Here is an 82,201-nt window from a genome sequence, read left to right on the forward strand (position 1 = left end):
TTGCGTACGGGCGTACATACCCCTGCGCGGGGCCGGAACGCCGAAACGGCCGTGCCCGCCAGTGGTGACTGGCGGGCACGGCCGTAGCGCTTGAGGAGATCTCGTCAGACGTTGAAGCCCAGCGCGCGCAGCTGCTCGCGGCCGTCGTCGGTGATCTTGTCGGGGCCCCACGGGGGCATCCAGACCCAGTTGATCTTCAGTTCGTTGACGATGCCGTCCGTGGCGGACTTCGCCTGGTCCTCGATGACATCGGTCAGCGGGCAGGCCGCGGAGGTCAGCGTCATGTCGATGGTGGCGATATTGGCCTCGTCGACATGGATGCCGTAGATCAGCCCCAGGTTGACGACATCGATGCCCAGCTCGGGGTCCACGACGTCGTACAGCGCCTCGCGGACCTCCTCCTCGGAAGCGGGCTTCGTGGTGGTCGGGGTGTCGGTCATGCGGTCTTCGCCTCCTCGGAGAGGGCCTTGGCCGTGGCGTCCTTCCAGGCCATCCAACTGAGCAGCGCGCACTTCACACGCGCCGGGTACTTCGAGACACCGGCGAACGCGACCGCGTCCTCCAGCACCTCCTCCATGGCGTCATCCGGCTCGACCTGTCCCTTGGACTGCATCAGCTCCAGGAACGTCTCCTGGATCTTCTGCGCCTCGCCGAGCTCCTTGCCGACCAGGAGGTCGTTGAGCACCGACGCGCTGGCCTGGCTGATGGAGCAGCCCTGGCCCTCGTAGGAGACATCCTCGATCGTGGCGCCGTCGAGCCGCACACGGAGCGTGATCTCGTCACCGCACGTGGGGTTGACATGGTGCACCTCGGCGTCGCCGTCCCGAAGACCGCGCCCATGGGGGTGCTTGTAGTGGTCCAGGATGACGTCCTGGTACATGGAATCCAGCTTCACGGCTCAGTCAGTCCTCGTCCTCATCCGCTGTGCTTGTTAACCGGCTGTGTCTGTTTAACCGAAGAAGTTGCGGACGTGCTCCAGGCCCTCGACCAAGGCGTCGACCTCGGCGGGCGTGGAGTACAGATAGAACGACGCTCGCGTGGTCGCGGGAATTCCGTAGCGCAGGCAGACCGGCCGTGCGCAGTGGTGACCCACCCGGACCGCGATGCCCTGCTCGTCCAGCACCTGGCCGACGTCGTGGGGATGGATGTCACCGAGCGTGAAGGAGATCGTCGCCCCGCGGTCCTCGGCCGTGCTCGGGCCGATGATGCGCAGGTCGGGGACCTCCAGCAGCCGCTTGACGGCGTACTCGGTGATCGCGTGCTCATGCACGGCGATGTTGTCCATGCCGATCGAGGTGAGGTAGTCCACGGCCGCGCCGAGGCCGACGGCCTGGGCGATCGGGGGCGTACCGGCCTCGAACTTGTGCGGGGCGGGCGCATAGGTCGAGGAGTGCATCGAGACGGTCTCGATCATCTCGCCGCCGCCGAGGAACGGCGGGAGGTCCTCCAGCAGCTCCTGGCGGCCCCAGAGGACACCGATGCCGGTCGGGCCGCACATCTTGTGGCCGGTGAAGGCCACGAAGTCGGCCTGCAGCGCCTGCACGTCCAGCACCATGTGCGGGGCGGCCTGCGAGGCGTCGATGCAGACCAGCGCGCCGACCTCCTGGGCGCGCCGGATGATCGTCTCGACCGGGTTGACGGTGCCCATGATGTTGGAGACCAGCGTGAAGGAGACGATCTTCGTCTGCTCCGTGATGACCTCTTCGATGTTGGACAGGTCGAGGCGGCCGTCGTCGGTGATGCCGAACCACTTCAGCTTCGCGCCGGTGCGCTGCGAGAGCAGCTGCCACGGGACGATGTTGGAGTGGTGCTCCATCTCCGTGATGACGATCTCGGTCTCGCGGTCCACGCGGTAGGGCTCATCGGCCCAGCCGAGCATGTTGGCCACGAGGTTGAGCGACTCGGAGGCGTTCTTGGTGAAGATCACCTCGTCGCGGCTCGGCGCGTTGATGAAGGCGGCGACCTTGTCACGGGCGCCTTCGTACAGCGCCGTGGCCTCCTCGGCGAGCACATGCACGCCGCGGTGGACGTTGGCGTTGTGACGTTCGTAGTAGGCGTTCAGGGCGTCGAGGACCTGGCGCGGCTTCTGGGAGGTCGCCGCGTTGTCCAGGTACACGACCTTCTTCCCGTCGTGGACCTGGCGGTCCAGAAGGGGGAAGTCCTTACGGATCGCCTCTGTGTCGAGGAGGCCCGGCAGCTGTGTCACGCGGTTGCGCCACCCTTCGTGTAGGCCTCGTAGCCCTCGGCCTCGAGCTTGTCCGCGAGCTCCGCGCCGCCGGACTCGGCGATCCGGCCGTTGGCGAAGACGTGGACCTGGTCGGGCTTGATGTAGCGCAGGATGCGCGTGTAGTGCGTGATCAGCAGGGTGCCGACCTCGCCGGTCTCGCGGACGCGGTTGACGCCCTCGGAGACGGTGCGCAGCGCGTCGACGTCGAGGCCGGAGTCGGTCTCGTCGAGGATCGCGATGGCCGGCTTGAGCAGCTCCAGCTGGAGGATCTCGTGGCGCTTCTTCTCACCGCCGGAGAAGCCCTCGTTGACATTGCGCTCGGCGAAGGAGGGGTCCATCTGGAGGCGCTGCATGGCCTCCTTGACCTCCTTGACCCACAGCCGCAGCTTGGGGGCCTCGCCGCGGATCGCGGTCGCGGAGGTGCGCAGGAAGTTGGAGACCGAGACGCCGGGCACCTCGACCGGGTACTGCATGGCGAGGAAGACGCCGGCCCGCGCGCGCTCGTCGACGGACATCTCCAGGACGTCCTCGCCGTCGAGGGTGACGGTGCCGCCGGTGATCGTGTACTTGGGGTGACCCGCGAGGGAGTAGGCGAGGGTGGACTTGCCGGAGCCGTTGGGGCCCATGATGGCGTGCGTCTCGCCCTGCTTCACGGTCAGGTCGACGCCCTTCAGGATCTCGCGCGGGCCGTTCTCGGCCTCGACGGAGACGTGCAGGTCGTGGATCTCAAGCGTTGCCATGGGGAACTCAGGACTCCTGGGTGACGGAGACGAGCACGTCGTCCCCTTCGATCTTTACGGGGTATACGGGGACGGGGCGCGTCGCGGGAAGGCCGTTCGGCTTGCCGGTGCGCAGGTCGAAGCTCGAACCGTGCAGCCAGCACTCGATCGAGCAGTCCTCGACCTCGCCTTCGGAGAGCGAGACGTTCGCATGCGAGCAGATGTCGTTGATCGCGAACACCTCTCCCTCGGTGCGGACCAGGGAGACGGGCGTGCCGTCGAGTTCCACCCGCTTGGGGGTGTCCTCCTCCAGCTCGCTGAGCGCCGCTGCGCGTACGTACGTCATGCCGCGGACGCTTCCAGCTCGGCCTCGATCTTGCTCATCAGACGCTCTTCGACGTCCGGGAGACCGATCTGCTGGACCAGCTCGGCGAAGAAGCCGCGGACGACCAGTCGGCGGGCCTCATCGGCCGGGATACCACGGGCCATCAGGTAGAACAGCTGCTCGTCGTCGAAGCGGCCGGTCGCCGAGGCGTGGCCGGCGCCGACGATCTCGCCGGTCTCGATCTCCAGGTTGGGCACCGAGTCGACCCGCGCGCCGTCGGTGAGGACGAGGTTGCGGTTGAGCTCGTAGGTGTCCGTACCGGTCGCCGAGGCCTGGATCAGCACGTCACCGATCCATACGGCGTGTGCGTCGTCGCCCTGGAGCGCGCCCTTGTAGACGACGTTGGAGCGGCAGTTGGTCGCCTCGTGGTCGACGAAGAGCCGGTGCTCGTGGTGCTGGCCCTGCTCGGTGAAGTACAGACCGTAGAACTCGGCCTCACCGCCGGGGCCCGCGTAGCTGACGCGCGGGTGCAGCCGGACGAGGTCGCCGCCGAAGGTGACGACCACGGACTTGAAGCTCGCGTCCCGGCCGACCAGGGCGTTGTGCTGGCCCGCGTGCACCGCGTGGTCGTCCCAGTCCTGGACGGAGACGACGGTCAGCTTGGCGCCGTCACCGAGGAGGTAGTCGACGTTGGCGGCGAGCACCGCGTCACCGGTGTGGTCGATGACCACGACCGCCTCGGCGAACGCGCCGAGCTCGATGACCTGGTGGCCGTAGGCCGTACCGCCCTCACCGTGGACGGTGATCCGGATCGGCTCGGAGAGCTGCGCCTCCTTGGGAACCGAGATCACCGACGCCTTCTCGAACGCGCTGTACGCCTGGGCGGCGACCCGGTCGACGGGCTTGCCGGCCTTGCCGACCCGCGGGTCGGCGCGGTCGACGAGCTCATGCGTGACGCCCTCGGGCGCGGTGATGTCGATCTTCAGGTCGGGACCGCCGGCCTCGGCGCTGCCGTCGTGCAGGCCCTTCAGGCGCGCGAGAGGCGTGAAGCGCCACTCCTCCTCGCGGCCGTGCGGCACGGGGAAGTCCGCCACGTCGTAGGACGGCGGGGCGCTCATCCTCGTGGCGACGGTGGACTCCGCCGCCACCGCAAGGGAGCCGGTGGTGGTGGAACCCGCCGGGATGTTCTGAGCCTCAGCCATGGCTGTCGTAGTGCTCGCTTTCTGGTTGCGATCCTCGGCCTGCCCGCAGGACGGCCGCCGCGTCGGTCGTTGAGTGTGCCGGGGCCGTCAGCCGACCGCGCCTTCCATCTGCAGCTCGATCAGGCGGTTGAGCTCCAGCGCGTACTCCATCGGCAGCTCACGGGCGATCGGCTCGACGAAGCCGCGGACGATCATCGCCATGGCCTCGTCCTCCGACAGACCGCGCGCCATCAGGTAGAAGAGCTGGTCCTCGCTGACCTTGGAAACGGTCGCCTCGTGACCCATCGACACGTCGTCCTCGCGGACGTCGACGTAGGGGTAGGTGTCCGAACGGGAGATGGTGTCCACCAGCAGGGCGTCACACAGCACGTTGGACTTGGAGCCCGCGGCGCCCTCGCCGATCTCGACCAGACCGCGGTAGGAGGTCCGGCCGCCGCCTCGCGCCACCGACTTGGAGACGATGTTGGAGGAGGTGTTCGGCGCCATGTGGACCATCTTGGAGCCGGCGTCCTGGTGCTGGCCCTCGCCCGCGAAGGCGATGGACAGGGTCTCGCCCTTGGCGTGCTCGCCCATGAGGTAGACGGCCGGGTACTTCATCGTCACCTTGGAGCCGAGGTTGCCGTCGACCCACTCCATGGTCGCGCCCTCGTAGGCGACGGCGCGCTTGGTGACCAGGTTGTAGACGTTGTTCGACCAGTTCTGGATGGTCGTGTAGCGGCAGCGGCCGCCCTTCTTGACGATGATCTCGACGACCGCGGAGTGCAGCGAGTCCGACTTGTAGATCGGCGCCGTGCAGCCCTCGACGTAGTGGACGTAGGCGTCCTCGTCGACGATGATCAGCGTCCGCTCGAACTGGCCCATGTTCTCGGTGTTGATCCGGAAGTAGGCCTGGAGCGGGATGTCGACGTGGACACCCTTGGGCACGTAGATGAACGAGCCGCCGGACCACACCGCGCTGTTCAGCGACGCGAACTTGTTGTCGCCGACCGGGATGACCGTGCCGAAGTACTCCTGGAAGAGCTCCGGGTGCTCCTTGAGCGCGGTGTCGGTGTCCAGGAAGATGACGCCCTGCTCCTCCAGGTCCTCACGGATCTGGTGGTAGACGACCTCGGACTCGTACTGCGCGGCGACACCGGCGACCAGGCGCTGCTTCTCCGCCTCGGGGATGCCGAGCTTGTCGTAGGTGTTCTTGATGTCCTCGGGCAGGTCCTCCCAGGAGGCGGCCTGCTGCTCGGTGGAGCGGACGAAGTACTTGATGTTGTCGAAGTCGATGCCCGACAGGTCCGAGCCCCAGTTCGGCATGGGCTTCTTGTCGAACAGCTTCAGACCCTTGAGGCGGAGCTTGAGCATCCACTCCGGCTCGTTCTTCTTCGCCGAGATGTCGCGGACGACGGCCTCGGAAAGACCGCGCTTCGCCGAGGCGCCGGCCACGTCGGAGTCGGCCCAGCCGTATTCGTACTTGCCCAGACCCTCGAGCTCAGGGTGAGCAGTCTCCGTGGGGAGCGTCATGCGGGGTTCCTCCCGGCCGTGCTTGCAGATGCTGTGGTGGTCTTACTGGTGCGTGCGGTGCTGTGAGCGGCCTTGCCGGCACCGGCCTTCGGAACGAAGGTCGTACACACCCCGTCGCCATGGGCGATGGTGGCAAGACGCTGTACATGGGTCCCGAGCAATCGGGAGAAGACCTCGGTCTCCGCCTCACACAGCTGCGGGTACTGCTCGGCGACATGGGCGACCGGGCAGTGGTGCTGGCAGAGCTGTTCACCGAGCTGGGGATTGGGGGCGCTGCGCGCCGTAGCAGCGTACCCGTCCGCGGTCAACGCCTTCGCAAGGGCCTCGGTACGGGCCTCCGGCTCGGCGGCCTCGACGGCCTCGCGGTACCCCTCGGCCTGCGCGGCCAGGCGGGCGCGGGCGAACGCGGCGACGGCCGCCTCGCCCTTCTCGCCGCCGCCCGCGCTCTGCGCGATCCAGCGCAGCGCATCGGAGGCGAGCTGGTCGTAGGCCTGGTCGAAGGCGTCCCGTCCGCAGTCGGTGAGCGCGAAGGCCTTGGCCGGGCGGCCACGGCCACGGGTGCCGTAGACACGCTTCTCGCGGGGCTCGACGACGCCCTCCGCGGCCAGCGCGTCCAGATGCCGCCGGACGGCCGCCTGGGTCAGTTCCAGGCGCAGGGCGAGCTCGGCCGCGGTGGACGGCCCGTGGTCGAGAATGGAGCGGGCGACCCGGTTGCGGGTGCCCTGCTGTTCGTCGTGCGGCGCCGCGGCGTGGGAGACGGTCCCCCGCCGCTCGGTCTTCTCGGGCGCGGAGGCGGCCGGCCCGTCGGTCCGCTCGACCGTGGGCCCTTCCTGTTCCTCGCTCGCGTATTTCACAACGCCATTGTTGCGTAATTCGTCAAAGCGATACAAGCCTCGCCCGGACCACCGGCGGGTGGCCTCTATCACTTAGGGTTACCTAATTCAAGCCCCCGGCGGAGCGGACAAACCGGCGCCGACCTGCACGGGCCTCCGCCGGGCCGACAGCGGCGGACCGGGGTCTCAGACCCCCGAAATTCATTCGGTCCCACACCGCCGGATCGGGGAACGCACACCGTTCCGGGCCCTCGCCCCCATTGAAGCCCGGCCCGCCACTCTCCGTAGACTGCCCGGCATGCCCAGCACCTCCCCGGGGGGCGACCCCCGGCCTCCCGGCCGAGAGCCCGCCGTCGAGATCACCGGCCTGGTCAAGCGCTACGGGACCAAGACCGCCGTGGACGGCCTCGACCTGACCGTCGCCCGCGGCGCGGTGACCGCCGTGCTCGGCCCGAACGGCGCCGGCAAGACCACCACGATCGAGACCTGCGAGGGCTACCGCCGCCCGGACGCGGGCCGGGTGCGGGTCCTGGGCCTGGACCCGGTCGCCGACGCCGCGGCACTGCGGCCGCGCATCGGCGTGATGCTCCAGTCCGGCGGCGTCTACGCGGGCGCCCGGGCCGAGGAGATGCTGCGGCACACCGCCACCCTGCACGCCCACCCGCTCGACGTCGGCACGCTGATCGACCGGCTCGGCCTGGGCAGCTGCGGCCGGACCCCCTACCGGCGGCTCTCCGGCGGCCAGCAACAACGGCTGGCGCTGGCGATGGCCGTGGTCGGCCGCCCCGAGCTGGTCTTCCTGGACGAGCCGACGGCCGGACTCGACCCGCAGGCCCGGCACGCCACCTGGGACCTCGTACGGGAACTGCGCGCCGACGGCGTCAGCACCGTACTGACCACGCACTTCATGGATGAGGCCGAGCAGCTCGCCGACGATGTCGCAATCATCGACGGCGGCCGGGTGATCGCCCAGGGCAGCCCGGACGCGCTGTGCCGCGGCGGCGCGGAGAACAGCCTGCGTTTCACCGGGCGCCCCGGACTCGACCTCGGCTCGCTCCTCAAGGCGCTGCCCGCGGACAGCGCCGCCACGGAGCCCGCCTCCGGCGTCTACCGCGTCCACGGCAAGGTCAACCCGCAGCTGCTGGCCACCGTCGCCTCCTGGTGCGCCCAGAACGGCGTGCTGCCCGACGCGATAGCCGTCGAACGCCACACCCTGGAGGACGTCTTCTTGGAGCTCACGGGCAAGGAGCTGCGCGCATGACCACCACTGAGGCCGGTGGCGTCACCGGCACCTTCAGCCCGCGGCCCGGTGCGGCTCCGCTGCCCCGGATGATCCGCGCACAGGCGGCCCTGGAGACCAGGATGCTGCTGCGCAACGGTGAGCAGCTGCTGCTGACCGTGATCATCCCGACGCTGCTGCTGGTCCTGTTCTCCGCCGTCGACATCATCGCGGTGCCCACCGCCACGGCCGGCGGCGCGGGCAGCTCCGTCGACTTCCTGGCGCCCGGCATCCTGGCGCTCGCCGTGCTGTCCACCGCCTTCACCGGCCAGGCCATCGCGACCGGCTTCGAGCGGCGCTACGGCGTGCTCAAGCGACTCGCCGTCTCGCCGCTGCCGCGCTGGGGGCTGATGACGGCCAAGACCTGTGCGGTGCTGGTCACCGAGGTCCTCCAGATCACGCTGCTGACGGCGGTCGCGCTCGCCCTGGGCTGGTCCCCGCAGGGCAACCCGCTCGCGGTGGCGGCGCTGCTCCTCCTGGGCACCGCCGCCTTCTCGGGCCTGGGTCTGCTGATGGCCGGCACGCTCAAGGCGGAGGCCACCCTGGCCGCGGCCAACCTGGTGTTCCTGCTGCTGCTGGTCGGCGGCGGCGTGGTCGTCCCGCTGGAGAAGTTCCCGGAGGCCGCGCAGAGCGTGCTCGGCCTGCTGCCGATCACGGCGCTGTCCGACGGGCTGCGCGAGGTGCTCCAGCACGGCGCCGGCCTCCCCTGGCCGGACCTCGGCGTCCTGGCGGGGTGGGCGGTGCTGGGGCTGGGGGCCGCGGCGCGGTTCTTCCGCTGGGAGTAGTGGGGAGCAGGCGGCCGGGGCACGGCCCTGATGGGTGATTCCGTGGCGAACGCACCCCTCGTGAAAGTTTGCACAAGGGCCCGCATACGATGGCTCCCGTGCCGAACACGCTGAATCCCCTTGAGCTGATCGCCCGCCGCTGGCAGCCGTCCGCGGCCTTCGTGCGACGGGCCGCGCTGGCCACCGTCGTGATGGCCGTGATCATCGTCGTCACGGGTGGCGCGGTCCGGCTCTCCCAGTCCGGGCTGGGCTGCTCGACCTGGCCCAAGTGCACGCCGGACAGCCTGACGCCGACCGCCGCGATGGGCATCAACGGCCTCATCGAGTTCGGCAATCGCATGCTGACGTATGTGCTGTGCGCGGTCGTCGGACTGTTCATCATCGCCGCCCGCGCCCGGCACCCCCGGCGCCGCTCGCTCACCCGGCTCGGCTGGGCGCAGTTCTGGCTGGTCATGAGCAATGCCGTCATCGGCGGTATCACGGTCCTGACCGGTCTGAACCCGTACATCGTCAGCTCGCACTTCCTCGCGGCCACGGCCCTGCTCACGGTCGCGGTGCTGAGCTGGCAGCGGGCGGGCGAGGGCGACGAGGAGCCGCGCGACGTGGTCGCCCGTCCGGTGCGGCAGCTGGCCTGGCTGCTGGTGGCCGCGACCGGCGCGCTCACCGTGATCGGTACGGTCGTCACGGGCACCGGCCCGCACGCGGGCGACGCCAAGAAGGTCCACCGCATCCCGCTGGACTGGCAGGAGATCACCCAGCTGCACGTCGACTTCGTCTACATCGTCGTCGGCCTGTCCGTCGCCCTGTGGTTCACGCTGCGCGCCGTCAAGGCGCCGGCCCGACCGCGCCGGATGCTCCTGGAGCTGTTCGCCTGCATCGCCGCGCAGGGCGTCATCGGCTACGTCCAGTACTTCACGGGCCTGCCCGAGATGGTCATCGGGCTGCACATGCTGGGCTCGGCCCTGGTGTGGATCTGGGTGCTGCGGGTCTGTCTGTCGCTGCGCGACCGCGGCCCGCTCCAGGAGGAGGAGCCGGGCAAGCCCGCCCCCTCCGGCGAGCACGAGGCACCGGAGCCTCAGGCGGACTCCGCACTCAGCCGGTAGACCCGGCGCGCGGTCCCGAACCCGACCGTCTCGGTGATCCGCCGCCCGTCCCCGGGCCCGCACAGGCCCTCGTCGGTCCACTCCCGTACCAGCCGCGCCATGGCCCGTACGAAGCACCGGGCGCCGGTCACATAGAGCTCGGGCAGCCCGCGGGCCCCCGACGAGAACAGCAGCTTGCCGAACGGTGCCCGGCTCAGCGTCTCCTCGGGGCAGGGCCCGGCGTCCGCGTACACATGGGCGTGCACCGCGGCGAGCTGCGCCGCCCGCCGGTGGTGCGGCGGCTCCGGCAGCAGGACGAGGTCCGCGCCGATGCCCGTGGTGGCGCGCAGAAAGGCCGCCAGCGGCTGGGGATCGGGGCAGTGCAGCTGGACCGGCAGACCGGTCGCCACCGCGCTCCACAGCAGATGCCGGACGAGCACGGGCTCCCCGAGCCGCTCCCCGGGCCGGCGGCGGCGCAGCCAGCGGTCCGCGGCCCGCCGCACCTCACCGGCCTCCGGGGCGCGCCCCTCGCAGTGGGTGGCGCCGGAGGCGAAGGCGGTGGCGTGCTGGGCGACGGCGTAGAGGGCCTCGGCGGTGTAGCCGATGAAGGAGTCGACGCTGCCGGAGGTGTCGGCGACCTGCTCGGCGAGCGGTTCGAGCCGTACCACCTCGTGGGCAGGGGCCGCGGCGGCGGTGGCGAGTTCGGTGGCCGAGGTCAGATCGCTGGGCGCCCCGGCCGCCAGCAGGAACGTGCCGATCCCGGAGCCGCGCAGCAGCATGCGGCCGGCCCGGTAGGCGCCCATCTCGCGGCGGCGGGCCAGGTAGCGGGCAGGCGGGCAGTGCGGTTCCAGGCCGAGCAGCGGGGGGCACCAGCGGCGTATCGCGAGACCGGTGAAGCTGTCGAAGTAGCTGGTGCCGGCGGGGGCCGGGCCCTGGGCGCCGGCCGCGGCGGCGAGGTGGGTCTCGAAGGAGCCGAGGCCGAGTTCGTCGTGCACCGCGCCGAAGCTGTACTGGTCGATGAGCGGCGGCTGATCTACCAGGAAGGGAAGGCCGTCCATCCGCTTCTCCTCGCCGAGAGCCCGCCGGACGCGGCCGGAGCGCCGCGCCTGGTGGGCTTAACGGACGAGGTGGTGGTGAGGTAGCGGGCTCCGCTTCCGGCGTACGCTCCGGCGCACGACGCCCGGGTGCCGCGCGTCAGCCGTTGGCCGGGCCGCCGACCTGGATGCCCGCCATCCGGGACCACTCGTAGCGGCCGGTGCGGACCTTGGCGGCGAGGTCGCCGTCGAAGTCGTCCTGGAGCGTGATGCCGGACGCCGTGACGGCGTCCTTGGCGGAGTCGAAGGAGTCCGCGACGAGGTTGCCCCACTCGCCGTTGGCCCCGACGAGGGCGATCCGGACGCGGCCGCGGCCGATGTGCGCGAGCTGGCCCTCGGCGCTGCCGCCGTGGCTGTCGGCGAAGGCGCGGATCTGCTTGGTGAGCCTGGCCGTGCGCCGGCCGGCCCGCTTGTCGGCCGCCGTGCCGGCCGCCGCCTCCACCTGCTCTTCCGCCTGCTGGGTGTCTGCCATACCCAGCATGCTACCCGCGAGTACGGCTTTTGGTGAGGGTGATCCCCCACACCTCTCAGCGGAGGAAGGGGTCCACGGCGACGGCGACGAAGAGCAGCGAGACATAGGTGATGGACCAGTGGAACAGCCGCATCTCCTTGAGCTTGGCGCCCGTGATGCCGGCCTTCGCGCGGGCCTGGAGACCGTGTGCCTCCTTGAGCCAGAAGGCTCCGCAGGCGAGCGCGACCGCGGTGTAGAACCAGCCGGTGTAGCCCAGCGGCTGGAGCAGCAGCGAGACCGCCACCATCACCCAGCTGTAGGCGACGATCTGCCGGGCGACGACCTTGTTGCCCGCGACGGCCGGCAGCATCGGCACCCCGGCGCGCTCGTAGTCGTCCTTGACCTTCATCGAGAGCGGCCAGTAATGCGGCGGCGTCCAGAAGAAGATGACGAGGAAGAGGATGAACGAGGCCCAGGAGACCGAGTTCGTCACCGACGACCAGCCGATGAAGACCGGCATACAGCCGGCGATACCGCCCCAGACGATGTTCTGGCTGGTACGCCGCTTGAGGATCATCGTGTAAACGACGACATAGAAAAGCAGCGCACCGAGCGACAGCATCGCCGACAGCGGGTTGACGAGGACCCAGAACCAGGCCGTGGAGCCGACCGCGAGGGCGGTCGCGAAGACCAGGCATTCGATGGGGCTCACCATGCCGGTGACCAGCGGCCGCTGGGACGTACGGTCCATCAGCGCGTCGATGTCGCGGTCGAGGTACATGTTGAAGGCCGCGGCGCCGCCGGCGGAGAGGTATCCGCCGATGCAGGTCGCCAGGACCAGCCACAGATCGGGCACGCCCTTGGCCGCCAGGAACATCACCGGCACCGTGGTCATCAGCAGCAGCTCGATGACCCGTGGCTTGGTCAGCGCCACGAACCCTTTGACGCGGGCCCCGAACGGCCGCTCACCGGGACCGGGACTCCCCGGGGCCTGAGCAAACTCCCCCACAGCCTTGACGGCGTGGGCGGTGCCCCCACCCGCAGGACGGGATTCGACGGCCGTCACGCACACCCCTGGAAGTAACGTCAGCGGCCTCTGCCGCAGAAGAGAAAGGCATGCAAGCCCGTCCGGCGGTGAAGACGCGGTGTAGGGCTTGCGCGTACCACGCCACTTTAGACGTTGGCCATACGGCGATCTTCGCGGGGGTGGGGTCGTGTTGGGCGGCGGGCAGCCGCGCGGGGGCGGCACCTGTCCCCGGCCGTTCGCCCGGCGTTCAGGAGGCGAACCGGACCGCTGCCCGGCAGTCTGGTCGTATGGCGCTCGCATCTGGGACCGGAATGCCAGAAGTCCTGATTTGGTTGCCCAAAGCGACGGGCCGCGGTGCCCGCGCCGCACCGACTGAGCGCCGAAAACACCGACTGAGCGTCGAAAAGACGCACGCACTCGCGGGGGTAGGCTCGACACCGCCTGGCGGACATACCGTCCGCGGCATTCGACATGTGGAGAGGAGCCCTGACTCAGGGTGAGCACCAAGCCGACCACCACAGATCTCGAGTGGACCGAACTGGATCAGCGGGCAGTGGACACCGTCCGTGTCCTGGCCATGGATTCCGTGCAGAAGGTCGGTAACGGCCATCCCGGTACGGCCATGAGCCTGGCGCCGGCCGCCTACCTTCTCTTCCAGAAGCTGATGCGGCACGACCCGGCGGACGCGAACTGGACCGGCCGCGACCGGTTCGTCCTCTCCGCGGGCCACTCCAGCCTGACCCTCTACATCCAGCTCTACCTCGCCGGCTACGGCCTGGAGCTGGCCGACCTGGAGGCGTTCCGCACCTGGGGCTCGAAGACCCCGGGCCACCCCGAGTACGGCCACACCACCGGTGTGGAGACCACCACCGGCCCGCTGGGCCAGGGTGTCGCCAACGCGGTCGGCATGGCGATGGCGGCCCGCTACGAGCGCGGCCTGTTCGACCCCGACGCGGCGCAGGGCACCTCGCCCTTCGACCACACCATCTACTGCATCGCCGGTGACGGCTGCCTCCAGGAGGGCATCTCCGCCGAGGCGTCCTCCCTGGCGGGCCACCAGAAGCTCGGCAACCTCGTCCTGCTGTGGGACGACAACCACATCTCGATCGAGGGTGACACCGAGACCGCGGTCTCCGAGGACACCCTCAAGCGCTACGAGGCCTACGGCTGGCACGTCCAGCGCGTCGCGCAGCTGCCCAACGGTGACCTGGACCCGGCGGGTCTCGCCAAGGCCCTGGAGGCCGCCAAGGCGGAGACCGGGCGGCCGTCGTTCATCGCGATGCGCTCGATCATCGCCTGGCCCGCCCCGAACGCCCAGAACACCGAGGCCGCGCACGGCTCGGCGCTGGGTGACGAGGAAGTCGCGGCCACCAAGCGGGTCCTGGGCTTCGACCCGGAGAAGTCCTTCGACGTCGCCGACGAGGTGCTCGCGCACACCCGCGCCGCCCTCGACCGCGGCCGCGACGCCAAGAAGGAGTGGGAGAAGTCGTTCGCCGACTGGCGCGCCGCCAACCCGCAGCGTGCCGCGGAGTTCGACCGGATTGCGGCGGGCGAGCTGCCCACGGGCTGGGAGGACCACCTCCCCGCGTTCGAGACCGGCAAGTCCGTGGCCACCCGTGCCGCGTCCGGCAAGGTGCTCCAGGCGCTCGGCGGGGTCATCCCCGAGCTGTGGGGCGGCTCCGCCGACCTCGCGGGCTCGAACAACACCACGATCGACAAGACCTCGTCGTTCCTGCCCGAGGGCAACCCGCTGCCGGGCGCCGACCCGTACGGCCGCACGATCCACTTCGGTATCCGTGAGCACTCCATGGCCGCGGAGATGAACGGCATCGCGCTGCACGGCAACACCCGCATCTACGGCGGCACCTTCCTGGTGTTCTCCGACTACATGCGCAACGCCGTCCGGCTGTCCGCGCTGATGCACCTGCCGGTGACGTACGTGTGGACGCACGACTCCATCGGTCTGGGCGAGGACGGCCCGACCCACCAGCCCATCGAGCACCTCGCCTCGCTGCGCGCCATCCCGGGCCTGAACATCGTGCGCCCGGCCGACGCCAACGAGACCGCGATCGCCTGGCGCGAGATCCTCCGGCGCTACACCAAGGAGTACGGCGTGGGGGCCCCGCACGGCCTCGCGCTGACCCGTCAGGGCGTGCCGACGTACCCCGCCAACGAGGGCACCGCCAAGGGTGGTTACGTCCTCTTCGAGGCCACCGGCCCCGACGGGCAGGACGCCGCGCCGCAGATCGTGCTGATCGGCACCGGTTCCGAGGTGCAGCTCGCCGTCGAGGCGCGCGAGCAGCTCCAGGCCGAGGGCATTCCCACCCGTGTGGTGTCGATGCCGTCCGTCGAGTGGTTCGACCAGCAGGACCAGGCCTACCGCGACAGTGTGCTGCCCCCGTCCGTCCGGGCCCGGGTCGCCGTCGAAGCCGGCATCGGACTGACCTGGCACCGCTTCGTCGGTGACGCCGGGCGCATCGTCTCCCTGGAGCACTTCGGTGCCTCGGCCGACGGCAAGGTCCTCTTCCGCGAGTTCGGCTTCACCGCCGACGCGGTCGCCGCCGCCGCCCGGGAATCGCTCGAAGCCGCCACGCGCTGACGCCCGTACACGACAAGTAGGAGATGCAGAACCCATGACAGACGCACTCAAGCGCCTCTCCGACGAAGGCGTCGCGATCTGGCTGGACGACCTGTCGCGCCAGCGCATCACGTCCGGAAACCTCGCCGAGCTGATCGACCAGCAGCATGTCGTCGGTGTCACGACCAACCCGTCGATCTTCCAGAAGGCCATCTCGGACGGCCACGGCTACGACCAGCAGGTCGCCGACCTCGCCGCCCGTAAGGTCACCGTCGAGGAAGCCATCCGCATGATCACGACGGCGGACGTCCGGGACGCCGCCGACATCCTGCGGCCGGTCTTCGACGCCACCGGCGGCCAGGACGGCCGGGTCTCCATCGAGGTCGACCCGCGCCTGGCGCACCACACCACCCCGACCATCGCCGAGGCCAAGCAGCTGGCGTGGCTGGTGGACCGCCCGAACACGCTGATCAAGATCCCGGCCACCAAGGCGGGGCTGCCGGCGATCACCGAGGTCATCGGCCTGGGCATCAGCGTCAATGTCACGCTGATCTTCTCGCTGGAGCGTTACCGCGAGGTCATGGACGCCTACCTGGCGGGCCTGGAGAAGGCCAAGGCCGCGGGCCTGGACCTGTCGCTGATCCGGTCGGTGGCGTCGTTCTTCGTGTCCCGTGTGGACTCCGAGATCGACAAGCGCCTGGAGAAGATCGGCACGGACGAGGCCAAGGGCCTCAAGGGCAAGGCCGCGCTGGCCAACGCCCGGCTCGCCTACGAGGCGTACGAGGAGGTCTTCTCCTCGGAGCGCTGGGCCGCTCTCGACAAGGCCGGCGCCAACAAGCAGCGTCCGCTGTGGGCCTCGACCGGCGTCAAGGACCCCGCGTACAAGGACACCCTGTACGTGGACGAGCTGGTCGCGCCGGGCACGGTCAACACCATGCCGGAGGCCACCCTGGAGGCCACCGGCGACCACGGTCAGATCACCGGTGACACCGTGCGCGGCAGCTACGCGGCAGCCCGCGCCGACCTGGCCGCGATCGCCGGACTCGGAGTCTCGTACGACGAGGTCGTCCAGCTCCTGGAGGACGAGGGCGTGGAGAAGTTCGAGGCGTCCTGGAACGACCTGCTCAAGTCCACGGAGGCGGAGCTCAAGCGCCTCGCTCCCTCGGAGGGCTGATCTCCCTTGACTGATTCCCACGGAGCCAACCCGCTCCGTGACGCCCTGGACCGACGGCTCCCGCGCATCGCGGGGCCGTCGGGCCTGGTCATCTTTGGCGTCACGGGCGATTTGTCCCGTAAAAAGCTGATGCCCGCCGTCTATGACCTCGCCAACCGGGGGCTGCTGCCACCGGGCTTCTCGCTCGTCGGGTTCGCCCGCCGCGAGTGGGAGCACGAGGACTTCGCGCAGGAGGTCTACGCGGCGGTCAAGGAGCACTCCCGTACGCCGTTCCGCGAGGAGGTCTGGCAGCAGCTGGTCCAGGGCTGCCGCTTCGTCCAGGGCAACTTCGACGACGACGAGGCCTTCGAGACGCTCAAGGAGACGATAAACGAGCTCGACAAGGCGCAGGGCACCGGCGGCAACTTCGCCTTCTACCTGTCCGTGCCGCCGAAGTTCTTCCCCAAGGTCGTCCAGCAGCTGAAGAAGCACGGGCTGGCCGACCAGAAGGAGGACTCCTGGCGCCGCGCGGTCATCGAGAAGCCCTTCGGGCACAACCTGGAGAGCGCACAGGAGCTCAACCGGATCGTGCACGAGGTCTTCCCGCCGCACGAGGTCTTCCGGATCGACCACTACCTGGGCAAGGAGACGGTCCAGAACATCCTGGCGCTGCGGTTCGCCAACACGATGTTCGAGCCGCTGTGGAACCGCAGCTATGTCGACCATGTCCAGATCACGATGGCCGAGGACATCGGCATCGGCGGCCGGGCCGGCTACTACGACGGCATCGGCGCCGCCCGTGACGTCATCCAGAACCACCTTCTCCAGCTGCTCGCGCTGACCGCGATGGAGGAGCCCGCCTCCTTCGAGGCGGACGCGCTGGTCGCGGAGAAGACCAAGGTGCTGGGCGCCGTCCGGCTGCCCAAGGAGCTCGGCAAGGAGACCGTCCGCGGGCAGTACGCGGCGGGCTGGCAGGGCGGCGAGAAGGCCGTCGGCTACCTCCAGGAAGACGGTATCGACCCCAAGTCGAAGACCGACACCTACGCCGCGATCAAGCTGTCGATCGACAACCGCCGCTGGGCGGGCGTCCCCTTCTACCTGCGCACCGGCAAGCGCCTGGGCCGCCGGGTCACCGAGATCGCGGTGGTCTTCCAGCGCGCTCCGCACTCCCCCTTCGACCACACCGCCACCGAGGAGCTGGGGCAGAACGCCCTGGTCATCCGGGTGCAGCCGGACGAGGGTGTGACCGTGCGGTTCGGCTCCAAGGTGCCCGGCACCTCGATGGAGGTGCGGGATGTGTCGATGGACTTCGCGTACGGCGAGTCCTTCACGGAGTCCAGCCCCGAGGCCTACGAGCGGCTGATCCTCGATGTGCTGCTCGGCGACGCCAACCTCTTCCCGCGCCTGGAGGAGGTGGAGCAGTCCTGGCGGATCCTCGACCCGATCGAGGCGTACTGGGACAAGCACGGCAAGCCCGCGCAGTACCCGGCGGGCACCTGGGGCCCGGCCGAGGCGGACGAAATGCTCGCACGAGACGGACGGAGCTGGCGTCGGCCATGAAGATCGATCTGACGGAAACCACCTCCAGCAAGATCAACAAAGCCCTGGTGGAAGGCCGCCGCGCGGTGGGCACTCCCACCAGCGGCATGGTGCTCACCCTCGTCATCGTCACCGACGAGGAGAACGCCTATGACGCCCTGAAGGCGGCCAACGAGGCGTCCCGCGAGCACCCCTCGCGCACCCTCGTCGTCATCAAGCGGGTCAGCCGGTCGCCGCGCGACCGCGCCAAGGCCCGTCTGGACGCCGAGGTGCGGGTCGGCACGGAGGCCGGCACCGGCGAGACGGTGCTGCTGCGGCTGTACGGCGAGGTCATCGACCACGCCCAGTCCGTGGTGCTGCCGCTGCTGCTGCCGGACGCCCCGGTCGTGGTCTGGTGGGCGGTGAACGCCCCGGCAGCCCCCGCGCAGGACCCGCTCGGTGCGCTGGCCCAGCGCCGGGTCACCGACGCCTACGCCGACGAGCAGCCCATTCATGAGCTGTCCGCCCGCGCGGAGACCTACATTCCGGGCGACACGGATCTGTCCTGGACCCGGATAACGCCCTGGCGCTCGATGCTGGCGGCGGCGCTCGACCAGGCTCCGTGCACGGTCACCTCGGCCGAGGTGTCCGGCGAGGAGTTCAACCCCAGCTGTGAGCTGCTCGCCATGTGGCTGGCCGACCGGCTGAACGTCCCGGTCACCCGCAAGGTGTCCGACGGCCCCGGTCTGACGGCCGTCCGGATGGAGTCCAGCATCGGCGCGATCGTGCTGGACCGCCCGGACGGCTCGCTGGCCACGCTCTCGATGCACGGCCAGCCCGACCGGGCGGTGGCGCTCAAGCGGCGGGACACCGCCGAGCTGCTCGCCGAGGAGCTGCGCCGGCTCGACCCGGACGAGATCTACGCCAGGGCGCTGAAGTTCGGCGTGGACCGGCTCGGTCACGGCAACGGCGAACAGCCGGCGGGCGGGCAGCAGCCGGCCGCCGGGGAGAAGGCCTCCGACGGCAGCGGCCCGGACAAGCCCGCGGCGAAGAAGGCCGCGAAGAAGGCGGCCGCCAAGTGAGTGCTCCGCAGGTCGTCGTGCACCGCGACAAGGAGCTGATGGCCAAGGCCGCGGCGGCCCGGCTGATCACGAAGATCGTGGACGCCCAGACCGCCCGCGGCTCCGCCTCCGTGGTCCTGACCGGCGGGCGCAACGGCAACGGGCTGCTCGCGGCCCTCGCCGAGGCGCCCGCCCGGGACGCGGTGGACTGGTCCCGGCTCGATCTGTGGTGGGGCGACGAGCGGTTCGCGCCGGACGGCGATCCGGAGCGCAACCACACCCAGGCCCGGGAGGTGCTGCTGGACAGCGTCCCGCTGAACCCGGCCCGGGTGCACCCCATGCCCCCGTCGGACGGCCCGTACGGCAATGACGCCGACGCCGCCGCCGAGGCGTACGCGAGCGCACTGGCCGCCGCCGCGGGACCCGAGGACCACGGCCCGGTGCCGTCCTTCGACGTCCTGCTGCTGGGCGTCGGCCCCGACACCCATGTCGCCTCGCTCTTTCCGGAGCTGCCCGCGGTGTACGAGACGGAGCGGACGGTGGTCGGGGTGCACGGCGCGCCCAAGCCGCCGCCCACCCGTGTCTCCCTGACCCTGCCCGCGATCCGCGCGGCGCGGGAGGTCTGGCTGCTGGCGGCCGGCGAGGACAAGGCCAATGCCGCGGCCATCGCCCTGTCCGGTGCCGGTGAGGTCCAGGCCCCGGCGGCCGGCGCACGGGGCCGCAGCCGGACCCTGTGGCTGCTGGACGAGGCGGCGGCGTCCCAACTGCCGCGCGATCTCTACCCGCCGGCCTCGGCCTGAGGGTCACCGCAGCAAGGCCGCAGGCCCCGCACCCCCGGAGGGTGCGGGGCCTGCGGCGTCAGCACGACGCACCCGGGGCCGCCGTGGGGATCAACGCCCGCGCAGCTCCCGGTACTTGGCGACCAGACCGGCCGTGGAGGCGTCCAGGCCCGGCACGTCGGCGCCCTCGGTCAGGGCCGGTTCGACGCGCTTGGCGAGCACCTTGCCGAGCTCCACGCCCCACTGGTCGAAGGAGTCGATGTTCCACACCGCGCCCTGCACGAACACCTTGTGCTCGTAGAGCGCGATCAACTGGCCCAGCACGGACGGGCTGAGCTCGCCGGCCAGGATGGTGGTGGTGGGGCGGTTTCCCGGGAACGTCTTGTGCGGCACCAGTTCCTCGGCCACGCCCTCGGCGCGCACCTCGTCCGGCGTCTTGCCGAAGGCCAGCGCCTGGCCCTGGGCGAAGAGATTGGCCATCAGCAGGTCGTGCTGGGCGACCAGGCCCGGCTGGAGATCGGCGACCGGCTCGGCGAAGCCGAGGAGATCGGCCGGGATCATCTTCGTGCCCTGGTGCAGGAGCTGGTAGTAGGCGTGCTGGCCGTTCGTACCGGGCGTGCCCCAGACAACCGGTCCCGTCTGCCATCCGACCCGGTTGCCCTCGCGGTCCACCGACTTGCCGTTCGACTCCATGTCCAGCTGTTGGAGATAGGCGGTGAACTTGGAGAGGTAGTGGCTGTAGGGCAGCACGGCATGCGACTGGGCGTCCCAGAAGTTGCCGTACCAGATGCCGAGCAGCCCCAGCAGCAGCGGGGCGTTCTCCTCCGGCGGGGCGGTGCGGAAGTGCTCGTCGACGAGGTGGAAGCCGGCCAGCATCTCGCGGAAGCGCTCCGGACCGATCGCGATCATCAGCGACAGGCCGATCGCGGAGTCGAAGGAGTAACGGCCGCCGACCCAGTCCCAGAACTCGAACATGTTGTCCGTGTCGATGCCGAACTCCGTCACCTTCTCGGCGTTGGTCGACAGCGCCACGAAGTGCTTGGCGACGGCCTCTCCCCCGGCGCCCAGACCGGTCAGCAGCCAGTCGCGGGCCGAGGTGGCGTTGGTGATCGTCTCGATGGTGGTGAAGGTCTTCGAGGCGATGATGAACAGCGTCTCGGCCGGGTCCAGATCGCGGACCGCCTCGTGCAGATCGGCGCCGTCCACATTGGAGACGAAGCGGAACTGCATGTCCCGGTGGGTGTAGGCGCGCAGCGCCTCGTACGCCATCGCCGGGCCCAGGTCCGAGCCGCCGATACCGATGTTGACGACGGTCTTGATGCGCTTGCCGGTGTGGCCCTTCCAGTCGCCGGAGCGGACCCGGTCGCTGAAGGTGCCCATCCTGGTCAGGACGTGCTGCACACCGGGGACGACGTTCTCACCGTCGCTCATGACGACCGCCGAGCCGGGTGCGCGCAGCGCGGTGTGCAGCACGGACCGCTGCTCGGTGATGTTGATCTTCGCGCCGCGGAACATCGCGTCCCGCAGCTCGGCCACACCGGCCGCCGCGGCCAGCTCGCGCAGCAGCCCCAGCGTCTCGTCGGTGACCAGGTGCTTGGAGTAGTCCAGGTGCAGATCGCCGACCTGGAGGGTGTAGCGCTCGGCGCGCGCCGGGTCGCGCTCGAACAGCTCGCGCAGATGCACCTCCGCCAGTTGCTGCCGGTGCTTGCCCAGCGCGGTCCACTCAGGCATCTGATCGAGCCTGCTGCGGCCTTCTGCGTTCATCTCGGACATCAGCCTTCTTCATCTCGTACCGGCCCCGCCATCTCCCAACCTAATTGATCAGCGCGCGGTGGGAGGTATCTGTCCGCTGTCGGACGGGGCGCCGTCGGCCGTCTGAAGAACGGGTGTCAGCGCGACGGTGCCCAGGGCCAGCAGGGCGGCGGCCAGCAGCGCGGGAGCGTTGGGCCCGAAGGCGGTGGCGGCCGCACCGCCGCACAGCGCGCCGAGCGGTGTCCCGGCGACGGAGACCGTACGGAAGGCGGAGCTGATCCTGCCGAGCATCCCGGCCGGGCTGCGCTGCTGCACGGCCGTGGTCTCCAGGACGTTCCACACCATGCCGGCGAAGCCGAACAGGCCCAGGAACAGCGCCGCGAGCCAGACCGAGCGCAGGGTCCCGAAGCCCACCAGGGTCACGGTCTGGAGCACTCCGGCGAGCAGCAGGGTACGGCCCGTGCCGCCGACCGCGGCGATCGTCCGGTCCGCGAGCAGCCCGCCCAAGACCATCCCGATGCCGTATCCGGTGGTCACGACGACATAGCCGAAATCCCCGGCGCCCAGCCAGCCCTTGATGACCACCACCAGGGTCGCGATCAGCGCGCCGATGCCGACATTGCCCAGCGCCACCGACACACAGAAGGCGCGCAGCACCCGGTCGCGCCACAAGTGCCGTATCCCCTCGGCGATTTCGCGCCGGACGGTGCGCCCGGCGATGGCCGGCCGCCCGGCCGGCGGGCCGGTGCGCAGGGAGGCGACGAGGGCGGCCGCGACGAGGTAGGTGGCCGCGTCGGCCAGGAACGGGAGCGCGGCACCGAGCGCGATCAGCACCGGGGCCAGCGGTCCGCCGACGAACCGGCCGGCCAGCTCCTGACCGGTCATCAGCCGGGCGTTGGCGGCAGCCAGCTTCTCCTTGGGCACCACCGCGGGCAACAGGGCCGTGGCGGCGTTGTCGAACAGCGTCTGGAGGGTGGTGAGCGCGAACGACAGCGCGAGCAGCAGCCCGATGCCCGCCCGGTCGAGCGCCACGGCCAGGGCGAAGCCGGCCATCAGCAGCCCGCGCAGCACATCGACCGCCCACATCGCCCGCCGCTGGTCCACCCGGTCGGCGACCGCGCCGCCCAGCAGCCCGAAGAGCAGCCAGGGAACGAAGCCGCACGCGGTGACGAGCGAGATCAGCAGCGGCGAATCGGTGAGCGCGTAGGCGAGCAGCGGCAGCGCCGTGCCGCGCAGGGCGTCACCGAAGCGGGAGACGGCGGCGGCGCCCAACAGCCGGCCGAAGCCGCCGCGCGGGGCGAGCCCGCCCGCCCCTGTCGCCTGCCCCGCTCCGGTGTCCGTCCCGCTGTCCGCCATGCCGCCCCCGTCCGCTTCGTGCGCGTACGGAAAACGGTAGGGGCAGCCACTGACAGTGGCCCTCGGGCGACTTCCCCATCCGCTACCTCAGATGTGGCCCACGGGCGTTGCGGCGCGCGCGTACGGCGCCTCGCGAGGGCGCACGGACGCGGCCGGCCCGGCCGGAAGGGTGTGTCCCTCCGGCCGGGCCGGCCATGTCAGGTGCTGGTCCGTCAGATCTCGCCGCGGAGCTTGGCGAGTGCCTCCGCGAGGATCGCCTCACCATCGGCGTCGCTGCGACGCTCACGGACGTAGGCGAGGTGGGTCTTGTACGGCTCGGTGCGCGGCGGGTCCGGCGGGCTGTCCCGGTCCTTGCCTGCCGGGAAACCACAGCGCGGGCAGTCCCAGGTGTCCGGAACCTGCGCATCGCCGGCGAAGCTGGGCTGCGTCTCGTGCCCGTTGGAGCACCAGAAGGAGATGCGGGTGCGCGGCGCGGACTCGCCGCGCTCGGCCTCCCCCATCGGCCCCGCCCCGACCCGACTTCCTCGGATCGCGTTGCCACTTGCCACGGTCGTAACTCCCTGCGTAATGGTGCTGCCCAGCCTCTCGCAGCAGCTGCGCTGCGGAACGCCCCAGTCTACGTAAGGCCCAACGCGCGTCCAGTGGCTGGAGTTACCCGTCCGAGGACGCCTCCCTCATGATAGGCCGCACCTCCGACGCTGCGTCAGTTGCTGAGCTTCATCAGGATGCCGAGCACGACGATGCAGGCGAACCACAGCAGACCGATCACGATGGTGATGCGGTCGAGGTTGCGCTCGGCGACCGAGGAGCCACCCACCGAGGACTGCATGCCGCCACCGAACATGTCGGACAGGCCGCCGCCCTTTCCCTTGTGCATGAGCACCAGCATCATCAGCAGCAGGCTGAAGACGATGAGGGCGATCGAGAACCCGATGACCACGGCTGGACCAACTCTCTAGGACTGACGGACGGACGTATGGATCACGATATACGGAACAAATGGTGCGGGGCCGGGGGCGGTGCTGCTGCACCGGTCCCGGCCCCGACAGGGTACGACGAGGGTTCCCCCTCGTCATAGCTGCTACTGGTCGCGGAAACGGACGATCTTCACAAACTCGTCCGCGTCCAGCGCCGCGCCGCCGATCAGCGCGCCGTCGACGTCGGGCTGCGCCATGATCGCCGCGACATTGCCGGACTTGACCGAGCCGCCGTACTGGATACGGACCTTGTCGGCCAGCTCCTGGCTGTAGAGCTCGGCGAGCCGGCCGCGGATCGCACCGCAGACCTCCTGCGCGTCCTCGGGGGTGGCGACCTCACCGGTGCCGATGGCCCACACCGGCTCGTAGGCGATCACGATGGTCTCGGCCTGCTCGGCCGGGACGTCCGCCAGAGCGCCGTCGACCTGGGCGAGGGTGTGCGCGACCTGGTTGCCGGCCTTGCGCACGTCCAGGCCCTCGCCGACGCACAGGATCGGGGTGATGCCGTTGCGGAAGGCGGCCTTGACCTTGGCGTTGCAGATCTCTTCGTTCTCGCCGTGGTACTGGCGGCGCTCGCTGTGGCCGATGGCCACGTACGCGCACTTGAGCTTGGCGAGCATCGGGCCGGAGATCTCACCGGTGTAGGCGCCGGAGTCGTGCGCGGAGAGATCCTGGGCGCCGTACTTGATCTTGAGCTTGTCGCCGTCGACCAGCGTCTGCACCGACCGCAGATCGGTGAACGGCGGCAGGACCGCGACCTCGACGGCGTCGAAGTCCTTGTCGGCGAGGGCGAAGGCGAGCTTCTGGACGTGGGCGATGGCCTCGAGGTGGTTGAGGTTCATCTTCCAGTTGCCCGCCATCAGCGGGGTACGGTCAGTCACGTTGTTCAGTCCTCCAGAGCGGCGAGGCCGGGGAGCGTCTTGCCTTCGAGGTATTCGAGGCTGGCGCCGCCGCCGGTCGAAATATGGCCGAATGCATTCTCGTCGAAGCCCAGCAGGCGCACCGCGGCGGCCGAGTCACCGCCGCCGACGACGGTGAAGGCGTCCGAGTCGAGCAGCCCCTGCGCGACGGCCTTGGTGCCGCCGGCGTAGTCGGGGTGCTCGAAGACGCCCATCGGACCGTTCCAGAAGACGGTGCCCGCGTCGGCGAGCTTCGCGGCGTACAGCTCGCGGGTCTTCGGACCGATGTCCAGGCCCTCCTGGTCGGCCGGGATGGCGTCCGCGGCGACGATCCCGGGGTGCGCCGGGGCCTTGGTCTTCAGGTCCGGGAATTCGGCGGAGACCAGTACATCGACGGGGAGCACGAACTCCACACCGCGCTTCTCGGCCCGGGCCAGGTACTCCAGGCAGGCCGGAACCTGGTCCTCCTGGAGCAGCGAGATGCCGACCTCGTGGCCCTTGGCCTTGAGGAAGGTGTAGGCCATCCCGCCGCCGACCAGGATGCGGTCGGCCTTCTCGATCAGCTGGTCGATGACGGCCAGCTTGTCGGAGACCTTGGCACCGCCCAGCGCGACGACGTAGGGGCGCTTGACGTCCTCGGTGAGCTTCTTCAGGACGCCGACCTCGGTGGCGATCAGGTCGCCGGCGGCGTGCGGAAGGCGCTTGGGCAGGTCGTACACGGAGGCGTGCTTGCGGTGCACGGCGCCGAAGCCGTCGCCCACGTACAGGTCGGCGAGGGCGGCGAGCTGGTCGGCGAAGGCGCCGCGCTCGGCGTCGTCCTTGCTGGTCTCGCCGGCGTTGAAGCGGAGGTTCTCCAGCACGGCCACCTGGCCGGCGGCCAGGCCCGCGACCACGGACCGGGCGGACTCGCCGACCGTGTCCGTCGCGAACGCCACGTCCTGCCCGAGGATCTCACCCAGCCGCGCGGCGGCCGGGGCCAGCGAGAAGGCCGGGTCCGGGGCACCCTTGGGACGGCCCAGGTGGGAGGCGACGATCACCTTGGCGCCGCGCTCGACGAGCTTGGCGATCGTCGGGGCGACGGCACGGATCCGGCCGTCGTCGGTGATGGTCGTGCCGTCCAGCGGCACGTTCAGATCGGCGCGGACAAAGACGCGCTGTCCGGCGACCTGGAGGTCGTCGATCGTCTTCATGAGAAGTGACTCCGTGTTTGCGTAGCTCGGCCATGGAACGGGGCCCGTACGACGCTTCTTCGCGTCATACGAGCCCCGTCCTCACATCTCGGTGCCTCGGGCGTCAGCCGGCGATCAGAGCTGGCCGCCGACGAAGGTGGTCAGGTCCACCAGGCGGTTGGAGTAACCCCACTCGTTGTCGTACCAGCCGACGACCTTGACCTGCTTGCCCTGGGACATGGTCAGCGAGGAGTCGAAGGTACACGAGGCCGGGAAGTTCACGATGTCCGAGGAGACGATGGGGTCCTCGGTGTACTCCACGATGCCCTTGAGCTGGCCCTCGGCGGCCTTCTGGAAGGCGGCGTTGATCTCGTCCTTGCTGACCTCGCGGTCGAGCTCCAGGACCAGGTCGGTGACCGAGCCGGTGGGGACCGGGACGCGCATGGCGATGCCGTCCAGCTTGCCCTTGAGCTGCGGGAGGACCAGGGCGGTGGCCTTGGCGGCACCGGTCGAGGTCGGGATGATGTTCTCCGCGGCGGCCCGGGCGCGGCGCAGGTCGCTGTGCGGGAAGTCCAGGATGCGCTGGTCGTTGGTGTACGCGTGGACCGTCGTCATCAGGCCCTTGACGATGCCGAAGTTCTCGTCGAGAACCTTCGCCATCGGCGCCACACAGTTGGTGGTGCAGGAGGCGTTGGAGATGACGTGGTGCTTGGCCGCGTCGTACTTGTCGTTGTTGACGCCCATCACGATCGTGATGTCCTCGTCCTTGGCGGGCGCGGAGATCAGGACCTTCTTGGCGCCGGCCTGGATGTGCTTCTCGGCGTCGGCCTTCTTGGTGAAGATGCCGGTCGACTCGATGACGATGTCGGCGCCGAGCTCCGCCCAGGGGAGGTTCGCCGGGTCGCGCTCGGCCATCGTCTTGAAGGTCTGGTTGCCGACCGTGATGGTGTCGTCGGTGTGGCTGACGTCCTGCTTGAGGCGACCCAGAATGGTGTCGTACTTCAGCAGGTGAACCAGGGTGGCGTTGTCGGTCAGGTCGTTGACACCGACGATCTCGATGTCCGCACCCTGCTCCAGGAGCGCGCGGAAGTAGTTGCGACCAATGCGGCCGAATCCGTTGATGCCTACGCGGATCGTCACGAACCGATCTCCTCGTTAGGTACGCCGATGGGTTACCGGCGAGCTGTATGGGCTGTCCCCGACCGCCTCCGACCCTACCCCCAATAAGAGACGTACGTGACATTGACAAACGGGCCTTCGTACCCTCAAACGAGCAGCTACAGAAGGGCTCCTGGCCCCTCAAACGAGCGAGCCCAGAAGCGCTGCCGACCCCTCAAACGAGCGGTTTGAACGGCCCTCGTGCGCGCCTGCCAGCGCCTCCCCCGACGGCACCGTTTCGGAGGTGACGCCGGGGGCGCGGGGATGCCCTAGGTGCGAGGCACCGGTCGTCAGCCGACCATGCCCTCGGCGAGTTCCTCGGTGAGGTTGGACTCGGTGCCGGGGATGCCCAGGTCCTGGGCCCGCTTGTCGGCCATCGCCAGCAGCCGGCGGATCCGGCCGGCGACCGCGTCCTTGGTCAGCGGCGGGTCGGCGAGGGCGCCCAGCTCCTCCAGCGAGGCCTGCTTGTGCTCCATCCGCAGCCGGCCGGCCGCCGCGAGGTGCTCGGGGACCTCCTCGCCGAGGATCTCCAGGGCCCGCTGGACCCGGGCGCCCGCGGCGACCGCGGCGCGCGCCGAGCGGCGGAGGTTGGCGTCGTCGAAGTTGGCGAGGCGGTTGGCGGTGGCACGGACCTCGCGGCGCATCCGCCGCTCCTCCCACGCGAGCACCGACTCATGGGCGCCGAGCCGGGTCAGCAGAGCACCGATCGCGTCACCGTCCCGGACCACCACGCGGTCCACCCCGCGCACCTCACGGGCCTTGGCGCCGATGCCGAGCCGGCGGGCGGCACCGACCAGGGCGAGCGCCGCCTCGGGCCCGGGGCAGGTGACCTCCAGCGACGAGGAGCGGCCCGGCTCGGTCAGCGAGCCGTGGGCCAGGAAGGCGCCGCGCCAGGCCGCCTCGGCGTCGCAGGTCGCGCCGGAGACCACCTGCGGGGGCAGCCCGCGGATGGGGCGGCCGCGCCCGTCCACCAGGCCGGTCTGGCGCGCCAGCTGGTCTCCGCCGGCCACCACCCGTACGACATAGCGGCTGCCGCGCCGCAGGCCGCCGGGGGCCATCACCACCAGGTCGGAGCTGTGCCCGAAGATCTCCAGGATGTCCTTGCGCAGCCGGCGGGCGGCGATGCCCGTGTCCAGCTCCGCCTCGATCACGATGCGTCCGCTGACCAGGTGCAGACCGCCCGCGAACCGCAGGATCGACGAGACCTCCGACTTCCGGCAGCAGGTCCGGGTGACGGGGAGCCGGGAGATTTCATCCTTCACCGCTGCCGTCATCGCCATGGGCCGATCCTTCCATGCATCCGAAAAATACGGTCGTACGCGGCTGCCAGCAGCTCCGGGTCGTGCCGGTCAGGGGCTCCCCCGGCGCTCGACCGGGCGTCGTCTCCTTGTGCGGCGACCGCCGCCAGCTCGACCTCGCTGCCGACCAGCTGCTTCGCGGCAACCGTCAGACCTTCGATGTCGGGCACGGCGGCCTTGTCGGCCAGCACCACGTCGAAGGCGAGTTTAGGGGCGTGTCGGGCCAAAACCTCCAAATGACGCTGCGGGGAGAAGCCATCGGTTTCGCCCGGTTGGGGCGCAAGGTTGAGCGAAAGGACCTTTCGGGCCTTGGTCTCCTCCAGCGCCTCCCGCAGCTCCGGCACCAGCAGATGCGGGATCACGGAGGAGAACCAGGAGCCGGGGCCGAGCACCACCCAGTCGGCGTCCCGCACCGCGGCGACCGCCTCGGGGACGGCCGGCGGGTCCTCGGGGACCACATGGACGGACTGCACCTCGCCGCGGGTGAGCGCGACGGTGGCCTGACCGCGGACCGTCGTGACCGCGTCCGGACGGCCCTCTTCATGGCCCCTGACCTGTGCCTGGAGTTCCAGCGGCACCGCCGACATGGGGAGCACCCGGCCGTGCGCGCCGAGCAGCTTGCCGACCAGGTCGAGCGCCTGGACATGGTCGCCGAGCTGCTCCCACAGGGCGACGATCAGCAGATTGCCGACGGCGTGGTCGTGCAGCTCGCCCTCGCTCTGGAAGCGGTGCTGGATCACCCGGGACCAGGTCTGGCCCCAGTCGTCGTCACCGCACAGCGCGGCCAGCGCCTTGCGCAGATCGCCGGGCGGCAGCACACCGAGCTCGTCGCGGAGCCGGCCGCTGGAGCCGCCGTCGTCGGCGACCGTGACGACGGCGGTCAGATCTCCGGTGATCCGGCGCAGCGCGGTCAGCGAGGCGGACAGGCCCATGCCGCCGCCCAGGGCCACCACCTTGGGCGTGGCGCCCTTCGTCATACGGCCGCTGGGGACGAACCGCCGGACCCGGCGCAGCCGTGGTGTACGCCCGCTCACTCGCGCCCCATGTCCCGGTGGACGACGACGGTTTCCACTCCTTCGGACACCAGGCGGTGGGCGAGCTTCTCGGACATCGCGACGCTGCGGTGCTTGCCGCCCGTGCAGCCCACGGCGATGGTCACATAGCGCTTGCCCTCCCGGCGGTAGCCCTCGGCGACGATCCGCAGCAGCTCGGCATAGCCGTCCAGGAACTCCTTGGAGCCGGGCTGGCTGAAGACGTAGCCGGAGACCTCGTCGTTGAGACCGGTGAAGGGGCGCAGCTCGGGGACCCAGTGCGGGTTGGGGATGAAGCGGCAGTCGATGACCATGTCGGCGTCGACCGGCAGGCCGTACTTGAAGCCGAAGGACATGACCGTGGCGCGCAGCTCGGGGACCTCCTCGCCGGCGAACTGGGCGTCCATCTTGGCGCGCAGTTCATGGACGTTGAGGCTGGAGGTGTCGATGACCAGGTCGGCGTCGCCGCGCAGCTCGCGCAGCAGATCGCGTTCGGCGGCGATGCCGTCGACGATCCGGCCGTCGCCCTGGAGGGGGTGCGGGCGGCGCACGGACTCGAAGCGGCGCACCAGGGCCTCGTCGGAGGACTCCAGGAAGACGATGCGGCGCTTGACGTTCTGCGCGTCGAGGGTGGCCAGCGATTCCTTGAGGTTGGCGAAGAAGCGGCGGCCGCGGACGTCGACGACGACCGCGATCCGGGCGACATTGCCCTGCGAGCGGGCTCCCAGCTCGACCATCGGGGCGATCAGCTCGGGCGGGATGTTGTCGACGACGAACCAGCCGAGGTCCTCCAGGCACTTCGCGGCCGTGCTGCGGCCGGCGCCGGACATCCCGGAGATGATCACCAACTCGGGGATCGCGGCGCTCTCGCCCTGGTCGGTCGTGCCCGTACTCACCTGTGCACCGTCTCTCTCGGTTTCCTGCGGTTCCTGCGGTGTACTCATCGGTCCTGCCCCCGTTCTGCTGACAACGCGGCCGGTGGGGCCCCGTCATCCTCAATGATCTCTCCTGTGGCGGTGTTCACCGCGGGGGCGGACGGCGCCGCCCCGGCCAGCGCCGCGGCGACCGTCTCCGCCGTCTTGCGGCCGACGCCCGGAACCTCGCAGATCTCGTCGATCGTCGCGGCCCGCAGCTTCTTCAGCGAGCCGAAGTGCTTGAGCAGCGCCTGGCGGCGGGTGTCGCCCAGTCCGGCGACGGTGTCCAGCGGCGAGGACTTCAGCCGCTTGGTGCGCTTGCTGCGCTGGTAGGCGATGGCGAAGCGGTGTGCCTCGTCCCGGACGCGCTGGAGGAGGTAGAGGCCCTCGCTGCTGCGCGGCAGCACCACCGGGTCGTCGTCCTCGGGCAGCCAGACCTCTTCGAGGCGCTTGGCCAGGCCGCAGACCGCGACATCGTCGATGCCGAGCTCGTCCAGGGCCCGGCGGGCGGCCGCGACCTGCGGGGCACCGCCGTCGACGACCACGAGCTGGGGCGGGTAGGCGAAGCGCTTGGGGCGGCCGTCCTCGTCGGTCGGGCGGCCGGCCATGGGGTCCGGCTCGGGATCGTCCGGTCCGGCGGCGACGGTCGAGGCGGTGGCGCCGTTGTCGTCGACGCGGGCGTCGTCGGCCGGCTCCTCCGTCCACTCGCCGGCCTTCTGCTTCTCCTGGAGATAGCGCTTGAAGCGGCGGCCGATGACCTCGTGCATGGACCGGACATCGTCCTGGCCCTGGAAGGTCTTGATCTGGAAGCGGCGGTATTCGCTCTTCCGGGCGAGACCGTCCTCGAACACCACCATCGAGGCGACGACGTCATCGCCCTGGAGGTGGGAGATGTCGAAGCACTCGATACGCAGCGGCACCGAATCCAGGCCGAGGGCCTCGGCGATCTCCTCCAGGGCGCGGGAGCGGGTGGTCAGGTCGGAGGCGCGCTTGGTCTTGTGCAGCGCCAGGGCCTGCTGGGCGTTGCGGGCGACCGTGGCCATCAGGTCCTTCTTGTCGCCGCGCTGCGGGATGCGCAGTGAGACCTGGGAGCCGCGGCGCCCGGTCAGCCACTGGGCGATCGGGTCGACGGGCTCGGGCAGCGCCGGGACCAGGACCTCCTTGGGGACGGCGTCGCCCCGCTCCTCGCCGTACAGCTGCTGGAGGGCGTGCTCGACCAGATCGCCGGTGGTGACGGCCTCGACCTTGTCGGTGACCCAGCCGCGCTGGCCGCGCACCCGCCCGCCGCGGACGTGGAAGATCTGGACGGCGGCTTCCAGCTCGTCCTCGGCGACGGCGATCAGATCGGCGTCGGTGGCGTCGGCGAGCACCACGGCGCTCTTCTCCATCGCCCGCTTGAGCGCCCCTATGTCGTCACGCAGCCGGGCGGCGCGCTCGTACTCCATCTCCTCCGCCGCTTCCTGCATCCCACGCTCCAGACGGCGGATGTAGGCACCGGTGCGGCCGGCCATGAAGTCGCAGAATTCCTCGGCCAGTTCATGGTGTTCCTCGGCGGAGATCCGGCCGACACAGGGGGCCGCGCACTTGCCGATGTAGCCGAGCAGGCAGGGGCGGCCGATCTGGGCGGAACGCTTGAAGACACCGGCGGAGCAGGTCCGTACGGGGAAGACGCGGAGCATCAGGTCGACGGTCTCGCGGATGGCCCAGGCGTGCCCGTACGGACCGAAGTAGCGCACGCCCTTCTTCTTGGCGCCGCGCATGACCTGGACGCGCGGGAACTCCTCGTTGAGGGTCACCGCCAGATACGGATAGCTCTTGTCGTCGCGGTACTTGACGTTGAAGCGGGGGTCGAACTCCTTGATCCAGGTGTATTCGAGCTGGAGCGCCTCGACCTCGGTGGTGACAACGGTCCACTCCACGGAGGCGGCGGTGGTGACCATCGTGCGGGTACGCGGATGGAGGCCGGCCAGGTCCTGGAAGTAGTTGGCCAGCCGCTGGCGCAGGCTCTTCGCCTTGCCGACGTAGATGACCCGGCCGTGCTCGTCGCGGAACTTATAGACCCCCGGCGAGTCGGGGATCTGTCCCGGCTTGGGTCGATAGCTGCTGGGGTCTGCCATGCCCACCACCCTACTGACCGCCACCGACAATCAGGGCCGGGACCGGCTGCGTTCCTGGCCGGGTGGGGTGGGGGTGTGGTCGGTGCCCGGCCGCCCTGGGCATCGGCGGCGTGGGCCGGGCGCGGGGCGCTCGTGGGGGCGGGTGCGGAGCGGCTGCGTGGCGGGATCGGGGAGCGCGTTCGCGTGGCGGCTCCCCCCCACCCCCGAACCCACCCCCGCCCCCTCCCCCCGAAGGGGGAGGAGGGGGAGGGGGCGGGGGAAGCGTCTGCCCTCCGTACGGACGGCATGCGGCAGGCCGACGCGCCCCGTCAGCCGCTGCGGCGGGACGCGCCCGTCAGGCACCGCGTCGGGGACGCGACCGTCAGCCACCGCGGCGAGACGCCCCCGTTCAGCCGCTGCGGCGCCGGCGCAGGGCCGCCGCGGCGGACAGCCCCAGGGCCAGCAGGGCGGCGGCGCCCGCCACCGTCGTGGCCGCGGTCACCGGCAGGCTGTCGTCCGTGAACGCGCCCGCCGTGACGGGCTGCTGGGCCGGCGCAGCCTGGGCCTGAGGCCCCTCGGCGCCGGCCGCGGCCTGTGGCCCGTAGCCGCCGGCCTCACCGCGCCGGTCGTACGCGGAGCCCGGCAGCTTGTCCCCGTAGGCCTTCGCCACCCGCTTGCGGTAGGCGTCGACGGTGGTGCCGTGTGCCCCGACGGCCTTGCGGGCGTCGGCGTCCAGCGGCTCGATCCGGTCGCCGCGCTGCACGTACCAGGCGTCGATCTGCGGCTCGTGGAAAACCGTGCCGCCCTTGGCCCGCGCTGCCCCGGCCGCGGTGTAGCGGGTCTCGTCGTCGCCGTCGGCGATGTTGACGACCTTCCAGGCGGCGCCCTGCCGCACGGTCCATACGGAGGCCGTGCGGCCGTCGGGGGCGACGGCCTTGCTGGCGAGGAACTCCAGGCGGGCGACGGGGGCCGCGGTCCTGCCGCGTACGAAGTCCGGTGACAGGAGGTAGACGGGGACGGTGCCGCCCTCGATGCGCGGGGCGCCCGGTGCCGCGGGGGCCATGGCCGGTGCGCCGCCGCGCTTGCGGTCGGCGGCGAAGAAACGGGCGAGGGTGTCCAGCGTGGCGGGCGCGGCGGCCGCTTCGTGGGCGGCGGCGACGCTCGCGCGGGCCGGAGCCTGGGGCGTGGGGACGGGGGCGGCCACAGCGGCCTGCGGGGCGATGCCGAGGAGGGAGGTCGCGAACGCTCCTGTGGCGACGGCGCGGAGGGTGGTGCGGACGGCGGTGCGCTTCGTCATGGCCTCAGGCTCCTATCCGGTAGAGGGAGTGCGTCCAGGAGAAGGAGCTTCCGTTCACGTAGTAGTCGAAATCGCCCCAGTTGTAGCGGGAGTTGGTCGCCCAGGGATCACCCCAGTAAATCCAGTTTCGATCTGTGTCATAGCCATAGACCACGTGCATATGGCCGCCACCGGAGGACCACTGGATGCGGGTCTCGACCGGCCGGTTGGCGTCGATCTCGCTCTGTACGGTGCCGGGGCGGAGCCAACCGGTCACATAGGAGCCGGAGTTGATGCCCATCCAGTTGAGGGCGGTCTGCACATTGCCGAGGGTGGCCTGGTCGTTGGGGCAGGTGCTGCCCTGCTGGCGGTTGAAGGCGGCGTTGCAGAACTGGTTCTGGCTGTAGTTCCTGCCGAACCAGGTCGCGATGGTGTTGCCGGAGGCGGCCCAGCACCAGTTGGTGTTCTCCTGGGCCTGCATGGCGATGTCGAGGCGGTTGGCGGCGAAGCGCGGCGCGGTGGCCGCCTCCGCGGAGGCGGGGGCGTGTGCCGGGGGCGTGAGGGGCGCGGCCGAGGCGGCGGTCGCGCCCGTGAGCAGGGACAGTGCGGCGGTCGTGAGCGCTGCGGCCGACAGCCATCTGCGGCGGGAACGGCGTGCGTGGGGTGCACGTGTCATGGCGTTCCTCCCGAACATGGGGGGTGAGGGGGTGAGAGGAGCGCATCCGGATGCTGCTGAGGAGCATCAGGTGTTGTCGCAGGCAGGTCAACACGCTTCAATGCGGAAGGACATGGGGGTGTGGACGGACGGGCCCGGGATGTGAACGGCCGGTGCCCGGCGTACTGCGGTGAACGGACAGGCAGAGTGTGCGGCGCGCGATCCGGTTGTGAACGTTCACCCGCGCGCTGGAGGAGCGAGGCAATGGCACAGAACACTCCGCAGTCGGCCGAGCTGGAGCAGCTGCTCCGGACCGGTCCGTTCCATCTCGCGCTCCGCTCGGCACTCACCGTGCGCGGCCTCGCCCTCACCCGCGTCCAGCACAAGCTCGCCCAGCGCGGCATCACCATCGGCGTGACCAGTCTGAGCTACTGGCAGCAGGGCGCCCGGCGGCCGCAGCGCCCCGAGTCGCTGCGGGCGGTGCGCGCCCTGGAGGAGGTGCTGGACCTGCCCGCGCACTCGCTGCACCGGCTCCTGGTGCCGGAAGGCACCGCCCGCCCGGAGGCCGAGCGGCCACTCGCCCGCTCGTACCGCTCCCTGGTGGCGCCCGCCGCCGCGCTACAGCAGCTCTTCGCCGAGCTGGAGACGCCCGTGGACGGCGGGCTGCACACCGTGGGCCATCACGAGCGGGTCGCCATCGGCCCCGGGCGGGAGCTCCTCGCCCGCGAATCGCTCCAGGTGGTCCGGGCCCACCGGGACGACGTGGACCGCTATGTCGCCATCCATCGGGGCGAGTCGGGCTGTGAGACGTCCGGGGTACGGGTGCGGGCCGCGGAGAACTGCCGGCTGGGCCGGGTCCGCGGGCACGCCGAGACCGGGGTGGTGGTCGCCGAGCTGCTCTTCGACGCCCGGCTGCGGGCCGGTGACACCCATGTCTTCGGTTACGTCTTCGAGGACGGCAGCGGCGATCCGAGCACCGAGTATCTGCGCGGCTTCACCTTCGCCGGCGGCCAGTACGTCCTCCAGGTGCGCTTCGACGAGGCGGCGCTGCCGGTGCGCTGCCGCCGCTTCGCCCAGACCTCGGCGGGCGCCCCGCGCAGCGGTCAGCAGGAGCTGACGCTCAGCGGACGGCACCGCGCCGTGCACCTCGTGGAGCAGGGGGTCCGGCCCGGGATACTGGGCATCGCCTGGGACTGGGGGTGAGCCCCGCCGGTCCGACGGGCCGGCGCCTCAGCCCGCGATCAGCTTGCCGTCCTTGGCCTTGACCGGGACCTCGGGCAGCGGCTCGGTTGCCGGGCCCTGGACGACCTTGCCGGTGGTCACGTCGAAGCGGCTGCCGTGGCAGGGGCAGCTGCCTTCCTTCTTCTCGACGTCGGACAGGACGCAGCCGGCGTGCGTGCACTTGGCGCTGAAGCACTTGTAGGTGCCCTTGGCGGGCTGCGACACGACGAGCCGGTCCTCCCGGTAGAGCTTGGCGCCGCCGACCGGCACCTCGGCGGCGGCCCCGAGGTCGACCGGCTCATCGGGCGCCGCCGAGGCGTTCGCGCCCGAGTCCCCCGGCGAGCAGGCCGCCAGCCCGAAGCCGGCGGCCCCGGCGAGCGCGGCCCCCCGCAGCACGGTTCGGCGGTCGGTGGACTGGCTCATGGCTGCTCCAGAGGTCAGGGGGTCAGAGGCGGCGGCTCCCGACGATACCGGCACAGATCGCTCCGCTTCCGCCCGGCCCGGGCACCGGGTCGACCCGATGCGTAAACGCTTACGCAAGCGTTTACGTTTGGGGTCGGCGCTCGTAGTGTGGAAGCTTCGCGGGACAGGTCCGGGAAGTCCGGGGCGCCACCGTGGTGCCGCACACGCGGGAGGAAGAGCGGATGACGACGATGGTGGATGTGGCGCGGCGGGCCGGGGTCTCGGTCGCCACGGTCTCGCATGTGCTGAACGGGACCCGGCCGGTGCGCCCCACCACCCGCGCCGCGGTGCTCGGCGCCATCGACGAGCTCGGCTACACCCACAACACCCTGGCCCGCTCCCTGGTCACCTCCCGCACCCGCTCGATCGGCCTCGCGGTCTCCGCGATCAGCAACCCGTACTTCACCGAGATCCTCCAGGGCGTCGAGGCCGGTGCCCTGGCGGCCGGCTACAGCCTGCTGATCGCCGATCCGCACGACGACCCCCGGCATGAGCGCACGGTCGTCCAGCTGCTGCACGAGCGACGGGTGGACGGTGTGATCGTCGCGCCGTCCGCGGAGCCCGCGGAGATGGTGGAGTATCTGGCCCGGCGCGCGGTGCCGGCGGTCTTCCTGGACCGGCTGGTCGGCGACGCGCACGACCAGGTGTGCGCCGAGAACACCGGCCCGGTGCGTCAACTGGTCGAGCATCTGGCCGACTTGGGGCACACCCGGATCGGCCTGGTGGCCGGACTCCCGGGGCTGAGCACCACGACCGAGCGGGTCGAGGGCTACCGCGAGGGGCTGCGCGCCCGCGGTCTGCCGTTCGTGCCCGCGCTCCTCGCCGGCGGCAACTCCGAGGCGGTGGGCGCCCAGGCCGCCACCCGGCAGCTGCTCGCCGCGGCGGAACCGCCCACCGCGCTGATCACCGCCAACAACGCGATGACCATCGGAGCACTGCGGGCGCTGCGCGAGCTGGGCCGGGAAGTGCCCCGCGACACCGCGCTGGCCTGCTTCGACGACTTCTCGTGGGCGGAGCTGTTCACGCCCCGGCTGACCGCGATCGCCCAGCCCAGCAGGGACATCGGGGCGGCGGCGGTCCGGCTGCTGCTGGAGCGCCTGGCGGAGCCCGACCGGCCCCCGCGCACCCTCCGCCTCCCCTGCACCTTTGTGCACCGTACGTCGTGCGGCTGCGCCGACCCCGCCCCGGCCGTCCGCCCGGCCGCACCCCAGGCCGCCCAGGAAAGGAACCACACCCCGTGATCGTCGTCGCCGGCGAGGCGCTGATCGACCTCGTCCCCAGCCCGCAGACCGCTCTCCCGCCCTCCCCCGACCCGGACTCCCCCACCCCCGGCAGCCCGTTGCCGGCCTTGCTGCCACGGCGCGGTGGCGGCCCGTACAACACCGCGGTCGCGCTGGGGCGGCTGGGCTCGCCCGCCGCGTTCTGTTCGCGGATCTCGACCGACGCGTTCGGCGAGGCGCTGCTGGCCGGGCTGCGCGCCGGGGACGTGGACACCTCGCTGGTGCAGCGCGGCAGTGAGCCGACCACCCTCGCCGTGGCGGACATCAGCCCGGACGGGTCGGCCGGCTACGGCTTCTATGCCGACGGCACCGCCGACCGGCTCTTCGCCCTGCCGCCGGCACTGCCCGCCGCCGTCCGGGCGCTCTCCCTGGGCACCTGCTCACTCGTCCTGGAGCCGGGCGCGAGTGCTTATGAGTCCCTGCTGCGCCGGGAGGCCGGGCGCGGGGTCTTCACGGCGCTCGACCCCAATATCCGGCCCGGTCTGATCCCCGACCCGGACGCCTACCGGGCCCGCTTCCGCTCTTGGCTGCCCGACGTGGCCCTGCTGAAGCTCTCCGAGGAGGACGCGCTGTGGCTGGCGGGGTCCGGCGAGGCGCCGGGCGGTGCCGTGGGCGGGGGCCGGGACGCGGTCCGCGCGGCGGCGAAGGAGTGGCTGGCAGCGGGGCCCGCGGCGATCGTGCTCACCCATGGCGGGCACGGGCTGACCGTGCTGACGCCGGGCGGGGGCGAGCTGACGGTGCCCGGCGAGCGGGTCACCGTCATCGACACCATCGGCGCCGGCGACACGGTCAACGCCGCGCTGCTGCACCGGCTGGACACCCACGACGCCCTCTCCCGCACCGCCGTCACCGCGCTCGGCACCGAGGACTGGCGCGACATCCTGCGCTTCGCCGCCCGCGCGGCCGCCGTCACCTGCTCGCGGGCGGGCGCGGAGCCGCCGTTCGCGGCGGAGGTGGCGGATTGAGCGGATTGAGGAGCGGGGCGTACGGGCCGCCGGGCCTCCCGGCGCACCGCCGGCCCGGCCCGTCACCACGACGGGCCGCCACCGCCCCCGGCGTACGGAGAGCGGTGACGGCCCGGCGGGCACGGCCCGTGGATGTCAGGAGGACCGGCGGGCCCGTGCCGTGGTCTTCTTGGCCGCGGTCTTCACCGCGGCCTTCTTGGCCACCGGCTTCTTGGCGGCGGCCTTCACCGGTGCGGCATCGCTGACGCGGTCGCCGAGGATCTCCCGCAGGAACTTGCCGGTGTGGCTGGCCGGGATGGACGCGATGTCCTCCGGGGTGCCTTCGGCGACGACCAGGCCGCCGCCGTTGCCGCCCTCGGGGCCCATGTCGATGACCCAGTCGGCGGTCTTGATCACATCGAGGTTGTGCTCGATGACGATCACCGTGTTGCCCTTGTCGACCAGGCCGGACAGCACATTGATCAGCTTGCTGATGTCGTCGAAATGCAGACCGGTGGTCGGCTCGTCGAGGACATAGACCGTGCTGCCCGTCGAGCGCTTCTGGAGCTCGCTGGCCAGCTTGACGCGCTGCGCCTCACCGCCGGAGAGCGTCGGCGCGGACTGTCCGAGCCGGACATAACCGAGGCCGACCTCGTTGAGCGTCTTGAGATGGCGGGCGATGGTCGGCACCGCCTCGAAGAAGCTCAGGGCCTCCTCGATGGGCATGTCCAGCACCTCGGCGATGGACTTGCCCTTGTAGTGGACCTCCAGCGTCTCGCGGTTGTAGCGCGCCCCGTGGCAGACCTCGCACGGCACATACACATCCGGCAGGAAGTTCATCTCGATCTTGATGGTGCCGTCGCCGGAGCAGTTCTCGCAGCGGCCGCCCTTGACGTTGAAGGAGAAACGGCCCGGCAGATAGCCGCGGACCTTGGCCTCCATCGTCTCCGCGAAGAGCTTGCGGACGTGATCGAAGACACCGGTGTAGGTGGCCGGGTTGGACCGGGGCGTGCGGCCGATCGGCGACTGGTCGACATGCACGACCTTGTCCACCAGATCGTCCCCGGCGACCCGGGTGTGCCGGCCCGGCACAGACTTGGCGCCGTTCAGCTCGCGCGCCAGGTGGGTGTAGAGGATGTCGTTGACCAGCGTCGACTTGCCGGAGCCGGAGACTCCGGTGACCGCGGAGAACACCCCGAGCGGGAAGGAGACGTCGATGTCGCGGAGGTTGTTCTCCTTCGCACCGTGCACCGTCAGCTGCCGCGCCGGGTCGGCGGGCCGCCGGATGTCCGGTGTCGCGATGGCCTTCTTGCCGCACAGATACTGACCGGTGACCGAGTCCTTGTTGGCCAGCAGCTGCTTCATCGGGCCGCTGTGCACGACCTTGCCGCCGTGCTCACCGGCGCCCGGGCCGATGTCCACGACCCAGTCGGCGACCTTGATGGTGTCCTCGTCGTGCTCCACCACGATCAGGGTGTTGCCCATGTCGCGCAGCCGCACCAGGGTCTCGATCAGCCGGTGGTTGTCGCGCTGGTGCAGACCGATCGAGGGCTCGTCGAGGACATAGAGCACGCCCACCAGGCCGGAGCCGATCTGGGTGGCGAGGCGGATGCGCTGGGCCTCACCGCCGGAGAGGGTGCCGGCCGCGCGGTTCAGCGAGAGATAGTCCAGGCCGACGTCGACCAGGAACTTCAGCCGCTCGTTGACCTCCTTGAGGACCCGCTCGGCGATCTTCTTCTCGCGCGCGGTGAGCTTCATCTCCCGCAGGAAGTCGGCGCAGTCGCTGATCGACATGGCCGCGACATCGGCGATCGACTTCTGCTGGACCGTGACGGCGAGCACGATCGGCTTGAGCCGGGTGCCCTCACAGGTCGGGCAGGGCACCTCGCGCATATAGCCCTCGAAGCGCTCCCGGCTGCTGTCGCTCTCCGCCTCGGAGTGCCGCCGCTTGACGAACGGCACGGCGCCCTCGAAGGGGGTGGTGTAGGCCCGCTCGCGGCCGTACCGATTGCGGTAGCGCACCTCGATCTGGGTCTTGTGGCCCTGGAGCAGGGCCTTCTTGGCGCGGGCCGGCAGCCCGGCCCACGGGATGTCCGTACGGAAACCGAGGGCGTCCGCCAGCGCACCGACCAGGCGGCCGAAGTAGTCCTTGGTGTGCCCGTGCGACCAGGGGTGGATCGCGCCCTCGTCGAGGGAGCGGTCCTCGTCGGGGACGATCAGCTCGGGGTCGACCTCCATGCGCGTACCGATACCCGTGCAGTCCGGGCAGGCGCCGAAGGGCGAGTTGAAGGAGAAGGAGCGCGGCTCCAGCTCCTCGAAGGAGAGGTCGTCGTAGGCGCAGTACAGATGCTCCGAGTACATCCGCTCGCGCTGCGGGTCGTCCGGGTCCAGGTCGACGAAGTCGAGGATGACCATGCCCCCGGAGAGCCCGAGCGCCGTCTCGACGGAGTCGGTCAGCCGCCGCTTGGCGGTCTCCTTGACCGTGAGGCGGTCGACGACCACCTCGATGGTGTGCTTCTCCTGCTTCTTCAGCTTCGGCGGCTCGGCGAGATGGATGGTCTCCCCGTCCACCCGCGCCCGGCTGTAGCCCTTGGTCTGGAGGTCGGAGAAGAGATCGACGAACTCGCCCTTGCGCTCGCGCACCAGCGGGGAGAGCACCTGGAAGCGGCTGCCCTCGGGCAGCTCCAGCACCTTGTCGACGATGGCCTGCGGCGACTGCCGGGCGATCGGCCGTCCGCACTCGGGACAGTGCGGCTTGCCGACCCGGGCGAAGAGCAGGCGGAGGTAGTCGTAGACCTCGGTGATCGTGCCGACCGTCGAGCGCGGGTTGCGCGAGGTGGACTTCTGGTCGATCGACACCGCGGGGGACAGGCCCTCGATGAAGTCCACATCGGGCTTGTCCATCTGCCCGAGGAACTGCCGGGCATAGGAGGAGAGCGACTCGACATAACGCCGCTGCCCCTCGGCGAAGATCGTGTCGAAGGCGAGCGAGGACTTGCCCGACCCGGAGAGCCCCGTGAAGACGATGAGGGAGTCGCGGGGGAGGTCGAGCGAGACGTTCTTGAGGTTGTGCTCGCGAGCGCCACGGACGATGAGACGGTCGGCCACGCCGGTCGGCACCTTTCTTGAGGGGGGCGGGGGCCGCGGCTCTGCGTCCGCCGCTCGGAGTGAGCAGGGGCGGCGGAGCGAGCGGAGCCCCGACCCAGGGTAGGGGGCCCGCCGCGGCACTGTCTTTGGGATGCCACACACGAGCTTATAGCACGCGCATTCGATTTACCGGACTCGCAAGTCCTCTTCACCCGAACGTGTGGCGGCCGCACAATCTTCCCGCCCCGCCGCAAGCCCATACGCTGCGGAAACGCCCCCGTCAAGCGAAGCCGGGCAGCGCCCGCTCCAGCGCATCGAACGTGCGCCGCAGCACCTCCGCGTGCTCAACGGCCACCTCGTCCACCGGGTCACCCGCGAGCTGCCGGGCCGTGCGTCGACGTATGCCACCCGGATCGCCGCGATGATCAGCGCCGCCCCCAGCCGTGCGTCATGACCGTTGACCGCTCCGCGTCACCCCCGCGCCCTCGGCGAGCAGCGCGGCGCGCGCGCCCTCCGTCTCCTCGACCGCCTCCCGCCCCCGCGCCCGCAGAGCCGGGGAGTTGGAGGAGTTCCTGCGCAAGGTGTCCGGGGTGCCGGGCGTCAGGATCCACAAGGTGCTCTCGGCGACAGCGTTACGACCTGCCCGGCGACCATCCGCTGACCGGCCGCGGCGCGCCGGACCTGGAACTCTCCGACGGCACCCGGCTCACCGACCATCTGCACGACGGGCGCGGGCTGTTGCTCGATCTCGCCGGTGACGCGGGGGTCCGCGCATGCGCCGCGGGGTACGGCGACCGGGTGCGGGTGCGCACCGCGGGCTGCCCCGGGCGTCCCGGCCTGACCGGGCTGCCGGTGCGGCCGGACGGCTGCACCGCCTGGGCTGCGGACTCCGGCGCCCAGGACACCCGGGACGAGCCGGCCTCGGCGCTCCGGAGCTGGTTCGGCACGCCGGACGGCGCGGCCGCCTGACCGGCGCGGCGGGTGGCGCGGACCTGCCGGACCAAGCGGCTGATATGCGCCGCCCGCACCGCCCGCGTACGCCCCGACCGGCGCCGGCCGACTCCCGCACCCGCCCCGACGGCGCTAGCGTCGCACCATGACCCTCACCCCGCCTGACTTCCCGCACGATGTGGCAGCCGTCCGCGAGGCCACCGACCGGCTCCTGGTCTCGGTGAGCAAGCTCGACGACGCGGCGATCGGCGAACCGTCGCTGCTCCCCGGCTGGACCCGCGGCCATGTCCTCGCCCATCTGGCGCGCAACGCGGACGCGCTGGGCAACCTCCTCACCTGGGCGCGTACGGATGTGCGGACACCGATGTACGTCAGTGCCGAGGCGCGCGAGCGCGATATCCAGCAGGGTGCGGACCGTCCGCTGGCGGCGCAGCTGGAGGATCTCCGGGAGAGCGCCGCGCGGTTCGACGCGGCGATGGAGGCGCTGCCGGAGGCCCGCCGGGCGTTCGAGGTCGAGATGCGCAACGGCGTGGTCGAGCGGGCCGACCGGCTGCCGCTGCGCCGGCTGGCCGAGCTCGAACTGCACCATGTCGACCTCGGCGTCGGCCACACCGTCGATCAGCTGTCGCCCGCGTTCATCGACCGTGAGCTGGACTTTCTGTCCGCGATCAAATTCGCGGGGCACCCGGACCTGCCCCCGCTGGAGCTGTGCGCCCACGACGGCCGCCGGTGGCGCACCGGCCGCACGCCCACCGGACCGGACGCCGCGGCCGCGCCCCTGGTGGTGACGGGCTCGGCGGCCGACCTGGTCGGCTGGCTCACCGGCCGTGGTGACGGCGCCGAACTGGACAGCCACGGCTGCGTACTGCCTGCTGTACCGCCGCTCTAGAGTGGTGACATGGGTTACAGCGGAGCAGTGAAGGTCGGCGGACCGGCCGACGTGCACGAGCTGACCGACCTGATGATTTCCAAGGTCGCGGTCGGTCCGATGAACAACAACGCCTATGTGCTGCGGTGCCGGGCGACCGATGAGCAGCTGCTGATCGACGCGGCCGCCGATCCGCACACCCTCCTCTCACTGATCGGCGACAGCGGTATCGCCTCCGTGGTCACCACTCACCGGCACGGTGACCACTGGGGCGCGCTGCGCGAGATCGTCGATGCGACGGGCGCGCGGACCTACGCGGGGCGGTACGACGCCGAGGGCATCCCCGTCCCCACGGACGTGCCGGTCGAGGACTGCGACACCCTCACCGTCGGCCGGGTCGAACTGACCGCGCGCCACCTGGTCGGGCACACCCCGGGCAGCATCGCGCTGGTCTACGACGATCCGCACGGCGCCCCGCATCTGTTCACCGGGGACTGCCTGTTCCCCGGCGGTGTCGGCAACACCTTCGGCAGCGCCGAGAACTTCGCCCGCCTCATCGACGACGTGGAACACAAGCTCTTCGGCGAACTGCCCGACGAGACCTGGGTGTACCCGGGCCACGGCAACGACACCACGCTCGGCGCCGAGCGTCCGCAGCTCGCGGAGTGGCGCAAGCGCGGCTGGTAGCACGCCGGACGGCAGCCCGTCCTCCTGCACAGCAGCGGCGCCCGGCCCCCGCCCCTGGAGGGAGCGGGAACCGGGCGCCGTCGACGCTCTTCGGGGCCTGGTACCGGCCTCAGGCGTCTATGTGTTCCTTGGCCGTGGCCTCGGCCGCGGCCTGCTTCTTCGAGGCGCGCAGGCTGGTGATGGTCGTGACGATCAGGACCGCGCAGATGACGCCCAGCGAGACCGGAATGCTGATCTCCGGGACCGGCACGCCGGACTCGTGGAGTGCGTGCAGCACCAGCTTCACGCCGATGAAGCCCAGGATGACCGACAGGCCGTACGAGAGGTGGACCAGCTTCTTGAGCAGTCCGCCGATCAGGAAGTACAGCTGCCGCAGACCCATCAGGGCGAAGGCGTTGGCGGTGAAGACGATGTACGGGTCCTGGGTGAGGCCGAAGATCGCCGGGATGGAGTCCAGGGCGAAGAGGACGTCGGTGGTACCGATCGCCAGCATGACGATCAGCATCGGCGTCATCAGCCGCTTGCCGTTCTCGACGATGAACAGCTTGGTGCCGTGGTACTGGTCGGTCGACGGGAAGCGCTTCTCGACCATCTTCAGGAAGCGGTTCTCCTCGAACTCCTCGTCCTCCTCCTCGGCCCGTGCCTCCTTGATGAGCTTCCACGCGGTCCAGATGAGGAACGCGCCGAAGAGGTAGAAGATCCAGGAGAAGTTGGCGATGATCGCGGCGCCCGCGCCGATGAAGCCGGCCCGCAGCACCAGCGCGATCAGCACACCCACCATCAGCACCCGCTGCTGGTAGATCGCCGGGACCGCGAACTTCGCCATGATCAGGACGAAGACGAAGAGGTTGTCGACGCTCAGGGACTTCTCGGTGATGAATCCGGCGAAGAACTCACCGGCCGGTGCGGTGCCGCCGAAGAGCAGCAGCCCGACGCCGAACAGCGCGGCGAGGGCGATCCAGACACCGGTCCAGATTCCGGCCTCCTTGAGGGAGACCTCGTGTGGTTTGCGGCCGCCTATGAAGAAGTCGGCGGCGATCAGGGCGCAGAGACCGAGGATGGTCAGCACCCACAGGTTCAGGGAAACGTCCACTGCTCCTCCGGCAGAGTCGTACGGCACTCACAGCGTCGTCGCTGCCGGAGGTCTCTTCCGCCCCGTCCGCCCGAAGGGGGACGGGACCGACGCCCCGGGATCTCGTCACACTCGCAATCCGTGATGACGGGTACGTCGTGGTGGGAATACTCCCCTCCGCACCAAGAAGCGTAAAGGAAGCCCAAGGAATAGTAAAGAAAAGGGTAAAATGGCTGGTCAGGAGGGTCGACGGGCCGCCGCGAGCCGGCCCAGCACCTGACGCACCACCTGACTGCCCGGCGGGGCGAGCGGCGGCTCGTAGGTCCAGGCATGGCCGACCCAGGGATCGGCGAGATGCGCATCGGGCACCGGAGTGAGGCGCAGCAGGGAGCGCCACAGCGGATCCAGGACCGGGCCGTACTCCCGGCTCTGGGCGCGGTCGGCGACCAGCATCAGATGCACCCCGACCGCCGGCCCCTCGTCGGCCAGATAGCGGAGCCGGGTGAGGGCACGGTCGTCGAAGCCGTGCGGGAAGTCATGCACGATCAGCAGCTGCTCGGCGGTGTCGAGATCCGCCGGCAGCGCGTCCGCGGCGCGATGGCGCACGGCCATCTGGACGAGTTCCACCCGCCGGGTCAGCTCCTCCAGGACCGCCGCCACGCCCTTGGCGCCGGGCAGGGGGTAGGCGGGCAGCGCACCGCTCTCCACCAGCGGCGCCAGCGCGGGTGCGGCGGCTCCGGCCGGGTCGATGACCTGGACCGCGAAGTCACCGGCCGGGTGGATGGCGAGCAGCCGGGCGGCGATCGCGACGGCCGACTCCATGGCCAGGCGGCGCAGCTCGGTCTCGTCGGGCGCCCCGTCCGTGAGTGCGCCGGGCAGCTCCCGCCGGCCGATGTCACGGTCGGGGCCGGGACGGCCATAGCTGTCGGGGCCGCTGTCGATCCACAGGCCGCGCTCCAGCGGCAGCCGCACCAGCATGGGAATGCGCAGGTCCAGGACTTCCGGGAGGTGCAGATCCCCCAGGCGCAGCGCCATCGGGCGCTCCACCGGGACGTGGTAGCCCTGCCATACGGGGTTGTCCCAGCGGGCGAAGGCGGGCGGCAGCGCGGGCTCCACGACCTCCGACTCGGCCGTCAGCTGCGCGAGGTCGCGGTCGAGGGCGGCGCGGGCCTGGGTGACGAGGGTGGCGTGCTGGTCGCGGGCGGTGGCGCGCGCGGCGTCGCCCGCCGTGCCGAGGCGGGCGCGCGGGTCGGCGAGGGCCCGGTCGAGCTCCTGCTCCAGGCGGGTCTCGGCGAAGTCGGCGGCACTGCGGTAGGCGGCGACCGAGCGCGCCAGGTCCTCGAACATGCCCCAGACCTGGTTGTAGAGCCGCTCGTCCATGCTCCAACCGGCGGCGTCACCGGCCACCGGCAGCGGGGAGCCGTCCGGTGCGGTGGGACCCGTGGCTGAAGGGGGCGGGCCGGCCGGCCGCGGGGAAGACGGGGCGGGGGCGGCCGGGGTGGGGGTGCTGCGGCGGCGCGGGTGCCGGTAGTCGATGGGGCCGCCGGCCGCCGGGGTGGGCGGCAGGTCTCCGGCCTTGGCGCCGGCGGCGGACTTCGCGCCTACGCCGGTCCCGGGGCCTGCTGCGGCTCCGGTCCCGGAGGCGTCTCCGGCTCCAGCTCCGGTCCCGGCTCCGGCCCCGGAAGGTGTCGGGCCGTCAGCTGCCGTGGTGGGTGCGGGGGACGGCCGGTCCTGGGCGGGCGCGGCGGACGGGCCGGTGCCGGGCCGTTCGGACCGGCCGGCCGTCATGGGGGCGGGTGCGGGGACCGCACGGGCCTGCCCTTGGCCGACCGCTTCCTCGATCTCCGCGGCCAGCTCCGCCGCCTGGGGCAGTCCCTGGTCCCGCAGCATCGCCGGGAGGCCGTCGGCGTAGCCCTGGCCCACGGCACGCACCTTCCAGGCGTCCTGCCTGCGGTAGAGCTCCACGGCCACGACCGCGGACTCGGCGCCCAGACCGGTGATCGTGTAGCGGACGATGCCGCTGCCGTCGAGGCCGGTGACCGTGACGGCGGGCGCGGCGGCGGCACCGAAGGCGGTCAGCCCGCCGATCCCGCTGGGCAGCGCCAACAGCACGCTCACCCGGTGGACGGCGGCGGGCAGCGCGTCGAGATCCACCGCGATGCGGTGCTCGGCGGCCGCCTGGCGGGGAACCTCGATGCCGGTGCGGCGGGGCGCGCCCGGGTGGGCCACCGCCTCGGCCCCGGAGAGCCTGCCCTGCTCGTCGCCGAGGGTCACCCCGGCCACGACGGGACCGCCCGCCGCCACCCGGATCTCCACCCGCGTCCGGTCCAGTGGATGGTTCTGCCCCCGGACCAGCTCGGCCGTCATCGTTGTTCCCCCTGGTAGTGATGGCGTTCCCCGGGCCGGACGCCGGGCTCGGGCCCGGCGCGGCGGCGGCGCGGCCCGGTGCGCGCTGCCACGACGGTGGTGACTACAGGTGCGGCACGATCGCCGGCACGAGGTCCTGGAAGGTGCGGCCGACGCAGGGCTCACCGATGGCGGTCATCTGCCAGCCGCTGCCCGTGCGGTGCACCTTGGACATGACCTGTGCGGTGTAGTCGCCGCCGCCCGTGAGGGTGTAACGGGCCAGCTCCTGGCCGGTGGTCTCGTCCACCAGACGGCAGAAGGCGTCCTGTACCTCGGCGAAGGTCTGGCCGGTGAAGGAGTTGACGGTGAAGACGATCTGGTCGATGTGCACCGGCACCCGCGCCAGGTCGACCAGGATCGCCTCGTCGTCGCCGCCCTGGCCCGCGCCGCCGACCAGGTTGTCGCCGGTGTGCCGGACCGCGCCGTCATCGCTGACCAGGTGCTGGAAGAAGACGACGTCTATCGGCTTCTTGTCGGCGAACAGCACCGCCGAGGCATCCAGGTCGATCTCGCTGGTCCGCCGCCCGAACAGGCCACGGCGCGGCGCCGAGCGCCACCCCAGCCCCATCCGCACCGCGGTCAGGGCTCCTCCGTCGGACTTCTCCAGGCTGATGCCCTGCCCCTTGGACAAATTGACCGACACGCGCCGTCCCCTCTCTCGTATGTCCCCGCCCAGCTTTCCGGCGGCCCTTCGACCCTACGCACGGCGGCGGGCCGGGCACGCACAAGGCCCGCGTTTTGTGGCGCTTCTGCAACACACCGGTCCGCTGAGCACACCGCGCTCACGTGCGGCGATACCCGCCCCGGAACGGTGCGGGCCGCCACCCGGACGGCCCGGCCGCGTATCCTCCCCGGCCACCCCTCAGCGCACGCCGGCCCCCTCTACTTCACCCCGGCCTCCCTCATTTGCCGCAGCTCCTTCTTCAGTTCACCCACCTCGTCGCGCAGCCGGGCGGCGACCTCGAACTGGAGCTCCGCCGCGGCGGCGCGCATCCGCTCCGTCATCTCCTCGATGAGCGCGGCCAGTTCGGCGGCGGGACGGTCCGTCAGCTCCGCGCCCGCCTTGCCGCCCTTGCCCTTCACGCCCTTGGCGGCGAGCGCCGGGACCGGTGCCTTGCCCTTGGCCTCCTTGCCCTCGGATGCCTTGCGGTAGCCCGTGCCCAGCAGCTCCTGGGTGTCGATCTCCTCGCGGGCGAGGGTGGCGACGATGTCGCCGATCTTCTTACGGAGCGGCTGCGGGTCGATGCCGTTCTCCTTGTTGTACGCCAGCTGCTTCTCGCGGCGGCGGTTGGTCTCCTCGATGGCCTTCGCCATCGCCGGGGTGACCTTGTCGGCGTACATGTGCACCTGTCCGGAGACGTTGCGCGCCGCGCGGCCGATGGTCTGGATGAGCGCCGAACCGGAGCGCAGGAAGCCCTCCTTGTCGGCGTCCAGAATGGCCACCAGGGAGACCTCGGGAAGGTCGAGGCCCTCCCGCAGCAGGTTGATGCCCACCAGGACGTCGTACTCACCCGATCGCAGCTCCCGCAGCAGCTCCACCCGGCGCAGGGTGTCCACGTCGCTGTGCAGATAGCGGACCTGGATGCCGAGCTCGAGGAAGTAGTCCGTGAGGTCCTCGGCCATCTTCTTGGTGAGGGTGGTGACCAGGACGCGCTCGTCCTTGTCCGTGCGCGTACGGATCTCGTGCACCAGGTCGTCGATCTGCCCGTCGGTGGGCTTGACCACCACCTCCGGGTCGACCAGGCCGGTCGGACGGATGATCTGCTCCACGAAGCCGTCGCCCCGGGCGAGCTCGTACGAGCCCGGGGTCGCGGACAGATAGACGGTCTGGCCGATGCGCTCCAGGAACTCTTCCCACTTCAGCGGCCGGTTGTCCAGGGCCGACGGCAGCCGGAAGCCGTGCTCGACCAGGGTCCGCTTGCGTGAGGCGTCGCCCTCGTACATGGCGCCGATCTGCGGGACGGTGACATGCGACTCGTCGATGACCAGGAGGAAGTCGTCCGGGAAGTAGTCGATGAGGGTGTTGGGCGCGGAGCCGGGGTCACGGCCGTCCATGTGCATCGAATAGTTCTCGATGCCCGAGCAGGAGCCGATCTGCCGCATCATCTCGATGTCGTACGTCGTGCGCATCCGCAGCCGCTGGGCCTCCAGATGCTTGCCCTGCTTCTCCATCGTGGCGAGGCTGTCCGCCAGCTCGGCCTCGATCCCCGCGATGGCCCGCTCCATCCGCTCGGGGCCGGCGATGTAGTGGCTGGCCGGGAAGATGTACAGCTCCCGGTCGTCGCTGATCACCTCGCCGGTGAGCGGGTGCAGGGTGGACAGCGCCTCGATCTCGTCGCCGAACATCTCGATCCGCACGGCCAGCTCTTCGTAGACCGGGAAGATCTCGATGGTGTCGCCGCGCACCCGGAAGGTGCCACGGGTGAAGGCCACGTCGTTGCGGGTGTACTGGATGTCGACGAAGCGGCGCAGCAGCTGGTCGCGGTCGATCTCGTCGCCGACCTTCAGCGGCACCATCCGGTCGACGTACTCCTGCGGGGTGCCCAGGCCGTAGATGCAGGACACCGAGGCGACCACGACGACGTCACGCCGGGTGAGCAGCGAATTCGTCGCGGAGTGGCGCAGCCGTTCGACCTCCTCGTTGATGGAGGAGTCCTTCTCGATGTACGTATCGGACTGCGGGACGTACGCCTCGGGCTGGTAGTAGTCGTAGTAGGAGACGAAGTACTCGACGGCGTTGTTGGGCAGCAGCTCGCGGAATTCGTTGGCGAGCTGGGCCGCGAGGGTCTTGTTGGGCGCCATCACGAGGGTCGGGCGCTGCAGCTTCTCGATCATCCACGCGGTGGTCGCCGACTTGCCGGTGCCGGTCGCACCCAGCAGGACGACGTCCTTTTCACCCCCGCGGATGCGCCGCTCCAGCTCGGCGATAGCCGCCGGCTGGTCGCCATTGGGCTGGTAGGGGCTGACGACCTCGAAGGGCGCCACCGTGCGTTCGATCTTTGATACGGGCCGCATGGGATCCACCGTACGACCCAGCACTGACAACCGACGTCGTCAATGCTCCGACCTGCGGCTTTACCGCGGGGGCGGCCGGTGCCCGCGGCGGGCGCCGGGCGTTCAGCGGCGGACGTCGGGGGTTCGGGGGCGGGCGAGGCGGCGGGCCGCGGTGGCGGGTGCGGGGCGGCGGGCGGCGCAGCGCGGCGGGGCGGCGGGGAGCTGATGCGGCGGCGCGGGGCGGTGGCGGGCCGACGCGGCGCCCGGGGCGGTGAGGTGGCGGTGCCCGGCGGGCCGGGAACGCCGCGGGGTGAGAGCGCACGGGACACCGCGCGGGACGCGCCACCTGCGTCCCCGGGGCTCCTCTTGTTCCCGGCCGGAGGCAAGCCCGTGAGCGCGTCGCGCCCGCGCCCGGAACCCGCCGCGCCGGTCCGTCCAGCGAGCTGTTCGACCAAAACCGGTCAGAAGCACGAGGGGTGACGCATCATCGGCCAAGATGCGCGGATGCCGCGCCTCCGGCAAGTTGGACGGCGGCGGAGCGTACGTCTGTGGCAGGGCTGATCCGGGCATCCTGCAACTGCGCGACGCTCCAGAACGGAACACCGGCCACGTCTCGTTCAGGTCCCGGACACCACACGACCGCCTCCCGCTACGGCCCGGCTGCGAGCCTCTGTCCGTCCGACCCGGTTCACCTCACTTCACGTCAGCTCACGTCCACGACGCCACGAGGAGCCCGTATGCGTATTCGCCCCGTCGCCACCGTTGTCGCCGGTGCGCTCATGGGTCTGTCCACGCTCGCCCTCTCCCCGACCGCCGCCCAGGCCGCGCCGGCCGGACACACTCCGCTGACGGTCGCCCACCGCGGCGCCTCGTCGTACGCGCCCGAGAACACCCTCGCCGCGATCGACGCGGCCGACCGGCTCGGAATCGAGTGGGTCGAGAACGACGTACAGCGCACCAAGGACGGCGAGCTGGTCATCCTCCACGACAACACGCTCGCCCGGACGACGAACGTCGAGCAGGTCTTCCCCGGGCGCTCGCCCTGGAACGTCTCGGACTTCACCCTCGACGAGATCGAGAAGCTGGACGCGGGCAGCTGGTTCGGGCCGAAGTTCCGGGGGGAGCGGGTGCCGACCCTGGAGGACTACATGGACGAGGTCGAGCACAACGACCAGAGCCTCCTGATGGAGCTCAAGTCGCCGGAGCTCTACCCGGGCATCGAGCTCCAGACCCTCACGGAGCTGCGCCGCGCGGGCTGGCTGGACAAGGCGCACGTGAAGCACCGCCTGATCATCCAGAGCTTCAACGCCGACGCCATCAAGACCGTGCACACCCTCCGGTCGGACCTCAAGACGGGCTTCCTCGGCAATCCCTCCGTCGCCGACCTCCCGAAGTTCGCGAAGTACTGCGACCAGATCAACCCCGTCCACACGGCGGTCACCCGGGAGTACGTCGCCGCCGTGCACGGTCTGCGCGGCCCGCACCGCCGGGCGCTGGACCTGTACACCTGGACCGTCGATGACCCGGCGGTCGCGGTGAGGGCCGCCGGTCTGGGCGTCGACGGGATCATCACCAACAAGCCCGACGTGGTGCGGGACGCCCTGGAGAAGCACGACGACGACTGAGCCACCGGCGACCGGCGACGGGGAGCGGGCGGCGGGTGCCGGCCGTTCCCCGTCGCGTTGTCAGTGGTGCGTCCTACCCTGATCAGGTGACGTATGCAGAGCAGGATTCCGGGCCGGCGACCCCGCCGGAGGCGGCACCGGACGCGGCGGCGCGGCGCGACTGGGCCTGGCAGCGGCTGACGACCCCCATCGGCCCGCTGCTGCTCGCCGCGACCCGGAAGGGCCTGGTCCAGGTCGTCTTCCATGCCGACGAGCGGACGACCCGCGGTGCGCTGGCCCGTCTGGAGCAGTTCTTCGGCGGGCCGCCCCTCGCCGAGATACCTCATCTGACGACGGCCACCGCCGAGCTGACCGCCTACTTCGCCGGGGAGCTGCGGTCCTTCACCGTCCCCCTGGACTGGTCGCTGTCCTCCGGCTTCCACGCCCGGGTCCTGCATGCCCTGGCCGACGGCGTCCCCTATGGCAGCGTCGTCGGCTATCAGGACCTCGCCGACCGGGTCGGGGAGCCGGGCGCCGCCCGTGCCGTGGGGGCGGCGATGGGTTCCAATCCGCTGCCGGTCGTCGTCCCCTGCCACCGGGTCGTGGCCAGTGACGGCGGGATCGGTGGCTTCGGCGGCGGTCTGGAGACCAAGCGCCTGCTGCTGGCCCTGGAAGGTGTGCTGCCCGCCCCGCTCTTCTGATCCCGACCGTCGTCCGGCCTCGCCGAGGCCGGCTCTCCTGAAGGGCAGCGTCATGTCCCGTCAGATCGCTCTGCTCCGCGGCATCAACGTCGGCGGCCACAACTCCTTCCCCAAGGCGAAGCAGCTGGCACTGGCCGAGTCGCTGGGCTACGAGGATGTCTCGGTGCTGCTCCAGACCGGCAATATCGTCTTCGCCGACCCCGGTACACCGCCGGAGGAGACGGCCCGGGTGATCCATGACCGGATCGCCGCCGAGCTCGGCCTGACGGTGCCGGTGATCGTCCGGACCGGTGACGAGCTGGCCGCCGTCGTCGCCGCGAACCCGTTTCCGCAGGCCGTGCCGGAGCCCAAGAGCCTCCATGTCACGTTCCTGTCGGCGGTGCCGGCCGACACCTCCCGGCTCGACGCGCTCGACCCGGACGCGTTCACGCCCGATCAGTACCGGCTGATCGGGCGTGAACTGTATCTGTGGTGCCCCGGCGGCATCGGCCGCTCCAAGCTGGCCGACGCGGTGAGCCGGGCACCGCTCGGGGTCACCGCCACCGCCCGTAACTGGAACACCGTCACCAAGCTGCTGGCCCTGGCGGCCGCCTGAGACGCCGCCACCGGCGCCGTCAGCGCCAGCCGTAGCGCTCGCGCAGCCGGTTGCCGACCAGGTTGAAGCGGCCCCGGTCCAGGGCGCAGGCCTCGCGCCGCATCCCGGCCGGGTGCACCCGCAGCACCCGGTCCACGGCGACCCATGAGTCGCGCCCCGCGCGGTCCCATGGGCCGACCCCTATCGGGACCCAGTCCCAGTCGTTGTTGTGCCGCTTGCTGGACAGCTGCACGGCCAGCAGCGTGCCGCCCGGCTCCCGGGCGACAACCAGTACCGGACGGTCCTTGCCCCGGCCGTCGTTCTCCTCGTAGGGCACCCAGGTCCACACGATCTCGCCGGGGTCCGGGTCGCCGTCCGGGTCCGGCGCGTAGGTCATCGTCACGGTGCCGACCGAGCGCGGCCGGGCCTCCACGGTGGCGGTGGGGCCCTGGCTGCCGGGCAGCGCTTCGGGCTCGTCGGATGCAGGAAATGAAGTCGTCACAGGGCCACGCTAACCGCCGCCCCACAAGCGCCGGTCAGCGGTCCGCGCCCGGCGTCCGCACGGACGATTGTCAGTGGTCGGCCGTACGGTTTTTACCGCGGGGGAACGGCCGTCGGGGCCGCCCGGGGAGGGGGAGAAATATGTCCGGGGCCGCGAGGAATCGGGAGCTTTCGCAAGACGGCGGCAGCGCCCAGGAGTTGATTCGGCAGCTCGTCCGAGAGCGGCGCCCGGCGGCGACGAACGCGCGTGCCGGGACGGCCACTTCGGACGCGGCGGACGCTCACCCCGGTCCGCTCCAGGCCGGGCGGCGCGGATCGTCGGCCCGTACGACGACATCCGCCACCTCCTCGGGCCGGGTCCCGGCCTCGTAGCGCGCGAAGGCGGGCAGTGTCCAGCGCTCGTCCTCCGGGGTGCGGCGGGCGAGCGCGGCCGGCGACAGCTTCAGGTGGACGGAGAGATCGAAGGGAAACCAGTGACCGAGCAGCAGGGGACCGTGCAACAGCAGGACACCGCCGGGCGGCAGCTCCACGTACGCGCTGCGGGTCGCCCGGTCCGCCACCGGATCCCACAGGTCCGGGAGCACCCGCCCGGTGCCGCCCGGCTCCAGCGGCTGGAAGATCTCGCGCCACAGCGCCTGCCGGTCGAACCACTCGTCGTGGTAGGCATCGGGGTCCTCCCGGCCGTATTCGAGCCGCAGCGAGGCGGGGCGCAGAAAGCCGAAGGTGCCGGCCTTGTGCACCGCCCGCCCCCGCAGCCGCAGCGCCTCGGCGAGCCGGGCGGCCAGCTCTCCGGGCGCGGCGGCGGGAGCCCCGTCGACGGCCACCCGCAGCCAGGGGCTCCCGTCCTTCGCCGGCATCGCGACGAGCCGCTCGGCGAGCGCGTCGGTGAGCCGTTCCCAGGTGATCGCTTCGAGCCGCACCCCGCCATTCTGCACGGCCACCCGGCGCGGGCCGGCTCATGAAGCGGCGGGCGGCCGGGGGCCGCGGGTCAGGCCTGGTCCGCGGCCGGGCGGGCCGCTCCGTAGCGGCTGAGTTCGGCCGCCGCCTCCTTCGTCGCCTCGATGACGCCGTCGGGGGCCACCGGCATCACGGACTTGAGCTTGAGGAGCAGCACCGCTCCCATGATGGAGCCGTCCCACATGATCGGCGCCGCGCAGGAGTTCCAGCCGGCCATGCACTCCTCGTACCCGAGCGCGTAGCCGAGGTCGCGCACCTCCGCGAGGGAGTCCAGCAGGGCGGCGTTGTCGCGGAAGACACCGGGGCCCGCCTGGTCGGGTACCGGCTCGGCCAGCACCCGCTGCTGGAGCACCTCCGGCAGGTAGGCGAGGATCGTCCGCCCGGAGGCACCGGTGCGCAGGGACCGCGTCACGGACAGCACATCGCGGGGCGTCATGCCCAGCTCCGCGAGGTCGGAATCGCCCACGGCCATGTCGACGCACTGCCGTTGGGCACCGGAGAACGGGGCCACCATATAGAGGAACGCCAGCCCGCTGTCGGTGGCCGTCCGCAGTTCGCGGAGCACCGTCTGCGAGATCTCGCCGTCGATCCGGTGGTCGAGCGCGGTGAAGGCGAGCTGTGCGGCCGAGGTCCGCAGCCGGTAGAGGCCGCGGTCCACCCGCTCGAAGATGCGCTGGTAGATACCGGACTGAAGGATGCGGTAGACGACGGAGTCGTCCAGGCCGGTGAATTCGGCGATCTCACCGGGCCCGTGGGCGGATCCGCCCAGCTCGGCGAAGGCCGTCTGCACGAGGAAGACCCGCTCGGCATGGCCGGATCCCGACGTCCGGGAGCCCGCGGACGGCGTGCCCTTGGGCGTCTGGCGGGTCTTCTTGGAGTGGCCCGCGGTGCGCGGCGCCACGCCGGTGGCGGGCTCGGCGGCCGTGGCCGGCGAGCCCGTGGCTGTGGTGCTGTGACCCATCGTGTGCTCTCTCCCCTGGCAGTGATCCGCGCCCGAAGGCGCGCGGCATGTGCGGTACGGGCCGCCCTCTTTGCCCGCTGCTCCCGATGGACGGCCCCGGACAGTGCTCCCCCTACACCGGTACCCGTCCGGCCCCCCGGTCCGCCCGTATTACCGGGTGACGTCGAGCGCCAGCTTCCCAGTCGGGGTGCGGGCGGCCAGCTCACGGTGCGCCCGTGCCGCCTCCCCGAGCCCGTGGACGGCGCCGGTCAGCGGCTTGAGGGTGCCGTCGGCGACCGCGTCGAACAGGGCCCGCATCGACGTCGGCAGCGCCGTACGGTCCGCGTAGAGCTGGGGCAGCCAGAAGCCCGAGACGGTGAGGCTCCGCTCCATCAGCTCCCGGGTGGGCACGCTCGCCAGCTCGCCGCCCGCGAAGCCGTACACCGCGAGCCGGCCGCGCGGCGCGACGGCGGCGAGGGTCCGCTCGAAGGTGACGCCGCCGGTCATCTCCAGCGCCGCCGCCACGGGACCGCCGGCCGCGTCCAGGATGCGCTCCGTCAGATCCTCGGCGGTCGAGTCGACCACCGCGTGGGCGCCCAGTTCCGCGGCCAGTTCGCGCTTTTCCGGGGAACCGGCGAGACCGATGACCTTGGCGCCGGCGCGCGCGGCGAGCTGGACGGCCAGCGATCCCACGCCACCCGCCGCGGCGGGCACGACCACGGTCTCGCCCTCGGTGAGCCGCAGCGAGGTGAACAGCAGATGCCAGGCGCTGTTGCCCTGGAGCGCCAGGGCGACGGCCTGTTCGTCGCTGATCGCGTCGGGGACGTCCCAGGTGACCCGGCGGTGCAGCAGCGTCCGTTCCGCGTATCCGCCGCCGCGGCACAGCCCGACGACACGCCGTCCCCCGTCCACCGTCCCCACGACCTCGTTGCCGGGTACGTACGGCAGCTCGACGGGCGCGAGGTAGGAGTCCTCCCGGGCGTGCACATCCGCGTAATTGACGCCGGCCAGGGCCACGTCGACCAGCGAGTGACCGCTGCGCGGCGCGGGCTCGGGCACGTCCTCGAGCCGCAGCACGTCCGGACCGCCGAATTCTCGCATCACAATCGCGCGCACGACTCTCCCTCGGGTTCTCCAGTGCGGTGCCCGCACAGGGTAGGCACGGCGGCCAACTGCCCGCGGTCACCCGATCATTTCGCGCCAACCATGCGGGGCTCCGGACGCCCCCACCCCTCTTCCCGCGAGAATTTCCCGCCCGCTTTCTCGCGTCGCGAGAAAACGCCACGGCGGTTTCTACCCATTGCGCCGTTTTGCTGCGTATCTACCCATCGGTATCCCGGGGGTGGCTGCCTCACATCTCTCGCTCAAACCCGGCTGTCGGATGTGATCGCCGCCGCCTACGATCCCGAAATGTGTCCGCCGTCGACCACATGTGACGGCCGCGTCCCCCGGGGCGGAGCACGCTCCGCGAGGCAGTTGTGCCCGCCCACCGCCCCCGGTGATACGGGCGGGTGGCGGAGGAGGACGTGGCTGTGCGCAGGGCGGGGCGGGCACGGCCTGAGGGGGAATCATGATGGGGAAATCGGGGGGCGGGGGGGGGGGGGGGGGGGGGGGGGGGGGGGGGGGGGGAAAAAAAAAAAAACCCCCCCCCCCCCACCCCCCCCCCCCCCCCCCCCCCCCCCCCCCCCCCCCCCCCCCCCCCCCCCCCCCCCCGGGACCCACAACGCGCACAGCCGCTTCCACCGGCAGCACTGCGCTTCCTGCGGACCGCCTCCGCATCCTTGCCGTCCTTGGTGGCGGCATCCTTCACGGCTTCCTTCGCGGCCGCCTCCGACGCCGTCATCGCCGCCGCCCGCCGACGTTCCCGACCGTATGCGGCACCGCCCTTTCTGGACGTGTCCCGCTCCCGCCGGGGAACGGCGCGCCGCTGCCGAGAAAGGGACTGCCCATGAACGCGTCGAGCAGCAACGGGCTCAAGTTCACCCACCCTTACCTCGCCGTGGTGCTCGGCGGCGGCTTCACCGGCATGCTCGCCGCCGCGGCCCTGTCTGGACACGCCGATGTCATCGTCGTCGAGCGGGAACGGCTGCCGCGGACCCCCGCCCACCCCACGGACCTCCCGCAGGCCCGGCACGCACAGTTGTTGACGGCGGACGGGGTCCGGCTGATCGACGCCGTGCTGCCCGGCAGTGCCGCGCGCTGGACGGCGGAGGGAGCCCGCCGGATGCCGTTACCGGCGGAGTTCGCCGGCCGCTCCCCGAAGGGCCGGCCGGGCCGCCGCACACGCTCGCGGTATCTCCTCGCCTGCTCCCGCGATCTGCTCGACCGGGTCATCCGCCGGCAGGTGCCGGCCCTCCCGGGGGTGACCGTCCTGGACGGAACCGAAGCCACCGAACTGACCGGTACCGCCGAACACATCACCGGGGTGCGCGTCCGGGACACCACCAGCGGCGCCGGCTACCTCCTGGACGCCGACCTCGTCGTGGACGCCACGGGCCGGCACTCCACCACCCGGGAGTGGCTGACCACGCTGGGGTTGCCGGCAGCTCACGAGGACGTGGCGGACTCCGGGATCGTCTCGGCGACCCGGATCTTCCGCGCCACCGAAGGCGCGGAGAACTCCCCGCTGCTCACTGCTCGTTCGGCGCTCACCGGCCCCGGCACACGGCCCCGCCGCCCGTTTCCCGGGAGGACGGCGACGCTGGTTCCGATCGAAGGTGGCCGCTGGCTGGTCACGCTCACCGGCACCGTGGACGACCGGCCCTCGGAACACGCGGGCCGCTTCGTGCCGTTCGCCCGCCGCACGGGCCACCCCGCCATCGCCGACCTCATCGCCGACGCCGAGCCGCTGAGCGAGGTACGGCTCACCCGCGACACCTCGGACCGTCGGCGGCGCTATGAGCAACTGTCTTCCTGGCCGACGGGGTTCATCGCCCTCGGCGGCGCGGTGGTCTCGCTCGCCCACGACTGCGGTCAGGGCCTCGCCCTCGCCGCCCACGGTGCCGCCGCGCTGCGCGGGGCACTGCGACGGCACGGCATGGACGAGCCGTCCCTCGCCCGGAAGATGCAGCGGACCATCGGACGGCTCGCCCAGGAACCGTGGTCCGTGGCCACCGGCGAACCGCGCCCCTCCCCCACGACCGGCCGGGCCGTCCGCCGCGCCTACCTCGACGTCCTCGCGCCCCCCGCCCCCGCGGCCCCGCTGCTGCGCCCCACCGCCGCACTCGGTCTGCTCCGGGGGACGGCACGGACCCGGCCCACGGCCGGCAGCGCACCGGCCCGGCAGACGTCGCCCGAGCCGCTCCCGGCACCTCTCACAGCAGCGCCCGGAAGCCCGTCCGCCGCCGGTCCGCACCCTCCGGCGGCCGGTGCCGCCCCGGCCCTCTCGGCGCGGCCCGCCACCGCGCTCTCGGCCGCGCCGCCCGCTCAGGGGCAGCCCCCGGCCCCACCCCTCCCTCCCGGCTCCCCACCCGCCGCCAGACGCCTTCCCCGCCCGCTCAGCTTCGGGCCGACGGCGCTGCGCCGGATCAACTGGGCGACCCGACGGAAACCGGCTGACGGGTGAGGGGTGGCCGCTGACGGCAGGCGCCAGGACCTGGGCGCGTTCCTTCGGTGGCCGCCGTCGTTCCTTGACGGCACGTACGTATGCACCGCGGGTCGGCCCCTGGCGGGCGCGCCGACGGTCGCCGAGGAGGCTCACCGGCACCGCGGACGGCGGCGGCGCACCCCTCCGCCAACGGGTCACTCCCCGTCGGTCTTTGTGGCCTCTTGGCGTGGTGCCGGGACTCCCAGGAGGCGGTGGGCGAGGGCGAGGGGCGCCCGGTGGTCACGGGTGGGGGCGGGTGCCGTGGCACGGTGGGTGGGGAGGCGTTCGACGGTCGTGGTGCCGGTGTCGGATTCCAGGGCCGGGGCGTAGCCGGCGGCGCGCAGCGCGTCCAGGGTGGCGGCCGGCGGACGGGCGCTGACCAGGACGGTCGGGGCGATGGCCCGCAAACCGAGGTCGTGCAGCGCTCGGTGGGCGGCGAGTTCCTTGACGAGGGCCTCGTCGTCGGAGCGGATGCAGCAGGCGGCGGGCAGGACGCGCATCCGGCCATGGGCGCGGGCGGTGTTCTGGATGAGGTAGTCGAGGGGCTGCGGCAGGGTGCCGGTCGCCGAGGCGCGGGTGAGGTCCGCCAGGAGGGTGTCGGCGGTGTGGCCGGTGTCCAGTGCGCGGCGTACGGAGGCGGGCGTGAAGCGCCAGGTCACGGCGTGGTCCTCGGATTCACGGTCGGCCGCGGAGGTGAGCAGGGCGGCGAGCGCGGCGGCGGGGCGGCCGGGCACCACTACGGTCAGATCGGCCTGGAAATGGGCCTGTTCGAGGAGCGGCGGCAGCAGATCGGCGAGTGGCCGGTCCAGCGACCGGGGGTCGGTGAGCAGTGCGCGGCCGAGCGGGGTGAGGGTGCCGTGGGCGACGATGCCCAGGTAGGCGGCCTCGTGGAGGGTGTGGGCGGCGCGTTCGCCGGCCATCGGCTGGTGGGTGACGGCGAGGGGGCGGTGCCAGTCCGCTGCCCGGAGGAGATCGTTCCAGTGGGTCTCGCTGCCGGCCTCCTGCTCCGGGGGTTCGGTGAACGGCAGTGACGGGAGGGGGGATCCCGCACCGTAGGGGACGGCGGCCAGGGCGGCGAGGAGGGCGTGCCGGAGGGCGGGCGCGTGCCGGTCGTGGCCGCGGACCAGCGCGGTCGGGGTCTCGCCGAACGGGGTGTGGGTGGGGATGTCCCACAGCCCCGACCAGGCGGCCAGGACGGGGGCGAGGCGGGCGCCGGGCGGGCGGCCGAGCCAGTCGTCGTAGGCGCCGGTGGGGAGCGCGGTGATGCCGGACGGGGTGCGGGTCAGGGCGATCAGGTCGGCGGCGAGCGCCAGGTCGAGGAGGAGGCGGGTGTGCGGTTCGGTGGCGCCGGCCGCCTTGGCCAGCCGTTTGATCTCCCGTACGGCCAGCCCGCCCGACTTGCGCAGCGCGGCGGGCTGCGTCGCCAGGGAGGCCAGCAGGCGGTCCAGGGTGGCGGCGAGGGTTGCCGCGGCGGCCCGGGATTCGTCGTACGGCGAGGTCGGCGGGACGGATGCGGCGGGTGTGGCGGGACCGGCGGGGTCGTCCGGGGCGGGGCGCGGGGCGTCGGCGAGGAGCGGGCCGGGGTCGTGGGCGGCGAGGAGTTGCGGGGTGCGCGGCGGGACGACGATCGCGCCGTCCTCGGTGGGCGCGGCGAGTCCGTCCTCGTAGAGGGCGTGCAGGGCGGCTTCGGCGGCGGTGCGGGTGCGGCCGGGCGGGGTGGCGCCGAGGGCGGCGAAGACGTCTTCGGGCGGGACGGGTTCGGTGGCCAGGTGGGCGAAGGACAGTCGGTGCGCCATCAGGGACTGGTAGTCGGCGCCCGGGGCGGGGGCCGCGGGGCCGGGGGCGGCATTCCGGGCGCGTTCCTGGCTGATGCGGGCGGTGGCGATGAGCACCTGGAGCCGGGGGTGGTCGAGGTGCAGTACCAGTTGGTGGAGGGTTTCGTAGGACCACAAGGCACTGGCCAGGCCGCGTAGTTCGGTGGGGGCGGGCCGGCGGGCGAGCGGCTCGGCATGGCGGGTGAGGAGTGCGGCGAGCTGTTCGGGGGTGCGCCGGGCGAGGGACCGGGTGAGTGCGTCGAGACCTTCCACGGCGTCGAGGTTAGTCATCGCGCGAGCAGGGCGGTGAGGGCGCCCACGGGGTCGGGGTCGGCCGGGCCGGTGGGCCACCAGTCCTCGGTGCCGGGCTCGGATTCGTACGGATACCAGCGGTGGTCGTGGCCGAAACGGAGCTGGATGCCGCGGTCCGGGTCGGTGAGGTGGTTGTGGCGCGGGCGCAGGGACGGCAGGTCCGCGGCGAGGAGGGCGCTGCGGGCCCGGTCGAAGTCACCGGCCGGCGGGTTCCAGGTGGTGTCGAGGAGGGCGAGGCCCTCGGGTCCGCCCTGCCGCCAGGCGGCGACGGCACGGGCCACCTCCGTGGTCGTTCGGCCGGTCGCCGCGGCGAGGTCGCGGTAGAGGGCCCGGGTGGTGGAGGTCAGGCCGGCGGTGGGGTGGGCGGTGGCCGTCAGGCGGATGGCGTCCTCCCATGGGGGCAGTGACGGGAACGGGCTGTGGACGGCCGGGCGTCCGGAGCCGGGGCCCGGGGGCGCGGCGGCGGTCACGCAGGCGTGGGCGCGGGCGGCGGCGTCGGCTGCCAGGAATTCGAGGGCGGCGGGGTCGAAGGGCAGGCCGTCGCCGTCCGGCAGGGCCGGCGGGCGGCCGGGTTGTGGGGGCGCCGTCAGCGGTGGCGGGAGTGGTGGCCGGAGGCGGTCGGCGAGCGCCACTCTGGCCAGGATGCCGTGAGAGGCAGACGTCGTCCCCGGTACCGCAGTTTCGCCGGGGACCGTCTCAGCGGCCGGTCCGGGCGCGGCAGTTGGTGTCGCCGGACGGGCCTCGGGCCCATGGCCTTGCGGGGGCGGCGCGGTGGTGGCGACGGTGTGGGCGCGGGCTTCATGGGCGGTGCGGGCGGCGTTGCGGCGGGAGAGGTCGTCGAGGAGTTCGCGTTCGCCGCGGCCGCGCATCAGCAGCAGCACGAACGGGTCCGCGTCCAGGAGGCGGGCCACCTGGAAGCACAGGGCGGCGGCGTGCTTACAGGGCCTGCCGTGGTCGGGGCACGAGCATCGGGGGGCGAGGTCGCCCGGCCCGGGGAGCAGAGGCGTCTCGCCGTCCGCCAGCGCCCGGGGCAGCTTCTTGGCCAGCAGGGCGGTCAGTTGGTCGGGCTCGGCGGCGATGGCATCCAGGAGGCCGTCCCACTCCTGGTCGCTGAGGGTCCGGAGGCGGATGTCGGCACTGTAGGGCCGGGGCCTGCTGCCGCGTACGGTGGCGACGATGCGGCCCGGGGTGACGTTGATGGTGTCGACATGGCCGTCGCGGGCGTACGTGCGGCCGCGGGCGAGCCGGGCGCTGTCGAGGGCGGTGGTCTCCAGTGCGTCCAGCCAGGCGCTGCCCCACCAGGATTCGGCGAACAGCCCCCGGGCTCCGGGCCGGACCGGCAGGGGCGGGAAGGTACGGGAGCGGTCCGCGCGGGCCAGCCGGTCCGCGGCAGCGGCGCGCCCGGAGGTGCGGCGAGTGTTCATCCGGGCCTCCTGAGGGAGACGAGGTCGGCCAGTTCGGCATCGGAGAGCTCGGTGAGCGCGGTCTCGCCCCCGGAGAGCACCGCGTCGGCGAGCGCCCGTTTGGCGGTGAGGAGTTGGGCGATGTTGTCCTCGACGGTGCCCTCCGCGATCAGCCGGTGGACCTGGACGGGCTGGGTCTGGCCGATCCGGTAGGCGCGGTCGGTGGCCTGCTCCTCCACCGCCGGATTCCACCAGCGGTCGTAGTGGATCACATGTCCGGCGCGGGTCAGATTCAGGCCGGTGCCCGCCGCCTTCAGGGACAGCAGGAAGACCGGGGCCTGCCCGGCCTGGAAGCGGTCGACCATCTTCTCCCGTTCGGCGACGGGGGTGCCGCCGTGCAGGAGTTGCACCGGGATGCCGCGAGTGGCCAGGTGCCGTTCGAGCAGCCGCGCCATGCCCACGTACTGGGTGAAGATCAAGGTGGCGCCGCCCTCGGCGAGGATGGTGTCCAGGAGTTCGTCGAGGAGTTCGAGCTTCCCGGAGCGGGCGGCGAGACCGGGCGCAGCCTCCTTCAGGTACTGCGCGGGGTGGTTGCAGATCTGTTTGAGGGCCGTGAGCAGCTTCATGACCAGGCCACGGCGGGCGATGCCTTCGGCGGTCTCGATCCGGGTGAGGGTCTCGCGGACGACGGCCTGATAGAGCGCGGCCTGTTCGCGCCCCAGTGCTACCGGGTGGTCCGTCTCGGTCTTGGGCGGCAGTTCGGGCGCGATCCCCGGGTCGGACTTCTTACGGCGCAGGATGAACGGGCGCACCAGCCTGGCCAGCCGCTCGGCCGCCGCCGGATCCTCGCCGCCCTCGACCTCACGGGCGTGCAGTGCGCGGAACGTCTTGAGGGGCCCGAGGAGTCCAGGAGTCGTCCAGTCGAGGAGGGCCCACAGCTCGGAGAGGTTGTTCTCCACGGGCGTGCCGGTGAGGGCGATCCGGGCGGGGGCCTTGATGCTGCGCAGCGCCCTGGCCGTCGAGGAGCGCGCGTTCTTCACGTGCTGGGCCTCATCGGCGACGATCCAGGCCCAGGACCGCCCGGCCAGTTGGGTGGCGCTGCTGCGCATCGTCCCGTAGGTCGTCAGCACGAAGCCGCCGTCGAGGCCGTCGAGGCTACGGCCGGCGCCATGGAAGCGGCGTACGGGCGTACCGGGGGCGAAGCGCTCGATCTCGCGCTGCCAGTTGCCCAGCAGGGAGGCCGGGCAGACCACCAGGACGGGGGCGCTCGGCCGCCGGTGCCGATGGAGCGCGATGACGGTGAGGGTCTTGCCCAGGCCCATGTCATCGGCGAGACAGCCGCCGATACCTAGGGAGGTCATGGTGTCGAGCCAGGCCATGCCCCGTAGTTGGTAGTCACGGAGGGTGGCCCGCAGTCCGGGCGGCTGGGGCAGGGGGCGGGCCTCGGTGGTGAGGCGGCCGCGCAGTGCGGCGAGGGCACCCTGGGGCACCACCTCGACCTCTTCGCCGTCCACCTCGGCGGTGCCGTTGAGCGTCGCGGCGAGGGCGTCGGCCGGCTCCAGGTAGCCCAGTTCGCGCTTACGGGCCTTGCGGACGAGCCCGGGGTCCACCAGGACCCACTGGTCACGCAGCCGGACGACGGGGCGGTGGGCGTCGGCGAGGGCGTCCATTTCCGCCTCGGTCAGCGGCACTCCGTCCATCGCCAGCTGCCAGCGGAATCGCAGCAGTTCACGGGTATCGAAGAAGCCGAAGCCGTCCGCGGCCGAGCCCGGCGCCGGGCGAAGCACCGCAGCGGCGGTCAGGCCGCGGGCGATTTCCCTGGGCCAGTGGACGGTGACTCCCGCGGCGCCCAGCCGTGGCGCGGCTTCCCCCAGCAGGTCGGACAACTCGTCCTCACCGAGCGGCAGTACGTCGGGGACCGGCCGCTCCAAGAGGCGGGTGAGCGGGGCCCAGATGCGGGCGGCGCGGCGCAGAGCGAGGAGAGTGTCCACCCGGGAACGCGGCCCGAAGTGGTCGGGGCCTTCGCCTTCCCACAGTTCCCCGGCATCGGCGACCAGGGTGGGGTCGGTGAGGCTGTGCACCTGGAGGACGGCGGCGGCCGCACTGCGCTCCTCGGTGCCGCCCGCCGCGCCCTCCTCCGCCCTGTCGAAGAGCTTGTGCGGGGCGAGGTCGAGGCGCAGGGAGAGCCGTACGCCCGCGTCGACACCGGCCGCGACCTCGGCGGCCCATTCCCGGGCGCCGGGAAGGTGCTGGGGCGTGCTCGCGGTGAACGGGGCACCGGCCACCAGTCCGGCGGCGGGCGTGCGGGGCAGCGCGTCGATGACCGCGTCCGCATAGAGCCGTACCAGGACCGCGGGATCGGTCACCTGAAGAGGACGGCTGCCAGGGATCGGCACGGCATGGGCCTCGGCGGGCATGGCGGCGGCGATGGCCCGGAGGTGCGCGATGTCCTCGGTGTCGAGCGGGCCGGCGCGCCAGGCGTCGGTGTCCTCCAGAGTCAGTCCGGGCAGCATCCGGCCGCGGGCGGCGAGGTGCAGCGCATGCAGGGTGGCCGCACCCCAGCAGGCGGCGGCCGGGTGAGCCGTCGGGTCGTGCCGGGCACCGACCAGCAAGGGGACGGCCTCGGCCACCGGAAGCAGGACGGCAGGGACCGTACGACTGCGGGCGCCGTTCCCGTGACGGCGGGCGACGGTCAGCGCCCCCTGCTCGGCGGCCCCGTGCCCGCCCCACGCCCCTTCGTCGCTTCCCGACTCGGCGAGATCCGGGAGCGGCCCGCCCTCAGGACTCCAGAAAGCGATCTTCCCGGCGCGTGGCAGCTGGGCGGGCAGGAAGACCACGGCGCAGCCGGCCAGGGCGGCCTCGCCGATTCCGCGGCCCTGCCCCGTGCCCCCGGGCAGGGCGGCGGGCGAGCCGTCCGGCGACCGGGTCTCCCCCGCTGCCGTCTCCCACCGCCTCGCCATTCCATCCCCTGCCGCCTGGTCGATCGCCTGGTCGTTCCGCCCCGGTCGCGGCACCCTCCGAGCCTGCCGCGCCCGCCCTGCTCCTACGCCCCCGACCTGCGAGTCTACGGTCGTACCCACTGCGTCTCCCGCCCCCTCTCCCGCGTCTGCGCCTGCCTCCGAGAGTGGCGGGCGATGAATCACCGGTTCACACCCCCGCCCTCTGCTCCGCCCCGTCGCGACACGCGCCCGGCGCCATGACGGAGACAGCGCGCGCACCGCCTGCCGCCCTTGGTCGGCCGGCAACAGCCGTGCGCCCGGGCCTCCGACGCTCGCGCGACCGCCGCTGCCTGACCCCGATGGAAGCAGACGGCACTGACAACGCCCTCCACCTGCGCTTTCGGCACACCGACCAGGCTTATCCACAGCCCACGAAAATCTTCTTGCCCGCACCCCGAAATCCGCTACGGTGAGTGACGTCATCACTCTCAGTGATCAGTCAACCGAGGTGAGTGAGGAGCCCTCATGCACACCCCCACGCACGAACAAACCGCCGCGGCGGAGACCTTCCCGACTGGCGCGCATCTCGTGATCCAGGCCGGCGCCGGGACCGGCAAAACAACAACCCTCGCCCTGCTCGCCCACACCGCCCGGCGGCAGGGCCGGCGGGGCCGCTACATCGCCTTCAACAGAGCTGTCGCCCGCCACGCCGCCAGGGCCTTCCCCGCCGAGGTGACCTGCGGGACCGCCCATGCCCTCGCCTACACCGCCGTGGGCAAGGACTACCAGGCGCGCATGAAGGCCCCTCGGCAAGCGGGCTGGCGCACGGGCGCGGCCCTGGGCATCGACGAAGAAATGTCCTTACGCCTCGGAGCGCGCAAGGTCACCCACAGGGCGCTCTCCCACACGGCCCTGCGCACCGTCACCCGCTTCTGCCAGTCGCCCGACAAGGAGCTCGCACCGCACCATGTTCCGCCCCTGCGCGGAGCCGAAGCCGAGCCACTGCGTGCCCGGCTCGCCGAGCTCACCCTTCCCTACGCACGCAAGGCCTGGGCCGATCTCCAGCACCCCGGTCACGGCGTGGTCCGCTTCGAGCACGACCACTACCTCAAGATGTGGGCGCTGCGCGATCCCGTCATCCCGGCGGACTTCCTGCTCCTTGACGAGGCACAGGACACCAACCCCGTGGTCGAGCAGGTCTTCACGGCCCAGCGCGACCACGCTCAGCTGGTACTGGTCGGGGACTCCGCCCAGGCCATCTACGGCTGGCGCGGCGCACGCGACGTGATGACCGGATTCGACGGCAGACAGCTCAGCCTCTCCCGCTCGTTCCGTTTCGGCCCACCGCTCGCGGCCGAGGCCAACCGCTGGCTCACGATCATCGGTGCACCGATCCGGCTCACAGGTTCGCCCGGTCTGGAGACGGAGTTGGGCACGACCCGTGCGCCGGACGCGGTCCTGTGCCGGACCAATGCGGGAGCGATGGTGGAGGTGATACGACAGCTGGACGCGGACCGCCGGGTCGCGCTGGCCGGCGGCGGCGAAGCACTCGGCGCCCTCGCCCGCGCCGCTCACGACCTCGAGTCCGGGCGCCGCACCACCCACCCCGAGCTGATGCTCTTCGAGACCTGGGGCGAACTACGCGAGTACGCGGAGTTCGACCCGGCCGGACGAGACCTGCTGCCCTTGGTGGAGCTGGTCGACGAGCACGGCACCGGCGCCCTGCTGTGCGCCCTGGACCGGCTCTCCCCCGAGGACTCCGCCGAGGTGACAGTGTCCACGGCCCATCGGGCCAAGGGCCGGGAGTGGGCGCGCGTGCGCATCGCGGACGATTTCACCGGCCCCGAAGATCTCGACGAGCGCGACGAGGACGGAACCCGGGTCCCCGGCCCGATCGACATCGACGAGGCGCGCTTGGCCTATGTCGCCGTAACCCGAGCCCGATCACTGCTCGACATCGGCGGACTCTCATGGATCAACAGCCACCCCGCCGGCGACCCGCGCCCGACGACCGACAAAGCCGAGGAACAAAGGGTGAAAAGTAGGGAAAGAGGTGCCAGGGACAGGTGACTGGCTCGTCGACCGGGAGGATCCTGGAGGTGGGAGATGGGTTCCGATGCGTACAGGAAATGAGCCCCTTCATGCACGCAGCCCGCTGAGAATACGCTGTGGCCTGGCGCTGTGGGGGTTGCTGTGGACGGTCGCCGGAGCCGTGGCCTTCGGCAATGCCGGCAGGCCGGAATGGGCCGCCGCGTGTGCCGCGCTGGCGATGGTGGCGGCGGCGGACCTGGCGATGGTGATCCGCCACATCCGCCAGGGACCCCACTACCAGCCCGGCAGGGACATACCGCCCTACGCCCCTGACCGAGGCCGGAACGACGCGTTCGGCATACGCAACGGCACGAACCGGAGACGGAACACCAGGCCGTAGGGGCTACGGCGCGCAAGAGTGCCGAGTCACCCGTACCTGGACTTGCCGCACAAGCTGCGGGGCCATCATCGCCAGGTTCCGTTCCGTGCCGCCGACCTGCCTACCCGCCTACCCGCCTGAGGACCATCGGGCACGGGTGGTGCGGGAGGGGCCTGGAATGCCTTCACGGCCAGCGCTCCTGGGCCACGAGCCTTCGCGGCCGCACGCACGCATGCCGTCGTCAGCCCGCACCGCTCCCGGCAGGAAGACGACATGCAAGAGAATCGGGACTGCCGGCGGCCGATTTCCCGGGGCACGGGGCATGGGCACGGGGCATGGGGCATGGGCACGGTGCATGCACGCGCCGACCGCAGCGCGGTCTGGACTCAAATGCGGCACATCTTGGCCACCGACACATGGACACCTGGCGTAGCGCCCCTAGCAGCGAGCGCAAAACCCATCGAGGGGAGGGACATTGACGCGAACGCGGGACGCCCTGCGCCTGGCTACTCCTGATCGCCGCTAGTGGGACCAGCATCGCGTTCGCCGTCGCCGTCACCGGTGTCGTGTGCGAAGCGGGCGGCTTCGATGTAATCCGGGCGCGGGTCGAGAGCCGCCGCCAGCCGGAAGTGCCGCAGCGCCTCCTCGGACCGGTCGGCGCGCTCCAAGGTGCGGCCGAGCGCGAAGTGCGCGAAGGCATTGTCCGGTTCGCGCTCCAGAACGATCTGGAACTCTAGTTCCGCAGGACGCAGTTGAGCGGCCAGAAAGAAAGCACGGGCGCGCAGCAGTCGGGCCGCGGTGTTCTCGGGGTGCGCGGTGATGACCGAGTCCAGCAGCTGGATCGCCCCGCGCGGGTCGCGGGCCGCCAACAGCTGCTCCGCGGCGCGGAAGTCGATGACATGCGTCTCGGGGCTGCTCTCGGGCACGGCCTGCTCCTCTCGGTCGCCGTCGAGATTCCGTTACCTGCGGACCGTACGGCGTTGCCTGCGGCACAACAATCCCAACGGTGCGGGCATTCCCCCGCCGACCCGGCCTCAACCGGCGCTACGGCGCCCCCGTATAAGGCTCACACTGCACCGGGAAGACGGACATTCTGGGGCAATGATCCATCCCCGTCCCCAGACTCGGAGGCTCCGGAAACAGACTGTGGGCTGGTGCGAGAGAAGGCAGAAGGGCCAGGAGCGGAGGTGCCGCCAGCTGCGGAGGCGGCACCAGCAGCGGGGCAGAGGAGAGGGAGGAGAGACAAAGGAGGCGGCACCAGCGGAGGTGGAGGCGGAGGGTGGGAGGGAGGGGGAGGGGGAGGGGCCCAGAGCCACGCCGGCTCCCTGCCCCAGCCTCCGCATCCCGCCGCCCGGCACTGGGCGCCCGCCGCCCAGCACCAAGCGCGGGCCGGCCCGCCGGGCGTCCGTCCGCCGTGCCCCACCCCTACAGGCTGATGTGGTACGCCTTGCGCAGCGTCTCGTGCACGGTCCACCGGGTGCGGTCGCCCTCGCGGAGGACGCAGGCGTCGCCGGGGCCGACCTCCAATACCGGGCCGCCCTCGACCTCGATGGTGGCGCGCCCGCTGACGACCACGAACAGCTCATTGGCCTCGGTGTCCGTCACCACGCCCGGAGTGATCTGCCAGATTCCCCGGATCTGCCGGCCGTCGGGGGCCTCCCACAGCACCTTGCCCGTCACCACCGGCTCCCCGGAGACGATCTGGGAAGGGTCCAGGGGATCGGGCTCCAGATCGTCGTCCGCTATGCCGGGGATGTTGACCACGAACGATGCCGGAGCCGCGTCGCCGGCGGTGGGGGACTCGGCGGCGGTGCCCTCGCCGGGCTCCGCGGCGAGGTCGGGCTCGATGTCAGGGGTCTTGGCGTCAACGCCGGAAGCAGCAGTCATGGCGGCGAGGGTATCGTCCGGCCTCAGGCGGTCCGCAGGCGCTCCCATACTGCGCGGACCTGCGGTTCCAGCGCCTCCAGCGGTCCGTCGTTGTCGATGACCAGATCCGCGACCGCCAGCCGCTGTTCGCGGGTGGCCTGGGCCGCCATCCGGGACTTCGCCTCGTCCTCCGCCATGCCGCGTAGCCGTACCAAGCGGTCCAGCTGGGTCTGGGGTGCGGCGTCGACGACCACCACAAGGTCGTACAGCGGGGCGAGCCCGTTCTCCGTCAGCAGCGGCACGTCGTGCACCACCACCGCGTCCGGGCCCGCCGAGGCTTCGAGTTCGGCCGATCGTGCCCCGACCAGCGGGTGCACGATCGCATTCAGCGCCTTGAGCTTGCCGGGGTCGGAGAACACGATGCCGCCCAGCTTCGGCCGGTCCAGCGTGCCGTCCGGCGCGAGGATGTCGGCCCCGAACTCCTCGACCACCGCCGCCAGTCCGGGCGTCCCCGGCTCGACGACCTCGCGTGCGATCTTGTCCGCGTCCACGATCACCGCGCCGTACGACGCCAGCAGTCGCGAAACCTCACTCTTGCCCGCGCCGATTCCGCCGGTCAGCCCCACCTTCACCATGGGCCCACGCTATACGCTGCGCCCGGACGGCAGGAGCCTCCCACTGCTTCAGGCGCCGCCCAGCGCAGGCACCAGCCGAGTCAGGCACCACCCAAGGCAGGCCCGCCCGATTCAGCTGCCAGCCGACTCAGGCCCCGCCCGTCCCCCCATCGCCCTCGCGCTCCGCCAGGAAGCGTTCGAATTCCCGGCCGATCTCGTCGGCCGAGGGCAGTTCCGCCGGCTCGGCGACCAGGCTTCCCCGGCTTTCCGCGCCGGCCACCGCGTCGTACTGATGCTCCAGACCGCTGACCAGCGCGACCAGTTCCTCGTCGCCCTCCGAGATCTGCCGCTCGATCTCCTCCTGGGTCCGCAACGCCTCCGTGCGCAGCGAATGCGCTGCGCCCGGCAGCACCAGGCCGGTCGCGGCCGTCACCGCCTCCAGAGCGGTCAGCGCGGCGTCCGGATACGCGGAGCGGGCGATGTAGTGCGGTACATGCGCCGCCACTCCCAGGACATCGTGGCCCGCTTCCGCCAGCCGGTATTCGATCAGCGCCTCCGCGCTGCCGGGTACCTGTGCCTCGTCGAAGAAGCCGCCGTGGCCCGGCATCAGATCGGTGCGGTTGCCGTGCGGGGTGAGGCCCACGGGGCGGGTGTGCGGCACGCCCATGGGGATGCCGTGGAAGTTCACCGAGAGGCGTACGCCGAGCCGCTCCACGATCTCCTTCACGGCGCTCGCGAAGCGCTCCCACTCCACGTCCGGTTCGGGTCCGGACAGCAGCAGGAACGGAGCGTCGGTGGTGTCCCGCACGAGCCTCAGCTCGATGCTCGGGGTCTCGTAGGCGGTCCAGCGGCTGCGCTCGAAGGTGAGCAGGGGCCGGCGCGCCCGGTAGTCGACGAGGCGGTCGTGGTCGAAGCGGGCGACGACCTCGTTCGGCAGGCCGTCCAGCAGCCGCTCCACGATCTGGTCGCCGGTCTCACCGGCGTCGATGTATCCGTCGAAGTGGTACAGCAGCACCAGTCCGGCGGAGTCCCTGGAGGCAAGTGCCTCGACCTCCGCGAGCCCGCTCGGCTCCCATTCGTACAAACCCTGGGCATCCAACACAGTGACCGCTCCTCCTCGTTCTCATGAGCGGCAACGCACGACCCGGCGTAGGCATTCCCGGCAACGGAGATGACCGGCCCACCGTGCGCACCGCCCGGCCCCACACCAGGCCAGTCCCCCAACGCACCGGTGCCACACACCGACCCCGCCCCGCCCGTCCGAAACCGGCTGTTTCCAGCCCCCACGGCCCCACGCGGCCCCACGCGGCCCCATCCGCCCTGCCGCACCCTCAGGCCCCGAACGCCGCACGCCCACGGCAGCCCCCACGCCTCCGCCCCCGACGAACGCCACCTCGCCCCGCCCCCTACACCTTCCCCCTCAGAACCATCAACTCCCCCACAAAGACGGCAAGTTCACCTTCCTTCCCGCGCCCGGGCCGAGCCGCCCCCGGCCCCCCACGTTCCGTCCGGTTCTCGCCGCCCCCACCCCGCGCGATCAGCCCCACCCCCACCCACTGCACACCACCGACCGCCGGCCCCGGCCCCCAGTACACGACCCACCCCGCCCCCACGTCCCCAGACACGACGAAGGCCCGCTCCCCCAAGGGGAACGGGCCTTCGTCTATCGGCTAGTGCCTATCGGCGAGAGCTCAGCTCTGGCCGCCGGCCAGCTTCTCGCGGAGCGCGGCGAGGGCCTCGTCCGACGCCAGGGCGCCGGAGTTGTCCGCCGACTCCGAGGAGTAGGAGCCGCCGCCACCGGCGTTGCCGCCGCCGGCCTGGCCGCCACCCTGCGCCGCCGGCGCCGCAGCACCCTCGGCCGCAGCCTGCTCGTCGGCCTCGCGGGACTTGATGACCTGAGCCTGGTGCTGCTCGAAGCGCTGCTGCGCCTCGGCGTACTGGTTCTCCCACGCCTCGCGCTGGGTCTCGTAGCCCTCGAGCCAGTCGTTGGTCTCGGGGTCGAAGCCCTCGGGGTAGATGTAGTTGCCCTGGTCGTCGTAGGACGCGGCCATGCCGTACAGGGTCGGGTCGAACTCGACCGCCGACGGGTCGGCACCGAAGGACTCGTTGGCCTGCTTCAGCGAGAGGCTGATGCGGCGGCGCTCGAGGTCGATGTCGATGACCTTGACGAAGATCTCGTCGTTGACCTGGACAACCTGCTCCGGGATCTCGACGTGGCGCTCGGCCAGCTCGGAGATGTGGACCAGGCCCTCGATGCCCTCGTCGACGCGCACGAACGCACCGAAGGGAACGAGCTTGGTGACCTTACCCGGGACGACCTGACCGATCTGGTGGGTCCGGGCGAACTGCTGCCACGGGTCTTCCTGGGTCGCCTTGAGCGACAGGGACACGCGCTCGCGGTCCATGTCGACGTCCAGGACCTCGACCGTGACCTCCTGGCCGACCTCGACAACCTCGGACGGGTGGTCGATGTGCTTCCAGGACAGCTCGGAGACGTGGACGAGACCGTCGACGCCACCCAGGTCCACGAAGGCACCGAAGTTGACGATGGAGGAGACGACGCCGGAGCGCACCTGACCCTTCTGGAGGGTGGTGAGGAAGGTCTGGCGGACCTCGCTCTGGGTCTGCTCCAGCCAGGCACGGCGGGACAGGACCACGTTGTTGCGGTTCTTGTCCAGCTCGATGATCTTGGCCTCGAGCTCCTTGCCCACGTAGGGCTGAAGGTCGCGGACGCGGCGCATCTCGACCAGGGAGGCCGGAAGGAAGCCACGGAGGCCGATGTCGAGGATGAGACCACCCTTGACGACCTCGATGACGGTACCGGTGACGATCCCGTCCTCTTCCTTGATCTTCTCGATCGTGCCCCAGGCGCGCTCGTACTGGGCACGCTTCTTCGAGAGGATCAGGCGGCCTTCCTTGTCCTCCTTCTGGAGGACCAGGGCCTCGATCTCGTCACCGACGGCAACGACCTCGTTGGGGTCGACGTCGTGCTTGATCGAGAGCTCGCGGCTCGGGATGACGCCTTCGGTCTTGTAACCGATGTCGAGCAGGACCTCGTCCCGGTCGACCTTCACGATGACGCCGTCGACGATGTCGCCGTCGTTGAAGTACTTGATCGTCTCGTCGATCGCGGCGAGGAAAGCTTCCTCGTTACCGATGTCGTTGACCGCAACCTGCGGGGTGGTGGCGGTGGTCTCGGTGCTGCTCGTCATGTGGGAAAGGGCTCCGGTACGGACATTGAAGTCGTAGGTACTGCTACGCCGAGAGCCCGTATCGCCTCTGCATAAGCCGGACAGTGTGAAGGGCGAATCTTGGGGAAGCTCGCAAATGCAAAGCATCTGGAACGACCTGAATCGCCTCAAACCGAGGGGACATACATACAGATGCGAGCGCGGCCTGCTCCGTCTGAGGCGCGCAAGCCCGCAGCGCAACTTGTAGCATACGGGGGCAGCCGGACCCGGTCAATGCGCGAACGCGCACACCGGGGGCGGAATACCCCATAACCGGCACACGCGATGTTCCGCGAGGTCGAACGGCCTCACAGTCCCAGCAGCGACAAGCAGAGCAAAGACTACGACGACGGGCGCGATGAACCAAGACCACGAGCCGGAGGCGACCCGCCGTGACGCCTCGGACACCGAAAGCAGCCGGGCCAGCCGTGGGTGGTGGGACCGCAACGCGGACGAGTACCAGAGCGAGCACGGTGCGTTCCTCGGGGACGACCGGTTCATCTGGGGTCCTGAGGGGCTGGACGAGGCGGAGGCCGCGCTGCTCGGTCCTGCCGCCGAGATGAAGGGGCGGCGGATCCTGGAGATCGGGGCCGGCGCGGCGCAGTGCTCCCGCTGGCTGGCGGCGCAGGGCGCGCTTCCGGTGGCGCTGGACCTCTCCCACCGCCAGCTCCAGCACGCGCTGCGGATCGCGGACGGCGCGGCGGAGGACGCCGTCGGGCTGGTGGAGGCGGACGCCGGGGCGCTGCCGTTCCGCGACCACAGTTTCGATCTCGCCTGCTCCGCCTACGGGGCGCTGCCGTTCGTCGCCGATCCGGTGCGGGTGCTGCGGGAGGTGCGCAGGGTGCTGCGGCCGGGGGGCCGGTTCGTCTTCTCCGTCTCCCACCCGATCCGGTGGGCGTTCCCTGATGAGCCGGGGCCCGAGGGGCTGTCGGTGGGGGCGTCCTATTTCGACCGCACGCCGTATGTGGAACAGGACGAGACCGGCCGGGCCGTGTATGTCGAGCACCACCGGACGCTGGGTGACCGGGTACGGGACGTGGTGGCCGCCGGGTTCCGGCTGGAGGATCTCGTCGAACCGGAATGGCCCGAGTGGAACACCCAGGAGTGGGGCGGCTGGTCCCCGCTGCGCGGGCATCTGATCCCGGGGACGGCGATCTTCGTGTGTACGGCGCAGTCTTAGGGCTCTCTTCGCAGTCTTAGGGCGTTCTTCTCCGCGGCGTCTGCGGCGTCCGCGGCGTCCGCGGCGTCTCAGGGCTGTCCCTCAGGGGCCGTGGCCGACTCGGAGGGCCGGGGGCAGTGGGCCGGGGCGGCAGACTGGGGGCGTGATCCGCCGTGACGCCCTTGCCCAGTTGCCCGTCCGTACCGCGTTGCCCGCGCTCCGTGCCGCCCTCGACGGTGACGGTACGGCGGTGCTGTGTGCCCCGCCGGGCACCGGAAAGACGACGCTGGTGCCGCTGGATCTGGCGGGGCTGACCGGCGAGGGGCCGGTGCGGCGGGTGCTGGTCGCCGAGCCGCGCCGGATGGCGGCCCGTGCGGCCGCGCGGCGGATGGCCTGGCTCCTGGGTGAGGAGGTCGGCACGGGGGCTCCCCCGGCGCAGGGCTGGGGCAGGGTGGGGTTCACGGTGCGGGGTGAGCGCCGGGCCGGGCCCCGTACCACCGTGGAAGTGGTGACCACCGGAGTGCTGCTCCAGCGGCTTCAGCGCGATCCGGAGCTGGCCGGGGTCGATGTGGTGGTGCTCGACGAGTGTCATGAGCGGCATCTCGACGCCGATACCGCCGCGGCCTTCCTCCTGGACGTACGGGAGACGCTGCGGCCCGAGCTGCGGCTGGTGGCGGCGTCCGCCACTACGGACGCGGAGGGGTGGGCGCGGCTGCTGGGCGGTGCGCGGGGCGCGGCGCCGGTGGTCGAGGCGGCGGGCGTGTCGCATCCCGTGGAGGTGGTGTGGGCGCCGCCGGAGCGGGCGGTGCGGCCGGCGCACGGGACGCGTGTCGATCCGGCGCTGCTGACGCATGTGGCGGGAGTGGTGCGGCGGGCGCTGCGCGAGCGGTCGGGGGATGTGCTGTGTTTCCTTCCCGGGGTCGGGGAGATCGGGCGGGTCGCCGGGGAGCTGGCCGGGGTGGACGCCGAGGTGCTTCAGGTACACGGGCGGGCGCCGGCGGCGGTGCAGGACGCCGTATTGGCGGGCGGGAACGGCGTACGGCGGGTGGTGCTGGCGACGTCGGTGGCGGAGTCCAGCCTGACCGTGCCGGGCGTGCGGGTGGTGGTGGACAGCGGACTGGCGCGGGTGCCGCGGACGGATCACGCACGGGGGCTGAGCGCGCTCGCCACCGTGCGGGCCTCCAGGGCGGCGGCCCGGCAGCGGGCCGGCCGGGCGGGGCGGGAGGCGCCGGGCGCGGTGTACCGCTGCTGGCCGGAGGGTGAGGACGGGCGGCTGCCGGCGTTCCCCGATCCGGAGATCAGGGTCGCCGATCTGACGGCGTTCGCCCTTCAGGCGGCCTGCTGGGGTGATCCGGCGGCGGACGGGCTGGCTCTGCTGGACGCGCCGCCGGCCGGTGCGCTGGCCGCGGCGCGGGAGGTGCTGACGGCGATCGGTGCGGTGGACGGGGCCGGCCGGGCGACGGAGCGGGGCGCGCGGATGGCGCGGCTCGGACTGCATCCGCGGCTGGCGCGGGCCCTGCTGGACGGGGCGCCGCAGGCCGGGGTGCGGCGGGCGGCGGAGGTGGTCGCCCTGCTGAGCGAGGAGCCGCCGCGGGCCTATGGGGACGATCTGGCGGCGGCGTGGCGCACCGCGCGGCGGGGCGGCGATGCGTACGGAGCCAGGTGGCGGCAGGAGGCGCGGCGGCTGGCGTCGGCGGCCGGGGAGCCGCGTACCGGGTCGGGCGGGGACGGCGGCCGGGACGCCGGCGCAGCGCTCAGCGACGATGCCGTGGCCGGTCTTGTCGCGGCGTTGGCGTTCCCGGAGCGGGTGGCGCGGGCCCGGGGTGGCGGGAGTTTCCTCATGGCGTCCGGGACGGGGGCCGAGACGGCGGGGGCGGGGACGTCAGGCGGATGGGGGCAGCGGCCGGGGTCGACGGGCACGGGCGGCGGTTCGGGGCTGCGGGACGCGGAGTGGCTGGCGGTGGCGGTGGCGGACCGGCCGGTGGCGGCCGCGTCGGCGCGGGTGCGGCTGGCGGCGGTGATCGACGAGGAGACGGCCCGTGCGGCGGCGCCGGCGTTGTACGCGTCCGGTGAGGAGGTCCGCTGGTCGGACGGGGACGTGGTGGCCCGGCGGGTGACCCGGCTGGGGGCGATCGAGCTGGCGGCCCGGCCGCTGACCGCGCCCGATCCCGGGCTGCTGCGGGACGCGGTGGTGGCGGGCCTGCGGCGGGAGGGGCTCGGGCTGCTGCGGTGGTCGGCCGCCGCGGCGTCGTTGCGGCAGCGGATGGCGTTCCTGCACCGCGAGTTGGGCGCGCCCTGGCCCGATGTCTCGGATGCGGCGCTGCTGGAGTGCGTCGAGGAGTGGCTGGGGGTGGAGCTCGGGCGGGCGCGGCGGCGGGCCGATCTGGAGCGGATCGACGCGGGGCAGGCGCTGGCCCGGCTGCTGCCGTGGGCGACCGGCGACGCGGCCCGCTTCGACGAGCTGGCGCCGGAGCGTCTCGAGGTGCCGAGCGGTTCCCGGGTGCGGGTGGATTACGAAGGTGCGCAGCCGGTGCTGGCGGTCAAGCTCCAGGAGTTGTTCGGCATGCAGGAGTCGCCGCGGGTGGCCGGCGGGCGGGTGCCGGTGCTGGTGCATCTGCTCTCCCCCGCGGGGCGTCCGGCCGCCGTCACGGCCGATCTCGCCTCGTTCTGGCGGGACGGATACCGGTCCGTGCGCGCGGAGTTGCGCGGCCGCTACCCGAAGCATCCCTGGCCGGAGGATCCGTCGACGGCGGAGCCGACGCGGCACACCTCGGCGCGACTCAGGCGGGGCTGAGCGGCGTCACGGGCCGCCGGTCGCTCCGTCGCCGACCGGCGCCGCGGGGGCCGGCAGCCGGGCCGATGCGGGGCCGGGGCGGCGGCCGCGGGCTTCGAGGTACAGGCTCAGGGCGAGCAGCGCGGCGCCGAGGAGCAGGAAGCCCCAGGGGAGGTAGCGGGTGAGCAGCAGGACGAGGGTGCGCTGTGCGGTCACCAGGGCGACGGTGGAGTCGACGTAGTCGCCGCGCATCTTCACATGGCCGGCGAAGGCGGTGACCTTGCCGCCGCCGGGCAGCAGATCGCCGCCGCGCAACTCTTCCTTGTGGATCTCCTGGCCGTTGACCGGGGCGCCGGTGACGGGTTCGACCCAGAACATCCGCTTGGTGGTGTACCAGCGGGTGGTGCCCATCTTCGCGACGGACTGCGGGGTGATGCCCTTGACCGGCATCTTCTTGGGGAGGGCGACCTTGGTCCAGGGGATGGTCTGCTCGAAGTAGTAGACCTCCAGGCCGCGGAAGGTGCGGGTCCCCTTGTAGTGGATGGGGGCCGAGGTGCGGGTCTGAGCGTCGAAGTAGGTGTAGTCGCGCCGCTCGGTGAGGAACGGCCATTTGAACTCGATGCCCTCGCGGCGCACCGGGTCGCCGTCGACCATCTCGCCGGTGGCGTGCACCGGTTCCTGGGAGTGCGCGTCGAAGAGATAGCGCTCGGGGATCGCGGAGACCATCTTGCCGTCGGGTCCGGCGACGTAGGACAGCGCGTCCCAGACGACGATGTCCCGGCCCGCGGACTTCTCGATCCGGTCGGAGGCCGCCACATCGCCCTTGAGGGTCTGCACGATGGTGACCTTCGGGACGCGCTCGGCCTTCATCGTCCCGTAGTTGAGGAGGGTCGCGGGCCGGGCCTCCAGGACCATGTCCTGGTACTGACCGGGCGGGATCTTGGCGAGCCGGGGGAAGGCGTACCACCGCATCAGCGGGGACAGCGCGGTGAAGAAGACGGCGCAGGCGAGCAGCACCAGGCTCGACCGGCGGCGCATGCCGCGGGCCGGGCGGCGGCCGGGGCCAGGCGGCGGGCCATCGGGGGTCCTGGGGGTGGGAGCGGTACGGCGCATGGCGGTCGTCCCTCCCTCAGGGGTGTTTGGGGACGGTGGTCAGCAGCGGTTTGGGGGAGGTCGTGCCGCTGGGTGCGCCGGTCGCCGTGAGGGTGAGGACGAGGGCGAACGCCGCGGCCAGTCCGACCGCGGCTGCTGTCAGGGCGCGCATGGTCGGCCTCCCGGGAGCTGATAGGGCGTCAGGGCGGGGGCACCGTAGCAACGGGCGGCGCAGATGAGAACACGTGACACCGCCGTCCTGCCCGGGACGGCGGGCAGGACGGCGGAGGCATACCGGGCGCGGACGCCGGCCCGGGGTGCGGAACCGGCCGCGCGGAGGGGCCGGTTGGCGTGGTCAGGAACCGGCCGCGGGGGCGACCTTCAGCTTGACGGTGAGGACGGCGCCGTCGGCGGTGGTCAGCCTCAGCAGGAACGTCCCCGAGTGCGCGTCGGTGTAGATCTTCGGGAGTTTCAGCAGGCCGTTGGCGTCCGTGGTGAGCCCGGTGAGGGTGCGGACCGGCTTGTCCTCGGCGTCGCCGGTGGCCTCGGGGTCCTTGAAGTAGGGGCCCTTGTCGTTCTCCACGGGCTGCTTCGGGTCATTGGTGATCATGGTGGCGGTGACCGCCACGCCCGCCGCGCTCTTGCCCTGGTAGGTCGCCTTGATCTCGACCGCGTCCTCCGCGAAGGCCTTTCCGGCGGTCGCCGTCAGCTCCTTGTCCGAGGTACGGGCGAGCTTGTCGGCCTTCGGGGCGGGCTTGGCCTTGACGGTGGCGCCGACCTCGACGGCAGGCGTGGTGTGCCGCACGGTGCTGACCCGGATGCGGAAGTCCCCGGTCCGGTCGCCCGCGCGCAGGGTGGGGGCGGTGGCCAGGCCGTCCTTGCCCGTCGTGACGGTGACGGTGGTCGCGTCATCGGGGAAACGGGCGTCGGTGGCCGGGGGAAGGGTGAAGCGGACGGGGACGCCGGCGACGGGCTTGCCCTGGGCGTCCTGCGCGCGGACCCGGGGCGGGGTGGCGAACTCGGTGCCCGCGGTGGTGCTCAGGTCCTTCTCACCGACCCGTACGAGGGTCTTGGGGTGGGCGGGCTCGGGATGGGGGGTGGGCTTCTGGGTGGGTGGCTCCGTGCCGCCCGGTGTGGGGCGGTTGCCGTCCGGGCGCCCCGGCTTACCGGGGTCGGGCTGCCGTCCCTTACCGGGCTTGCCGGGCTTGTCGGAGCCGCCGGGGCGCGGGTCGTTGCCCGGCTTGCCGCCGGGGCCGCGGCCGTGGTGCCGCCGGGCCTCGGACCGGCCGCCGCTGTCGTCGCCGGACCGGCCGGCGTCGCGGTGGACCGGCAGCACGCCCTTGCCGTCCGGCACCTCGTGGGTGCCGTTGCGGTAGAACGCGTACCAGGACAGCACCGTGCGCAGATACTCCTCGGAGTGGTTGTAGCCGAGGATCGCCCGGTCCAGGTCGTTCTGGACCGTCAGATCGCGGCCGCCGGCGCAGAGATAGTGGCCGGCGGCGAGCGCCGCGTCGAAGACGTTATGGGGGTCCTTCTTGCCGTCGCCGTTGCCGTCGGCGCCCCAACCGGTGCCGTCGGGGCCGCCGTCGGACCAGGTGGACGGGATGAACTGCATCGGGCCCACGGCACGGTCGTGGGTGAGGTCGCCGTCATAGCGGCCGGCGTCGGTGTCGGTGATCCGCGCGAAGCCATGGCCGTTGAGCTGCGGGCCGAGTATCGGCCGGAGGGTGGTGCCCTCGGCGTCGACCGCGCCGCCGCGCGCCTGGCCGGATTCGACCTTGCCGATCCCGGCGAGCAGCTGCCAGGGCAGTTGGCAGCCCGGGTCGGAGGCGTCGACCGCGGTCGCAGCCCTCTTGTACGCGGCCAGAACGGTGGCGGGGAGACCGGCCTCGGCGGGTCCCCGGCCGGTGGCGGGGCCCTTGCCGGTGTGCGGCGAACCCTTCGGCGGTACCGGGCTCTTGAGGGGCGGCAGATCGGTGTAGTACGCGGAACCGCCGTCGATCGGGACATCTGCGGGGGGCGGGGCCGGCCGCCGCTTCGCTGCCGCGGCGCCGGTGGCTCCCGGCGCCTGAGAGGCGGTCAGCGCGGCCAGCACCAGGGCCGCCACGGCCGTCGAGGCCGCTCCCCTTTGGAGCCGCCGTCGGAATGTGGCTGCCATACGTGGTTCCCCTCCGCATTGCCTGACCGCGCTCCTGACGCGGTATCGCGCTCCCCAGCGCGCCAACTCAGGCGAGACTACGACAACTCGGGCCTGGCATCTACTACCCACTCAGACACATAACGAGCCGAATCGATCAAGGAAAGGCCCGTGCCGTTCACGCTCAGCCATGCTGCCGTCGTGCTCCCGGCCCATCCGGCGGACGGGTGCGGCGCGCGGTCCGCTGATCGCCTCACGGCGCTCGTGGCGGGGTCGTTCGCACCCGATATGACGTACTCCGCGGACACCTGGTTCCCGGCGGCATGGCCTTCGGCGCACAGCGCGAGCGGGACGGTCCGCAGCAGTCGCAGCTCGCACCCGCGCCGCCGCGCCCCGTCGGGCTACTCGACGAGCGCCGGGCCGGGTTCCGATACCAGGGCCGGGGCTTCGCGCCGGGCGGCCCGCAGCAGGAAGGCGCCGCAGACGAAGCCGGCGACGGCCGCCAGCAGATGTCCGATGGTGGTGAAGTCGGGCAGCACCCCGCTCCAGTCACCGCCGAGCACCGGCCAGGTGACGACTCCGGCCGCCGCGAGCCAGCGCGCCCGGGGCAGCAGCAGCGCACCCGCCGCGAGCACCGTCTCGGCCCCGTAGCTGATGCCGAAGTCGGGGGCGTGCCGGACGCTGTCCGGGTACCAGCCGTGGGCGAGGGCCAGGTAGATCACCGGCACGGTGAGCAGCGTCGCCGCGAGATGCCCCAGGACGAAGATGCCGTAGGCGCGCACCGGGCCGTACCGCCCTTCCAGCCACGCCAGGCACCCGGCGACGCCGAGGCCGAGCGTGATCAGCGTGCCGGCGAAAGCCTCCGAGGTGATCTCGGTCAGCGTGCCGTCGAAGAACAGCAGGCTGCCCGCCAGCACCCGGACCGGACGGTCCTGAAGATTGTCCAGATGGGTACTGACGCCGAGCACCACCCGCTGGGCCTCCGCGGTGGACAGCACCGCGGTGCACCACACATGGGTCGCCAACAGCAGTGCGAGATAGCCGACGGTGACCGGGCTACGGGAGACATAGGTGCCCAGGGCGCGGGCCGCACGACGCATCACCGGGTGATCAAAGCACAGCGCTTCCGGGCGGAACACGCTCCATGACGCATCGGACGACGACGGCCCGATCGGGTGCGCCCTCCACGGTTTCCAGCCATGGGCGGACCGGCCCGGAACGGCCGCAACTCGCTGCCGGACCGGCCCGGACCGGTCGCAACTCGCTGCGGTGCGGGCCGGGTTGAGTGGTGCGGCGGGGGGGGGGGGGGGGGGGGGGGGGGGGGAGGCGGCGACCCCGCCCCGCCCCACGCCCACCCCCCCACCCCCCCCCCCCCCCCCCCCCCCACCCCACCACACACAGGCGCACCCCCCGC

67 protein-coding genes and 2 pseudogenes are annotated in these 82,201 nt (G+C 71.7%); 23 read left to right on the forward strand and 46 right to left on the reverse strand.

The annotated features are described in order from the left end of the window. Window positions 1-104: 104 nt before the first annotated feature. The 8 genes from ACZ4XD_RS17195 to ACZ4XD_RS17230 form a co-directional block, all read right to left on the reverse strand. Window positions 105-440 (reverse strand): metal-sulfur cluster assembly factor, encoded by a 336-nt coding sequence (locus tag ACZ4XD_RS17195; RefSeq protein ID WP_018091854.1) that lies wholly within the window; start codon window positions 438-440, stop codon window positions 105-107. After that, entirely contained in the window at window positions 437-895 is a 459-nt protein-coding gene (gene sufU / locus ACZ4XD_RS17200) for a Fe-S cluster assembly sulfur transfer protein SufU (protein ID WP_030411905.1), read from the reverse strand. Before sufU ends, ACZ4XD_RS17195 begins: the two co-directional genes overlap by 4 nt. 54 nt (window positions 896-949) lie before the next feature. Then, window positions 950-2,206, reverse strand: a complete 1,257-nt coding sequence (locus tag ACZ4XD_RS17205; RefSeq protein ID WP_042161682.1) for a cysteine desulfurase — start codon at window positions 2,204-2,206, stop codon at window positions 950-952. Continuing rightward, entirely contained in the window at window positions 2,203-2,967 is a 765-nt protein-coding gene (gene sufC / locus ACZ4XD_RS17210; RefSeq protein WP_085927733.1) for a Fe-S cluster assembly ATPase SufC, read from the reverse strand. The genes ACZ4XD_RS17205 and sufC overlap by 4 nt, the downstream gene beginning before the upstream one ends. Before the next feature lie 7 nt (window positions 2,968-2,974). Then, window positions 2,975-3,292: a non-heme iron oxygenase ferredoxin subunit gene (locus tag ACZ4XD_RS17215; protein WP_018091858.1), complete on the reverse strand. Its 318-nt coding sequence runs from the start codon at window positions 3,290-3,292 to the stop codon at window positions 2,975-2,977. After that, on the reverse strand, window positions 3,289-4,473 hold the full coding sequence (sufD, locus tag ACZ4XD_RS17220) for a Fe-S cluster assembly protein SufD (protein WP_468042867.1): 1,185 nt from the start codon (window positions 4,471-4,473) through the stop codon (window positions 3,289-3,291). The genes ACZ4XD_RS17215 and sufD overlap by 4 nt, the downstream gene beginning before the upstream one ends. An 87-nt stretch (window positions 4,474-4,560) precedes the next feature. Then, the gene (gene sufB / locus ACZ4XD_RS17225; protein WP_042161687.1) at window positions 4,561-5,982 is read right to left on the reverse strand and encodes a Fe-S cluster assembly protein SufB; all 1,422 of its coding nucleotides are present in this window, start codon (window positions 5,980-5,982) and stop codon (window positions 4,561-4,563) included. Beyond that, window positions 5,979-6,836, reverse strand: a complete 858-nt coding sequence (locus ACZ4XD_RS17230) for a helix-turn-helix transcriptional regulator (RefSeq protein WP_468042869.1) — start codon at window positions 6,834-6,836, stop codon at window positions 5,979-5,981. Before ACZ4XD_RS17230 ends, sufB begins: the two co-directional genes overlap by 4 nt. A gap of 277 nt (window positions 6,837-7,113) precedes the next feature. Between ACZ4XD_RS17230 and ACZ4XD_RS17235 the strand changes: the two genes are divergently transcribed. From ACZ4XD_RS17235 to ACZ4XD_RS17245, 3 genes are all read left to right on the forward strand, one after another. Then, window positions 7,114-8,076 carry an ABC transporter ATP-binding protein gene (locus ACZ4XD_RS17235; RefSeq protein ID WP_468042871.1) on the forward strand — a complete coding sequence of 321 codons (963 nt, stop codon included), beginning with the start codon at window positions 7,114-7,116 and terminating at the stop codon, window positions 8,074-8,076. Next, window positions 8,073-8,879, forward strand: coding sequence for an ABC transporter permease (locus tag ACZ4XD_RS17240; protein ID WP_468042873.1), 807 nt, complete (start codon window positions 8,073-8,075; stop codon window positions 8,877-8,879). The genes ACZ4XD_RS17235 and ACZ4XD_RS17240 overlap by 4 nt, the downstream gene beginning before the upstream one ends. Window positions 8,880-8,977: 98 nt before the next feature. After that, window positions 8,978-9,982, forward strand: coding sequence for a COX15/CtaA family protein (locus tag ACZ4XD_RS17245; protein WP_468042875.1), 1,005 nt, complete (start codon window positions 8,978-8,980; stop codon window positions 9,980-9,982). On the opposite strand, the gene ACZ4XD_RS17250 is transcribed toward ACZ4XD_RS17245, so the two are convergent. The 3 genes from ACZ4XD_RS17250 to ACZ4XD_RS17260 all read right to left on the reverse strand — a co-directional run bounded on the left by ACZ4XD_RS17250 (window position 9,955) and on the right by ACZ4XD_RS17260 (window position 12,572). Continuing rightward, a complete protein-coding gene (locus tag ACZ4XD_RS17250; protein WP_468042877.1) occupies window positions 9,955-11,019 on the reverse strand; it encodes an amidohydrolase in 1,065 nt (354 codons plus the stop codon). The two genes, ACZ4XD_RS17245 and ACZ4XD_RS17250, sit on opposite strands and share 28 nt — an antisense overlap. A gap of 136 nt (window positions 11,020-11,155) precedes the next feature. Further along, window positions 11,156-11,536 carry a hypothetical protein gene (locus tag ACZ4XD_RS17255; RefSeq protein ID WP_468042879.1) on the reverse strand — a complete coding sequence of 127 codons (381 nt, stop codon included), beginning with the start codon at window positions 11,534-11,536 and terminating at the stop codon, window positions 11,156-11,158. Window positions 11,537-11,582: 46 nt separating this feature from the next. Further along, window positions 11,583-12,572, reverse strand: coding sequence for a heme o synthase (locus ACZ4XD_RS17260; RefSeq protein ID WP_468042881.1), 990 nt, complete (start codon window positions 12,570-12,572; stop codon window positions 11,583-11,585). A gap of 457 nt (window positions 12,573-13,029) precedes the next feature. On the opposite strand from ACZ4XD_RS17260, the gene tkt reads away from it, so the two are divergent. From tkt to pgl, 5 genes are read left to right on the forward strand one after another with little or no spacing between them, the layout of a single operon-like run. Further along, window positions 13,030-15,132, forward strand: coding sequence for a transketolase (gene tkt / locus ACZ4XD_RS17265; protein WP_468042883.1), 2,103 nt, complete (start codon window positions 13,030-13,032; stop codon window positions 15,130-15,132). A 34-nt stretch (window positions 15,133-15,166) separates the two neighbouring features. After that, window positions 15,167-16,285 (forward strand): transaldolase, encoded by a 1,119-nt coding sequence (tal, locus tag ACZ4XD_RS17270; RefSeq protein WP_042161703.1) that lies wholly within the window; start codon window positions 15,167-15,169, stop codon window positions 16,283-16,285. A gap of 6 nt (window positions 16,286-16,291) precedes the next feature. Further along, window positions 16,292-17,824, forward strand: a complete 1,533-nt coding sequence (gene zwf / locus ACZ4XD_RS17275; protein ID WP_468042886.1) for a glucose-6-phosphate dehydrogenase — start codon at window positions 16,292-16,294, stop codon at window positions 17,822-17,824. After that, window positions 17,821-18,864: a glucose-6-phosphate dehydrogenase assembly protein OpcA gene (gene opcA, locus ACZ4XD_RS17280; protein ID WP_468042888.1), complete on the forward strand. Its 1,044-nt coding sequence runs from the start codon at window positions 17,821-17,823 to the stop codon at window positions 18,862-18,864. The genes zwf and opcA overlap by 4 nt, the downstream gene beginning before the upstream one ends. Then, window positions 18,861-19,643, forward strand: coding sequence for a 6-phosphogluconolactonase (pgl, locus tag ACZ4XD_RS17285; RefSeq protein WP_468042890.1), 783 nt, complete (start codon window positions 18,861-18,863; stop codon window positions 19,641-19,643). Before opcA ends, pgl begins: the two co-directional genes overlap by 4 nt. Window positions 19,644-19,733: 90 nt before the next feature. On the opposite strand, the gene pgi is transcribed toward pgl, so the two are convergent. The 13 genes from pgi to ACZ4XD_RS17350 form a co-directional block, all read right to left on the reverse strand. Further along, window positions 19,734-21,386, reverse strand: coding sequence for a glucose-6-phosphate isomerase (gene pgi / locus ACZ4XD_RS17290; protein ID WP_468042976.1), 1,653 nt, complete (start codon window positions 21,384-21,386; stop codon window positions 19,734-19,736). Between the two features lie 57 nt (window positions 21,387-21,443). After that, on the reverse strand, window positions 21,444-22,730 hold the full coding sequence (locus ACZ4XD_RS17295) for an MFS transporter (protein WP_468042892.1): 1,287 nt from the start codon (window positions 22,728-22,730) through the stop codon (window positions 21,444-21,446). A gap of 212 nt (window positions 22,731-22,942) precedes the next feature. Then, window positions 22,943-23,278: an RNA polymerase-binding protein RbpA gene (locus tag ACZ4XD_RS17300; RefSeq protein WP_006606296.1), complete on the reverse strand. Its 336-nt coding sequence runs from the start codon at window positions 23,276-23,278 to the stop codon at window positions 22,943-22,945. Between the two features lie 155 nt (window positions 23,279-23,433). Next, window positions 23,434-23,670 carry a preprotein translocase subunit SecG gene (gene secG, locus ACZ4XD_RS17305; RefSeq protein WP_042161713.1) on the reverse strand — a complete coding sequence of 79 codons (237 nt, stop codon included), beginning with the start codon at window positions 23,668-23,670 and terminating at the stop codon, window positions 23,434-23,436. A 141-nt stretch (window positions 23,671-23,811) separates the two neighbouring features. Beyond that, entirely contained in the window at window positions 23,812-24,588 is a 777-nt protein-coding gene (gene tpiA, locus ACZ4XD_RS17310) for a triose-phosphate isomerase (protein ID WP_468042895.1), read from the reverse strand. Window positions 24,589-24,593: 5 nt separating this feature from the next. Further along, window positions 24,594-25,796, reverse strand: a complete 1,203-nt coding sequence (locus tag ACZ4XD_RS17315; RefSeq protein WP_468042897.1) for a phosphoglycerate kinase — start codon at window positions 25,794-25,796, stop codon at window positions 24,594-24,596. Between the two features lie 114 nt (window positions 25,797-25,910). Beyond that, the gene (gap, locus tag ACZ4XD_RS17320; RefSeq protein WP_468042899.1) at window positions 25,911-26,915 is read right to left on the reverse strand and encodes a type I glyceraldehyde-3-phosphate dehydrogenase; all 1,005 of its coding nucleotides are present in this window, start codon (window positions 26,913-26,915) and stop codon (window positions 25,911-25,913) included. Between the two features lie 308 nt (window positions 26,916-27,223). Continuing rightward, the gene (gene whiA, locus ACZ4XD_RS17325; RefSeq protein WP_018091880.1) at window positions 27,224-28,213 is read right to left on the reverse strand and encodes a DNA-binding protein WhiA; all 990 of its coding nucleotides are present in this window, start codon (window positions 28,211-28,213) and stop codon (window positions 27,224-27,226) included. Beyond that, a complete protein-coding gene (locus tag ACZ4XD_RS17330; RefSeq protein WP_468042901.1) occupies window positions 28,204-29,265 on the reverse strand; it encodes a gluconeogenesis factor YvcK family protein in 1,062 nt (353 codons plus the stop codon). Before ACZ4XD_RS17330 ends, whiA begins: the two co-directional genes overlap by 10 nt. Beyond that, window positions 29,262-30,206: an RNase adapter RapZ gene (gene rapZ, locus ACZ4XD_RS17335; RefSeq protein WP_468042903.1), complete on the reverse strand. Its 945-nt coding sequence runs from the start codon at window positions 30,204-30,206 to the stop codon at window positions 29,262-29,264. The genes ACZ4XD_RS17330 and rapZ overlap by 4 nt, the downstream gene beginning before the upstream one ends. Next, window positions 30,203-32,293: an excinuclease ABC subunit UvrC gene (uvrC, locus tag ACZ4XD_RS17340; protein ID WP_468042905.1), complete on the reverse strand. Its 2,091-nt coding sequence runs from the start codon at window positions 32,291-32,293 to the stop codon at window positions 30,203-30,205. Before uvrC ends, rapZ begins: the two co-directional genes overlap by 4 nt. Before the next feature lie 388 nt (window positions 32,294-32,681). Then, on the reverse strand, window positions 32,682-33,569 hold the full coding sequence (locus ACZ4XD_RS17345) for a hypothetical protein (RefSeq protein ID WP_468042907.1): 888 nt from the start codon (window positions 33,567-33,569) through the stop codon (window positions 32,682-32,684). Window positions 33,570-33,573: 4 nt separating this feature from the next. Then, entirely contained in the window at window positions 33,574-34,224 is a 651-nt protein-coding gene (locus tag ACZ4XD_RS17350; RefSeq protein WP_468042909.1) for a papain-like cysteine protease family protein, read from the reverse strand. A 243-nt stretch (window positions 34,225-34,467) separates the two neighbouring features. On the opposite strand from ACZ4XD_RS17350, the gene ACZ4XD_RS17355 reads away from it, so the two are divergent. Then, the gene (locus tag ACZ4XD_RS17355; protein WP_468042911.1) at window positions 34,468-35,406 is read left to right on the forward strand and encodes a hypothetical protein; all 939 of its coding nucleotides are present in this window, start codon (window positions 34,468-34,470) and stop codon (window positions 35,404-35,406) included. A gap of 27 nt (window positions 35,407-35,433) precedes the next feature. Here the strand turns inward: ACZ4XD_RS17355 and ACZ4XD_RS17360 are convergent, their stop codons facing one another. Next, window positions 35,434-35,847, reverse strand: coding sequence for a Rieske (2Fe-2S) protein (locus ACZ4XD_RS17360; RefSeq protein ID WP_468042913.1), 414 nt, complete (start codon window positions 35,845-35,847; stop codon window positions 35,434-35,436). Window positions 35,848-36,068: 221 nt separating this feature from the next. On the opposite strand from ACZ4XD_RS17360, the gene ACZ4XD_RS17365 reads away from it, so the two are divergent. Together ACZ4XD_RS17365 and ACZ4XD_RS17370 are read left to right on the forward strand one after the other, a co-directional pair. Continuing rightward, entirely contained in the window at window positions 36,069-37,127 is a 1,059-nt protein-coding gene (locus tag ACZ4XD_RS17365) for a LacI family DNA-binding transcriptional regulator (protein ID WP_468042915.1), read from the forward strand. Further along, window positions 37,124-38,131, forward strand: coding sequence for a carbohydrate kinase family protein (locus ACZ4XD_RS17370; RefSeq protein WP_468042917.1), 1,008 nt, complete (start codon window positions 37,124-37,126; stop codon window positions 38,129-38,131). Before ACZ4XD_RS17365 ends, ACZ4XD_RS17370 begins: the two co-directional genes overlap by 4 nt. Before the next feature lie 135 nt (window positions 38,132-38,266). Here the strand turns inward: ACZ4XD_RS17370 and uvrA are convergent, their stop codons facing one another. Further along, window positions 38,267-41,218: an excinuclease ABC subunit UvrA gene (uvrA, locus tag ACZ4XD_RS17375; protein WP_468042919.1), complete on the reverse strand. Its 2,952-nt coding sequence runs from the start codon at window positions 41,216-41,218 to the stop codon at window positions 38,267-38,269. A gap of 606 nt (window positions 41,219-41,824) precedes the next feature. Here uvrA and ACZ4XD_RS17380 point away from each other — a divergent pair. From ACZ4XD_RS17380 to ACZ4XD_RS17390, 3 genes and pseudogenes are all read left to right on the forward strand, one after another. Further along, a pseudogene (locus tag ACZ4XD_RS17380) lies at window positions 41,825-42,166 on the forward strand (aromatic-ring hydroxylase C-terminal domain-containing protein); the annotation flags it as partial. A 127-nt stretch (window positions 42,167-42,293) separates the two neighbouring features. Beyond that, window positions 42,294-43,037, forward strand: coding sequence for a maleylpyruvate isomerase family mycothiol-dependent enzyme (locus tag ACZ4XD_RS17385; RefSeq protein WP_468042921.1), 744 nt, complete (start codon window positions 42,294-42,296; stop codon window positions 43,035-43,037). Window positions 43,038-43,046: 9 nt separating this feature from the next. After that, the gene (locus tag ACZ4XD_RS17390) at window positions 43,047-43,703 is read left to right on the forward strand and encodes an MBL fold metallo-hydrolase (protein ID WP_468042923.1); all 657 of its coding nucleotides are present in this window, start codon (window positions 43,047-43,049) and stop codon (window positions 43,701-43,703) included. Between the two features lie 109 nt (window positions 43,704-43,812). Here ACZ4XD_RS17390 and ACZ4XD_RS17395 read toward each other — a convergent pair whose 3' ends face one another. From ACZ4XD_RS17395 to uvrB, 4 genes are all read right to left on the reverse strand, one after another. Further along, entirely contained in the window at window positions 43,813-44,796 is a 984-nt protein-coding gene (locus ACZ4XD_RS17395) for a TerC family protein (protein WP_468042925.1), read from the reverse strand. A 216-nt stretch (window positions 44,797-45,012) separates the two neighbouring features. Beyond that, window positions 45,013-47,142: a TerD family protein gene (locus ACZ4XD_RS17400; protein WP_468042927.1), complete on the reverse strand. Its 2,130-nt coding sequence runs from the start codon at window positions 47,140-47,142 to the stop codon at window positions 45,013-45,015. 103 nt (window positions 47,143-47,245) lie between these two features. Further along, window positions 47,246-47,824 (reverse strand): TerD family protein, encoded by a 579-nt coding sequence (locus tag ACZ4XD_RS17405; protein WP_387247905.1) that lies wholly within the window; start codon window positions 47,822-47,824, stop codon window positions 47,246-47,248. Between the two features lie 239 nt (window positions 47,825-48,063). Then, window positions 48,064-50,196, reverse strand: coding sequence for an excinuclease ABC subunit UvrB (uvrB, locus tag ACZ4XD_RS17410; RefSeq protein ID WP_468042929.1), 2,133 nt, complete (start codon window positions 50,194-50,196; stop codon window positions 48,064-48,066). A 716-nt stretch (window positions 50,197-50,912) separates the two neighbouring features. Between uvrB and ACZ4XD_RS17415 the strand changes: the two genes are divergently transcribed. The 3 genes from ACZ4XD_RS17415 to ACZ4XD_RS17425 all read left to right on the forward strand — a co-directional run bounded on the left by ACZ4XD_RS17415 (window position 50,913) and on the right by ACZ4XD_RS17425 (window position 53,075). Beyond that, the gene (locus tag ACZ4XD_RS17415; RefSeq protein ID WP_468042931.1) at window positions 50,913-51,800 is read left to right on the forward strand and encodes a glycerophosphodiester phosphodiesterase; all 888 of its coding nucleotides are present in this window, start codon (window positions 50,913-50,915) and stop codon (window positions 51,798-51,800) included. Between the two features lie 86 nt (window positions 51,801-51,886). Next, entirely contained in the window at window positions 51,887-52,480 is a 594-nt protein-coding gene (locus ACZ4XD_RS17420; protein ID WP_468042933.1) for a methylated-DNA--[protein]-cysteine S-methyltransferase, read from the forward strand. Window positions 52,481-52,532: 52 nt separating this feature from the next. Beyond that, window positions 52,533-53,075 carry a DUF1697 domain-containing protein gene (locus ACZ4XD_RS17425; RefSeq protein WP_468042935.1) on the forward strand — a complete coding sequence of 181 codons (543 nt, stop codon included), beginning with the start codon at window positions 52,533-52,535 and terminating at the stop codon, window positions 53,073-53,075. 19 nt (window positions 53,076-53,094) lie between these two features. On the opposite strand, the gene ACZ4XD_RS17430 is transcribed toward ACZ4XD_RS17425, so the two are convergent. From ACZ4XD_RS17430 to ACZ4XD_RS17445, 4 genes are all read right to left on the reverse strand, one after another. Then, window positions 53,095-53,556, reverse strand: coding sequence for a type II toxin-antitoxin system PemK/MazF family toxin (locus ACZ4XD_RS17430; RefSeq protein WP_468042937.1), 462 nt, complete (start codon window positions 53,554-53,556; stop codon window positions 53,095-53,097). 280 nt (window positions 53,557-53,836) lie between these two features. Further along, window positions 53,837-54,475, reverse strand: a complete 639-nt coding sequence (locus ACZ4XD_RS17435; protein WP_468042939.1) for a nucleoside/nucleotide kinase family protein — start codon at window positions 54,473-54,475, stop codon at window positions 53,837-53,839. Window positions 54,476-54,543: 68 nt separating this feature from the next. Further along, window positions 54,544-55,473, reverse strand: coding sequence for an IclR family transcriptional regulator domain-containing protein (locus ACZ4XD_RS17440; RefSeq protein WP_468042941.1), 930 nt, complete (start codon window positions 55,471-55,473; stop codon window positions 54,544-54,546). A 150-nt stretch (window positions 55,474-55,623) separates the two neighbouring features. Further along, window positions 55,624-56,568, reverse strand: coding sequence for a quinone oxidoreductase family protein (locus ACZ4XD_RS17445; RefSeq protein ID WP_468042943.1), 945 nt, complete (start codon window positions 56,566-56,568; stop codon window positions 55,624-55,626). An 832-nt stretch (window positions 56,569-57,400) separates the two neighbouring features. On the opposite strand from ACZ4XD_RS17445, the gene ACZ4XD_RS17450 reads away from it, so the two are divergent. Continuing rightward, window positions 57,401-59,017: an FAD-dependent oxidoreductase gene (locus ACZ4XD_RS17450; RefSeq protein WP_468042945.1), complete on the forward strand. Its 1,617-nt coding sequence runs from the start codon at window positions 57,401-57,403 to the stop codon at window positions 59,015-59,017. Window positions 59,018-59,193: 176 nt separating this feature from the next. Here ACZ4XD_RS17450 and ACZ4XD_RS17455 read toward each other — a convergent pair whose 3' ends face one another. Genes ACZ4XD_RS17455 through ACZ4XD_RS17465 form a run of 3 tightly spaced genes read right to left on the reverse strand, consistent with a single transcriptional unit; the run spans window position 59,194 to window position 65,527 of the window. Further along, window positions 59,194-61,143 carry a helicase-associated domain-containing protein gene (locus tag ACZ4XD_RS17455; RefSeq protein WP_468042947.1) on the reverse strand — a complete coding sequence of 650 codons (1,950 nt, stop codon included), beginning with the start codon at window positions 61,141-61,143 and terminating at the stop codon, window positions 59,194-59,196. Further along, window positions 61,140-62,588 carry an SWIM zinc finger family protein gene (locus tag ACZ4XD_RS17460; protein ID WP_468042949.1) on the reverse strand — a complete coding sequence of 483 codons (1,449 nt, stop codon included), beginning with the start codon at window positions 62,586-62,588 and terminating at the stop codon, window positions 61,140-61,142. The genes ACZ4XD_RS17455 and ACZ4XD_RS17460 overlap by 4 nt, the downstream gene beginning before the upstream one ends. After that, a complete protein-coding gene (locus ACZ4XD_RS17465; RefSeq protein ID WP_468042951.1) occupies window positions 62,585-65,527 on the reverse strand; it encodes a DEAD/DEAH box helicase in 2,943 nt (980 codons plus the stop codon). The genes ACZ4XD_RS17460 and ACZ4XD_RS17465 overlap by 4 nt, the downstream gene beginning before the upstream one ends. A gap of 504 nt (window positions 65,528-66,031) precedes the next feature. Between ACZ4XD_RS17465 and ACZ4XD_RS17470 the strand changes: the two genes are divergently transcribed. Both ACZ4XD_RS17470 and ACZ4XD_RS17475 read left to right on the forward strand, forming a co-directional pair. Continuing rightward, window positions 66,032-67,576 carry a UvrD-helicase domain-containing protein gene (locus tag ACZ4XD_RS17470; protein WP_468042953.1) on the forward strand — a complete coding sequence of 515 codons (1,545 nt, stop codon included), beginning with the start codon at window positions 66,032-66,034 and terminating at the stop codon, window positions 67,574-67,576. Window positions 67,577-67,622: 46 nt separating this feature from the next. Next, a complete protein-coding gene (locus tag ACZ4XD_RS17475; RefSeq protein ID WP_468042955.1) occupies window positions 67,623-67,937 on the forward strand; it encodes a DUF6343 family protein in 315 nt (104 codons plus the stop codon). Window positions 67,938-68,422: 485 nt separating this feature from the next. On the opposite strand, the gene ACZ4XD_RS17480 is transcribed toward ACZ4XD_RS17475, so the two are convergent. The 5 genes from ACZ4XD_RS17480 to rpsA form a co-directional block, all read right to left on the reverse strand. After that, entirely contained in the window at window positions 68,423-68,842 is a 420-nt protein-coding gene (locus tag ACZ4XD_RS17480; RefSeq protein WP_468042957.1) for a tetratricopeptide repeat protein, read from the reverse strand. Between the two features lie 499 nt (window positions 68,843-69,341). Continuing rightward, window positions 69,342-69,803: a cupin domain-containing protein gene (locus ACZ4XD_RS17485; protein WP_468042959.1), complete on the reverse strand. Its 462-nt coding sequence runs from the start codon at window positions 69,801-69,803 to the stop codon at window positions 69,342-69,344. Between the two features lie 23 nt (window positions 69,804-69,826). Next, on the reverse strand, window positions 69,827-70,417 hold the full coding sequence (gene coaE, locus ACZ4XD_RS17490; protein WP_423677784.1) for a dephospho-CoA kinase: 591 nt from the start codon (window positions 70,415-70,417) through the stop codon (window positions 69,827-69,829). Window positions 70,418-70,544: 127 nt separating this feature from the next. Further along, on the reverse strand, window positions 70,545-71,498 hold the full coding sequence (locus tag ACZ4XD_RS17495; RefSeq protein WP_468042961.1) for a PAC2 family protein: 954 nt from the start codon (window positions 71,496-71,498) through the stop codon (window positions 70,545-70,547). 589 nt (window positions 71,499-72,087) lie between these two features. Then, entirely contained in the window at window positions 72,088-73,608 is a 1,521-nt protein-coding gene (gene rpsA / locus ACZ4XD_RS17500; protein ID WP_033271630.1) for a 30S ribosomal protein S1, read from the reverse strand. Between the two features lie 376 nt (window positions 73,609-73,984). Here rpsA and ACZ4XD_RS17505 point away from each other — a divergent pair, with 376 nt between their 5' ends. Beyond that, the gene (locus tag ACZ4XD_RS17505) at window positions 73,985-74,806 is read left to right on the forward strand and encodes a class I SAM-dependent methyltransferase (RefSeq protein ID WP_468042964.1); all 822 of its coding nucleotides are present in this window, start codon (window positions 73,985-73,987) and stop codon (window positions 74,804-74,806) included. A 142-nt stretch (window positions 74,807-74,948) separates the two neighbouring features. Beyond that, complete coding sequence (gene hrpB / locus ACZ4XD_RS17510) at window positions 74,949-77,579, forward strand: ATP-dependent helicase HrpB (RefSeq protein ID WP_468042965.1); 2,631 nt, start codon at window positions 74,949-74,951, stop codon at window positions 77,577-77,579. Window positions 77,580-77,585: 6 nt separating this feature from the next. Here the strand turns inward: hrpB and pgfA are convergent, their stop codons facing one another. The 3 genes from pgfA to ACZ4XD_RS17525 all read right to left on the reverse strand — a co-directional run bounded on the left by pgfA (window position 77,586) and on the right by ACZ4XD_RS17525 (window position 80,808). Further along, complete coding sequence (gene pgfA, locus ACZ4XD_RS17515; protein ID WP_468042978.1) at window positions 77,586-78,596, reverse strand: cell envelope lipid trafficking protein PgfA; 1,011 nt, start codon at window positions 78,594-78,596, stop codon at window positions 77,586-77,588. Window positions 78,597-78,687: 91 nt separating this feature from the next. Beyond that, entirely contained in the window at window positions 78,688-78,822 is a 135-nt protein-coding gene (locus ACZ4XD_RS17520) for an SPW_0924 family protein (protein WP_107050279.1), read from the reverse strand. 183 nt (window positions 78,823-79,005) lie between these two features. Beyond that, on the reverse strand, window positions 79,006-80,808 hold the full coding sequence (locus ACZ4XD_RS17525; RefSeq protein ID WP_468042968.1) for a lytic transglycosylase domain-containing protein: 1,803 nt from the start codon (window positions 80,806-80,808) through the stop codon (window positions 79,006-79,008). Window positions 80,809-80,988: 180 nt separating this feature from the next. Between ACZ4XD_RS17525 and ACZ4XD_RS17530 the strand changes: the two are divergent. Beyond that, window positions 80,989-81,036: pseudogene (locus ACZ4XD_RS17530) on the forward strand (hypothetical protein); the annotation flags it as partial. A 152-nt stretch (window positions 81,037-81,188) separates the two neighbouring features. Here ACZ4XD_RS17530 and ACZ4XD_RS17535 read toward each other — a convergent pair. After that, on the reverse strand, window positions 81,189-81,887 hold the full coding sequence (locus ACZ4XD_RS17535) for a rhomboid-like protein (protein ID WP_468042980.1): 699 nt from the start codon (window positions 81,885-81,887) through the stop codon (window positions 81,189-81,191). Window positions 81,888-82,201 lie beyond the last annotated feature (314 nt).

The sequence above is a fragment of the Streptomyces sp. NPDC029466 genome, assembly GCF_055574515.1.

Bases quoted from the DNA above. Each gene is read 5' to 3' on its own strand.
- ACZ4XD_RS17250 (WP_468042877.1), bottom strand. From the start codon at position 11,019: ATGGACGGCCTTCCCTTCCTGGTAGATCAGCCGCCGCTCATCGACCAG.
- ACZ4XD_RS17350 (WP_468042909.1), bottom strand. From the start codon at position 34,224: ATGACACGTGCACCCCACGCACGCCGTTCCCGCCGCAGATGGCTGTCG.
- ACZ4XD_RS17460 (WP_468042949.1), bottom strand. From the start codon at position 62,588: ATGAACACTCGCCGCACCTCCGGGCGCGCCGCTGCCGCGGACCGGCTG.
- ACZ4XD_RS17415 (WP_468042931.1), top strand. From the start codon at position 50,913: ATGCGTATTCGCCCCGTCGCCACCGTTGTCGCCGGTGCGCTCATGGGT.
- rapZ (WP_468042903.1), bottom strand. From the start codon at position 30,206: ATGAGTACACCGCAGGAACCGCAGGAAACCGAGAGAGACGGTGCACAG.
- ACZ4XD_RS17215 (WP_018091858.1), bottom strand. From the start codon at position 3,292: ATGACGTACGTACGCGCAGCGGCGCTCAGCGAGCTGGAGGAGGACACC.
- ACZ4XD_RS17525 (WP_468042968.1), bottom strand. From the start codon at position 80,808: ATGGCAGCCACATTCCGACGGCGGCTCCAAAGGGGAGCGGCCTCGACG.
- ACZ4XD_RS17475 (WP_468042955.1), top strand. From the start codon at position 67,623: ATGCGTACAGGAAATGAGCCCCTTCATGCACGCAGCCCGCTGAGAATA.
- ACZ4XD_RS17535 (WP_468042980.1), bottom strand. From the start codon at position 81,887: ATGCGTCGTGCGGCCCGCGCCCTGGGCACCTATGTCTCCCGTAGCCCG.
- ACZ4XD_RS17195 (WP_018091854.1), bottom strand. From the start codon at position 440: ATGACCGACACCCCGACCACCACGAAGCCCGCTTCCGAGGAGGAGGTC.
- ACZ4XD_RS17385 (WP_468042921.1), top strand. From the start codon at position 42,294: ATGACCCTCACCCCGCCTGACTTCCCGCACGATGTGGCAGCCGTCCGC.
- ACZ4XD_RS17465 (WP_468042951.1), bottom strand. From the start codon at position 65,527: ATGGCGAGGCGGTGGGAGACGGCAGCGGGGGAGACCCGGTCGCCGGAC.
- coaE (WP_423677784.1), bottom strand. From the start codon at position 70,417: ATGGTGAAGGTGGGGCTGACCGGCGGAATCGGCGCGGGCAAGAGTGAG.
- ACZ4XD_RS17360 (WP_468042913.1), bottom strand. From the start codon at position 35,847: ATGAGCCAGTCCACCGACCGCCGAACCGTGCTGCGGGGGGCCGCGCTC.
- ACZ4XD_RS17240 (WP_468042873.1), top strand. From the start codon at position 8,073: ATGACCACCACTGAGGCCGGTGGCGTCACCGGCACCTTCAGCCCGCGG.
- whiA (WP_018091880.1), bottom strand. From the start codon at position 28,213: ATGGCGATGACGGCAGCGGTGAAGGATGAAATCTCCCGGCTCCCCGTC.
- pgfA (WP_468042978.1), bottom strand. From the start codon at position 78,596: ATGCGCCGCCGGTCGAGCCTGGTGCTGCTCGCCTGCGCCGTCTTCTTC.
- ACZ4XD_RS17315 (WP_468042897.1), bottom strand. From the start codon at position 25,796: ATGAAGACGATCGACGACCTCCAGGTCGCCGGACAGCGCGTCTTTGTC.
- sufD (WP_468042867.1), bottom strand. From the start codon at position 4,473: ATGGCTGAGGCTCAGAACATCCCGGCGGGTTCCACCACCACCGGCTCC.
- ACZ4XD_RS17235 (WP_468042871.1), top strand. From the start codon at position 7,114: ATGCCCAGCACCTCCCCGGGGGGCGACCCCCGGCCTCCCGGCCGAGAG.
- ACZ4XD_RS17505 (WP_468042964.1), top strand. From the start codon at position 73,985: ATGAACCAAGACCACGAGCCGGAGGCGACCCGCCGTGACGCCTCGGAC.
- ACZ4XD_RS17470 (WP_468042953.1), top strand. From the start codon at position 66,032: ATGCACACCCCCACGCACGAACAAACCGCCGCGGCGGAGACCTTCCCG.
- ACZ4XD_RS17295 (WP_468042892.1), bottom strand. From the start codon at position 22,730: ATGGCGGACAGCGGGACGGACACCGGAGCGGGGCAGGCGACAGGGGCG.
- tal (WP_042161703.1), top strand. From the start codon at position 15,167: ATGACAGACGCACTCAAGCGCCTCTCCGACGAAGGCGTCGCGATCTGG.
- sufC (WP_085927733.1), bottom strand. From the start codon at position 2,967: ATGGCAACGCTTGAGATCCACGACCTGCACGTCTCCGTCGAGGCCGAG.
- opcA (WP_468042888.1), top strand. From the start codon at position 17,821: ATGAAGATCGATCTGACGGAAACCACCTCCAGCAAGATCAACAAAGCC.
- uvrC (WP_468042905.1), bottom strand. From the start codon at position 32,293: ATGGCAGACCCCAGCAGCTATCGACCCAAGCCGGGACAGATCCCCGAC.
- rpsA (WP_033271630.1), bottom strand. From the start codon at position 73,608: ATGACGAGCAGCACCGAGACCACCGCCACCACCCCGCAGGTTGCGGTC.
- sufB (WP_042161687.1), bottom strand. From the start codon at position 5,982: ATGACGCTCCCCACGGAGACTGCTCACCCTGAGCTCGAGGGTCTGGGC.
- ACZ4XD_RS17365 (WP_468042915.1), top strand. From the start codon at position 36,069: ATGACGACGATGGTGGATGTGGCGCGGCGGGCCGGGGTCTCGGTCGCC.
- ACZ4XD_RS17485 (WP_468042959.1), bottom strand. From the start codon at position 69,803: ATGACTGCTGCTTCCGGCGTTGACGCCAAGACCCCTGACATCGAGCCC.
- ACZ4XD_RS17520 (WP_107050279.1), bottom strand. From the start codon at position 78,822: ATGCGCGCCCTGACAGCAGCCGCGGTCGGACTGGCCGCGGCGTTCGCC.
- pgi (WP_468042976.1), bottom strand. From the start codon at position 21,386: ATGAACGCAGAAGGCCGCAGCAGGCTCGATCAGATGCCTGAGTGGACC.
- ACZ4XD_RS17455 (WP_468042947.1), bottom strand. From the start codon at position 61,143: ATGACTAACCTCGACGCCGTGGAAGGTCTCGACGCACTCACCCGGTCC.
- uvrB (WP_468042929.1), bottom strand. From the start codon at position 50,196: ATGCGGCCCGTATCAAAGATCGAACGCACGGTGGCGCCCTTCGAGGTC.
- ACZ4XD_RS17255 (WP_468042879.1), bottom strand. From the start codon at position 11,536: ATGCTGGGTATGGCAGACACCCAGCAGGCGGAAGAGCAGGTGGAGGCG.
- ACZ4XD_RS17400 (WP_468042927.1), bottom strand. From the start codon at position 47,142: ATGACGGCCGAGCTGGTCCGGGGGCAGAACCATCCACTGGACCGGACG.
- ACZ4XD_RS17345 (WP_468042907.1), bottom strand. From the start codon at position 33,569: ATGACGAAGCGCACCGCCGTCCGCACCACCCTCCGCGCCGTCGCCACA.
- ACZ4XD_RS17440 (WP_468042941.1), bottom strand. From the start codon at position 55,473: ATGGGTCACAGCACCACAGCCACGGGCTCGCCGGCCACGGCCGCCGAG.
- ACZ4XD_RS17355 (WP_468042911.1), top strand. From the start codon at position 34,468: ATGGCACAGAACACTCCGCAGTCGGCCGAGCTGGAGCAGCTGCTCCGG.
- ACZ4XD_RS17390 (WP_468042923.1), top strand. From the start codon at position 43,047: ATGGGTTACAGCGGAGCAGTGAAGGTCGGCGGACCGGCCGACGTGCAC.
- ACZ4XD_RS17425 (WP_468042935.1), top strand. From the start codon at position 52,533: ATGTCCCGTCAGATCGCTCTGCTCCGCGGCATCAACGTCGGCGGCCAC.
- ACZ4XD_RS17450 (WP_468042945.1), top strand. From the start codon at position 57,401: ATGAACGCGTCGAGCAGCAACGGGCTCAAGTTCACCCACCCTTACCTC.